This window comes from Microbacterium natoriense (assembly GCF_030816295.1).
GTDB classification, from domain to species: Bacteria; Actinomycetota; Actinomycetes; order Actinomycetales; family Microbacteriaceae; genus Microbacterium; species Microbacterium natoriense_A.
Window position 1 is genome coordinate 1,304,675 of record NZ_JAUSXV010000001.1, and the last position, 111,855, is coordinate 1,416,529.

The following is a 111,855-nucleotide window of genomic DNA, read 5'->3' on the forward strand; positions in this document are numbered from 1 at the left end:
CTCGGTGGCGAGTTGCTGCAGACGGACGAAGCCGAAGCCCTTGCCGCCGAAGTACGAGTTCGCGTCGAAGTCCTCGTAGGCCGAGCGGTCGGCGAGGAAGTCGTCGTAGGTCTCGCCCTCGGCCAGGGTCGGCGTCGACAGCTCGTCGACACGAGCGGCGGCGAGCGCCTCCTGCACCTCAGGGTCGGCGCGGAAGGCCGCGGCGCGCTCCTTCAGCAGCAGGTAGGTGCGCATGTTCGCAGCGGCCGACTCCCACACGCCGTTCTCGTCTTCCGTGCGGCTCGGCTTGTAGTCGAAGTGACGGGGGCCGTCATAGGCGGGCACGCCGCCGGGGCCGCCGTTCTCGAGCAGGTCGACGAGCGAGAACGCGTTGTGCAGATCGCCGTGCCCGAACACGAGGTCCTGGTCGTACTTGATGCCGCGCTGGCCGTTGAGGTCGATGTGGAACAGCTTGCCGTGGAACAGCGCCTGTGCGATGCCGGCCGTGAAGTTGAGCCCGGCCATCTGCTCGTGCCCGACCTCGGGGTTCACGCCGACGAGCTCGGGGCGCTCGAGCGAGTCGATGAACGCGATCGCGTGGCCGAGGGTCGGCAGCAGGATGTCGCCGCGGGGCTCGTTCGGCTTCGGCTCGATCGCGAAGCGGATGTCGTAGCCCTTGTCGGTCACGTAGTCGCCCAGCAGGTTGACGGCCTCGCGGTAGCGCTCGAGAGCGGCGCGGACGTCCTTCGCGGAGTCGTACTCCGCGCCCTCGCGGCCGCCCCACATGACGAACGTCTTGGCGCCGAGCTCGGCTCCGAGGTCGAGCTGGCGGAACACCTTGCGCAGGGCGTAGCGGCGCACGTCGCGGTCGTTCGAGGTGAAGCCTCCGTCTTTGAAGACCGGGGCGCTGAAGAGGTTGGTTGTGACCATCGGCACGATCAGGCCGGTGTCGGCGAGAGCGCCCTTGAGGCGGTCGATCTGCGTCTGGCGCTCGGCCTCGGTCGAGCCGAAGGCGAACAGGTCGTCGTCGTGGAACGTCAGACCGTAGGCGCCGAGTTCGGCGAGCTTCTCGACGGCGTGCACGACGTCGAGGGCGGGGCGGGTCGGGCCGCCGAAGGGGTCGGCGCCGTTGTAGCCGACGGTCCAGAGGCCGAACGAGAACTTGTCTTCACGGGTGGGGGTGGTCATGACTGCTCCTGTGCAGGTCGAAATAAGTTGTGAGTGACAACATATCTCATGACAGAGATGCTGTCCACCCCTTACAGTGAAGGGATGCCGTCACCGTCGAGCCCGGCCCCGGGCACCCGTCCGCACAACCTCGCTCGCATCCTGCGACTCGTGCACGAGGAGGGTGCGCAGTCCCGCGCCGCGCTCACCGAGACGACGGGGCTGAACCGCTCGACCATCGCGGATCTGGTGGGCGAACTCATCAGGCTCGGGCTGGTCGACGAGAGGATTCCCGAGACGCCGGGGCGGGTCGGCCGCCCCTCGCCCGTCGTCGCGGCATCCTCCGATGTCGTCGCGATCGCCGTGAACCCGGAAGTCGATGCCGTCGAGATCGCTGCGATCGGGCTCGACCGCAGCATCCGCCTGCGCAAGCGGGTCCTGAACGAGGCCCTTCCGACGCCACAGGGTCTCACGACCCTGCTCGCCGAGACGCTCCAGGAATGGTGCGACGGACCGCTCAGGCAGGCCCGCATCACCGCGATCGGCATCGCGGTGCCCGGTCTCGTGCGCGCGTCGGACGGCGTGGTGCGCAACGCCCCCCACCTCGAATGGCGGGACGTGCCTCTCGCCGACCTCGTCGCCGACGGCTGCGGCATCGCCACGGTCGTCGACAACGACGCCAGTCTGGGCGCGATCGCGGAGCACCGCTACGGTGCAGGACACGGAATCGATGACATCGTCTACTTGAACGGCGGCGCCTCCGGCATCGGCGGCGGGCTCATCATCCGAGGCGTCCCGGTCGCGGGCGCGGGCGGCTACGCAGGAGAGTTCGGGCAGAATCGGCCGCGCATCACCGACGACGCCGATCGCCGCACGGCCGACGGCGTGCTCGAAGCCGAGGTGAGCCGCCGGCTGCTGCTCGACGTCGTCGGGCTCGAGGCAGCCGACGATGACGTCCTCGCAGCCGAGCTCAGCACGTCGGGCAGTCCCGACGCCGCAGCCGAGGTGTCCCGTCAGGGGCGCGTCCTCGCGGGCGCGCTCGCGAACGCCGTGAACGTGCTCAATCCCGCCGTCATCGTGCTCGGCGGCTTCCTCGCGACCCTCGGAGAGCTGCGCCGGGAGGAGATCATGGATGCCGTGACGGAGCTCGCCATGGCGGAGAGCGCCGAGGGACTCGGCATCCGCTCCGCCGCCCTCGGGGCCGACCGTCTGCTGATCGGCGCCGCCGAACTCGCCTTCGCCGGCCTCATCGCGAATCCGGCCGAGCGCGGCTGACCGCATCCGGCCAGGATGATCGGGTGCGGGCATGCTCCCGCCCGCGACGATGGTGGGGAAAGGAGGACCTCATGATCGGAACGCTGAACGCGCTGGTCGACCTGGTCGAACGCAGCGCCGGGGAAGAGCTCGACATCGCCGCCTTCGCCCATGGACAGGGCACGACGGAATACCACCTGCGCCGGATGTTCTCGGCGCTCGCCGGTATGCCGCTCTCGGAATACGTACGGCGGCGGCGCATGACTCTAGCGGGCGCCGAGCTCGCGGCGGGTGCGCCGAACGTGCTCGATGTGGCCGTGCGACACGGATACGGCTCGATCGAGGCGTTCGGCCGCGCCTTCCGTGCCGTGCACGGGATCAGCGCGACGGATGCGCGCCGTGACGGGGGCCCTCTCCGCACACAACCCACGCTCCGGTTCCGCCTGAGCGTCGAAGGGAGCACCCAGATGGACGTCACCATCACCGCACTGCCCGAACTCGTCCTGGTCGGCCATGCCGCACAGGTCCCGCTCATCCATGAAGGCGTGAATCCGCGCATCCAGGAGCACATCGCCGCGATCGCACCGGAGGAGCACGCGAGGCTCAAGGCACTCAGCGATGCCGAACCCGGCGGGATCCTCGCCGTCACGGCCGACGTCGCTCCCGATGCGCCTGAGGGCACGACACTCACCTATCTGCACGGCGTGGCCGTGCAGTCGGGCACCCCTGTGCCCGACGATCTCGACGTGATCAGAGTCGACGCAGGCTCGTGGGCGGTGTTCTCCGCGAAGGGGCCGTTCCCGGAGACCCTGCAGAACCTGTGGGCGGCGACGGCGACCGAGTGGTTCCCCTCGAACCCCTGGCGGCTGCGCCCTGGGCCGTCGATCGTCCGCTACCTCGAGTTCACCGGCACGCACGCCTCGTGCGAGCTCTGGCTGGCCGTCGAGGCCGCCTGAGATCACTCCGTGGGAGGTCCTGTCGCGCGCGCCGCGGCAGGGCCTCCCGCGAGCGCTGTCCGTGGCCGGTGCGACACTGATCGCATGGCGATCGATCCGAAGAAGACGCTCGACGCGTATCAGGCGAAGCGGGGGGAGTTCCGCGTCCTCGAGGTGCCGGCCATGCAGTACCTCATGGTCGACGGCGCCGGTGACCCGAACACGTCCGGGGAGTATGCAGATGCCCTCGCGGCGCTGTACCCCGTCGCCTACACGCTGAAGTTCGCACTGCGTGAGCAGGCCGGAATCGATGCGGTGGTCATGCCGCTCGAGGGGCTCTGGCATGCGAGCGACATGGAGTCGTTCACCACCCGGCGCGACAAGTCCGCATGGCTCTGGACGATGATGATCATGGTGCCGGAGCAGATCACGGTCGCGATGTTCGCCGAGGCGGTCGACACGGTGGCGAACAAGGCTGTGAAGAAGAAGCAGCCCCTGCCCGCGCTGCCGCTCGTGCGACTGGAGACGCTCGATGAGGGGCAGTGCGTGCAGACCCTGCACATCGGCTCTTACGACGACGAGGCTCCGGTGCTCGACGATCTGCACCATCGCTTCGTCCCCGAGAACGGGCTGCGGATGCGCGGCCGTCACCACGAGATCTACCTCAGCGACGCCCGACGGGTGGAGGCGGCGAAGCTGCGCACGATCCTCCGCCAGCCGGTGGCATCGATCAGCTGACCGCTGCCCGCTGCCGCTCCCACCGTTCGCGGGTCAGGAAGGCGAGGCGGCCCGTCTTGTCGGGAAGCTGAACGAGCGGTCCGAGTTCGAAGCCGCTCTTGACCGCGCGAGCCACTGCACGCTCGTTGCCGACGTCTGGTTCGATCACGATGCGATCCACCTCGGGGCGGGAGAAGACGAACTCGGCGATCAGGTCGGAGACGTGCCAGGAGAACCGCGGGACAGGCTCGCCACGGTCGCCGAGGAAGAAGTGCAGGCCCGCATCGCCGGGGAGCACATCGTACGCATCGCCCAGCGGATCGTTCTCGGGCTCGTACGTCTGCAGCAGCACGATCGGCAGTCCCTCGCGACGCACGAGGAAGGCGTGGTGGCTCGCAAGGCCGTCGACGAACAGGTAGAGGTCGCGGAGCTCCTCGGGGGTCAGCTCGGCCAGACCCCAGAACCGCGAGCTCGGGCGCGTCACCCACTCGTGCAGCAGATCGAGATCGCCGACGGGGTCGAGCACGGAGATCTCGATGCGGCCCAGAGCCGCCGAGTCGTTCACGTGCACGAGGGCGCCGGCCGGGCCGGCCACCAGGCGGGCATTGCGGATGGAGGTCATGATGCTCCCGTCGGACGGTCGATGGTGAGGGCGCTCCAGTCGGTGACGACCGCGGTCGGACGGACCTCGGCCCAATCCGCGTGCTGATCGGCGAAGTGCGGTGAGGCGGGGTCGCCCGAGGCGCCGAAGGGCACGCTCCACAGACTCCGCTCACGATCCTCGAGATCCCACGCCCAGCGGGCGACCGATCCACGCCAGCTGCGATCGGTGACGCCGGGGGTCGATCCCGTGCAGCGCACCGTGTCGCCGTCGCCCGACAGAACGGTGTCGAACTCGGTGCCGGGCGCAGCGATCCCGACGACATCGGCGAGCACGTGCAGGGGCAGCATCCGGTGCGTCGCGCCCCAGGCGGAGGCCGAGGCGGCACGCTCGAGCGCGGCCCGCACCAGGTTCGCCGCCTCCGCGGCGAGCGACGGATGCTGCAGCAGGCGCGGCAGGGCCGAGGCGATCTGGCCCTCGACGGCCATCCACGGGTCGAAGACCGCGCCGAAGAGGTGCGGATCGCGCAGGGGGGACAGGATCGGATGCTGTGCGACGGCCCGCACCAGAGCGCCTCGCCAGGCTGCGAAGACCCCGGCCGCGGGAGAGCCGGCATCCATGCGCCCGTCCCACCGGGCGAGCGCGTCACGCGCCTCGGCCGCGGGCGAGGGGAGGTCGCCTGCGGGCAGCAGAGCGAGCAGCCCGGTGCGCACACCGCCCTGCGTGTCGCTCCAGACCTCGGCGAAGCCGGCGGTGCTGCGCGGGCGCCGGGTCTTGAGCAGGTGCGCGATGCGCTGCGCACGATGGCGCGAGGGGTAGGCCCAACCGAGATCGATGTCCGCTCTCGCGGGGCGTTCGTTCGCATCCACCGCGAGATCCGCCACGGGGATGGCGGCAGGCAGCGTCCGAGCGGCCACCGGGGTGCCGTTCTGCAGCGCTCGACGTCGCTGGGAGCGGGGGCGCTCGGGAACGACTCCGACGGTCGCCGAAAGCACCGTGCCCGATCGGTCGGCGGCGAGCACGCGATTGACCGGGTCGACCCAGGATCCGAACGCGTCGATCACCTGACGTGCGGTGCGGGCGCGCAGGAGAGGCAGGAGCGCCGCGGCGCCCAGATCGACGTGGACGCGGGCCGGGTGGCGGATGCTCCACCCGCGCAGTTCGCCGTCATGCTCGTGCAGGTCGGTGACGATGCTTCCGCGGACGCTCTCCAGCGCCTCGACCTCGATGTCCGCTCCGCCGCGCACCCGGATCGTGGACCGCAGAACGTCGACCGGCTCCCAGCCGTTCCGCCCCCACGCCTGGTATCCGTTGCCCGTGCGGCGAAGCCGCTCCTCGAACACGTCGACGCTGTGCGCGATCGCGTTCGTGATGCCCCATGCGGAGTCTCCGGTGTGGCCGAAATGCGGCACCCCCGGCACTCCGGGGAATGCGAAGCCGACGACGTCGAACTCCTCGCACGCGAGGCGGACCTGCTGGTACACGCCGGGCAGCTCGAACAGCCGATGCGGGTCGCCGGCCAGCAGCGGCAACCCGCTCGCCGTCCGCGAGCCGTGCAGAGCCCAGGCGTTGCTCCCCGATGTCGGCAGCGTCTCGTCGGCATGCTCGTCCCCAGCGAACACGTCGACCCAGTCGTCGCCGATCGTGCGCGCGACGTGCTCGCGCCACAGCACATGCGGGAAGGTCGAGAACAGCACGTGAGCGACGTGCAGCACGCCGAGCGGGTCGTGGTCGTCCCACGGCGCGAGCGGGCGGGTGTCGTCGAATCTCGCGTCGAGCATGCGGAACTCTGCCGCCTGCCCGCCGAGATCGCTCATGCCGGCGCGCACGCCGGCCGCGTAGTCGCTGATGAATCGCTGCGATTCCGCGTCGAGAGCCGCGAATGCTCGCCGGACGGTGTCGTCGATCCGCGCCCGTCGCGCGAAGACGTCCCAGGCGATGCCGGCGTCGCCGATGAGCTCGGCCAGCCGGCCCTGCGCACGAAGCCGGTCGGCCTCGATCTGCCAGCCCCGGTCGCGAGCGGTGACCTCGCCCTGTGCATGGGCGAGATCCCGCACATCCGTCGCGCGGATGTGCGGGATGCCCAGGCCGTCACGGAAGATCTCCGCCATCCCGTCAGACTCCCACAGCAGCCGGCTGCGGGATACGTGCCCGGCCGATCGGGTTCTCCAGGGTGCCGGCGTACAGGAGCGAGGCGGACTGGTTCGTCAGATCGACCATCCGCAGCGTGTTGCGCAGCTGCAGCCGGTTCAGGCACGAGTGCGCGAACGCGTCAGCACGCAGATCGACGCGCGACTCGAGATCCGGGTGGTCCAGAGCGTGCTCGTCGACCGTCTCGGCCACGAGCCGCCAGAACTCGGATTCGGTCAGCGTGCCGTCGACGTGCAGGATGCCGGCGAGGTGTCGCAGCACACCGTCGAACACGTCGGTGAAGATCGCGAGAGCCTTCTCCTGGTCGTCCACGGGGGAGACCGTGCGGCGCACGTCCTCCGGTACGGCGCGATCGGCGAGCAGTGCGATCTCCTCGCCGATGTCCTTCATGAACACCCCGGTCGGCACGTGATCATCGAGGACGAGGATGAGGTTCTCGCCGTGCGGCATGAACGCGAGATCGTGGGCGAGCAGGCAGTGCACGACCGGGCGCAGGTAGGCGCGCAGCGCCGCACGCACCCAGTCCTGCGCCGAGACCTCGGACGCGCGGATCAGAGCCGTGACCACCGATGCGCCCTCGCCGTCGCGGTGGAGCAGAGAGGCGAGCGTCGCCAGCCGCTGCTGCCCGCTCACCAGGGGAATCGGGCTCTCGCGCCAGAGCGCGGCGAGCATCTTCCGGTGCGCCGAGGGCTCGGCGGTGCGGTGGTACACGTCGCCCGTGTATCCGATGGATGCGCGCTCGCGGAGCACCCGGAACCCGGCGTCGCGCAGCGTGGCGTCACCCGCGACGAGCTCGGCGACCCAGTCGTTGATCGCGGGCGTGACCCGCATGTAGGCGGGGGAGAGGCCACGCAGGAATCCCATGTTCTGCACGGCCAGCGCCGTCTTCACATAGTGCCGCCCGGGGTGCGACAGATTGAACATCGTGCGCACCGACTGCTGCGCGCGGTACTCGCTCTCGCTCTCGCCGATCACGACGAGGTCGCGCCGTGCGAGGTCGGGGGCGAACGTGATCGCTGCGCGGTTCTCCCACTGCCACGGGTGCACGGGCAGCAGGTGGAAGTCCGCCGGGTCTTCGCCGAGGTCGTTGAGACGCGAGGCGAAGCTCTCGCGCTCGGTGGCGCTCAGTTCTCCCTCGAGCAGCGTCTCCTCGTCGAGGCCCGCGCCGAGCGCGAGATGCGAGACGGCGCGGCGGGCGGCGACCCAGGTCATGCGGAACGGACGACCGGCCTCTGGCGCGAACGCGGCGTGATCCGAGACGCCGAAGCCGATGCGGCCGTTGTTGGCGACGAAACCGGGATGGCCCTCTGTCATCGCCGCCTCGACGGTCTGGAAGTCGGCTCCGGCGAGAGCATCCGCCGATGGCCCGCCCTGTGCGATCTTGAACATCGATCCGGCAAGGGTCGAAGCGATCTCCTCCAGATACACCGGGAGCAGCTCGTCGGAGAGGCCGAGCGCGGGCTGCAGCTCGAGGATGAGCTCCTGCGCGTCGAGCGGCAGTGCGCGGCCACCGCGCAGGCGGCGGATGCTGGGCTCGTCGACGATCCAGTGCTCGAGCTCGGCTCGCTGCGCGTCGAAGCGGTACTCGACATCGGCCGCAGGCGCGCTGAGCAGCCATCCGCCGTCTGGGTGCGGCTGGGGCGCGATCAGCCTCTCGTGGCTGAACTCGGCGATGGCCTTGGCGACGAGGTGGCGCTGCGCGCGCTCGAGCGTGACAGGGGTCAGATGGGTGGCGGGGTTCATGCGCTGGCCTTTCGGTCGCGGGCGATATCGGATGCCGCGAAGTCGGCGCGCGTGCACACCGACAGCATCGCGGTCTTGAGATGTCCGCCGTCGTCGACGGCCACCTCGCGCAGTTCGGTGAAGCCGGCGCGCACGTTCTTGCGGCGGATGCGGTCGTTCGACGCGTCCGGTTCCACGACCACGCGGTGCGCGCCGAGCTCGCCGAAGCACCACGCCATCACGGCGGCGAAGACGGCATCCGTCAGGCCGTGCCGCGGCTCGTCCGCCGGAGGCGAGATCAGCACGTGCATGCCGAGGTCGCGCGGCTGCGCATCGTGGATGCCCGCCAACAGCACTCGCGCCGGATCGTAGGTCTCGGCGTAGAACGCGGGGATGCCGTCGACGAGGCCGAGCCAGGCATCCTGATCGGGGTGCCTCGTGATCCCGCTCAAGTACTCCTCGACGGCGGCCCCATCCAGGTCTCCCATGCCCCAGAACGTCGCATGCGGGTCGGAGAGCCAGCCCTGCAGGAGCGGCGCGTCGCGCTGCGGATCGGCGGCGACGAGCGTGACGGAGGGCGCCGGCGACGAGGTCATCGGGCAGCCTCGGCCGCGAGCGCCCCCTGCGGGACGCCGAACTCCTGGAACGCGATGCGCCGCTCGATCGGATAGATCTCGCTCCCGGTGATCGAGGCGAGGATCGACGAGTTGCGCCAGGCTCCGAAGCCGAGATCGGGTGCGGTCAGGCCGTGCGTGTGCTCCTCGCCGTTCTGCACGAAGATCCGGCCGCGTCCGCCGTCGATGCTGTAGTCGCGGGCGACGTCGAGCCGACCGAGAGCGTCCCAGTCGAGGCGATCCGCGATGCCGGCGAGGAACGGCGGCGTCTCCGCCGCGTAGCCGGTGGCGAGGACCAGCGACTCGGTCTGCCTCTCGTGCTCTTCCGCCAGCTGACCGTGGCGGAGTCGGAGCCGGTAGCGCTCGCCGTCCCACTCCGCGGCGCTCACCTCGGTGTCTGCGAGCAGCGTCGTGCGCACGGGCCCGTCGGCGCTGAGACGGTAGAGCGTGTCGTAGATGTCGTCGATGAGGTCGGCCGAGATGCCCTTGTACAGGCTCCGCTGCTCACGGCCGAGGTGCTGCCGCATCCCGATCGGCAGCGCGTGGAAGTGGTCGGTGTACTCGGGCGAGGTCATCTCGAGAGTGAGCTTGGTGTACTCCATCGGGAAGAACCGCGGCGACCTCGTGACCCAGTCCAGACGGTACCCGCCCTCGTGAGCGCCCTCGAGCAGGTCGCGGTAGATCTCCGCCGCCGACTGTCCGCTGCCTACAACCGTGATGGATCCGCTCGCGCGCAGCTCGTCGCGGTGCTGCATGTACTCCGAGCTGTGCACGGCGCGGCCCGCGACGTCGCGCAGCTCCTGCGGCACCGACGGCCGGGTCCCGACGCCGATCACGACGTGGCGGGCGCGCAGCTCGAGCTCCTCACCGGTGTCGGTGCGCATGGCTCGCACCACGTAGAGGTCCTCTGCGGCGTCGTGCTCGATCCGGACGACCTCGTGATTCCATCGCAGCTCGGGCAGGCGGCTCGCCGCCCAGCGGCAGTAGGTGTCGTACTCGGCGCGCAGCGCGTAGAAGCTCTCGCGGATGTAGAAGGGATACAGCCGGCCGGTGTGCTTCAGCCAGTTCAGGAACGAGAACTCGGAGGTGGGGTCGGCCATCGTCACGAGGTCGGCGAGGAACGGCACCTGGATCGTCGATCCCTCGATCATCATGCCGTGGTGCCAGCGGAACTCCTCTGCCCGATCGAGGAACACGGCGTCGAGCCCGGTGGGATGCGCGAGGCAGGCGAGCCCGAGGTTGAAGGGGCCGATGCCGACGCCGATGAGATCGTGCACGTGCCCGGTCATGCGTCGGCGCCGATCAGCTCGGAGCCGATGCCGGCGAGGGTCGTGGCTGCGTCCTTCACCATGTCGAGGATCGCCCTCACGTCCGCGAGCGTGGTCTCGGGATTCAGCAGCGTGAGCTTGAGGCACGGACGTCCGTCGATCACGGTCTTCGCGACGAGCGCGCGACCCGACTCGAACAGCACGCGCCGCACGCCGGCGACGAGCGCGTCTCGCTCTTCGGACGAGGTTCCTTCCGTCCGCAGCCGGAACAGCACGGTGCTGAGCTGAGACCGCCCGACGAGCTCGAGTTCGTCATCCGCGTCCACCGCATCGGCCACGGTCGCCGCCAGGTCGATCACGGTGTCGAACATCTCGCCGATGCGGTCGGCTCCGATCGCGCGGAGCGACACCCACAGCTTGAGCGCGTCGAAGCGCCGCGTGGTCTGCAGCGACTTGTCGACCTGATTGGGCTCGTCGTTCTCCAGGGGGTTCAGGTAGTCGGCGTGCCAGGCTCCAGCCGCCAGATCTCGGGGTTCGCGCACGAGGATCGCGCTCGACGAGACAGGCTGGAAGAAGCTCTTGTGGAAGTCCACGGTCACGGACCTCGCCCGCTCGATCCCGTCGAGCAGATCGCGGCGTCGGCGCGAGACGAGGAGCCCGCCGCCGTAGGCGGCATCGACGTGGAGCCAGACGCGGTGGGCGTCGCATACGGCGGCCACCGCGGCGAGGGGATCGATGACCCCGCGGTCGGTGGTGCCGGCGGTCGCGACGACGGCCATCGGCAGACGGCCGGATGTCAGGGTCGAGGCCACCGCGTCGTCGAGGGCGGCAGGCAGCATCCGTCCTTCGCCGTCATCCGCGACGGTGATCACCGCGTCGTCGGAGAGTCCCAGCAGCAGCGCCGACTTGCCGACGCTGAAGTGGCTCGAGGCCGTCGCGAACACGACGAGCCGAGGCAGCGCGTGCGCCCGCTCTGTGCGGGCGTCGGCGATCGCCGCCTCGCGAGCCAGGAACAGGGCGTGCAGGTTCGACTGCGTGCCGCCGGAGGTGAAGACGCCGTCGCCCGCGCTGAAGCCGGCCCAGCCGGTTGCGACGTCGATCAGCCGTCGCTCCATCAGCGTGCCTGCGGTGGACTGGTCGTACGTGTCGACCGACGGGTTGACCGCCGCGAGAACGGCCTCCGCGGCGACCGCGGGGAGGGCGACGGGGCAGTTGAGATGGGCGGCGTACGCGGGGTGGTGGAACCAGACGGCGTTCGCGAGGAACAGCTCGTCGATCTCGCGGATGGCGGCCTGCGTGCCGACTCCAGGGGTGGCTAGGTCGACCGCGTCGACCTGCTTCTGCAGCTCGGCGCGCGACGCGCCCGATGTCGGCTGCGTCGTCTCCGCGAAGCGCGTCGCGACGCGGGAGGTGGTCTGGGCGACGAGCGATCGATAGAGATCGGCCGTGGACGAGGTGAGCAGCTCAGGCACCGATTCGACTCCTTAGGTTAGGTTTGCCTAGCCTACATAATCGACTCTATGGATGACGTCACAGAGTCGTCGAGAGAGCGTCGACCCGCGGAAGCAAGCCCCTCCTCGTCTCGGACCGGGCCGGATATCCTGCCCGGGTGACCACCGCAAAGAGCACCGCGAGAGCAGCGAGAAGTTCCACGCTCTTCCGCAGGACCGCGCGCGCCGGATACGTGGTCCTGGGGGTCGTGCACGTCATCATCGGAGCGCTCGCCGTGTCGATCGCGCTCGGCGCGGGAGGCGACGCCGATCAGGACGGGGCGATGGAGCAGATCCGGAGCACGCCGATCGGCGGCGCCCTGCTGTGGTGCGTGGCCGCGGGACTCGCCGCGCTCGCCGTGTGGCAGATCGCGGCGGCAGTGGTCGCCGCGGCTCCCGATGAGGCGAAGAGATGGGGACGGCGCGTCACGCTGCTCGGCGCGGCAGTCGCCTACCTCGTGATCGCCGGCATGGCCGCTGTGTATGCGGTGGGCGGCAGCGCCGATTCGGAGGAGGCCACGCAGACGCTCAGCGCTCGGGTGATGTCGGCCCCTGGCGGGCTCGTCCTGATCGTGCTGCTCGGGATCGGGGTGATCGGCGTCGGCGTCGGCTTCGTCGTCGGCGGTCTCAGACGGGTCTTCGAGAAGACCATGGACCTGCCGGACGGGGGAGCCCGCAACGGCGTGGTGACCCTCGGCGTGATCGGGTACATCGCCAAGGGCGTCGCCGTCGCGCTGACGGGAGCGCTCTTCGTGGTCGCGGCCTGGACTCAGGACCCGGACAAGGCGGCGGGTCTGGATGCCGCGCTGCACAGCCTCGCGGCTCTGCCGCTGGGCCGTCTCGCCCTGCTCCTGACGGGGGCCGGCCTCGCGGTCTACGGCGTGTTCTGCTTCGCTCGGGCACGCCTCGCCCGGATGTGACGAAGCGGGAGGATCAGGCTGGCGCCGGCTTCTCGTTCCACAGCAGCAGGAATGCGCCGAGGACGATCATGAGAGAACCGCCGACGGTGCTCATCGTCTGGAGCCGCCGCGGCGAGCGACCGAACCAGTCGCGGGCGGCGCTCGCGAGGAGCACCCAGATCGCGTCGCACGCGACGCCGATCGTCACGGTGATGGCACCGAGGACGAACAGCTGCATCGGCACCGACCCCGCCGGAAGATCGACGAACTGCGGAAGTATCGCGAGGAAGAACGCGATCGACTTCGGATTCGTCACGCCGACCACGAACCCCTCCCGCAGCAGCCGTGCGCCCGACCGGCGCGGCTGCGCGCCGGTGACGGAGCCGGCGGCATCCTTCCGATGCCTGATCGCCTGGATCCCGAGGAAGACGAGGTACCCCGCCCCGACCACCTTGACGACCGTGAACAGCACGACGGACTGCGCGATGACCGTGCCGACGCCCAGCGCGACACCGGCCACGAGCACCAGCGAGCCGATCGCCGTGCCGAGGATGCTGAGGAATCCGCCCACCCGGCCCAACGCCATGGCGCGTCCGATCGTGAACAGCACGGTCGGCCCTGGGATGGCCACCATGACGAGGGCAGCGATCACGAATGTCGTGAGTGTCTCCGCGCTGAACATGGGGGCGAGCATACGGCACCTCGGTGCGCTCAGGCCACGGCCGGGGGATGAGGGCGACCGCGACGGCCGCCCTCATCGCGTCTCAGACCGAACCCCAGAAGCGGTCCTCCGCGTCCTGGTCCTCACTGATGAGCCACACCTCGGCGATGCGGCCGTCCGCGATCCGGAAGACGTCGACTCCGTGCTGATCGAGGTCCTCCGCGCCGACTCGCTGAGCGCGGAAACGCACCGTGGCCGCGACGAGGTCGCCGCTCTCGGTCGCGGAATCCGTCTCCAGAACGAAGGTGCCGCCGCTGAGCTCCATGAGGCGGCCGAGATGGGCGAGGATCGCCGCCGGGCCGACGTGGTCTCCCGACCGCCTGGTGCGCACCGGGCTGGTGCCACACCGCATCCGCTCCGAAGGTCGCCGCCAGCGCCTCCATGTCTCCGGCAGCCAACGCCGCTCCGTACTGTCCGACCACATCGATCGCCGACATGATGATCCTCCTTCGACTCGGTACTCTGGGCACCCAGCCTCTCGAGCGCGGGCTGGTCACCTCAACGTCACCGAACGGAGCATCCGATGCCCAGGGACTGGACCGTCTTCTCGGAGCGATGCCCCTCCAGGGCCTCGCTCGCACGCATCGCGAACAAGTGGACGGCGATGATCGTGGTCCTGCTGCACGAACACCCGCTGCGGTTCGGCGAGCTGCATGGTTCGGTGGAGGGCATCACCAAGAAGGTTCTCGTCGACACGCTGCGAGCACTGGAGCGCGACGGGATGCTCGAGCGCGCCGCTGACGAAGACGGGCATGTGCGATATCGGCTCACCCCGCTGGGGCGGACCCTGCACGAGCCGCTGCAGGCGCTGCGCATCTGGGCCGAATCGCACGTGGACGACGTTCTCGCCGCGCAGGACAGCTACGACGAAGCGGCCGACGAGCGGGTGCTCGGCGGCCGCTGAGTCGAGATCAGGCATCTCGACGGCGAGGGCGCTGATCGGGTGGGCGGCTATCTCTGCGCAGGCAGCACGTGCTCCCCGGTCTTGTCCGTCGCGAGCGACAGAGACGAGATGTACTGCGTCTCGCCGTCGGGCCCGGGGACGGCTGACGCGATCATGTCTGGCCGCTCGAACTCGATGCCGGTCGCGAGGTCCATCAAGCGTTCGTCGCTGGGGTTGCCGTCATCGTCGAGCATCGGCAGATCGATGCCGTCGTCGGTGCGCCGCAGGTAGTAGCGGCCCTTCGTGATGATCGCCATCACGGGAGTCGCGACGAACGCGATCAGCACGGCGAACATCGGCGAGAAGGGCTGGACGCCCGGCCCGAACGCTCCGAAGAACATCGCGATCGAGATGCCGCCGGATAGAGCGAGCGAGACGACGCCGACCGGGTTCCACGCATAGAGCATGCCGCGGCGGAACTCGGGCTGCTTGGGCGACAGCTTCAGCAGGTATTTGTTGATCGCGATGTCGGTCGCCACCGTCACGATCCACGCCATTCCGAGGTTCGCGTAGAAGCCCAGGATGGTGTTGAGGAAGTCGAACATGTTCGATTCCATGAGGATCAGCGCGATCGCGAGGTTCACCAGGACGAAGATCATGCGGCCGGGGTAGGTCTTGGTGATGCGCGTGTAGGAGTTGGTCCAGGCGAGCGACCCGGAATATGCGTTCGTGACGTTGATCTTGATCTGGGAGATCACCACGAGGATGACCGCGAGCGTCATCGCGAGCCAGCCGGGCATCATCTGCTCGTAGATCCCGAGGAACTGGTGCACGGGTTCGTTCGCCGTCGCCGCGGCCTCGGGGTCGAGACTCGCGATGAGGTAGACCGCGAGGAAGAGGCCGATCGCCTGCTTGAGAGCGCCGAAGATCACCCAGCCGGGACCCGCGAGGATGACCGCGCCCCACCACCGGCGTCGGTTCGCCTCGGTCTTGGGAGGCATGAACCGGAGGTAGTCGATCTGCTCGGCGATCTGGGCGATCAGCGAGAGGCAGACGCCCGCGGCGAGCATGACCGAGGACAGCGAGAGCGAGCCGTCGCCCTGTCCCTTGAAGTCGAAGAACTCGCCGACCGACGAGGGGTTGGCGATGACCAGGTAGGCGAACGGGATCACCATCAGGATCAGCCACAGCGGTGTGGTCCACACCTGCAGCTTCGAGAGCGCGCGCATGCCGTAGATCACGAGGGGGATCACGAGGATCGTCGAGACCGCGTAGCCGATCCACACCGGGATTCCCAGCCCGAGCTGGAGGCCCTGCGCCATGATCGATCCTTCGAGGGCGAAGAAGATGAACGTGAAGGTGGCGAAGATCACGTTCGTGATGACCGAGCCGTAGTAGCCGAAGCCGGAGCCTCGGGTGATCAGGTCGAGGTCGATGTTGTAGCGGGCGGCGTAGTAGGCGAGGGGGATGCCGGTGACGAAGATCACGACGGCGGCGACCGCGATGCCCAGGAGGGCGTTGATCGTGCCGTGCGTGATGCCGATGTTCGCACCGATCGAGAAGTCGGCGAGATAGGCGATGCCGCCCAACGCGCTGGTGGCGACGACCCCCGGACCCCACTTTCGGTACGAGCGCGGAGCGAAGCGCAGCGTGTAGTCCTCGAGGCTCTCCTTCGTCGCGGCCCTGGCGTCGGCGGAACCGCGGTCGTGGATGTCGGTGGGAGGAAGCGCCGGCGGCGCATCGTCGGTCGTCGGACGGGTGATCTCCGTGGTCATGCCCGGTCTCCGTTCGTCTCGGGGCGGGCGGACGCCGGGGCGCTGCCCACGACGGCGTGGTGAGAATCGGCGGCGATCCGCACCCCTCGGGCGAACGACCTCGGGGAGCGGCCTCGACGCCGAGGGTGGTTCGCGCTCTCGTACCGGTGAGGGCGTGCTGCCAGTGTGGGCCCGCGCACCCGCGCCGCGATTTCGCCGGTGTTGCGATCGCGTTAACTCTTCTTCGGCCTGCCGCCAGTTCGCGCGGATCCGCATCCGGCGGCGGTCGCCGCCCCGTTTCCGGTGTGGCAGATTTCTTCCAGGCGCACGCTGCCGGGCGCCGGGAAGACGGAAGGAGCCGCGGTGCATCTGACACCCGCTGACACGGAGAAGCTGCTCCTCGCGGTCGCCGGCATGGTCGCCCGTGACCGGCATGAGCGAGGGGTGCTCTTGAACCATCCCGAGACGGTCGCGCTGCTCTCGACCTGGGTCATCGAGCGCGCCAGAGAGGGCGCCGACGTGGCGGGGCTGATGGACGAGGGGCGCAAGGTCCTCACCCGAGCCGAGGTCATGCCCGGCGTCCCCGAGATGCTGCACGACGTGCAGGTCGAGGCGACGTTCCCCGACGGGCGCAAGCTCGTGACGATCCATCATCCGATCGACTGAAGGCGGACTCCATGAGCTCAGGCATCTCAGAAGGCCCCGGTGGGCTGCGCGTGCGCCCCGGCACGATCGAGCTGAATGCGGATCGCACCGCCGAGGAGCGCAGGAGCTTCGTGTTCGTCAACACCGGAGACCGCCCGATCCAGATCGGCTCGCACCTGCACCTCCCCGACGCGAACACCGCGCTGTCCTTCGACAGAGAGGCCGCCCACGGGTTCCGTCTCGACATCCCGTCCGGCACGTCCGAACGCTTCGAACCCGGTGCGTCGCGGGCGCTGGACGCCGTGGCGCTGCGCGGTGCGCGGCGCGTCCCCGGTCTGCAGCTCGCGCGCGCAGCCCATCCGCTCCTCGACGACCCGGAGGCCGACTGATGGTGCACATCGACAGGGAGCGCTATGCCGCCATCTACGGTCCGACCGCGGGCGATCAGGTGCGGCTGGGCGACACCGACCTCTGGATCGAGATCGAGGAAGACCTGACCGCGGGCGGTGAGGAAGCCGTCTTCGGCGGCGGCAAGTCGATCCGCGAATCCATGGCGCAGTCCACGCGCACGCGGGCGGAGGGTGCTCTCGACACGGTCATCACGAACGTGATCATCCTGGAATGGTGGGGCATCATCCGCGCCGACGTCGGGATCCGCGACGGCCGGATCGTCGCGCTCGGCCGCGCCGGGAACCCCGACATCGCCGACGGGGTGGATCCCCGCCTCATCATCGGGCCGTCCACCGACGTGATCGCGGGGGAGGGCCGCATCCTGACCGCCGGGGCGATCGACTCGCACGTGCACCTGCTCTCGCCGTCTCAGGTGCACGAGGCGCTCGCGACCGGCATCACCACGATCGTCGGCGGAGGCACGGGTCCCTCGGAGGGCTCGAAGGCGACCACGGTCACGCCCGGAGCGTGGCACCTCGCCACGATGCACCGGTCGCTGGATGCTCTGCCCGTCAACTTCCTGCTGCTGGGCAAAGGCAACACGGTCTCGGCCGAAGCGCTCGCCGAGCAGGCGCGGGCGGGGGCCGCGGGCTTCAAGGTGCACGAGGACTGGGGCTCGAGTCCGGCCGCGATCGATGCGGCTCTGAGAGCAGCCGACGATTGGGGCCTCCAGGTCGCGCTGCACTCCGACTCGCTCAACGAGACGGGATACGTCGAGTCCACCGTGGCCGCGATCGCCGAGCGCTCGATCCACGCCTTCCACGTCGAGGGCGCGGGCGGCGGTCACGCCCCCGACATCCTCGCGATCGCGTCTTTGCCGTATGTGATCCCCGGCTCGACGAATCCGACCCTGCCGCACACCGTGAACACGGTGGCGGAGCACCTCGACATGCTGATGGTCTGCCACCATCTCAACCCCGCCGTGCCCGAGGATCTCGCCTTCGCGGAATCGCGGATCCGCGGCACGACGATCGCCGCCGAAGACATTCTGCACGACATGGGCGCGCTGTCGGTGACCTCCTCCGACGCGCAGGCGATGGGCCGCATCGGCGAGGTCATCACCCGCACCTGGCAGGTCGCGCACGTCATGAAGGCGCGCCGAGGGTCGCTCGGCACATCGCTCCCCGCCGACAACGAACGCGCGCGTCGCTACGTCGCGAAGTACACCATCAATCCGGCGGTCGCCCACGGCATCGACCACGAGGTCGGATCGATCGAGGCCGGCAAGCTCGCGGATCTGGTGCTGTGGGATCCCGCCTTCTTCGGCATCCGCCCTGCGGTCGTGATCAAGGGCGGCGGCATCGTGTGGGCCGCGCTCGGCGATCCGAACGCGTCGATCCCCACACCGCAGCCCGTGCTCATGCGACCGGCGTTCCTCGCCGCGGCCGGAGCCGAGCACTCGGTGACCTTCGTGTCGCCGGCCGCGCTCGACGCCGGGCTGGCGGATGAGCTCGGCCTGCGACGTCGGCTGATGGGCGTTCGTCCGACCCGCGGCATCGGCAAGGCCGACATGCGCAACAACGACGCGCTGCCGAGGATCGACATCGATCCCGACACGTTCCGCATCGACATCGACGGCGAAGAGGTGCACCCGGCGCCGGCGTCGATCCTTCCGCTCGCGCAGCTCTACTCGATGTTCTGAGCCGTCATGCTGCCGTACCCGCTGCCCTCGACCAGCATCGCGATGCTGCTGGCCGACGCGCGCCTGCCCTCCGGCGGACACGCCCACTCGGCGGGCGTCGAGCCGGCGCTGCGCGCCGGCATGGATCCGGCTCAGATCCCCGCTCTCCTGCACACCCGGGCATGGACCGGCTCGCTGGTGGATGCCGGCACGGCGGTGGTCGCGCGCCATCTCGCGCTCACGGCCGACGCCGACGCGCTCACCGCCGCGGAGACGGCCTGGGCTGCGCGTACGCCGTCACCTGCGCAACGGGACGCCGCCAGGGTGCTCGGCCGCGGGCTGCTGCGCCTCGGCACGCACCTCTGGCCCGAATCGCACCCCCTCGCCTCGCTCGGACGTCGCCCGACCCCCGCGCCTCGAGCGGTGGTGCTCGGCGTCATCGCCGCGGAGGCGGGCATGGACCCGCTCGACCTGTGCCGAACCGTCGTCTACGACGATGCGGCGAGCGCCGCCGCAGCCGTGCTCAAACTCGAACCGGGTGATCCGGCCGCCGCGAGCGTATGGGTCGCGCACACCTGCGCGGCGGTCGACGACGCGCTCCGGCCGATCTCCGAGCTCACAGACCCCCGCGACATCCCCGTCGCCGGTGCCCCCGAATCCGAGCAGTGGGCCGAGTCCCACGCGCTCCTGACGCAAAGGTTGTTCCGTGCCTGAAACGCATTCTCCCGTCCGCGCCCTCCGACTCGGCGTCGCCGGCCCTGTCGGCACCGGCAAGTCCTCGCTGATCGCGACGCTCTGCCGCGCCCTGAGCGAAGATCTGCGCCTCGGCGTCATCACGAACGACATCTACACCGACGAGGATGCACGCTTCCTCCGTTCCGAGGGAGTGCTCGAGCCGGAACGCATCCGCGCGGTCGAGACCGGCGCATGCCCGCACACCGCGATCCGCGATGACGTCACCGCGAATCTCCTCGCTGCCGAGGACCTCGAGCGCGACTTCGCTCCGCTCGACGTGGTGATCATCGAATCAGGCGGCGACAACCTCACCGCGACGTTCTCACCGGCGCTCGTCGACGCGCAGCTCTTCGTCCTGGATGTCGCCGGAGGCGGCGATGTCGCACGCAAGGGCGGGCCGGGCATCGCCCGCGCCGATCTGCTGGTGGTCAACAAGACCGATCTCGCCCCCTATGTGGGCGTCGACGTCCCGCAGATGGTGGCGGATGCCGAGAGCGCCCGCGAGGGCAGGGCCGTGCTCGCGCTGTCGCGCACGGATGCCTCGGCGATCTCCACGCTCCGCCAGTGGGTGCTCGACATCCTCGCTGCGCACAGGTCGGGGACGCACACGCCGGTCGACCCCGGTCCCATGGCACCGCACAGCCACTCCGACGAGGAGGGCGGCTGGTTCGTGCACACGCACGACGAAGACACGCACACGCACACCCACGCCGACGCCTCGCACTGACCGGGAGCCTGTGCACCCGTGTCCGCCGCCGTCACGACGATCGAGGTCGATGCCGCCGAGCATCGCGCCTCGGTGCGCCTGAGCACCGCGCAGCTCGCTCCGCGCCTGATCTCGCGCTCGTCGCGCGCCGCGAGCGTCGCACTGGTCGCAGCCGGCGCACTGCTCCTCCCCGGAGACCAGGTCGCGATCCGCATCCGTGTGGGAGCCGGGTGCCTGCTGCGGCTGGAGGACATCGGCGGCACGGTGGCGTACGGCGGCCGGCCGGAGCGCTCTCGATGGGTCGCCGACATCGAGCTGGAAGAGGGCGCGGCGCTCGTGTGGGCGGCGAAGCCGCTGATCGTCGCGGACGGCGCAGAGGTGGTGCGCACGACGCGCGCCCGGATCGCCGACAGCGCCGCTCTGCTCATCCGCGAGACCACCGTGCTCGGACGCAGCGGCGAGCGCGGCGGCACGATCCGCTCGCGCACCATGGTGGATCGGGGCCGGCATCCGCTCCTCGCCGAAGGCCTGCACGCTTCGGGCGCGGCACCGCAGCCGGGAGTGCTCGGCGCGCACAGCGTGTTCGACGCCGTCGTCCTCGCCGGAATCCGTCCGGTCGTCCAGACGCCGGGCACGATGATGCTGGAGGGACCGGGAGCGGTCTCGAGGCATCTCGGTTCGCACACCCATGAGAGTCCGCTCGGAGCGCTTTCGCACCGCTGGACCGACGAGCTCGCGGCAGCGTGGGCCGCACGACAGGAGAACACCTATGACCCTGCTCACCGTTGAGAGCACGCCGCGGCTCGCTCGGCCGTCGACCGCGATCGTGCTCGTCGCGGCCCTGCATGTCCTGGGCTGGGGGACTCTTCTGCTCACGGCGGCGGTCGCCGCACCCGACGGCGCCGCGAACGGCCTGCTCGCCACCGGCCTCGCCGCGTACGCGCTCGGGCTGCGGCACGCGTTCGACGCTGATCACATCGCCGCGATCGACAACACGACCCGTCGCCTGCTCGAGCGGGGCCTGCCCGCGCGGAACGTCGGCACCTGGTTCGCCCTCGGTCACTCGACGGTGGTGTTCGGCCTGTCGGTCGTGCTCGCCTGGGGGGCGGCGTCGGTCGCGGGCGCCCTCGCCCAGGACACCTCGCTGCTGCATCAGATCACCGGAGTGTGGGGCCCTTCGATCTCCAGCGCCTTCCTCCTGCTGCTGGCCGCGCTCGGCATCGGCGCTCTCCTCTCCCGTCGCCGCGGCGGGCTTCCGGGCGGACCGGTGTGGCGGGCGCTGTCGAGTCTGGAAGGCACGGTCGATCGCCCGAGCCGGATGTTCGGCGTCGGGCTGCTCTTCGGTCTCGGCTTCGACACGGCCACCGAGATCGGCCTTCTCGCGCTCGCCGGCACCGCCGCGGCGACCGCCCTTCCGTGGTGGCTCGTGCTGGCGCTGCCCGTGATCTTCGCGGCCGGCATGACGGCCCTCGACACCGCGCAGGCCGCCGTCGCACATCGGGCCTACTCCTTCCCCGATCGCGAGCGCCGCACGCTCAGCGGATACGCGACCTGGATGGCTCTGATCTCGGTCTCCGTCGCCGTGGTCGTCGCACTCGTGCAGCTGTCGGGCGTCGCGAGCGAGCTGTGGGGCTGGCAGGGTCCGACCGCCTGGCTGTCCGGGCTCGCGATCGACGATCTGGGGATCTGGCTGACGGCCGCGCTGCTGATCACCTGGTTGAGCCTGCTCGCCGTCACAGCCGTGCGCGCGAGATCCGCGCGCCGCTGAACCGTTCGTCGCGCGGGTCGCCACCGGGCCGGCGACCCGCGTCGGGGCGGCAGGTGAGAAACTGGAACGATGAGCACCATCGAGGCAGACCTGATCGCCCCGCTGACCGATGCCGAGGTGCAGCGGATCCGCGAGGACTTCCCGATCCTCCGCACCGAGGTGAACGGGCATCCGCTCGCATATCTCGACTCCGGGGCCACCTCGCAGCGTCCGCTCGCGGTGCTCGACGCCGAGCGTGCATTCGCGACCGGCATGAACTCCGCCGTGCATCGTGGCGCGCACACCCTGGCCGCCGAGGCGACCGAGCTGTTCGAAGATGCCAGGGCCTCGGTCGCGCGCTTCGTCGGCGCGGACGACGACGAGATCGTCTGGACCTCCAACGCGACCGAAGCCGTCAACCTCGTGGCCTACGCCCTGTCGAACGCCTCTCTGGGCCGCGGCGGCGCGGCATCCGAATCGCTGCGGCTGGGCCCAGGCGACGAGATCGTCACGACCGAGATGGAGCATCACGCGAATCTCATCCCCTGGCAGGAGCTCGCCGCCCGCACCGGGGCGACCCTGAAGGTGATCCCTCTCGACGACCAAGGGGCGCTGCGCCTCGACGCCGCCGCAGAGCTCATCACGGCGCGCACGCGGCTCGTGGCGTTCACGCACGTGTCGAACGTGCTCGGCGTGATCAACCCGGTGGCAGAGCTCGTCGGCCTCGCGCGGAAGGCCGGCGCCCTCGTCCTGCTCGACGCCTGCCAATCGGCTCCGCATCTGCCGCTGGACGTGAAGGCGCTCGACGTCGATTTCGCGGTGCTGTCCGGACACAAGATGCTCGGTCCGACCGGTATCGGCGCACTGTACGGTCGCCGCGCTCTGCTCGAGATCATGCCGCCCTTCCTCACCGGCGGATCGATGATCACCACGGTCACGACGACTACAGCCGAGTACCTCCCGCCGCCGCAGCGCTTCGAAGCCGGCACGCAGCGCGTGTCGCAGGCGATCGCGCTCGCCGCAGCTGTCGACTATCTCACTGCGGTGGGCATGCCGCGCATCGCCGCGCACGAAGCCGCCTTCGGCGCCCGCCTCGTCGATGGGCTCAGCGCGATCGACGGTGTGCGCGTGCTCGGCGCCGGCATCGATCTGCCGCGCGTGGGGCTGGCGAGCTTCGACGTCGACGGCATCCATTCGCACGACCTCGGGCAGTATCTCGACGATCTCGGAATCGCCGTGCGGGTCGGGCACCACTGCGCGCAGCCGCTGCACCGCCGGCTCGGCATCACCTCGTCCACGCGGGCGAGCACCTATCTGTACACGACGGACGCCGAGGTCGATGCCGTCATCGCCGGTGTCGCCGGTGCGATCGACTTCTTCCGGAGGGGCGCATGAGCGATCTGCAGAATCTGTACCAGGAGCTCGTGCTCGATCACTCGCGCACCCCGCACGGCTTCGGTCTGCGCGACGAGATCCGCGCGCAGTCGCATCAGCTGAATCCGACCTGCGGCGACGAGGTGACGGTGCAGGTGCATCGCGCCGCCGACGGCACCGTCGAGGCGATCGCCTGGGAAGGGCACGGATGCGCGATCTCGCAGGCATCCGCTTCGATGCTCGCCGATCTCGCCGAGGGGCTCACGGTCGAGGACCTCGAGGCTCGCATCGCATCGTTCCGCGAGGCCATGCGCTCTCGCGGCAGGATCCAGCCCGACGAGGAGCTGCTCGGGGATGCCGCGGCCCTCGGAGGCGTGTCCAAGTACGTCGCGCGGGTGAAGTGCGCCATGCTCGCGTGGGTGGCCGCGGAGGACGCCCTGGCCAAGAGCACCGTCTGAAAGGGGCGCCCGATGACCGTCCAGCTGAAGCCCTTGCCGGCCGACCGCTTCGACGCCTGGCGCGAAGACGTCAAGCAGCGCCTCGTCGTCCGCAGCCAGGAGTCCGGCATGCGGGTCGGAGCCGATGCGATCGACTTCGCCGAGACCTTCCTGCACGAGCTTCTGCCGCAGGGGTACGCGACGACGACCACGAGCGTCTTCACGATCGTCGACGGCTCCTCCGAGCTCGGCACGATCTGGCTGGGTGTCAGCGCGGGCAGGGTCTACGTCATCGACCTCGGGATCGCCGCTGCGACGACGGCCGAGCAGCGCGAGGGGCTGTTCTCGGCCCTGCGGCGCGTCGCCGACGAAGCCGAGGTGGCGAGGATCAGCGTCGCGCTGTTCCCGCAGGATGCCGAGGGGCACGCCCTCATCGGCGACCGCGGCTTCTCGATCGCGTCGATCCAGATGGTGCTCGAGCCGCTGCCGGTTCGAGAGCTCACACCGCTCGTCGAGGTCGTGCCGATGACCGACGAGCGGTTCCAGAGCTTCGTCGAGCACTCGGAAGCCGCTTTCGCCGATGACCTCGTCGCGTCCGGCAGATACGCGCGGGAAGACGCGGCGGCCGAGTCGCGTCGGCAGATGAGGCTCGAGCTGCCGCAGGGCCTCGCGACCCCGGGGCAGGAGCTGTTCACCGCATCCGTCGACGGCGCCGAAGTCGGCTACCTCTGGCTCGGGATGCGCCGCAGAGACGGACGGCCGCATGCGTTCGTCCTCGATATCGAGGTCGCCGAGGACCAGCGCCGACTCGGCTACGGCCGGGCGCTCATGCACGCCGCGGAGCGCGAAGCGCGACGGCTGGGCGCTGATTCCCTCGGGCTGCACGTGTTCGGCTTCAACACCGGCGCGATCGAGTTGTACGAGTCGCTCGGGTACCGCCGGGTCGAGGAGACCTTCCTGCTCGACCTCTGATCCGCGTCATGCGGCGTCATCGAGGAATAGGCGCCGGAGCGCACGGTTTCCCCTTGCATGACAACTCTCGGAATCATCGGTGCAGGACACATCGGCTCTCAGATCGCCCGCGTGGCGGTGGCGAACGGCTACGACGTCGTGATCGCCAACTCCCGCGGACCGCAGACGCTCACTGACCTCGTGGAGGAGCTCGGTCCGCGCGCGAAGGCCGGTACGCCCGAAGAGGCCGGGACCGCAGGCGACGTGATCGTCGTGACGGTCCCGCTGCGCGCGATCGATCAGATCCCGGTCGAGCCGCTCGCCGGCAAGATCGTGCTCGACACCAACAACTACTACTTCGAGCGCGATGGGCACATCGAGGCGCTCGACCGCGGCGAGACCACCACTTCGCAGCTGCTGCAGCAGCATCTGCCGACGTCGAAGGTTGCGAAGGCGTTCAATCACATCGGTGCTGCGGACATCACGACCGACGGCGCTCCCGCCGGCGCCGCCGACCGACGCGCGCTGGCGACCTCCGGTGACGCCCCAGAAGCGGTGGAGTTCGTCACCCGGTTCTACGACCAGGCGGGCTTCGACACCGTCGACATCGGGCCCCTCAGTGAATCGTGGCGAGTCGAGCGCGATCGTCCGGCATACGTCGTCCGACAGAACGCGGCCGAGCTGAAGGCGAATCTCGCGATCGCGAACCGGCTGCCGTGACGCCGTAACATATCCGCCTGGTTGGGATACCAGATTGCCGGGGCTTCCGCATGATGAGAGAATCCGTTCATGGGGGATGCGGGGGCAACCGGTGAGCTGGAGTCTGTGCGGGTGGCGAGCGTGCTGCGCGACGACATCATCCTCGGTCGTCGGCTGCCGGGCTCCCGGCTGGTCGAGCGCGACATCGCGGCGGAGCTGAACGTCTCGCGACTGCCGGTGCGCGAAGCCATCCGCACGCTCGTCGCCGAGGGCGTCGTGGTCGCTCGCCCCCGCACGTGGGCCGTCGTGCGGGAGTTCACCCCGCAGGACATCCACGACTTCGGCGAAGTCCGCGCGTCGGTCGAGACCCTGATCTTCATGCTCGCCGCCGAGCGTCACGACGACGCCGGGCTCGCCCGCATGCGAGACGCCTGCGATCGCGAACTCGCCGCGGCATACGCCGGTGACACCGAGACCGCGCGTCTTGCGGCAGGTCACTTCCACGAGATCGCGGCTCAGCTCGCCGGCAACGCGATGCTCGCGGAACTGATCGGCGTCTTCGTCACGCGCCTGCGGTGGCTGTTCGGGCAGCACGACGACCTGATCGCGATGGCGCAGGAGCACCGCGAGATCCTCGACGCGTTCGCTGCGCGCGACATCGAGACGCTCGGACGCATCGTGCCCGCTCATCTGGCGAGCGGGCAACAGGCGGCGCAACGCCGTCTCGCGAGCGATTACGCGATCTGAACTTTGCGGGAATAGCGCGAACGGGCGTATCGTTGTCGATAGGCAGATACCCCCTGGGGGTATCCCTCCGAAGGTCGGAGCGAGCCGAGAGGAACAACCATGAACACCACCGCCTACGCCGTCACCGGGATGACCTGCGGACACTGCGAAGGATCCGTCCGCAGCGAGGTCGCGAAGATCGACGGGGTGACCGGCATCGAGGTCAGCGCCGCATCGGGGAGCCTCGTCGTCACCTCCGAGTCCGCGCTGGACGATTCCGCCGTGCTGGCCGCTGTCGACGAGGCCGGCTACCGCGCCGTCCGCGCCTGAGGCCCGGCCATGGCAGGCGCAGGAGCGACGTACGATCTCGAGATCGGCGGCATGACGTGCGCGTCGTGCGCGTCGCGCATCGAGAAGAGACTCAACCGCATCGACGGGGTCACGGCATCCGTCAACTACGCGACGGAGAAGGCGCACGTCGAGGCCGACTCCGGCATCGACGTCGACGACCTCATCTCCGAGGTCGTGCGCACCGGCTACACCGCGTCTCTTCCGCGGACGGAAGAGGATGTCGAGTCCGACGGCGACTACCGGCTCCTGCGCCTGCGCCTGATCGTGGCGGCGGCCCTCGCCGTCCCGGTCATCCTGCTCTCCATGATCGAGCCGCTGCAGTTCTCCGGCTGGCAGTGGGCCTCGCTCGTGCTCGCCACCCCGGTCGTCACGTGGGCGGCCTGGCCGTTCCACCGGGCCGCCTGGCTGAACGCCCGGCATCGTGCGGTCACGATGGACACGCTGATCTCGGTCGGTGTCACGGCCGCATACCTCTGGTCGCTGTACGCGCTGTTCTTCGGAACCGCGGGCATGTGGGGCATGACGCACCCGTTCCGCTTCACGATCGAGCGCGGTGACGGTCTCGGCAGCATCTACCTCGAGGTCGCGGCAGGAGTGACAATGTTCCTGCTGCTCGGGCGTTTCCTCGAGCATCGGTCCAAGCGCCGGGCCGGAGCCGCCCTGCGGGCCCTCGGTGAACTGGGAGCCAAGGACGTCGCGATCCTGCGCGACGGGGTGGAGCAGCGGATGCCGCTGGCCGAACTGCTCGTCGGCGACGTCTTCGTCGTCCGCCCCGGGGAGAAGATCGCGACCGACGGCGTCGTGCTCGACGGCACATCCGCGATCGACGCCTCGATGCTCACCGGTGAGTCCGTGCCCGTCGAGGTCGCCGCAGGCGACGCCGTGACCGGCGCCACCGTGAACGTCGGCGGTCGTCTGCTGGTCACGGCCACGCGCGTGGGCGCCGACACGCAGCTCGCGCGTATGGCGCAGCTGGTCGAGGAGGCGCAGTCCGGCAAAGCAGAGGCGCAGCGACTGGCCGATCGGCTGTCGGCGGTGTTCGTGCCCATCGTCTTCGCGATCGCCGCCGTGACGCTCGCGGCCTGGCTGATCGCCGGGGGCGGGGCGGCTGCGGCGTTCACGGCCGCGGTCGCGGTGCTGATCATCGCCTGCCCCTGTGCTCTCGGCCTCGCGACGCCCATGGCGCTCCTCGTCGGTACCGGGCGGGGAGCTCAGCTCGGGGTGCTCATCAAAGGCCCGGAGGTGCTCGAGTCGACGCGCCGCGTCGACACGATCGTGCTCGACAAGACCGGCACGGTCACCAGCGGGCGGATGACCCTGCTCGACGTGATCCCCGCGGAGGGACAGGATCCCCAGGAGGTGCTGCGGCTCGCGGCAGCGGTCGAAGAGGCATCCGAGCATCCGATCGCGCAGGCGATCGTGCGCGCCGCCACCGAGCGACTGGGCGAGATCCCCGAGGTCTCGGACTTCCAGAACGTGCAGGGCCGGGGCGTCACGGGCGTCGTCGACGCGCACGCCGTGATCGCCGGGCGGCCGGCTCTGCTCGCCGACTGGGCGCTGCATCTCTCACCCGAGCTCACGGCTGCGTTCGAGCACGCCGAATCCGAGGCCCGCACGGCGATCGCCGTCGCGTGGGACGGCGAGGTGCGCGGCGTGCTCGTGGTGGCCGACCAGATCAAGCCCAGCAGCGCAGACGCGATCGCCGCCCTGCGCGGTCTCGGACTCACCCCGGTGCTCCTCACCGGAGACAACGAGCAGGCGGCGCGCCAGGTGGCGGCGGCGGTCGGCATCGACCAGGTGCGCGCCGGCGTCCTCCCAGAGGGCAAGGTCGCCGAGATCACGGCCCTGCAGCAGCAGGGTCGAGTCGTCGCCATGGTCGGAGACGGAGTCAACGACGCCGCAGCTCTCGCGCAGTCGGACCTGGGCGTCGCGATGGGCACCGGGACGGATGCCGCGATCGAAGCCTCCGACCTGACCCTGGTCCGCGGCGATCTCTGGGGCGCGGTCGACGCGATCCGCCTCGCACGACGCACTCTCGGAACGATCAGGGGCAACCTGTTCTGGGCGCTCGCCTACAACGTCGCCGCCCTTCCGCTGGCGGCGCTCGGACTGCTCAACCCGATGCTCGCCGGAGCGGCGATGGCATTCTCCAGCGTGTTCGTCGTGCTGAACAGCCTGCGCCTGCGGCGGTTCCGCAGCGCAGCACCCGGCATGTCGTAGACCGCTCGGCGGTATGGTGTCCCCAGGGGGTCAGGTAGTCGTTCGTTCTGGGGAGCGATATGCGGGTCATCGCAGTGATCGTGGGTGCTCTGCTGCTCGTCGGCGGAGGGGCTCTCATCGTCGTCGCCGATCAGCAGCGCGTCGCCGCGCTCGAGGCGGCGAGAGCTGCCGTCGAAGAGACCCGGCAGGAGCTCGAGGAGCTCGAGTCGGCGAACTCGGAACTCGACGAGGCCCTGAGCGCTCTGCGCTCGCAGATCGCCGAGCAGGAGAAGCAGCTCGCCGACACGACGGGCCTTCTGCCGTGAGGCGACTGCTGGTCGTGACCGCTGCCCTGGCCGTCGTCCTCGCCGCCGGCGTCGTCGAGCGCGCGCATTCCCTCGACGAGGAGCGGGCCGCGATGATCGCCGAGCTGCGCACGGTCTCGACCGCCGCTGACGAGGCCGCCCAGCGCGGCGACTATCTGCGAGGTGCGATCGACATCGCCGAGCAGGATGTGGCCGATCGCGCCGCCGTGCTCGCGGTCCGCCCGGCGTTCGTCGCCGGGATCGCGGCACTCACGGCCGCGTTCGACAGAGCAGCGGGCAAGGTAGACACGACGGCGGATCGAGCATCCGCTCTCTCCGCCCAGCAAGCCGTGCTCGCCGAGCGGGTCGACCCCGTCGTCGTCACCAACGCGACGGCCACGATCCACGCGATGACCGCGAAGATCGACGGAGACATCTCGACCTGGCAGGCCGTGCAGCAGGCCCGACGCGGCCCGGGAGGTCCGGCATGGTCGTCGAGCGGGCCCGACGGCTACGCACGCGTGCGCGCCGCGCTCGACCACGTGGGCGGCAGCGGCGTCGGGCTGTACGAGTCGGCATCGTGCGCGGGAGGCAGCGCCGCCGCGTGCGCCAACAGCAACGGATACATCAAGTACCGCGCCGACATCGTCACCTGGAATGCGGATCGGCTGAACTGGGCGATGGCCCACGAGCTCGCGCACATCTACCAGTTCCAGGTGTGGGGCGCCCTGACCTCCTCGGCGGCGTATCAGTCGATGTTCGGCGGCGACCCCGAGTTCCTCGCGAACTGCATGGCCGTGGTGCGCGGGTTCCCCGGATCCGTCGGCTGCAGCGGCGACCAGCAGGCGTGGGCGTCCGGCATCTGGGTCGGCGCGGTGCAGTGAGTCAGTCCGCGGGCGTGGTCGTGTCGATCGCCTCGCGCAGAGGTCGGCGCATGATCCGCCAGTAGCCGACGGGGGAGAGCCGGGTCAGCACGTCGACGAGCCGCGCCTCGCGCCCGACCATCGTCCGCGCCTGCCTGCGGCGCGTCGCCTGAACGATGCGGGCCGCGGCGGCGGCAGGCTCCGTGTGGTACATCGCCGCTTGCGCGGCGGCGGCACGCGCGGCGACGGCCGGATCGATCGCCGCCGCGTACCGTCCGTGCAGGATGATCCCGGTACGGACGCCCGCCGGATACACCGCGCCGACCGTGACGGAGGTGCCCTCGAGCTCGTGGCGGAGGGCTTCGGAGAAGCCGCGCACGGCGAACTTGCTGAGTGCGTAGGGGATGCGCCCGGCGGGGGCCGCCAGGGCGTAGACGCTGGCGAGGTGCGTGATGTGCGCGGCCGGCGCCCTCTTCAGTGCAGGGAGCAGGGCCTTCGTGATCGAGACGGTGCCCCACAGGTTCACGTCGACGAGCCAGCGCATCTCCTCCATCGTGAGCTGCTCGATGTCGCCCAGCATCGATGAACCGGCGCACGTGATGAGGGCGTTGATCTGCGGGTGGGCGGCCGAGATGTCGGCGGATGCCGCGAAGACGGCGTCGTCATCGCGCAGGTCGACGACGTGAGTCGTGACGGTGGTGCCGGTCAGGCCTGCAGCGACGGACGAGAGTGCTTGCGAGTCGTGGTCGACCAGCGCGAGGTGAGCGCCCTGTGCCGCGAGCAGTCGTGCGATCTCGGCGCCCATGCCGTTCGCGGCGCCGGTGATGACGGTCGTGCGTCCGGTGAGGTCGAGCGGTGTCACGGCATCCTCCTCCCCGCGCCGTCTCTGGTGCGCGGCGACGTGGACCCGAACCGGATCCCGATCCATTGTGACCTGCCGGAGCGTCGGGGGGAACCGGTACTCTCGTTCAGAGGAGGTAGCGGTGGGACGAACTGCGGATGCCATCGCCGAGGGCGTCGCGATCGCGACTTCTGCCGCGCGCCTCGCCGTGAAGAATCACATCCTCGTCGGCACGATCGCCGAGGGTGGAGTCTTCGACACCGAGAAGTACATCGACGACACGCGCGAGGCGCTTCGGGCGATGGCCGAAGAGGCCGAGCAGTCCGAGAAGGCTCTGGCCGAGTTGCGCAAGCGGGCGCGCGGGCGGCACTCCGATCCTGTGGGCACGCACGACTATCGAGATCGCGACGTGCGCAACCTCAAGCGACGCGCGAGGCAGTCGCATGGCGTCGCCGCGAAACTGCGCGAGATGATGGACGACCGCGAAGAACTCGGGGTCATCGTCGAAGAGGCGCGTCAGGCCGCCTGGGCCGACGTCAGGCACAATCTCGACCGCCGGCTCCGGGTCGAGGGCATGCGACCCGACCAGGATCCCGATTACGATCGCATGCGCGAGGCGCGGATGCAGGCGCTGCGTCTGGTCGATCTGCAGGCGCTGTCGTCCGAGCAGAGGGCCAAGGCGAAGCGACGCAAGAAGCAGGAGAAAGAGGCCGAGAAGTCGTCTGCGAAGGGCACCTGAGGCGTCGTTTCGCTTTCTCGTAGAGACTGTTGTAGGCTGTTCCACGGCCCGCTGAGCAGGCCGGGCGCCACTAGCTCAATGGATAGAGCATCTGACTACGGATCAGAAGGTTAGGGGTTCGAGTCCCTTGTGGCGCACAGGTTCTTCGGAACCGGCAGAACTGTGTTGAGACAGTATTGAAGATCCCCGTCGCGGAAGCGGCGGGGATTTTCGTTTGTCGGATGCTGGGCGGCAGGGGAGCAAACGTCCCCGACGGGGCTCGGGCTCACATCGCCGGCTCGGGAACCGATTCCTCTTCGACGAACGTGATGCCGACGCCATCGAAGGCGATCCTCTCCGCGGCGTCCTCCATGAACGCCGCCCAGGCATCGTCGTCCGGGGAGCTCGAAGCGTGGACGACGTCAGGGAGTGCGGGGCCACGGAAGACTAGGGAATCGATTCCGATCTCCACAGAGGTCGAAACGCGCGCGTCGTCGGGAAAGAGGCTGTGAAGCTCAGCGGCTGCGAGCATCATCTCGGACTGGGTGTTCCGCGCGGATACGACGGTGACGGACGAGCCCGTCTCGGCCGCGATGGCCTTGATGCCCGATTCGAGCCAGGACGGTACGGTTCCGACCCACGGTACGACGATCGCGGTAGCGCCCGATTCATCGACGGAAATGTTCGGATTCGCGCCGAGGCGGTTCATCCCATCATTCTGGGAGATCAATTGCATTACCGACCCGTGGACATTTAGAGATGGCGGGACGGAGCGGTTCGTCGTCACGGCAGACGCCGTCACGCGCGTGAGTGGAGGGTTGGTCGACGTCGCGAGAGGAATGGTTGTCAGCATGATCGATCCGACGACAGCGACCGACACCGCGGCAGTGGACGCGATGATCGACGTTCTGCGTCTGATCCGCCCGATCGCGTTCATCGTCCCCTCCTCGGGAAGCGCGGATGCTGCACGCCTGCCGATCCGATGACCGACGTGCGCGCGCAGCGAGGTGTTGCGGAGAGTCTAAGCGAAAGTGTCGGATGTGCGTCCGTCGCGTGCTGTGTCTCTTCTGCGAATGCCAGCTGCGACCCGCTCGACGGGTTTCGACCGATGAGACTTAGGGGCGACCCGGTCCGCGCTATCGCAGGTTCGTGATCGCCGGGTCCCTCCGGGCGACTTCGGCCGCCGTCGACACGATCGCACGCCGCATCTCGGCGACGGCGAGAGCGGGCGTCACGTCGGAGCGATGCGCCAGGCTGATCGTGCGGGTCATCGACGGGTGGGCGAGACGCGCCGAGCGCAGTTCGGGGCGATCCAGCAGCACCATCGCGGGGACGACCGCCACGCCGACGCCGCGTTCGGCGAAGCGGAGCACGGCATCCATCTCCGCCCCCTCGAGCACGATCGTCGGCGTCAGGCCTGCCGCGCGGAACGCGGCATCCGTCGTCGCTCGCAGCGAGTAACTGTCGTCGAAGGCGATCAGCGGAAGCGTGGCGAGGAGCTCGAGGGAGATCACCTCGTCGGTCGTCAGCGCGGGCGCCGAAGCGGATGACACGACCACGAGCTCCTCGGCGAGGAGGGGCGTGCGGGTCAGGCTGACGCCGGAGACGGGCTGCGCGTCGGACTCGGTGATGAGGGCGATGTCGACGGCGCCCACCGCGAGCTGCTCGACGAGCAGGCGCGAGCCGCTCTCGGTGAGGTGCAGATCGACAGCGGGATGCCGGGCGCGGAAAGCGCTGAGAGCTTCGGCGACCAGGCTGATGCACAGGGTGGGCGGAGCGCCGAGGCGCACGCGCCCGCGGCGGAGGCCGGCGAGCTCGCCCATCTCCTCGCGGATCGATTCGGCCTCGGCCAGCATCCGCTGCGCGCGGGGAAGCAGGGTCTCGCCGGCGGCGGTGAGCGAGATGTTGCCCCGTGCCCGCTGGAACAGCTCCGCCCCGAGCTCGCGCTCGAGGGTGGAGATCTGCCGGCTCAGCGAGGGCTGGGCGAGATGCAGGCTCTCGGAGGCACGGGTGAAGTGCCCCAGACGGGCCACTTCCACGAAGCTGCGCAGCTGCTCGAGATTCATGTTCAGAGTGTATCGAGACAAGCGAAACTATGCATTGGAGTTATCGCGGAGAGGTTCTTAGCGTGGACAGCATGAACGAACGTCAGATCTCCACCACCGTCCTCGTCATCGGAACGGGCGGATCAGGGCTGCGAGCGGCGATCGAGGTCGCCGAGCACGGCATCGACGTCGTCGCCGTCGGCAAGCGCCCGCGGGGCGACGCACACACCTCGCTCGCCGCAGGCGGCATCAACGCCGCGCTCGGCACGATGGACGCCGACGACAGCTGGCAGCAGCACGCCGCCGACACCATCAAGGAGAGCTATCTGCTCGCAAACCCGCACACGGTCGAGATCGTCACGCAGGGTGCGGAACGCGGCATCCGGGATCTCGAGCGCTGGGGCATGGACTTCGCCCGCGAAGACGACGGACGCATCTCGCAGCGATTCTTCGGCGCGCACACCTTCCGCCGAACCGCCTTCGCCGGCGACTACACGGGACTCGAGATCCAGCGCACGCTCGTGCGCCGCGCCGAAGAGCTCGACGTGCCGATCCTCGACGGCATCTACATCACGCGCCTGCTCGTGCGCGACAACATCGTGTTCGGCGCCTACGGGTTCGATCAGGCAGACGGCACACGCTATCTGATCCACGCGGATGCCGTGATCCTCGCAGCGGGCGGTCACAACCGCATCTGGCGCCGCACCTCCTCCCGACGAGACGAGAACACCGGCGACTCGTTCCGGCTGGCCGTCGAGGCGGGAGCGCGGCTGCGAGACCCCGAACTCGTGCAGTTCCATCCGTCCGGCATCATCGAGCCCGAGAACGCGGCGGGCACTCTCATCTCCGAGGCCGCGCGTGGCGAAGGCGGGTTCCTCACCAACGCCCTCGGCGAGCGGTTCATGGCGAAGTACGATCCCGAGCGCATGGAGTTGTCTACCCGTGACCGCGTCGCGCTCGCGGCGTACACCGAGATCGCCGAGGGCCGCGGAACCGAGAACGGCGGAGTGTGGCTCGACGTCTCGCACCTGCCGCGCGAGACGATCATGACCCGGCTGCCGCGCGTCTACCAGACGATGATGGAGCTGCAGATGCTCGACATCACGACCGACCCGATCGAGATCGCGCCCACCGCGCATTACTCGATGGGCGGAGTGTGGGTGCGTCCGGAGGACCACCGCACCGACGTCGAGGGGCTGTACGCGATCGGCGAGGCATCCAGCGGACTGCACGGCGCCAATCGCCTCGGCGGCAACTCGCTCATCGACGCTCCTCGTCTACGGACGCCTGGTCGGCCAGGCCGCAATGGCGCATGCCGCGGGTCTCGATGCGCAGCGCCGGTCAGCGGATGCCGTGGCCGCGGCCCGCGCCGAGATCGACGACCTGCTGGCCGCCGACGGGCGCGAGAACGTGCGCGCTCTGCAGCGGGCGATCCGCAACACCATGACCGCGCACGCCGGCGTCGTCCGCTCAGAAGAGGGCCTTCGCACCGGCCTCGCCGAGCTCGACCTCATCGAGGGTCGCATGGAGGACATCGGCATCCACCCCGACATCGCCGGTTACCAGGATCTCGCGCACGCTTTCGATCTGAAAGCGTCGGCGCTCGCTGCCCGGGCCACGCTGGAGGCTGCGAGGGAGAGGCGCGAGACGCGCGGATGCCACAACCGCAGCGACTTCCCCGACACCGATCCCACGCTGCAGGTGAACCTGGTCTGGTCGCCGACCACGGGCGTCACGCGAGAGGAGATCCCGCCCATCCCCGCCGAGATCGCCGAGCTCATGCGCGAGGTCGACACGGCGGGAAAGCTCGTCGAGTAGCCGACTGGCCCCTCCAGTCGCAGTTCGTGCCGCTTCGCCATCGACCAAGCGGCACGAACTGCGACCGGAACTCATTCCCCTGTGTCGGACTCCGGGGCGTCGATCACGCCGATGCCGACGGCCCGGTGATCGGGCTCGGCGTCATCGGGAGCCGGCGCCTTCGGCTCCTCCTCCGGCTCCTTCTCGGTGCTCGGTTCCTCGAGCTCCTCGTTGCTCGGAACCTGCGCGGGGTCGGCATCCTCCGGCGACTCCGCCTGCTCCGGCTTCTCGGCGGTGCCCTGGGTGAACTCGCCGGCGTCGGCTCCCGAAGACGGGGAAGGGGTGGGCGTCTGGGTTTCGGGGTCGCGGCCGGCCGGATCCTGCGCGGGTGTGCTGTTCGTCATGATGGTGCCTTTCGCCTGGGTCGATGCGATCAGCATGCCGCCTCGACCGCGCGCGAGGCAGGGGGTTGACGGAGCCCGATTCAGGCATCAGCCGATCTCGCGGGTCTCCATCGCGACGATCGTGTCGCCTTCCGAGGTCACGAACAGCAGCGACACCGGCATCCCGTCCTCGATCGCGACCACCGCGAAGCCGTCGCCGAGCTCGACGACGTCGAAGTCGAAGCCCTTCGCGTAGCGGTGGTACGCGGCCGCGCTCGATGCGACCTTCTCCGCACCCCGGAGGATGCGGACGCCGTCGGCCCCCAGATCCTGCCGGAACTCGACGTCGGGGTGCAGGAGGGCGAGGAGTCCGGCGAAGTCGCCGTCCTTCGCCGCCGCGAGGAACGCGTCGACCACGCGCCTGCGCTGCTCGCGAGTCGCCGCCTGCAGCTGATCCTCCGGCGCCGCGCCGCGTACGCGGTCGCGCGCGCGGCTCGCGAGCTTGCGGGCGGCAGGCGCGGTGCGATCCACGAGCGGCGCGACCTCATCGAAGGACAGGCCGAACACGTCGTGCAGCACGTAGGCGAGGCGTTCGTCGGGGCTCAGCTGCTCGAGCACGAGCATGAGCGCATACCCGACGCGGTCGGCGCTCTCGGCATGCACGACCGGATCGTCGCCGTCGGGAGCCCGCTCCGCGTCGGGGATGACATCGAGTGGGCTCTCGCGGCGTCGTGTGCGCGAGCGCAGCTGGTCGAGGCAGATCCGGCTGACGACCCGCGTCAGCCAGGCGCGCAGATCGTCGGCGTCCGGCGTCGCCCGCGCGACCCGGAGCCAGGCCTCCTGCACGGCATCCTCGGCATCGGCGTGGGAACCGAGCATGCGATACGCCACGGCGGTGAGGTAGCGCCGGTGGCTCTCGAAGTCCTCGGCCAGCGGTGTCGACTGCATGCTCGGCAACCTACCCGTCAGAACGATCCGGCTGGCTGCCGGATCGCCGCGTTCAGACGATTCCAGACGTTGATGGCGCCGATCTCGAAGAGCAGTCCCGAGAGCTGCTTGCGGTCGAAATGGGTCGACAGCTCGGTCCAGAGCTCGTCCGATACGGGGTCGTGGTTGTCCGCGAGACGTGTGAGCACCTCGGTGAGCTCGAGGGCGGCACGCTCGGCCGCGGTGAAGTACGGAGCGTCGCGCCACGCGGCGACGGCGTGCAGCCGCTCGGGTGCGGCGCCGTCCTCGACGATCTGACGCGAGTGGTCGACGACGCACCAGCTGCAGCCGTTGATCTGGCTCGCCCGCAGTGAGACGAGGTGCAGGATCTCCTCGGGAACGCCTGCGGCCTGGGCTGCGCGGTTGACGCCGCTGATCGCGTCGATGCCGCCTTCGAGCAGGAACGCCGGGTGCGGCATCCGCGCCTTGTGGGTGACGACCTCGGACGATGCGGTGGTGGTGATGGTCATTTCGGTTCTCCTTCGTCGATGGTTCTGAAGAGGAGACGAACGAGGCAGCGGATGTGTGACCGATCCGGCGAGATCACTTCGGACGTAAGCTGGAGGAGTGACTGCGTACGTCTCGGCCTTCGACTTCTTCTCCATCGGAGTGGGGCCCTCGAGCTCCCACACGGTCGGGCCGATGCGGGCCGCACTCGACTTCATCCGACGCCTGTCCGCGACCGGCGGCATCGACCGCGTCGCGCGGGTCGGCAGCACCCTGTACGGATCGCTCGGCGCCACGGGCATCGGGCATGGGACGCCGGATGCCGTGGTCGCCGGACTCCGCGGGCTGTCACCCGAGACCTGCGACCCCGCCCAGGTGCGCGCGGCATGGACGGACTTCCCCGAGGGGGCGACTCTCGACCTGAACGGCACGCACAGCATCCGCTTCGCGAAGGACGACATCGACTTCGCGCCGCGCACCCGGCTGCCCGGCCACCCGAACGCGATGACGCTCACGGCGTGGGACGCCGACGGTGCGATCGTCGTGGTCGACACGTACTACTCGATCGGCGGCGGCTTCATCCGCCGTGACGGCGAGGAGGCGACGCTCTCGACGGGCGGGCTGCCGTACTCCTATGCGGATGCCGCATCGATGCTCGCGCTGTGCGACGAGCACGGGATCACGATCGCCGAACTCGCCAAGCGCAACGAGATCGCGATGCGCAGCGAGCAGGAGGTCGCGGCCGGGCTCGACGCGATCTGGGACGCGATGTCCAGCTGCGTCGAGGCGGGGCTGTCCGCAGAGGGCGTCCTCCCGGGGATGCTCAAGGTCAAGCGGCGCGCGGGCGTGATCCGCGCCCAGCTAGAGGAGACGGAAGCCGACGGGCATCGGGAGCTGCCGGGCGAATGGCTGGGCGCCTTCGCGCTCGCCGTCAACGAGGAGAACGCCGCGGGCGGCAGGGTCGTCACGGCGCCGACGAACGGGGCGGCCGGCATCCTGCCCGCCGTCGCCATGTACTGGTGGCGCTTCCTCGCCGACTCCGGTCTCGGGGCTGGCAACGCGGTCACGCCGTACGGCGAGCTGGTCGGCAGCGCGCTGCTCGGCTTCGGGGCGGAGGCCTCGCTCGTCGCGGTCGGGGCTGGGTCCCTGAGCCTGTCGAAGGGCGAAGACCCGGTCGCCGTCGCCGAGGCGAACCGCCGCCGCGGCATCCGCCGGTTCCTGCTCACCGCGACCGCTCTGGGGTCGCTGTTCAAGGCGAACGCCTCGATCTCGGGAGCCGAGGGCGGCTGCCAGGCTGAGGTCGGCTCGGCGTGCGCCATGGCGGCGGGCGGACTGACCGCGGTCATGGGCGGCACGAATCGGCAGATCGAGAACGCCGCAGAGATCGCCATGGAGCATCATCTCGGCCTCACGTGCGACCCGATCGGTGGGCTCGTGCAGATCCCGTGCATCGAGCGCAACGCGATCGCGGCCTCGACCGCCGTGACAGCGGCACGCCTCGCGCTGCGCGGAGACGGCAGCCACTACGTGTCGCTCGACGCGGTCGTCGAGACCATGCGCCAGACCGGGCTGGACATGTCGACGAAGTACAAGGAGACCAGCGAGGGCGGCCTCGCGGTCAACGTCATCGAGTGCTGACGTCTGCGGCTCGGGTTAGCGTCGGATCATGGAGTCGATCTGGAAGTCCGGGAGTCGCCGGCGACGCGAGCAGCCCGTCGTGGCGGTGCGCCCGAACGACGATGCGCCGACGCCGAGCAGCGCGTGGCCGACCAGCATTCCCGCTGTCGCTCAGGTCCTTCGAGAGGGCATCGACCTCTCGCCCGGTGTGACGTTCCTCGTGGGCGAGAACGGCAGCGGCAAATCGACCATCGTCGAGGGCGTCGCGATCGCCTACGGTCTCTCGCCCGAGGGCGGCTCGCGGCAGGCGATGCACAGCACCCGCCCGACCGAGTCGCCGCTGTCCGACTGGATCCGCCTGCAGCGCGGGGTCGGAGCGAGCAGGTGGGGTTTCTTCCTGCGGGCCGAGACGATGCACTCGTTCTACACGTACCTGGAGGAGAATCCGTCGACGCGCGGACCCGACATCGCGTTCCACGAGATGAGTCACGGCGAGTCGTTCCTCGCCATGCTGGGAAGCCGGTTCGACGATCCGGGCTTCTACTGCCTCGACGAGCCCGAGGCCGCGCTCTCGTTCCAGTCGACGCTCGCGCTCATCGCGGTGCTGCAGCGGATCGCCGACGACGGAGGGCAGGTGCTGTGCGCGACGCACTCGCCGGTGCTTGCAGCTCTTCCCGGTGCGCGGATCCTCGAGATCGGGGATTGGGGCATCCGGCCGACACGATGGGAGGGTCTCGAGCTCGTGAGTCATTGGCGCTCGTTCCTCGACTCTCCCGAGCGGTATCTGCGCCACCTCCTCGGCTGACGGCGGCGTGGGTAGGCTGTCGGGCATGACCGAACAGGCCGCGCCGCGGCGCCGCGGACGACCGCGAGGAGGCTCCGATTCGCGCGAGCGCATCATCGCGGCAGCGGTCGACGAGTTCGGTGAGCAGGGCTACGAGGCGTCGACCATCCGGGCCATCGCGACTCGCGCTGGCGTCGACTCGGCACTCGTCCACCATTACTTCGGCACGAAGGCCGACCTGTTCGCGGAGGCCGTGGGCATCCCGATGCGGCCGGACGTCGACGTGCCCGGCATTCTCGACGGACCCCGAGACGAGGTCGGAGAGCGCCTCGTCCGCTACGTGCTGGAGTCGTTCGAGCAGCCCGAGGTGCGGCGGCGCGGCGTGATGCTCATGCGCACGGCGATCGGCAGCCGGCTCACCACCCCGCTGCTGGCGGGTTTCCTGTCGCGGGAGCTGATCGGCCGCATCGCGAAGCGGCTTGCCGTCGATGACGCCGAGCTGCGGGCCACGCTCGTCGCCTCTCAGATCGCCGGGATGCTCCTCACCCGGTACGTGCTGAAGCTCGGGCCGATCGCCGCGGCGACGGTCGACGAGCTCGTCACCCGCGTCGGGCCGACGGTGCAGCGCTACCTCTTCGACTGAGGCGGATGCCGCGGCGGGCTCCGTTCGTTCGCCGTTCCGGCGTGCGAAAAGTCGGACCCGCGGCCTGACACGCCGTCCGCGGCTGCCTGCCTCCGGCGTGTCGCCCCGGAACTCCGACTTTTCGCACGTCGGGGAGGGCGCCGACCGCACCCGTGCGCCGACCCGCCCTTGTGCACGCCGACGCGCAGGCGCATAATTCATCACATGATGAATAAAGCGGCGGTGGAGATCTCGCAGCTGCGGGTGCGACGCGGACGGACGCAGGTGTTCGACGGCATCGACCTTGCGATCCCGCGCGGTGAGATCACCGGCCTGCTCGGGCCCTCGGGGTGCGGCAAGACGACGCTCATACGCTCGATCGTCGGCGTGCAGAAGATCTCGGGGGGCACCGTGACCGTGCTCGGAGAGCCGGGCGGAAGCAGGCCCCTCCGCCAGCGGGTCGCGTACGGCACGCAGGGAGCCGCGACGTACGGCGACCTCACGGTGCGGCAGAACCTCGCGTACTTCGCGCGTCTGCTGAAGGCTCCGCGCAGCGACGTGGACCGGGTGATCGACGAGGTCGGGCTGCGCGAGCAGGCCGGGCAACTGGTCGAGTCGCTCAGCGGAGGACAGTCGACGCGGGTGTCGCTGGCGATGGCGCTGATCGGTACGCCGGAGGTGATCGTGCTCGACGAGCCGACCGTCGGACTCGATCCCGTGCTGCGCGCCGAGCTGTGGGGCCTGTTCCGCCGCCTCGCCGATCGGGGAGTGACGATGGTGGTCTCGAGCCACGTGATGGACGAGGCGCTGCGCTGCGACCGTCTGCTGCTGATGCGCGACGGGCGGATCATCGCCGACACCACACCTCGGGCGCTGCTCGACGACACCGGTACGAGGGATCCGGAGGCCGCGTTCCTCGCCCTGATCGAGAGGGATCGCCAGGCGCACGGGGTGACTCGTCGCACGCGACGGGAGGCGTCGGAATGAACGGACGACGGATGCTGGCCACCGCGGGCCGCGTGCTCGAGCAGCTTCGCCACGACCCCCGCTCGATCGCGCTGATGCTCGTCGCTCCGAGCCTGCTCGTGGGGCTGTTCGCCTGGCTGTTCAGCGATCAGGACGGCGTGTTCGACCGCTTCGGCGGGGCGATCCTCGCGCTGTTCCCCTTCATCGTGATGTTCCTCATCACCTCGATCACGACGCTCCGCGAGCGACGCTCCGGCACTCTCGAGCGGCTCATGACGACACCGGTCGGCAAAGCCGACTTCATCCTCGGCTACGCTCTCGCGTTCGGGCTGATGGCGCTGCTGCAGGCCGTGATCACGGTGTCGTTCGCGGTGGGCGTGTGCGGTCTCGACGTCGAAGGGCCGCTCTGGCAGCTCGGCCTGGTGGCCGTCGTCGACGCGCTGCTCGGCACCGCGCTGGGCCTGCTCGCGAGCGCTTTCGCGCAGACGGAGTTCCAGGCGGTGCAGTTCATGCCGCTGCTGGTGTTTCCGCAGATCATCCTCGGCGGGCTCTTCATGCCGCGCGATCAGATGCCCGACGTGCTGTACGCGATCTCCGACTGGCTGCCGCTGAGCTACGCGATCGACGCGATCGGCGCAGTGACGGCGGCGGATGAGGAATGGGACCTGTACGGCCCGCTGCTCGTGGTGGTCGCGTTCGCGGTCGGCGCGCTGGTGCTCGCCTCGCTCACGCTGAGACGACGCACGCGGTAGCCCGGATCATCGTTGCGGGCGGCGAGTGGTGTGGCGCGTGGGCGGCGTCTGCCAGGGGTCTTCCGGCCACGGATGCTTCGGATAGCGGCCACGCATCTCGGCGCGGACCTGCGTGTAGGGACCGGACCAGAACGACGCGAGGTCGCTGGTGACGGCGAGAGGACGCCCGGCAGGCGAGAGCAGGTGGAAGAGCACGGGAACGCGGCCGCCGGCCAGGCGGGGCGTCTCGGCCCAGCCGAAGCACTCCTGCAGCTTTACGGCGACGACGGGTTGCGCCGTCGGGTCGTCGACCGGCGGGTAGGTGATGCGGACCCGCGATCCGCTGGGCACCTCGAGGCGCTCCGGCGCCAGGGTGTCGAGATCGGATGCCGCGGGCCATGGCAGCAGCCGGCGCAGAGCCGGGGTGAGATCGATGCGCCCAGCCCTGGTACCCGTCGCGAGGGTGCCGAGTTCCGGGCCGAGCCAGTCGTCGAGGCCGTCGAGCAGGGCCGCGTCGGAGACGTCCGGCCAGGGAGCACCGACCGCGTGGTGCAGCAGACCCAGTCGGCGGCGCAGACCGTCTGCGGCATCCGACCAGGTGAACACGTCGAGACCGCGATCACGGATCGCTCTGCGCACCGCGTCGTGGCCGTCTTCCGCGGTCACGCGTACGGGAACGGAGGAGCGCACGATCGAACCGACTCGGCGCTCGCGCCGGGCGACGACGCGGTCGCCGACGAACTCCGCTTCGACGCGGTCTGTGAGCAGATGACCGGCGGCCTGCTCCATCTGGCTCTCCGAGATGACGGCGGCCGAGCGGATCACGGCTCCCGTGCCTGCGGCCAGACGACCGGCGGCCCTGGCCACCTCGGCGACGGCGAGCCATTCGGTGTCTGCCAGAGGCGCGGACACCCCGGCCCTGGTGCCCGATGCGAGCAGGAACGTCGCGCCGTCCGCTGATCGCTCGACCCGGTGGGCGACCCGCTCGGGGAACGCGAGAGCCACGACGACCCCGGCGTCGTCGAGGCTGGGGCGGCGCGCTGCCGGCGTCTCCGGCGGGGCGTAGCGCAGAAGCCGGTCGACCTCGCGGGTCCAGCGCTGCGCATCGGGTCCGCGACGGCCGCGCATGCCCGCTATCGCACTCGCGACGTCGGCCTCGGCGATGCGGATGTCGCCGCTGAGCAGCGCGACGACCTCGGCTGCGAGTCGGGCGCCGACGATCGGTGCGCCGTCACGCAACGCACGGGCGAGGCGGGGATCTGCCGGGATGCGGGCGAGATCACGGCCGGCAGGTGTCGCTCGGCCTTCTGCATCGATCGCGCCGAGGGCGCGCAGCACGGCGAGCGCCTCGCGCAGGCTGTCGGCGGGTGGCGGGTCGATCATCCGCAGACCAACCCCTCCGGGCGTTCCCCAGCAGGCCAGCAGGAGGGCGGCATCGGCGAGGTCGGTCGTGACGATCTCCGGCGCGGGTCTGGCCGGGGCTGCGGCATACGTGCGCTCGTCGATGCAGCGGATCACCGTGCCCGGCCCCTGACGCGTGGCGCGCCCCGCGCGCTGCACCGCGGACGAGCGCGGCGAGCCCGTCGTGATCAGGCCGCTCATGCCGCGAGCGGCGTCGCGCTGCGGATGCCGTGAGAGGCAGCTGTCGACGACGATACGGACGCCGGGGACCGTGAGCGACGATTCGGCGAGAGACGTGGTCACGATGATGCGCGGCGGTTGACCGCTGTCGCGGCCTCTGATGACGGCATCCTGCTCGGTGGCCGGGATCTGGCCGTGCAGTTCACGGACGTCGAACTCGGCCGCGTCCTGACGGATGAGGCGGGCGATCTCGGAGACTTCGCGGGCACCGGGGGCGAACACCAGGACGTCGGCGGATGGGATGTCGCGGGTGAGCTCGCGCCCGGCGGATGCCGCGGTGCGGGCAACGTGGTCCGAGGAAAGCCCGGGTGACGCCCCGCTCGTCGAGGCGCGGCGACGCACTCGGGGCCCACAGCTCGGTGAGGGTGTGCGCGGGGACGGCGTGCGAGACGATCGGGGCCGGCGACCCGTCGCTGCCGATCACCGCGGCGATGCGGTCGGCGTCGATGGTCGCCGACATCGCGACGAGCACGAGGTCGTCGCGCAGCTGGCGGGTCTCGCCGAGCAGCCCGACGAGCAGGTCGGTCTCGAGCGCCCGTTCATGCACTTCGTCGATGACGACCGCATCGATGCCGTCGAGGCCGGGATCGTCGAGCATCCGTCGCAGGAGCACGCCGGCGGTGACGAACTCGATCCGCGTCGATGTCGACACCTGGCGCTCGCCGCGGACCGTGAATCCGACCCTGGCTCCAAGCGCGGATCCGTCGAGCTGCGCGAGGCGGCGGGCGGCGGCGCGTGCGGCCACACGGCGCGGCTGCGTGACGATCACGCGGCCGGGGGATCGCGATGCGAGCAGCGGCGGCACGAGGGTGGTCTTGCCGGTGCCGGGCGGCGCGCTCACGACGACGGATGAGCTCTGCTCGAGCGCGCCCCGCAGCTCGTCGAGCGCGGCGGCGAAGGCGAGCCCGTCGCCGATCCTCGTCAGGTCGAAGCCGGTGGCCGTCATCCGTCGGGCCTCGTGCGTACGCGGATCCGCAGCACTAGAGGTTGATGGCGATCAGCGTGACGACGACGACCAGGATCACGACGGCCACGCCGCCCCCGCATCCGATGGCGATGAGCGGGCCGTAGCCGAGACGGGAGACCTGTGCTCCCGAGTTCCGCGCGGCGACGATGAACTCGGGTCCGCCCCCGGTGTTCCACGCGCTGGCGGCTGCGGCCTGGTTCACGCCTCGCCCGACGTCGACTCCTGCCCCGAAGACCGGCTTGTCGAGCACGCTGGCTGCGGTTCCCGCCACGCCGTAGCCGATCGCGCGGCCCACGGCGCGCGGCTTCGCGAGGATCGGGTAGCTCTGTCCGCGGACCACGAGAGTGATGCGCTGAGCGGCCGACTTCACGGTGACCTCCGTCGCGGGCACGCTGAAGTACTGCGTCCATCCGGCCGGAGAGCCGACCCAGAGCGTGACGAAGCCGTTGCTGACCTCCGCCTGTGCGGGGTACCAGTTTCCGGTGGCGTTGTCGCCGAGAGATCCTGCGAACACGGCGTACGGCGGCTGAATCGGCATCGTCATGGCTCGAGTCTACGAAACCGGCAGAGCCGGCGAGCACGAGGAAGGCCGCCCCGCGTGGATGCGGGACGGCCCTCCTGGTCGTCACTCTGCGGTGGGGGCCGCGGGCGGCGGGGGTGTGGTCGGCTTCGGGTGGCGGACCACCGGGGCAGACGCGGATGCTGTGGCCATGCTCTCGCCGATGCCGCGGCCGACGGCCTGGCCCTGGATGATCGAGGCGAGGTCGACTCCCGTGGCTGCGCTGACGCTGTCGAACACCGACTTCAGCGCCTTGGCGCTGTCGGCGCCGACGAGGTCGGAGGCGCCGTCGCCGGATCCGCCGATGATCGACACGTTGCCGATCGTCGAGTAGCCCTTGGCGAACTCAGCCATGATCGACGGCAGCACGTCGAGCACGCGCTGGGAGAGGAACGCGTCCTGGTTGGAGGCGATGGCCTTGGCTTCTGCCTCGACCGCAGCTGCGCGTGCCTCACCTTCGGCGCGGATCGCGTCGGCCTCGGCGTTGGCGCGCAGACGCCGTGCCTCTGCTTCGGCCTCGGCCTGGGAGCGGAGTGCGTTGGCTTCACCGGTCGCGCGGGCGACTGCGGCTGCGGCCTCACCGTTCGCCTTGGCCTTGTCGGCCTCGGCCTGCTGCTCGGCGATGCGTGTGCGGGCCTCAGCCTGCTTGACCTGCTCGATTGCCGCGGCCTCTGCCGCCCTCTCTCGCGTGTAGAGTTCGGCCTGGGCGCGAGTCTCCGCTTCGTACCGCTGCGCGTCGGCGACACGCTTGACGTCGGCGTCGAGCTGGGCCTGCTTGTTCTCGGCCTGTTGCTGCAGAACCGCCTGCTGAGTCTGCTCGCGGGCGAGGTTCTCGGCCTGCTCGGCCTCGGCGCGTGCGCGACCGATTCCGGCGTTGGCGTTGGCGGTGTTGGTGTCGAGAGCGGTCTGCTCGACGAGGTTGGCTTCCTGGTTCGCGATGTTCTTCTGGTTGATCGCGCGGTCGGCGTTCGTCTGCGAGATCTCGGCGGACTGACGCTTCGCCTGGATCTCGGGGGCGCCGAGGGACTGGATGTATCCGACCTTGTCGGTGATCCCCTTGATCTGGAACGAGTCGAGGATGAGACCCTGCTCGGCGAGCTCCTGCGAGACGTCGGCGGCGATCTGGTCGGAGAACTTCTTGCGCTCGCGCATGAGTTCGACGACCGACAGGGTGGCGACGATGCCTCGAAGCGCTCCTTCGAGCTGCTCGGTGGTGAACTGCTCGATCGCCTTGTCCTGCGAGGCGAAGCGCTCTGCAGCTCGGCGCACGAGGATCGGGTCGGACCCGATCTTGACGATCGCGACGCCGTCGACGTTGAGGGTGACGCTGTCGAGCGACTGCGCCTCGGCGTTCAGCGAGACCTGACGCGAGCGCAGCGAGATGATCTCGTGGCGCTGGGTGATCGGGTTGACGAGCGACTTGCCGTTCACGATCACCGTGACGGGAGACTCTTCGGTCTCGCCGCGGCTGGTGCCGTCTGCGGCGACGACGGTGCGCTGCACCTTCTGCTTGCGACCCGAGATGACGAGGGCCTCGTCGGCGCGGGCGACCTTGATCCAGCTGCGTGCGAACAGCAGCAGGATGAGAAGGACGACGATCGCGACGACGATCGCGATCCCGACGATGACGAGAGTGCCGATTGCTCCGGCGATCTCCATGGATGACCTCCCTGGTTCCCCCCGAGGGGGCGGTCGAGTGTGCTGCGCGGTCGCGCAGACGTACAGGCTCCACCCTGCCAGATCCGATGCATCGCTGCATGGGCACTGCTGCCCACCGGATGAGTTCGGCCCGCCGAGGGCCCGCCGCCGCCCGGCTTCACGCCGCGAGGGTGTACCGGGCAAGCCCTCCGAGTCGCGGCGTGCGCGCCGGATCGACATAGGGCGGAGGGATGAACCACACTCTGGAGGCGGCGCCGGCTCCGTCGATGCGGATCTCCCATCCGTTGTCGTGGATGCGATGGTGGCAGCTCTCGCACAACAGCACCCCGTTGCTCAGATCGGTCGGGCCGGCATCCCGTTGCCACCAGGCGATGTGGTGAGCCTTCGTCATCTCTGGCGGCAGACCGCACATCGCGCATCCTCCGTCGCGTTCGGCGAGAGCCATGCGCTGCGCTTTCGTGAACAGCCGCTTCTCGCGACCCCAGTCGAGGATCTCGCCGGCGGAGTCGAGGACGCAGGGGATGACGCCTCCCGAAGCGGCCATCCGTCGGACGGCCGCGATGCTGATCGGGCGGTCGGCGCCGTCGACAGTGCCGGAACCCGTGCCGGCCATCAGGTCTTCGAGGTTCACACGCACGACGACCGTCGCCCCGGCGAGGGCGGGCGCGCGGTTGTCGCATCCGAGCGTGTGAGCGCAGATCGAGCTCAGCGCGTCGGCCTGCAGCATCGCGACCGAGCGGTGATCGGCGTCAGGGGCATCGGGGTCGACAGCGTCTTTGCGTGCACCGAAGGCGGAGGAGACCCACCCGGTGATGGCCGCGCGGATCGGCGCTGCCGACTCGATGTCGAAGACCGCGTTGAGGTGCAGGGCTCCGTCGCGCTCGAACATCGTCAGCGACCGCCGCGCTCGTGCCTCGGCATCGCGTGGCGCCACGCCGTCGGGATCGAGCCATGCTTCCGCGCGGGCGATCAGCTTGCGGACGTCATCCAGAGACAGAGAGCCGGCCTTGTCGACGAGGAGTCGCTCGGCCTCGTCGATGCGAGAGATGTCGCTCGTGAGTCGCGCCCGGTCGAGCAGCGCGATGATGAGCGCTGCCGCGGTCGTGTGGAGCCCGCCGGCGGCGATCGCCTTCTGAATGGCGGGGTACTTCGCGGGCAGCCGCTCGCCCAGCAGGTCGCGGCGTGGCGCGGTCGCCTCGCCGACTTTCACCAGTCGGGTGGCGTCTCCGGCAGACGTGCCGCTGGTCGTCGCGATCAGCTGGGCGGCACCGCGGAACCCCTGCTGCTTCGCGAGCGACTCGGGGCCGAGCTCGGGCCGGGATTCGCGCGCGATGCCCGCCGCGATCTCGACGTGAAGTGCGTCGATGAGCCGACGCATCGCGCCGAGCGCGTCATTGGCCTCCACGAGCTGCGCGCGGGTGAAATCCTCTGTCTCACCGGCATCCGACCACAGTGAATCGAGGCGGGCGACCGCCTCGTGCAGTGGAGTGAGGTGCGAGGACATGCATCCAGCGTACGCTCGAGCAGAGCGACTATTCGAATGTAGTTTCGAATATGTGGAAACTACTTACATCGCCTTTCGCGAAGATCATCACGAATGGTTGCGCAGCTTCTCCGTGAGGTCGCGCAGTGTTCGCAGCTCCTCGTCGTCGAGGTGCGACATGCGCTCGGCGATCGAGCGGCCGTGCACGGTGGCGAGTGTGCGGAAGGCCCGCGCGCCGGCATCCGTCGCTCTGACCAGGGCACCGCGACCGTCTTCGGGATCAGGGCATTTCGCGATGAGGCCGCGAGAGACCATGCGGTCGATCAGGCGGGAGACGCTGGGCTGGCTGATCAGCATGTTGCTGGTGACGTCACGGAGCCGCGCAGTCATGCCGGGGGAGCGCGTCGCCGTGAGCAGGACGTCGTACTCTGCCTGCGAGAGGTGGGCGTCGTCGAAGTCCTTCACCATCTCGTCGAACAGCTCGTGCTGCGCGCGGAAGAGGCTCTCCCACGCCTCGAGGGCGAGCTTGCGATCGGTCATGGAGAACAGCGTACTGGCACTCGCGGACACCGCGCGGGCGGTCGCCGCGACGTCCCTCGGGTCGGGTTCGGGGGTGGTCGGCGGGGCCGGCGGGAAGGCCGCCGGCCCCGGATGATCAGCCCTGGTCGTGCGCGGTCGTCATCCACTGCACGAGTTGGTAGATCACGCCGTTGGGGTCGCGCATCTGGAAGTAGCGCTCGCCCCACGGCTCGGTCTCGATAGGGGTCGCGATGTCGACGCCCTGCGCCTGCAGGCGGCTGTACTCGGTGTCGATGTCATCCACTGTGAACACGACGAGCAGGCCGGATGCGGCGCCTGCCTGCGACTGCGGCTTGAAGCTCGCCAGTCCCGTCCGCAGGTAGATCAGGTTGATTCCGGCGTCCGCGCGGGTCAGCGAACTGAACCCGTCGGCGGCCATGGCGATGGTGAAGCCGAGGTGCTGCTCAACCCATCGGCTGGACGCTTCGACATCGGGGACGTTGAGGGAGACGGCGGATGCGATGATGTTCATGGCTCTCCTTGCTATTCTGTACGACGTACAATGTAATGCGTACAACGCAACTGTGACAAGATCATTCCCGTGAGCTCCGAACGCACCGGATCCGGCGAGCCCAGCAGAACCCTCGCGCTGCTGTGGGGTGAGCCGCTCGCGCCGCGTAAAGGGCCCGCTCGATCGATCACCGTGACGCAGATCGTCCACGCCGCCCTCTCGATCGCCGACGAGAGCGGACTGGGCGCCGTCACCATGAGGGCGGTCGCCGAGCGGGTCGGGGTGTCGACCATGTCGGTGTACACCTACGTTCCCGGCAAGCCGGAACTGCTCGATCTCATGGTCGATGCGCTGTACCTCGGGATGGAGCGGATGCCGTGGCGCGACGAGCGTTGGCGGGATCGTGCCGTGGCTGTGGCCGAGAGCAACCGCTCGCTGCTGGAAACCCATCCGTGGATGACAGAGGTTGCGGCGCTCAGTCGTCCTCCGCTCGGGCCGGGAGTGATGGTGAAGTACGAGCACGAACTCGCGGCATTCGACGACGCGGGTCTCGATGACGTCGACGTCGATGCCGCGTTGACGTTCCTTATCGGTTTCGTGCAGTCGCACTGCCGCGCGGCGCACGATGCCGAACGCGCGACGACCGACACGGCGATGAGCGATGCGCAATGGTGGGAGGCGAATCAGCCGATCCTCGCGCGGGCTTTCGATCCGGAGGTCTATCCGCGGGCGGTGCGCATCGGTGCAGCGGCAGGGGAGGCGCAAGGGGCCGCGTGGTCTGCTGATGGCGCGTGGGAGTTCGGTCTCGAACGGGTCCTCGACGGGCTCGCGGCGCTGATCGAGCGCTGAATCAGCGGATGCTGTCCGGTCGAGGGGTCCGTCGACGGCACAAGTAAAGGGCCGGTCGGAGAGGCTCCCGACCGGCCCTTGTCCCTTGCACCAAGAGTGTCCTGCAATCACATGAGGTGGATGCCACAGCAAACATTCACCGTGCGATCACTCTATAACGGCGCGGTAACGAATGCAACGGTTTGGTCACGGAAGATTGCTGCCATCGGACGTCAACTCCGCCTTCGCCACGCCCACACCATGCCCATGCTCACTATGAGGAGCAGCGCGGCGATCCCGACGAGGTAGCCTGCGACTCCGAAGTATCCGCCGGGGGTGGTGTGAGGGTTGAGGAACGGGAGCGGGTACCAATACGGATCTCCCGTGACCGGCGAGACGACTGTGTTGGCCCGCAGCATGCTGAAGACGGCGAAGACGATAGGGAACACGACCACCGCCCAGGCCTCGCGCAATGAGAGGGAGCGACGTTTCGGGGCGAGGATGACGTCGATCAGCACCAGCAGGGGGATGACGATGTGCATCACCTCGTTCGACCACGGCACGGCGGCGGCCTCGGTCAGAGGGTTGCTGCGAAGCAGCAGGTTGTAGATGATTCCGGTCAGGATCATGTAGGTGGAGACGCACAGGAGGGACACGGCGAGCCAGCGCGGTTCGCGCGCCGCGCCTCGGCCCTTTGTGAGCGCCCAGATGCCGGCGGCTGCGAACGTCATTGCCGTCCAGAAGTTCGACTGGACGGTGAAGAAGCTGAAGTAGTTCGTCACGATCGTGGGGATGTGTGATCCCCACGGGGTGGTGGCCTCCTTTGCCAGGTCGATGTTGACGAGCAGTTGATTTCCGATGGCGACGAAGCCGAGGGTCGCTATCGCAAGCCGAAGGTACGGCCACCAGGAAGTCGTCTGTTCGGCGCGGGTCACGCTGGACGCTCCGAGTTCGGGGCCGGGGTAGTCAAAGTGCTGCCCCATTCTTCAGCGAGGGTGCACGCTTTGTCGGCGAAGCGTTGCGCGATGAGGTCAAGGCCGTTCTGATCAGGGTGCAGGCGGTCGTACAGCATGTCGACATCGTCGATGCCGAACAGTTCGCGCCCGTCGAGCAGGTGCAGGCGATCGTCGTCGCGGCTGACCGTCACCTGCTCGAGGATCTCGCGAGTGCGTGAAAGCGTGAGGGCGCCGGTATCGCGCTCGACCGTGCGATTCGCCGCACGTGCCATGCCCTCAGGATCTCGGGTCACCGGCCCGGGGGAGTCTTCGTGGATCGGGCACGCGACGGCAGTGATCAGGACGATGGGCGTGGTCGGCTGGCCTTCGCGGATGGTGTCGAGGAACGCGTGAACGGCTGGACGGAACGTGCGCTCGCGCATGCTGTCCGAATTGATCAGGTTGATGCCGACTTTCAGCGTGATGAGATCGGCAGGACTGTCCCTTATCATCCGTGCCATGAAGCCGTCGAGCTGAGCGTTTCCCGCGTACGAGAGGTTCTGCAGGTTCCAGCCCAGGCGGATCGCAGCCGCAACAGGCCAGGTGCGAGTCGCGGTGAGCGCGTTCATCCCATGACTGATCGAGCTGCCGTAGTGGGTCCAGCGAATTCCCTGGGCCTGTGCGGGTGTGATGTTCTCTGTCGCCTGCAGCGAGATCAACCTGATTCGTGCGTTGTGAGGAAGGAAGATCTCCACAGGACCGTTGCCCGCCGTCGAGATGTCAATCGTCTCCGGCTCACGAAGCTGCGTCTCGACGATCTGCGTATCGGCGCCGAAGAAGATCACGCTGGGAGCCGAGAGGGGGGCGAGGATCTCGGTGCCGTCCTGTCGCACGGCGAGAGTGACGGGTGTCGGCTCGGTTCCGACGAGTGCGGCCGTCGTAGCTGCAGCAGTGAGAGTCACGAAAGACGAGTCCGTCTCGAAGCGAACGATCACACCCGCGGGGCATGCCTCGGCGAGACTGAAAAGCGGATCTTCAAACTGCGCACGCGCCCAGGCAGGCACGCGATGCGCTTCCACGCCGCCAGCCGTATGCGCTTCGAGGCTCGCTGCGCCGTGGACCAGCGCCTCCCATTCGACTCCCGATACGATCACACTCTTTGTCCGTTCTCCGCGCGCGTCAGGCTGGGCCTCACCGGAATCGTTCCCGGTCTGCTTTGGCAGTGTAGCGCCAGAATTGGCGAAAGTGGCACTAGTGCCACTAATGTTCGAAAAGCGTTCACTGATCCGGCCCGTGTTGGCCGCCGAACCACCGGCATCGGACAGGCGTCGAGTCGGGGGGATGAACGCATCGAGTATTCGCGTGCACTGTCGGACGTCGGAATCGGCATCCAGCCAGGACATCGTAGAAAGGACTTGGCGATGCAATGGTTCTCACCCACGTTGGCCACCCAGCTGGCGACGCTTGCGCTCGCTTTCGTGCTGTGCACGATCATCGGCTATGAGCGGCAGCGGCGCCAGAAGAGCGCGGGACTACGCACTCACGCGCTGGTCGGTATGGGGTCGGCGCTGTTCACCATCGTGTCGGCGTACGGGTTCGACCCTGCCTTGAACGCAGACGGGCGGCTGGATCCCTCCCGCATCGCGGCGCAGATCGTCTCGGGAATCGGCTTCCTCGGTGGTGGAGTGATCTTCGTCAAGCGGGGTTCGGTCAGTGGGTTGACCACCGCCGCCTCCATCTGGATCAGCGCGGCGGTGGGGATGGCGTGCGGGGCGGGAATGCCGACGGTCGCCATCTTCGCGACCGTGCTCGATCTGCTGGCGATGTACGTGCTCACCATCTGGGGCCGGCGTGTTTCGCTGGCTCGCGACGACGAGGGCATCGTTGCCGTCGTGTATCGGGGCGGACGGGGCATCCTTCGTGTCCTGTTGGAACAGGCGGCGGCGTCGGGCTACGACGTACGACTGGAGAGCTCTCAGGACGTCACGAAGTCGGACGGGAAGCCGCGCGTCGAGGTGCGCATTCGCGTCGTAGGCAGAGGGAAGTCAATCGAGCCGCTCCTCGAGCGCATCATGGGTATGCGGGGTGTGGCGTCCGTGCGCACCGTCGCAGAAGAAGATTAGGCCTTCTTGTCGTCGAAACTGCGCTCAAGCGCGCGTACGGCCTCGCGCCACGGGCTCGCGTCGAGCGACAGATTGAGAGTCTCGCCGCTCTCGAGGTGTTCGATCGTCATGATCTGCAGGAGGCCGCCGACGAGTTCCGGCAGATAAGGCACAGCTGCGTGCTCCGGATGCTGGCGTACGACGTCCGTCACCATCTGTGCGACGAGCGCAACCTGAAGGCGGTAGAACTCGGCCACCGACGGCTCGTGCAAGAGCTCTGCGCGAATCTTGCGTCTGCGGAGCGTCGCTTCGTCCGGAGTCCGCGACGTGCGCGCGCTGCGATTCTCGAGTGCCATGAATAGTGCGCGCACCGGCGGTGTTCCCGACTCGAGCAGTGGTTCCATGTCGGCCCCGAGGTGGGGAAGAACGCCACCATCGAACAGCACGGCTTCTTTGCAGAGGAAGTAACGGAAGAAGGTGCGACGCCCGACCGAGGCGAGGGCGGTGATGTCATCGATGGTGGTGCCATGAAATCCCCGCGTCTCGAACAGATCCAGCGCGGCGCGCCGGATCTCCTCACGCGTGCGGTCCTTCTGTTCGGCACGCGTGGGTCGGCTCTTCGTCTTGGCATTCGTCTTCATGAGCTTGTTCCGTTCGTAAGTGTATCGATATGGATACACCAGGTAGCGAAAGTGGCACTAGTGCCACTAGTGTTCAGATTGCGTTCATCGAATGGAAAGTGGCACCGGTGCCATCATTCACCTTACGTCGACAATGTCGTTGATGTGGCCGCCCGGCCACCGGATCAGAAGGACACCCCATGCCTCGCAGAGTGACCCGCGCTCTCATCGCAGCCACCGTCATCGGTGTGCTCGCACTCACAGCATGCAGCACCCCAGCCAGCCCCGGAACGGGTTCGGGCGATGCTGGCACACCCACAAAGGGAGGTGAGCTCGTCGTCGGCCTTGACCGAGAGCTTCCCTCCCTCGACCCACTGGCAGGCACGATTTCCGCTGCCCCCGCTTTGATGCTCGCGGAGGCGCTGTACCCGCCTCTGATGATCGCGGGCGAAGCGGGAACGGTCGCTCCCGGGCTGGCCGAGTCGTTCACTCCCGACGACACGGCGAAGACCTGGACCCTCAAGATCCCCGCCGACCTGACGTTCTCCGACGGGTCTCCTCTCACCACTGAGTCGATTCAGGCCCACGTCAAACGGCTCTCCGACCCGGCGAACGGTTCATCGGCGGCAGGCCAGGCGCGACAGATCGCCGGCATGGAGATCGTCGACGATACGACGATGGTGTTCACCCTCGCGATCGCCAACGCAGACTTCGCATCCCTCTTTCAGCGCTCGCTCGGCATGATCGCCTCCACCACGGCGAAGGACGCGTTTGGATTCCCGCTGGGAGCGGGCCCCTACGTCGTCGACGACTTCGTTGCCGGAGACTCGGTGACCGTCGCCCGGAACGAGAAGTACTGGGGCAAGCCCGCGAACCTGGACACGATCGTGTTCAAAATGATGCCCGACGCCGATTCGCGCTTCCAGAGCCTGCAGTCCGGTGACCTCGGCATCATGGTGAGCGAGACGGCGAACCAGTTCAAGCAGGCTCGTGAAGATGACAAGCTTGCCGTACACGCCGGTGCAATCTCCGTCACGTCGCTCCTTCTGAACCTCACCTCCCCGAAGTTCCAGGACCCTGAGATCCGCCGGGCTCTGGCTCAGGCGATCGATCGCGATGCCCTCAACGCGGTCGTCAACCTCGGAGAAGGCAAGCCCGTCGACAGCCCCTACAGCCTGCTGGGCGAGAGCGCCCCGACGGTCGACTATCCGAAGTACGACCCCAAGGCAGCTGAAAAGGTTCTCAAGGATGCCGACCTCAGCTTCACACTGACGGTGTCGAGCCTGCCCAGTGCTCTTCAGCGCGCGACCGCGCTGAAGGACATGTTCGCCAAGGTCGGCGTCGACGTGACGATCGCTCCGGTCGATGCCGCGTCCTTCACCGGAGTCATGGCCTCCAAGCAGTTCGAGGCCGCCGACTTCGTGACCTCGATCTTCAGCGACGCTTCCGGTGCGGCGCTGGTCTTCTCCACTGGTGCCCCGTACAACCTCACCGGCTACAGCAACAAGTCGGTGGATGCCGGACTCGCTGCAATCGCCTCAGAGACCGACCCCGCTGAACGGGCGAAGAGCTATGAAGACGTCTCCGCGATCCTCGCCGAAGATCTTCCGGCCCTGTGGATGACCGCGAGCAACTTCGGCTACATCTCGTCGGCAGATCTGGTGGGCGTCCGTGACATGACGGGATTGACGTTCATCTCCATCGACCCTGCTGAGATCGGCTGGGCCGGCAAGTGAAGCTCGCCTGGTTGTCGCGTGCGGGACGTTCGCTCCTGGTTCTGATCGTCATCGCCGCTCTCACCTGCCAGCTCGCGTTCCTTCTGCCCGGCGACCCGGCGCTCATCCTCCTCGGTCAGGAATCCACCGAGGCCCAGCGTGCTGCTCTGCGCAGCGCGCTGGGCCTCGACCAGGACTTCTTCACGAGGTTCCTGAGTTGGGCGGGAGGCGTCGTGACCGGAGACTGGGGAACCTCGTTCACTTCCGACCGGCCTGTGCTGACGGAGATCATCGAGCGGGTGCCGGCCACGGCCGAGCTCGTCATCCTCAGTCAGATCATCGCTCTTGCAGTGACGATCCCCCTCGCCCTGCACAGCGCTCGAACACCGGGCGGGACTCTGGACCGCTTCGTGTCGGGAGGGACGTTCCTCGTCGTCGCGATCCCGTCGTTCGTCGTCGGCGTCCTGCTCATCTACATCTTCGCCGTTCAGCTCGGCTGGTTCCCGGCCTCGGGGTATGTCCCACTCGTCGAAGACCCGTTGGACAACCTGTATCGGATGGTGTTGCCCGTGCTCACCCTCGCAATCGCGGAATCGGCCGTGTACCTCCGCACTCTACGCGGGTCGGCCGTCGACGCCCTGCGCTCTCCGTTCGCGTATGCGTCGCTGGTACGAGGAGCGACAGACACGCAGCTGCTGTGGCGGCGCATCCTGCGCCCCGCCGCACCGACTCTGACGGCCCTCGTCGGCATCAACGTCGCCGTCGCACTCGGCGGCACCCTGCTCGTGGAGAGCCTTTTCGCGATTCCCGGGCTCGGGAGGCTGACCATCGCCGCACTCGGCGCTCGCGATCTTCCACTGATTCAGGGTCTGGTGCTGTTCGCAGCAACCATCATCGTCATCTTCGGCATCCTCGCGGACATCGCCGTGAACCGTATCGACCCGAGGAGCTCTCGTGGTATCGCCTGACCTCGCGGCACCCACCGCCGCGATTCGCTCGCCTCGGTCCGCCCTCCGAGTGCCCCGAATAGGCTTCCTTCTCTCCACCGGGTGGCTCATCGCCCTGTTCATCGCCGCAGTGGCCTTCGTGCTGGGAGCCGGAGCGGATCCGCTCGCGAACGACTACGCAGCCCTGAGCCAGCCGCCGAGCTGGGCGCATCTGTTCGGCACGGACAACCTGGGGCGAGATGTGCTGGCACGCTCACTCCACGGTGCAGGAGCAAGCGCGACCGTCGCACTCGCGACAGTCGTCGTGGGCGGCGGGATCGGCATCCTCCTCGGCGTGTGGGCCGGCCTCATGCGTGGGGTGGTGGAGACGATCATCGGCTTCTTCACCGACGTCGCGATCGCCCTCCCTGGACTGATCGTCATCTCGACCATCGTCACACTCACAGGTCCCAGCCTTCCCACCATCGCCCTCACGATCGCAGGCTTCTCCATCCCGGTCTTCGCGCGACTGAGCCGGGCATCGACGCTTGCGGTCGCGACGGAGAACCACGTCGTCGTCGCACGCACCCTCGGGGCCAGCGGATGGCGCATCGTCACTCGAGAGGTGCTGCCCAGCGTGCTGCCGCGCATGACCCCGTTCCTGATGATCTCCGTCGCAGGATCGATCGTCGCCGAAGGCGCCCTCAGCTTCCTCGGCTTCGGACTTCGCCCTCCGCAGCCGTCCTGGGGAAGCCTGATCGCTGACGGACGCGCGCAACTCGCCGATGCGCCGTGGGTGGCGCTGTTCCCCGCACTGCTGCTGTGCCTGACCATCCTTTCCATCAACGTGCTCGGTGAGCACTTCAGGGAGGCGAAGCGATGAACCCCGTCCTTCACGTGGAGAACCTCACCACCATTGCAACCCGTCGCGGTGTGGACAACACCGTGGTCGACGGAGTGAACCTGTCGCTTCCCGCCGGCGGATCACTCGCGATCGTCGGAGAATCGGGGGCCGGCAAGTCGATGCTCATCCGATCGATCCTCGGCATCCACCCCCCAGGCGTATCGATGCGTGTGAGCGGCCGAGTGATGTTGGACGGGCACGACATGCTGTCTCTTCGAGGGCGAGCTCATCGACGGGCACTCGCCCGCAGCGTCGGTATGGTCCACCAAGACCCTCTCCGTTCACTCAACCCCACTTTCCGGGTCGGGACACAGCTCACTGAGGCGTTGTCCTTCGCCGGGTCCGGAGGAGGACGGCGGGGCCGAACCGCGCGGGCGATCGACGCGATGCGCGAGGTCGGGTTCCGCAGCCCCGACGTCGAGTCCCGCCGGTACCCGCACGAACTCTCCGGAGGGCAGCGCCAGCGCATCGGCATCTCCGCTGCCACCCTCACCGAGCCGGCTCTGCTCATCGGTGACGAGCCCACCACGGCGCTGGACGTCATCGTGCAGAAGCGTGTGCTCGATCTCATGGATGAGATGCGCGAGCGCACCGGCGCCAGCCTTCTGCTGGTGACGCACGATCTGGGAGTGGCCGCCGAGCGGTGCGATGAGATCGTCGTGATGCGCGCCGGCAAGATCGTCGAAGCAGGACGGACAACGACGATGCTCTCGGCGCCGACGCATCCGTACACGAGAAGCCTGCTCGAAAGCATCCCTCGCCTCGACGGCCCTCGGCCGCACCGTCTGCCCACTCCCGCGGAAGGAGCGCTGTCATGAGCGCCGACATTCTCAGCATCCGAGATCTTGTGGTTGGATACGGCGACAAGATCGTCTTGGACGGGGTCAGCCTGACTGTCCCCGCGCGCGGATGCGTCGGGCTCGTCGGCGAGTCCGGTTCCGGCAAGTCCACTCTCGCCAGAACAATCCTCGGGCTGCAGAGCCCACGATCCGGCGCTGTCGACATCGTCGGCGTCGGAGGTGACCCCAAGCATCCAGTGCAGATGGTGTTCCAGGACCCGATCTCCTCGCTCGCACCGCATCGCGCGACGATCGACATCGTCGCCGAACCGTTGACCATCCGCGGAATCGGCACGAAACGGCAGCGCCGAGAGCGGGCACGCGAGCTACTGGACCGGGTGGGTTTGGACCCGACACGATTCGCGGACGCGCGACCGACCACCCTTTCCGGTGGACAAGCCCAGCGCGTGGCGATCGCGCGAGCGCTTGTCGCCGAGCCCGCGCTCCTGCTCTGCGACGAGCCGGTCTCCTCTCTCGATGTCTCCGTGCAGGCCCGGGTGCTGAACCTCCTCGCCGATCTGCGCGAAGAGGCGGGGCTCAGCATGCTGTTCATCTCGCACGACCTCGCCGTCGTGCGGATGATCGCCGATTCCGTCTCGGTCTTGAGCGAAGGGCGGATCGTCGAAAGCGGCGAGACCGAACAGGTGATCGCCCACCCTCAGCACGACTACACCCGCCAGCTGCTCGACGCAGCACCACGCCTGCCGCGGATGGCGACCCCAGCGCCATCCGCGGCACCCTCCACCATGCCGGCGACTCCGCCGGCCGCATGAAAGAAGATCGATGACGCACACATTCCCCGAAGGATTCGTCTGGGGCACCGCGACCGCCGCCTACCAGGTGGAAGGAGCATGGGACGCCGACGGCAAGGTGCCGTCGGTGTGGGACACCGCCATGCACACCTGGCTGAAGACTCCCGACGGTACCTCCGGTGACACGGCGATCGATCAGTACCACCGCCTCGACGGTGATCTCGATATCCTCCAGAAGCTTGGCGCGGGTGCTCACCGCTTCTCCGTGTCGTGGCCGCGGATCATCACCGACGCCAAGGGCACGATCAACCAGGCTGGGCTCGACTACTACGAGCGGATGGTCGACGGGCTTCTCGCACGTGGCATCGCACCGGCCCTGAATCTCTACCATTGGGATACTCCGCAATGGCTCGAAGATCTCGGCGGGATGATGGAACGCGACTTCGCCGAGTGGCTCGCCGACCTCGCAACCGTCGTGGGTGCGCGTCTCGGCGACCGGGTCGGCCGGTGGTTCACGATGAACGAACCCAGCCACCCATCGCTCGGCGGCTATGTCGCCGGGTTCCTACCGCCCGCACGCAAGGAGGGCTCGGCAGGCCTTGTTACGGTGCACAACCTTCTGCTCGGGCACGGCCGCTCGATCCAGGCGCTGCGCGCAGCCGGCGTCAAGGGCGAGATCGGCACGATCTTGAGCCAGAGCGGTGTGGCCCCCGCTACGTCGCACCCCGATGACGTTCGCGCTGCCGAACGCGCAGAGCACTTCGAAGGCGGACTCTTCCTCAATCCGATGCTAGGCCGCGGGCACCTACCGGAGATGGCCGCCACTCTCGGCGACCTCATCCGCGATGGTGACGAAGAGATCATCGCTCAGCCGATGGACGTGCTGGGACTGAACTGGTACTCGCTGTACAGCGCTGCTTCTGTCGAGCGCGCTGCCGCGCACCTCGCCGATCTTCCTCCACGCGGTGCGATGTTCGCCGGTCTCGCCCCGGCGACAGCTGGTCTGGGGTTCGCCGTGGTACCTGCCCCGGGGCTGCCGTGGGGCGGCGCACACAGGCAGCTCACGCCCGGGGGGCTCCGCCATGCGCTCGACTGGGTCGCCCAGACCTACCCCGATCACCCTGACATCGTCATCACCGAGAACGGTGTCGGATATCCGGAAACCGCGGATGCTGCGGGATTCGTGCAGGATGACGACCGGATCCGGTACCTCGGCTGGGCTCTCGAAGAGCTGAGCGACGCGATCGCCGACGGCGCCCGAGTTCGCGGGTACCACGTGTGGACGAGCTTCGACAACTTCCAGTGGATGGCCGGCTTCGCGCAGCGTTTCGGGCTGGTCCACGTCGACCCGCACACGCAGGCTCGCACCCCCAAGGCATCGTTCGGATGGTTGGCGGAGGCAGTGCGAACGGGAACGGTGCCACCCGTGCCGGTCGAGGGTGTCGCCGGCGATCATGCTGACGTCGAGATCCCCCGGGGTGCGAAACGCGCGGGGTCTTGGCGGGTTGCGTACCGTCGACGGGCGCACGCTCAAGGACGGGATGGTGTACCGCAGCGCGAGCCTGCACCGGCTCGACGACGCCGGTCGGCAAGCGTTGGCTGCACTCGACATCACTACAGTTCTCGACCTTCGAGGCGACGATGAAGTGCGCCGTGCGCCGGATCTTGTCGGCGAAGCGCGAGTTGTTCACCTTCCCCTGCACAGCCCGCGAAACACGGACGCCGGCGCTGCTATCGGTGCGGCAGCCGACGCGGGGATCGGCTACACGCTACGGAACGTCTATGCGGAGATCGTGAAGGAACGAGGTCCTGCGCTTGTGACAGGCATTCGAGAAGTGGCTTCCGCCAACGGGGCGGTGCTTGCTCACTGCACCGCAGGGAAGGACCGCACCGGTGTGTTCATCGCCATCCTGCTCGCGGCGCTCGGCGTGCGCGACGACGACATCATCCGCACATACGCGGAGTCCGCTGAGCGACTCGGCGACGGATTCCTCGCTGAAGTCGTCGATGTGCTCCGGGGAGATGCATCGGCCAATACGGCCCTTCCCGACAGCGTGATCGAGGAGATGCTGTCATCGCCCGCCGCCTATATCGAGGAGGTGCTTGCGAACATCCGACATGATCACGGCACGGTCGCCGCGTACCTGCTCGCCAATGGCCTCGCCAATGATGAACTTCGGCAGATCAGAGAGAAACTCCTCACCTGAGATCCGATCGAAGGGTGGCCCTGGGCGTCCCGCTCAGGGCCACTCGCTGTATCAGCCGCGCTCCCGCCGGACCCCGGTTGAGTCCCGCATTGTGTCGACAATGCGTGCTGCGAACCTTTCGATCGCCGCGGCCGCGGCAGGATCTTCTGGGATATTGAGGAACCCGTGCTGCGAGCCGATTTCGGTATGCAGCTCGACATCGACGCCAGCCTCGCGAAGAGTGTCGGCGAAGGCTTCACCGGACACGCGTAGCTCGTCGACATCCGCATTGATCATGATGACTGGTGGAAACCCTTCGAGATCGTCTGCGCTAGCCGTTCCCGGCACGGCGAAGATGTCTGCGCCGGAGAGCGACGCTCCGAGGTAGTTCTCGTACATCGCACGGACGGCGTCCGGGCCGAATCGATCGGCGTCGGGGTTCCGGTCCAACGCTGCACGAAGAGCCGCATCTGGTGCAGGCTGAACGGAGTGCAGGGTCGGATAGGAGAGTGCGACTAGCGCTGGGCGTGTGCGTTCATTGTGGACAAGGCGGAGGCTTGCACCGGCTGCGAGATTTCCGCCAGCGCTCGCGCCCCCGAGAGCCCATTCTCCGGTCGCCAGGCCTGACTCCGAGGCCCAGCGGAACGCATACTCCACCTCGTCGGACGCGACCGGATAATGCACACCACTTCGACCTGAAGAACCCGACCGCGCCGCCCACTCGTTGGGGATCGGCGCAAGTCGATACTCGACGCAGACGACGACGATGCCGTGTTCGGCGAATTGCCTAGCGACCCAGTCGGATTCCGGCATGTCGAGGTCGCCGCTGGCGAACCCACCCCCGTGCACCCAGACAATCCCTGCGCCTCTTCGAGCGTTCGGCAGGTAGACGCGGACGTCGAGGGGGCCGTGGGGTCCCTCGAGCACTCTTTGGCTGACGGTGCTAGGAGCATCGGAAGACGAACTCGCTGCCGGTGCTGGGTCGATGGTCATAGGAATATCCTGTCAGCGATCCGGGTCTCGACCGCGCAAAATCAGGCGCGCTCCTCAGCGTCCGTGCATCGCTGCGAGGACGGCCTCGATCTTGCCGATGTCCTCAAGGTGAGGCCGACGAACTTGTCCGGTTTTACAACGAACGCGGGAGTCTCCGTCATATCCGTAATGCTCCGGGCCGCGCTTTCCTGCGCGCGATCATCGGCCCACACAACCACTGAGGGCTGTGCCGAACGGACATACGAGATCATGCTCTGCATCCGCCAGCCACGCTTCGGCCAGTTCCGCCAAGGAACGTATTGGCCTGCAAGTTTGCCGCGGAGCGGTCCTTCGATGAGCCAGGCGACTTGATCGTGTGGCCAAGTCGTCAGCCAAGCGACTCTGAGATTGGAATGGGTCACGAGACCAGCGAGCCTATCGATCACCTCGTCGTCCACGCTCATCCACGCACGCCATCCTGGCTCGTCCTGATGGAGTGCGTACTCTTCCTCGCGGCGGATCCGTGAGATCGTCCCGTCTACATCAAGGACGAGAAGGGCTTGCCCCGCAACTTCTGCTGATCGCATCGCCGTTAGCCTCCTCAGGCCATTAGAGCGGAGCATCCCAGGTTGTGAGTGTGAGCTCGACGCGTTCTTCCTCCAATTTATCCACTGTGATGCGGGCATAGTTCCCGGACTGAAGGCGGATGCAGACGCGACCATCCAGGCGATGAGGCTCAATAGTGTTCGTAGGGGCGTACCCGGTGGCGACGGCGCAAGTCTCGTAGGCAGCCTCTCCTTCGGGAAGTTGGAGCACGTCGACACCCCACAGCGAAGTGAGGACTCCGTTTGCGAATTGGAGGGTGTCCTTCTGGATCCGATCAGCGCCGTTCCCGAAGTTGGGCAGCGTCGAGTTCAGGTCTATCGAATCGCCGCCGGCTGCCAAAGTTACGGTGCCGATGTTGCGTGCGTCGGGCACCTGCTCGGGCGGGATGCTCGGCGGGAGTGCCGCGATGAGTTCGATGTTCTCGGCGCGGAGGTCCTCGATGATCTCTTCGCGATCGATGAGCAACGCCTCCGCGGACGCTACATCTTGATGGAGCCCGTTGATGGTGGCGTTGAGATGGGCAACGTCTGAGTTCAGATTTGTCACCCATACGCCGAGCGCGATGCTCACGATCGGAGCAACGACGGCTAGCGAGTTCGCGATCACGCCGAGGACGCTGGAGTGTCGACCCAATTGCAGATTTCCGCGCTCGACGCGCAGTGGATTCAAGGACGTTTGAGGCATGAATCGCATACTGGGTCCTGCCACCGACATCGTGACCTACCCGCTGGCCGCCCACGCAGTGATCACTCACGGATAGCGCGTTTGTCGCCTCTCGCATCCACCCGGATGGCGCAAGATGTAAACGGGAGGCGACGACGATGAATCTCTACCTCGTGAGGAACCCTGAAGGCGTACCTGTCTGGGTTGCGTTCGAGAGCGACGAGAAGCACCTATATACGTACGTGCAAAATACTGGAAAGTTCCATCTGAACGCCGGGCTCCACGAGGACTTCTACTTCGATCACACGATGAGGTACGAACCAGTCGATCAGCAGGCGGCGGAGGCGGCGATCCTGAGTGGGGTCGGTCGCCGCGACGAACGCGCGTTCGTCCACATCATCGAGCGTTACCGCCGGGATCTGGAGGCCCTCTCGCCAGAAACAGTGTTCGGGCATACCCTCAACCGATCGTGACGGTAGAGGGGGCTGCTGCGATGCCGGGCTGTGGCGTTGACAGATCGCGTACAACCAGCCCCTACGCTAGGCGCTATGGCGCGGGTTCAGATATTCGCCTGGAGCGCTGACCGCTCGCAGGCCGATTCTGAGTATTCTCGCGTGCTGGAACTGCACCGAGATCATCGCTCCACGCTGGGGCATCTGCCCTATGCGGCGTTCGAAGAGGCTCGGTCCCGGGGTCGGTTGATTGTGGGCAGCGTTGATGGCACGGTGCAGGGATATGTGCTGTACAGCACGCCTCGACAGCAGACTCTGAAGCTCGTCCACGTCTGCGTCGGAGAGGCTGCCCGCGGTACTGGTCTCGCAAAGAAAATGGTCCATGCAGCGATCACGGCGAATCCAGATCGTGCACTAATCACGGCGCATTGCCGGTCAGACTACGAGATCGATGGGTTTTGGCATTCGCTTGACATGGCGCCGACGGGTGAGCGCCCGGGCAGGGCGGCGAAGGGCTCGGTGCTCACGATTTGGATGAGGAAGATCGGGCAGTTCGACCTGCTGGAGAGTGCGCTTTACGAGTCATCTCGACCGATCGCTGTCCTTGATTCGAACGTTGTGATCGATCTGTACGTCTCAGATCAGATGGATCGCCCGGATCGTGAAGAATCCAAGGGACTTGCGGCGGACTGGCTAGTTGACGTCGTTGACCTCGCCGTTTCGCCCGAGGTGTCTTTTGAGGTGAACCATCTTGAGCCTGCGTCCGAACGGCAACGTGTACAGCGCAACCTCAGCGGACTGGTTGCTTTGCGGCGTCAAGACGGCATGCGGTCCCTCGCGTCGGACATCCTCCGAAGAATGCCGGCCGAGCTCACTGCACGAGACCGCAGCCTTCGTAGCGACGCCAAGCATCTGGCGGATGCGGTGCTCGCCGGGGCTGACTACTTCGTGACGCGGGACGAGACCTTCCTCGCCGCGACCGCGAGCTGGTCACGCGAAGAGTACGCGATCGATGTTCTCCGACCAGTTGATCTTCTTAGGACATTCATTCCGCCGTCCGCCCCAACGGAGTTCCGCTCAGGACAACTCGAGTCGGTCGGGCTTCGCTGGGAAGAAGTGACGGCATCATCCTCTGGTCTCGAGGAGGTGTTCGTCGAAGTTCACAAAGGCGAAAAAGGCAAGCAGTTCCGGAAACGGCTTCATGCCGTTCTTGCGAGACCTGCTAGTGCGAGGATCGACCTGCTGGTTGACGAGCGAGGGCGGAAACGTGCCCTGCTCTCGGCCGAGGTCCGCGGTGACGTGCTGTCGGTTGCGGTGATCCGCGTCGCGCGGGGATCACTCGGCGGCACCATCGCGTTTCAGCTCACACGATACCTTCGGGCGTTGGCATTGGAACGAGGCGCGACGGCCGTCGAGGTCGTCGACGACGTGGTCGATGAAGTGCTTCGAGCCGCCCTGGTCGCAGATGGCTTCGAGGGGGCGCCCCTCGCGGTGAAACTAGGTCGTCACCCTCGCGCGGCCCAGACTGAGTCGCTAGAGACCCCAGGCGCGGTCGCTGACTACGAGCGAAAGAACTGGCCCCAGATCGTGCTCGACAAAGCTGTTCCAGTGCGCATCGTGCCTATTCAACCGCGGTATGCGCGCGAGCTCCTCGGGTTCAATGACACGCTGATCCAGCTGCGCGAACGCCCTGCGCTGGGGCTCGCCCGCGAGTTCGTCTACTTCGCTGCACCGAAGATGAGACACTGGGACATCCCGACTCGCGTGCTTTGGTACGTGACCAAAGATCCCAGGGCGCGAGAGAGTAGCGCCGTCCGAGCTGTGGTGGCACACTCCCGCGTACTCGATGCTGAAGTACTGGACGTCCAGGACGCGGCTGAGAAGTATCGATCACTCGGCGTCCTGCACCGAGGCGAGATCCAAGGTCATGCGATTGACGGAAAGGTGCTTGTGCTGAGGTTCGAAGACACGCAGGTGCTTGACCAGCCCGTCGGCAAGCGCTCGTTCGACGCGCTGCTCCGCAAGCACGGAACCACGACGTCGCTACTCACAACACGTACCGGCGCTCCCGGTCTTTTCGACGACCTCATCCGCACACAGCCAGGATGGGAAGCCAGATGAAAAGGGCGCTGCTCATCTCAGTGAAACCACGGTACGCGCGCGCGATTCTCGAAGGACGAAAAACCGTCGAAGTGCGACGGCGATTCCCAGAGGTGCCACCCGGCACCACAGTCGTTCTGTACTCCAGCTCCCCCGAGAGAGCGGTTCTGGGCACTGTGCGCCTCAAACAAACAAGCACAGTTCCTTCCGACCGCGTCTGGGAGATGCACTCCGACGCGATCGGCATCGCCGAAGACGCGCTCGGCGAGTACCTTGATGGCGCCGAAGCCTCCACTCTGCTTGAAGTGGAGGACCCACAAACGTGGGCACGGCCTGTCTCGTTGGCGTCCTTGCGGACTCTCCTTGGCCTTGAGCCGCCTCAGAGCTTCCGCTATCTCGATGCGGATCAGGTGGCTCTGATCGCGACCAGCGGAGCAGAGAGCCTACCGGCGTCCTAGTACGCGTGCGTGGCCAGTGTCGATGCAAGCTGAGAGACTTTCCCTTATGACCTTTCGCACCGCTGATGGCGCAAGCTATGAGGGACGTGACGAATCAGGGAATGAGACGTTTCGCGTCTCTATACCGTCTGACGAGCACGGCTACTTCGGACGCGAGTGCCCAGTATGCCAGCAGATCTTCAGGATGCATCTAGACGACTACAAGGCGCTTCCCGACGATCTGATCCTGACCTGTCCGTACTGCGGACATCAAGAGGAGCACACAAGCTTCGTGACCTCGCAGCAGCAAGAACGCGTGATGCGCGTTGCTCAGGACGCCGCGATGCAACTCATATCCGAGGCTCTCGGAGGTCTCGGACGATCGGGTCGAAGCAACAAGTTCGTGAAGATCACCTACAGGTCGATGCCCTTCTATCCACAGCCTCTCCCAGATATCGACGAGGAGCAGCTTGTCAGGGAGCGAACGTGCGTGACGTGCGGTATCCGCTATGCCGTCTTTGGCGAGCACTCCTTCTGCCCCGTCAGCGGAGCTCTCGATGCAGGCGAGGTCGCCCGCGATGCGCTGGGAGCGGAAGCCTCGAAGCTGAGCGCGCTCGACAGCATTCCCGGCCCCCAACGAGCCGCCTTGAGAGAGCAAGGAGTGTTCGACCGTATTGCAGTCGACACGCTCAGCAGAGTCGTGGGCGTCGTTGAGCGATTGGCGCGGGCTGAGTTCGAACGCCGCGTCGAACCTGCGGGTCAAATCCTAAAAGGAAAAGGCAACGTCTTTCAGAGGCTGGATGACCTGGCCGACCTCTACTCCGCTCACCTGGATATCGATCCGCGACTCGTTCCAGATGTCGACTGGGTTCTCCTCACGAAGCTTTGGGCAACACGTCACGCACACGTGCACGCCGGCGGGCTTGTCGATACGAAGTATCTGCAAATCGTGAACTACTCATCGCTGAAGGTGGGTCAGCGCATCGTCGTGACCGCAGACGACGCCAGAAACGCAATCCGACAGGCGATGATCCTCTGCTCTATCTTGGCTGGGTAGGACGCCTCGGATCTCGCCTGACCGAAACACCGAGACACGCTTCGTCGCAGATTCTGACAACTCGGGTGAGACAAGTCAGCGGCGGGTCGCGCTAGAGATTTCGCGTGATTCCGGTGATCGTTCGTCTCATCTCATGACAGGTCTCGTGAGATCGGACAGGTCTGCTGTCCCGTCGGAAGCGGAGATCTCTCACTTCGGTGTCAATCCGTTCGCGAACGTGGCGAGCGTCTCACGCGAGTCGCGCATACGGTGACGGGTCTCTGAGGTGAGCGGCGAGCCGCTCGATAGCGCCCGCGAGCTCGGCTGGCTCGATGACAGTCACCGGAGCGGTGAGTGCTATCTCTGCAACCGTCATCGCGAGCCGTCCGAGATCTTCGCTGCGGATTCCGACGACGCAATGCTCTGCCTGCGCCTCTTCCACAGTGTGGTCGGCCCACTGAAGCACGCCCTCGACTTCGGTGAAAGGTGTGTGGATGACGAGGGTCGCATCGTGATGGCGCCGCGTGCGGCCGATCGAGTTCGCGACGAACTCGGCCGCGTCTCCGCCCGGAACCTCACGGGGCGTGAAATGACTGCCGACCGGCCGCGGCTCCCGGATCCGGTCCAGTCGGAACGTTCTCCAATCGCGACGGTCTCCATCCCACGCGACGAGATACCACCGTCGTCCGGCTGTGACGAGCTGGTGCGGCTCGACGTTCCGCCTGCTGCTTTCACCGTCGCTTCGCAGGTAGTCGAACCGCACGTGCTCATGGTCGCGACAGGCCGCAGCGAACACACTCAGCGACTCCGGATGGATGACGTTGTCATCCACTGTCCGACGCAGTGAGGCGACACTCGAATGCAGCGCCGACACGCGGCGGCGCAGCCGATGAGGCAGGAGCGCTTCGATCTTCGCCAGCGCCCGCAGCGACGTCTCCTCGATCCCGCTGACGGCTGCTTCGGCCGCGTAGCGCAATCCGATGGACACCGCGACGGCCTCTTCGTCGTCGAGGATCAATGGAGGCACGTGCGCTCCCGCCGCGAGCCGGTAGCCGCCGTACCTCCCCGAAGTGGAATCGACCGGATAACCGAGATCGCGTAGGCGGTCGAGGTCTCGGCGCACCGTTCGCTCGGCCACCCCGAGCCGAGCCGCAAGTTCCGCACAGGGCCAGAAGCGGTGAGTCTGCAGAAGCGACAGCAGTTGCAGAGCTCTGCTCGTGGAATCAGTTCGCATGATCTCAGCTTGCCGAAGATCTAGGACATCCGGTGTCCAGAATGCGTCCTACGTTCGGAGCGCAGCCGATCCGTGACGCGATCTGGCGCCAATCTCAAAGGAGCATCCGTGAACCTGTCCGATTTCCCCGACCCCACCCTCATCCCCGTCAACGGCATCGAACTCGAAGTCTTCGAGGCAGGACGAGAGAACGCGGGGAATCCCGTAGTGCTGTGCCACGGATGGCCGGGCCATGCCTCCGTCTGGCGGTATCAGGTGCCTGCCCTCGTCGCTGCGGGGTACCACGTCATCGTGCCGAACCAGCGTGGCTACGGCAACTCCTCGCGGCCGACTGACGTGACGGCCTACGACATCGAACACCTCTCGGGCGATCTTGTCGCACTTCTCGATCACTACGGATACGACAAGGCGATCTTCGTCGGTCACGACTGGGGCGCAAGCGTCGTCTGGGGGCTGACTCTGCTGCACCCCAACCGTGTGGACAAGGTGATCAACTTGAGCCTGCCCTACCAGGAGCGCGGAGAGGTTCCGTGGATCGAACTCATGGAAGCCGTGCTCGGCGGTGACTTCTACTTCGTCCACTTCAATCGACAGCCCGGCGTCGCGGACGCCGTGTTCGATGAGAACGCGTTCCAGTTCCTTCGTAACCTGTACCGGAAGAACGTACCGCCACGTCCGCCTCAGCCCGGGATGGAGTTCATCGATCTCGCCCGAGCAGAGGCACCACTCGGCGAGCCCGTCATGAGCGACGACGAACTCGCCGTTCTCGTCTCCGCCTTCGAAACCTCGGGATTCACGGGCGGTGTGAACTGGTACAGGAACCTTGACCGCAACTGGCACCTGCTCGCCGACGTGGCCCCGATCATCCACCAGCCCGCACTCATGATCTACGCCGACAGAGACATGGTCCAGAGATCCGAGACGCTTGCGGACTTCGTGCCGAACGTGGACGTCGTCAGCCTCGACTGCGGGCACTGGATCCAGCAGGAGAAGCCCACCGAGCTCAACGAGGCGATCTTGAACTGGCTGCAGCGACAGGGAGCCGTCATCGTCGAGTGACCAGCACCACGTTGCCCCGCTTGCGTCCGGTGTCGACGTAGCGGTGCGCTTCGACGATGTCGGCCAGATCGAAGGACCTGTCGATGACGGCCTGGAAGCGGCCGGCGTCCGCGAGGCTGACGAGGTGCGCGAGCTCGTCAGCGCCGGGCGTGCCGACGTTCCAGGTGACGAGCTTTCCTGAGCGGCGGCTCTGCCCGCGGCTGCGCAGCATCGACCACAGGTCGCTGATGACGAGCAGGAGCGCCCCGCCGGGGTTGATGGATGCCTGTACCCGGCTGAACGGGGCGTTGCCGACGCAGTCGACGATCACGTCGTACGTGCCGCCTCCCGCGGCGAAGTCCTGGCGGGTGTAGTCGACGACCCGGTCGGCGCCGAGTGAGGTGACGAGCGAGGCGTTGCCCTCGCTCGTCACGGCGGTGACGTCGGCGCCGAGATGCTTCGCCAGCTGGATCGCCGCAGTCCCGACCGCGCCGGATGCTCCGTTCACGAGCACCGAGGTGCCCGGCCCGATCGTGATCTGTCCGAAGAAGCCCAGCGCGGTGATGCCGCCGAACACGAGGGTCACGGCTTCCTCGAGCGTCATGCTCGCAGGAGCACGGGTGATCGCCCCGTCGGCCGGCACACACACGTACTCAGCGTGGCCGCCGAACGCTCCGCCCATCGCCGCGATGACACGGTCGCCGGCGGTGAAAGCGGTGACACCCGAGCCGACGGCTTCGACGACGCCGGCGGCATCCATGCCCAGAATCGGATGCTTCGGCCGGAACACGCCGAGCCCGGCGGCCGCGAGCAGACCGAGGCCGGCCGGGATGTCGCGAGCGCGGGACCGATGGTCGGCGATGCTCACCGTGCTCGCGTGCACCCGGATCAGCACTTCGCCGGGCCTCGGCGAAGGGGTGGGGCGCTGCTCGAGGTGCACTTGCTCGGGGCCGCCGAAGCGGCGATAGACGGCCGCGGTCATGGTCGTGTCGGTTGTCATGACTCGATGCTCGCCGCCTCGGGTTCGCGCGTCATCGGCCGGCAGACCAGGATCCGTCCGGCCGAAAGTACGACTCCGAGTCCGTGCGGAAGGCCGATGTCCGCCGTCCTCGCTCACGCCAGCATCGAGACATGTCGGAACACATGAAGGTCTCCCACCCGCCTGCCGGACAACCGCAGCGGCGTTCGAAGAGCGGATGGCCGGCGATTGCCGGCCTCCTGCTGCTCAGCGCACTCCCGGTGTTCGGAGGGGCGCTTCGGCTGACGGAGGTGAGCACGAACCCCGAGGGCGCAGGCCTCCTGCCCTCAGCGGTGGTATTGGTCGCGCACATCGTGGCGATGACCGTGTACTGCGTTCTCGGCGCCTTCCAGTTCTCGCCGGCACTGCGTATCCGGCATCGCTGGCACCGCGCCGCCGGCCGCGTCCTGATCCCCGCCGCCTTCATCGCGGCGCTGTCCGCCATCTGGCTTGCGGTGTTCTTCGGCGGCCACCTCGATGAGCTCGCACTCGCGATGGTCCGCCTGGTTTTCGCGACAGCGATGACGGTGTTCCTCGTGCGGGCGGTGATCGCGATCACGCGCCGCGACTTCGCTGCACACGGTGCATGGATGACACGCGCCTACGCGATCGCCGTCTCCGGCGGAACCCAGGCGCTGGTCTTCGCGCTGTGGACGATCCCCCTCGGCGAAGTGGACGCTTTCGGTGAGGCCTGGCTGGTCGCGACGGCGTTCGTGGTCAACAGCATCGTGGCGGAGCTGCTCATCCGTCGACGGACCGGCCGGCGGGTGCGCCGCGTGTCGGATCGAGGTGCGCTTGTATCCTGACGGAGTGACCGGGCTTCTGCGTTCCGCGTGGAGGGCGCCGAGCGCCGTGCCCCCTCCGCCGCGCCGGGTCTGGCGGGATTGGGTTCTGCTGGCCCTCGTCGCCGTGCTGGCGGTGGTCGAGGGCAGCCTCCGAACCGACCTGCAGCAGCCGTTGGTCTCGGTGCTCGTGCTCCTCGCCGTGCTGCCGACCGTGCTGTGGCGTCGCACCAGGCCGCTGGTGATGCTCGTCATCGTGATGGTGCCGCTCGGGCTGCTCCTGCCCGATTCGACCCTCTACACGAGCCTCTTCGTCATGGTGATGGTCTACGCACTCTTCCGCTGGGGATCAGGTCGCGACCTCGTGATCGGGTCGGTCATCCTCCTTGCGAGCCTCGGCCTCACGTTCGTCCGCGGGGAAGGCCTCGATGATCTCATCGGCGGGTTCGCGCTGCTGCTGACGATGGTGCTGCTCGGGATCGCGTTCCGTTATCGGGCCGGATCCCGGCAGCGTCGTCTCGATCGCATCAGGATGCTGGAGCGCGAGCATCTTGCCCGTGATCTGCATGACACCGTCGCCCACCACGTCTCGGCCATCGCAATCCGGGCCCAGGCGGGCCTGGCGGTGGCGACGCGAGACCCCCGAGCGGCGGAGGACGCGCTCGGCGTGATCGAAGCGGAGGCGGCCAAGACTCTGAGCGAACTGCGGTCCATGGTGCGGGTGCTGAGACAGGGCGATACGGCGGAGCTCGCACCCAGTCCGAGGCTGGGCGACATCGAGCAGCTCGCCGGAACGAGGCCGGGCGGTGTGGCAGTCGTCGTGAAGGTCACGGGCGATGACGGCAGCATCCCGCCGCCCGTCGCAGCCGCTGTCTTCCGCCTCGCGCAGGAGTCCGTGACCAACGCCCTCCGTCACGCCCGGCAGGTCACGCGAGTGGATGTGCTCGTGCAGGCGGATGCAGGCAAGCTGACGTTGAGCGTGACGAATGACGGAGAGGTCGCCGCGTCTCCCACGCCCGGATTCGGGATCATCGGCATGATGGAGCGCGCCGCCCTGCTCGGCGGCACCTGCCAGGCGGGACCCGCGCCGGGCGGCGGATGGGTCGTCACCGCAGTGCTCCCTCGTGTTGGATGGGCAGCATGACCATCCGCGTGCTCGTCGCCGACGACCAGGAACTCGTGCGCACGGGGCTGAGCATGATCCTCGGCGCGCAGCCGGACATCGAGGTCGTGGGTCAGGCCGTCGACGGCAACGAAGCCGTCGCCCTCGCCCGCAGTCTGCGACCCGACGTCTGCCTGTTCGACATCCGCATGCCCGACCTCGACGGTATCGAGGCCACTCGTGTGCTCGCCGGCCCAGGTGCGGACGACCCGATGGCGGTCGTCGTCATCACGACCTTCGACCTCGACGAGTACGTCTTCGCGGCGCTGCGGGCGGGCGCCAAGGGCTTTCTGCTCAAGGATGCCGGACCGGAGCTGCTCGCCCAGGCGATCCGCGCTGCGGCCCGCGGGGATGCTCTGATCGCCCCCGATGTCACGGTGCGGCTGCTCGAGGCGTTCGCCGGGGCGGGGCCCGCAGCCCCTCCGCCGCAGCCGGTCGAGCCGCTCACCGAACGCGAGGAACAGGTGCTCGCGAAGGTCGCGGGCGGACTGAGCAACAGCGAGATCGCGAGAGAGTTGTACATCACCCTCAGTACGGTGAAGACGCACGTCGCGAGCCTGATGACCAAGCTCGGCGCTCGCAACCGCGTCGAGATCGCCATCTGGGCACATCAGACGGGGCGGATGCGCGCCCGAACCACCGGCGAGGGCCACTAGCTCCGCGCGCTCGACCCAGGCGAAGCGGCTCTCGTGCTGGAGCTACTCGGCATTCGCCATCCTTGACGCACCCGGCCAGGGAAGCGGCTGCTTCACGCCTGATAGCGCGTGGCGAGGTCGGCGCCCAGGTTTCCGCTCATGATGAGGCGCTCGGCGCTGGCGAGCTGATCGAGAGGATCGATCGCCTCCAGTCCGGGGAGGCAGAGGATCTCGCCATGGGAGAAGGCCGCCCATGCTGCCCGAGCGACATCTTGCGGAGTCATCGCGTTCGGCAGCTGCGAGGCTCCGCCGTTCCACTCGGATGACACGAGGCCTGGGCAGACCACGGTCGCGTGCACGCCGGTGCCTGCCAGCTCCGTCGCCAGAACCCGGGTGAACGCGACCGTCCCCGCCTTCGCGCCGACGTACAGCGCACGCTTCGGCAATGTGCGGCCGACGCCCTCAGGAGGTGCGGACACCCCCGCGCTGAAGGCGAGATTCGAGGCGACGGTGATCACCCCTCCATGCCCGCGATCCAGCATGGAGGGGAGGACAGCTCTGGTCAGCGCGGGTGTGGCGTCGGCGTTGAGCGTCCACGCGCGCTCCAGGTCGTGCGGATCGATCTCGGAGAACGGGCCGTAAGCGCTGACGCCGGCGTTCGAAACCAGCAGGTCGACATCTCCCGCGCCGGCACGTTCGACGGCGCGCTGGAGTCCCTGGCGGTCTGAGAGGTCTGCGGCCACGATCTCGGATGTCGCTCCGATGCCGGCGAACTCGTTCGCGAGAGCCGATAGGCGGTCTTCGCGACGTGCGACCAGGACGAGGTCGTAGCCCTCGTGCGCAAGCAAGGTGGCGGTTGCGGCACCGATGCCGGAGCTTGCTCCGGTGATGAAGGCGATCGGTCGAGTCATAGTAGGTCCAACTTCTTTATAGATATCAAGATCTTGATGACTATACAACAGTAAACTCGATCTGTGAACGATTCTTCGAACAGCTCCGATCCGCGCGCGCGCACAGTCTGGGCGTTGCGACGAGCCGAATTGGCAGTCCAGGGTCTGAAGGAGCGGCAGCTTCGACCTGTCGGGATCACTGCCTCGCACTATGCCCTCCTCGTATCGATCGACTCCGAGCCGGGCTTGGCCGGCGCGACCCTGGCGCGCCGGCTGAACATCACACCGCAAGCGATCGCCTCCCTTGTAGCGCGGCTCGTCGAGCGGGGTTTCATCGAGCGTCGCCCTCACCCGCGACACCCCAACGTCCGAGAACTGCACCTGACCGACGAAGGCCGTCGTTCGCTCAGCAGGGCCGATGACGTCGTACAACGCATCGAGCAACGAGTCGAAGACCTTCTCGGAACTGTGCAGGCCGACGAGCTTCGAGTGATGCTCGATGCGATCGCATTCTCGCTCGCGCACGCCGACGACGGACAGGCGGAGCCGTCGTGACGAGTCTCAAGGAGCTTCTCGCGGTTGATCGAACGGGGGCGGAAAAGAAGTAGCCGGGCGTCTTTCGGGGCGCAGCAGCAACCGCGCGCCGACGACGGCGCTGGCTGCGCTCGCAGAGAACCTTCAGGTCGCCGACGGGCTGTCTCGCTCCGATCGCTGATCGAACTCGACCGGATCGAAGCTGTGCTCAAGCGCCCGCAACGCCGTGCGCCATGCCTCGGCATCGACGGAGAAGTGGTGGGTCTCGCCGTTCTCGATGTGCGTCAGCGTCATCGTCTGAATCAGTCCGCCGACCAGTTCGGGGAGGAACTGCACGGACGCGTGCTCCCTATACGCGTGCGCTGCTGGACAGCATCCCCCGGCTGGACGGTCCCCGCCCACTCCGGTTGCGCACGACATCTGAAGGAGCGCTCTCGTGACCGACGTCCTCACAGTGACTGATCTGGTCGTCGGATACGGCGACCGCGTCGTTCTCGACGGTGTGAGCCTGCGGGTCCCCCCAGGCGGGAGCGTCGGCCTGGTCGGCGAGTCCGGTTCGGGCAAGTCGACTCTCGCGCGGACCATCCTGGGGCTTCAGACGGCCCGATCCGGGAGCGTCGAGTAGCGGGAATCGGAGGTGACCCTGACCATCCGGTGCAGATGGTGTTCCAGGATCCGATCTCGTCGTTGAATCCCCACCGTGCGGCGATCGATATCGTCGCTGAACCGCTGACCATCCGAGGAGTGGGCACGAAGCGGCAGCGCCGGGAACGTGCCCGCGAGCTGCTTCATCGGGTCGGACTGAATCCTGAGCTCTTCGCCGAGGCCCGCCCCGGCACTCTGTCGGGCGGGCAGGCGCAGCGGGTTGCCATCGCCAGAGCCCTGGTCGCGGAACCGGCTCTGCTGCTCTGCGACGAGCCGGTGTCATCGCTGGACGTCTCAGTGCAGGCCAGGGTGCTGAATCTGCTCGCCGATCTCCGCGAAGAGGCCGGTCTCAGCCTGCTCTTCATCTCTCACGACCTCGCCGTGGTGCGGATGATCGCCGATTCCGTCTCGGTGCTCTGCGAGGGACGGATCGTCGAGAGCGGTGAGACCGAACGGGTCATCGCCGACCCGCAGCACGAGTACACCCGGCAGCTGCTGGATTCGGCTCCGCGGCTGCCGGGTGCACTCGAATCCGACGTCTCAGCCGTGTGACCGCAGCCGGTCGAAGGCGAGTGCAGCGAGCGCGGCCGCCTGATCACCCAACACGCCGTCATCGAACTGCACGAAGGGCGAGTGATTGTAGGAGACGGCGTCGGGCGCGAGGTCTGCGGGCGTCGCAAGGAGTCGGAAGAAACTGCTCGGCACCTCGTTGGAGACGAAGGCGAAGTCCTCCGAGCCCATGACGGCGGTCGCCGCATCGAGCTTTGTGACGCGGTCTGCGCCGAACATCTCCGAGAGGACGTCGGCGGACTGCGTCGTGAGATGGTCATCGTTGACGAGCGGCGGGCAGCCCTCGGTGATCTCGACGCTCGCTGTCGCACCGTGGGCCTCCGCGATCGCGGGTACGAGACGCGAGAGCCGCTGCTTCACCCGCTCAAGGGCGGCGGTGCTGAGGTTCCGGAGAGTTCCTTCGGCGGTCGCCTCGGCAGGGATGACGTTCCGTGCGCTCCCCGCACGGAGCGTGGTCAGCGTGAGGATGATCGGGTCCTGAGCGTCCATCTGACGAGTGACGAGGCTCTGTGCCGCCAGGATGATCTCGGCGAGGATCGGCACCGGATCGATTGCCTCGAATGGGCGGGATCCATGCCCGCCTTCACCGTGCACCGTGATCGAGACAGTGTTCGATCCAGCGGTCGACGCCCCGGGGGCCAGGCCGAAGTGTCCGGACGGTCCTGGAGAGACATGGATGCCGTACGCCGCGACCGGGCGCTCGCCGGCCGCCTCGAGCAATCCCTCGTCGAGCATCATCTTGGCGCCTTGGAGGACTTCTTCCCCGGGCTGGAACATGAAGATCACGCTGCCCGGCAGCTCGTCCTGCCGCGCCGAGAGCAGCTTGGCCGCGCCCACCAGACCGGCCATGTGAAGGTCATGTCCGCATGCGTGCATCGCTGCACCTGTCGAGCTGTACGGGAGCCCGGTCTCCTCGACCAGGGGGAGTCCGTCCATGTCTCCGCGCAGCAGCACGACGGGGCCCGGTTTGCCCCCTCGCAGCACCGCGACGATGGAACTCAGATCGCGCCCCAGCGTGATCTCGAGAGGGAGCCCGCTGAGGGCATCGAGGAGCCGCTGCTGGGTGCGCGGAAGGTCGATGCCCGTTTCGGGGTCCTGGTGGAGAGCTCGCCGCAGCTCGACGAGGTCGGGCAGCAGCGCCTGCGAATCCATGCGCAGATCTTCGAGAAGTGATGCGGCGATCGCGGTTCCGGTCATGATGTGTGTCCTTCATTCAGAGTGATCGAGGTGGGGGCTTGCGGCACGGTTCCGGTCGGGGTCGATCCGAACTCAGGGGAGGTGCTGAGGGAGTACTTCCCGAATGCCAGAGCGGCGGTCGAGGCGAGGAAGAGCACAGCGCACACGGACCAGATGATCGTGTATCCCGCTTCGGTCCCTTCGTTGCTCGTGAGGGCGATGGAGAGGATGATCGCGAACAGGGCGCCTGCGATCGATCCGCCGAGCGTACGTAGAGAGTTGTAGACTCCCGCCGCGATTCCCGTGTCGGTGTCCGGCGCATACTCCGCGATGAGAGCGGGGAGAGCTCCCATGAGCAGACCCATCCCGAGTCCCGTCGGGATGGCGAAGGCGAACACCGTCCACGGCGCATCGTGGACCATCGCGAAGAAGATGAACCCCGAGGCGGCGAGGCCTGCTCCGCAGACGAGCGTCGCCTTCATGCTCATGCGGTGGCTCGCGGCTGTGAACGTGATGGCGCCGATCGCCGTGAGGAGCGTGAAGAACGCGACCGCGAGCGAGACGGTGAGGGTCGGCATGCCCAGACCGTAGCCATCCTTAGAGGGATCTGACGCCGAGAACGTGATGAACGGCGTCTGGAATCCGAACATGACGAAGCCGAACATGAATCCGCTCACGTACAGCGGAGCGAGTGACCGGCTTGCGAGCAGGCGAAGGTTCACGGCAGGGCTTTCGATCCGGCGCTCCCACACGATCCACGGCACGAGCACTGCGGCCGATGCCCCGATCAGCAGCCAGGCCCGGATGTCGGCGAGGCCGCTCTTCGCGAGGACGTTCATCCCGCTCAACAGCAGGACCATGATCACGGCGAGGCCGGCGAGGCCGAGCCCGTCGATGCGCGTCCGGACGCCGCCTGACGACGCCGGAATGCGGAAGAACACCGCATAGCACGCGAGGAGCAGCAGGACGACGGGAACGAACAGGGCCGTGGTGAAGCCGACCAGACTTGTCGCGACGCCTCCGGCGATGGTGCCCACGATCGCACCGATGGTGAGTATCGAGACGAGGATGCCGATCGAGCGCCGCGCATCGTCACGGTTCAGGCGGTGATGGATGATGGCGATCTCCAGCGGCAGCCACACCGCGAGCGGCCCCATCATCACCCTCGAGGCGAGCAGCAGCTCGAAGGTGGGCGCCAGAGCCGACAGCAGCGCACCCGCCGTGACGAGGACCATGGTGATCCGCAGAATCCGCCGGTGACCGAACATGTCGCCGAACTTGGCCAGCAACGGCACGGAGATCGCGGCGGAGAGTCCCTGGATCGTCTGGAACCACGTGATGTCCGCGTCGCTCACGCCGTGATGCGTTGCGAAGAGCTTCTGCAACGGATCGTAGAACCCCTGGAGGAATCCGCTGACGAACTCGACGAAGACGAGGAAGCCGATGATTCCGAGGAGAGACGGCGCTCGGCGGGTGGGAGGAGGAACCGCACGTTGCATTGTGATCCTGTCGTCGTCTGCCGGGGGATGGGGATGCTCCGGCAGCAGTGGTGTGAACTTGTCGGAATACTAGGCTCAGAATTCATCGAAACGCAACGATCCGTTTCGGATTGTTGCCGAACCGTATTGTGATTCCATGGAGACATGACGAGCGATAGTGCCGAGATGCAGGCCGGGCGCACTCGTGACCCGGACCTCACGGCGAGAATCCTGGACGAGACTGCGCGGCAACTGGGCGAACGCGGCTATTCCGCACTCAGAATCGAGCACATCGCCTCCGCCATCGGCAGCGGGAAGACAGCGATCTACCGCCGGTGGCCAGGTAAGCCCGAACTCGTCGCGGCTCTGCTTGCGAGCCGCCAACAGACCGGGTCGGTTCCTGACACGGGTTCCGTCGTCGATGATCTCGTCGAGCACGCCTGGCAGAATGTGCAGAACCAGACGTTCTCCGGGACCGACGCCGAAACGTCTCGAATCCGGTCGGCGATGGTGCAGCCGGAGGTGTACGAGCTCTACTCGACCGACTTCCTCGACAAACGCCGACGCATCGGCATCGAGATCCTCGAGAAAGGCGTGCGACGCTCCGAGCTTCCGGAGGACACGGACATGCAGCTCGTCTTGCAACTGCTGGCAGGGCTCGTGCTCTACCGCACGACCCTCGGCCAGGAGGCGACCACGAGGGACCAGCTGCAGAGAGTGGTCGCAGCGCTCGTCGAAAGCCCTCCGCGTCGAGCTGCGGGGTGACCTAGGCACCGGCGTAGATTCTGCGGGCTTACTGGCACGTCTCCGCAGAGGTGACGCCGTGGATCGAGGCCCACTGCGTCTGCAGTTCGTCGCCGAATTGGGACGCGGGGCCGGAGAGCGGTGGTTCGCATCCCGAGGTGCTGAACCTTCCGAGCACCTGTCCGGGCCGAGCGGTGATGGTGACGGCGTAGACGTCTCCGCCAGGCTCAGCGGTCTCGAGCACAGTGCGGATCGCTGCCCACCCGGGGGCGTCGGCGAGAGCCAGATCCGAGGGGAGCGCGGGTGCGACCGCAGTCGGTATCCTCAGCCAGAGCCTCGGCGGCCCGCCCGCGAACACGTCGATCCTGAATTCGAGCTCGTGATCAGGGTCGTTCTCAGTGAAACCGAGGTAGGCAGGGTCGAAGCCGCGGAGTATCGCGCCCAGCGACGGGGGAACGGGCGACTCGATGGTGGATTCCGACCCGATTGCGAGGGTGAGGAGGTCGGTCCGCGTCTGCATCGAGAACTCATCGAGGAGTGCCGCATGCTCTGCGGGGGAGAGTCCCTCTTCGGCCACTCGGATGGTGCGGCCGTCGCCGACAGAGGCCGAGATCGGCATCCCCTGCCCTGCACGACTCAGCCACTCCTGGACGAACGCGACTCCGGTGGGCGAAGAACCAGGTGCAACAGAGAACGAGACATCCGTGACGGTGGCGAGGGTGACGTGCAACGACGTCGCACGGGAGCCACTGACCCCGTACTCGTCGAAACCCCCGTCCTTCGACGACAGCCAGGTTGTGATGACCCGGTGAGCCTGCTCGGCCGTCACCTCGCGCTCCAGTTCGACGTTCGTCTCCCGCGAGATGCCGGCGTCGAATCCGCCGTCGTCGACGCCGCAGTCTGCCGAAGCGACGCCGGAAAGCGGTTCGAGGATCTCGCAGGTCGCGTCTGCCGCCCGCTCCGCCTCAGCGACGTCCAACGGAGAAGAGCACGCCCCGAGTGAGAGCGGCAGCGAGAGAACGGCCAGAACCGCGAGCGCGCGGCTCTGGCGTCGATGAGCAGCGCGCACGATTCGTCGAGTCCTCATCGTGATCTCCCCCGCTTCGCGCTCTTCTCACGTCGGGTGAGATCCCGACTCTCTGCCGGACTCAACGCCAACTGGGGCGTCGCACGAATCCACTCGTACGTGGCGGCTGCAGATGAATGTTCGCCGAGCGCGGAGAAGGCAGCGGCGAGCTCGAAGGCCGAATCCTTCACACGGGCGAGGAGCTCCGGCTCCAAGGCTCCCGCCGCGAGGTCGAGCACCCGGCGATGAGCCGCGGCCGCCTCCGCGGGGCGTCCGAGGCTCGTGAACAGCACAGCCTGGTTGCGAAGGGCCTTCGCGATACGCAGGCGTCCCGTCGGGGTGTCGACCGACTCGTTGTGGACGACGACCACATGATCGTAGGCGGCGATGGCCGCGTGGCTGTCACCGAGGTCGTCGATCGCCACGGCACGGTTGTATGCCGCCTGCTGCCGGGCGACCCGCACGTCGTGGTCGTGAGAACCAGATCCCAGGGCATCGAGAGCCTCGTATGCGGCGATGGCGCCTCCTGGGCTTCCCAGACGGGTGAGCGCGACACCGAGACGGAAGTACGCACGCGCCTGCACCCGTTCGGCCCGCGTGTCTGCCCCGGGATGCAGCACGGTCGCCTGACCGGACAGATCTGCGACCTGCTCCCAACGGCCGGCGTCCTGGGCGTGCCCCGCCCAGGCGTCGAGCGCGGCGAGCCGCAACATCGCCAGGTCCACGTCGTCCGACTGCGCCGTCGCGTCGATGATCGACGCCCAGTGCGTCTCGGCCTCAGCCAACTGTCCTTTTCCCGCAAGGTCGTCTGCCGCGTAGAGGCGATTGTGCAGCGACCGGTACAGTGCGCTGCCTGGACTGCCTGTGGTCGTCGTGGTCGTCAGGATGCGGGTGTTCTCCCGCGCCAGCCGCACTGTGTCGGCGATGTCATCGTCATCGATCGCTCCGAAGCGCTCATCGATCTCACGGAAGAGGAGGATCGCATCCTCCGTCCTCCCGGCCTCGTGCGTGGCGATCGCGTCGCTGAGCCGCCTCGAGGCATCGAGCCGGCGGATCGCCGGGTCAGGGTCCTCCCCGAACCACGTGGCGAACTCCTCTCTCAACTGCCGGGCGTCGGCCGCCTCGAAGCGACCGGATCGCCATGCAGACCAGAGTCCGTTGGCCGCCCACAGACGTACTCGGCCGTCTGGGTCGTTGCCGAACTCCTGCAGACCAGCCCTGATCGCGTCTCGTCCCTTCTGGATCTGGCCTGCCTCCAGACGAAGCCTCGCAGTCCAATAGGTCGCCTGCGCGCGCTCCTCCCTGGCCTCGTCGAAGCCCGAAGCTCGAACTCTCTCCGACAGCGCAGTCAGCGTGGACAGCGCCTCCTCCCGCCGTCCGAGATCGGACAGGCGCAAGGCCCGTTCCAAGAGCAGCGCAGCCATCGACGACACGGTGTCGCGACGACCCCACAAGGCGCCGAATCGCTCTTCTGTCTCCACCGAGAAGCGCACCGCCTCGTTGGGGTCGCGCCGGGGTGACTCAGGCGCTCGCGACTGCGGATCGTCCGGGTGCCCTAGGACCGCGGAAATCCGCGCGGCGACGGCGAAACGTGAGATCTCACTGCGTGGGTCGAGATCCTGCCGATACAGCGAGTCAGCGTACGTGAGCACGGCGAGCATCTTTGCTGACATCTGCGGCGCACTGCCTGCAGCGTGCAGCAGATCCGACAATACGGTCAGCCGCGCGAGCGGATCCCGTGCCGTGGAGTACGCGTCAAGGAGCCGTCTCCATTCCTCCACCTCGGCGTCGACGCGCTGGGTATCATCGAGCCGCGCGAGAATCCCCTCAAGATGCCGAACAGCCAAGCGGACGCGCCACGCGTCATGATCAGCGGCATCAGGGGCGGTCACCATCGAACGAGCGCGGGCCAGCGAATCTGAGGGATCCAGACGCTCCGCGAGATCAAGATCCACCAGCAGCAGGGACGCGGCCAGCCCCAGGCCCGCCGCTCCACGAACGTGGTCGACGTCGTGCAGCACCCTCAGCAGGATCCCGCGGACGCCGTCGCTGTCGAGGCCATTCTCCACACGGAGTCGTGACGACCTCACCAAGGCGTCAAGACGGATAGCGCGGAGCCTGTCATCGCTCTCTCCATTGAGACGCAGCGCCAGGGACTCCAGCGCGACCGCGATGGACGCCTCGTCCTGACTCAACCAACGCCGAATCATCTGCGCAGTCAGAGCAGCCTCCGCCGCAGCTCTGCGGACTCCGGCCTGCGGTGCATCGCGCAACCGTTCGTCGAAAGCTGTCGCGCGCTGCAGGATCTCGACGTGAAGAACCGGGTCAAGGTCCTCGACGTCATGAATGAACTCGATCCGCTCAAGTTCGGCAAAGGCGCGCGCCTCTGCGGAGCCCTCATCCTCGAAACCCCGTGTCAGAGCAGACATCCGCTCGAGATGCTCGTCGACGACCGCCGACGGCTCCACGCCGACGTCGAGGCTCACCAGAATTCGGGTCGCCTCTGCGATCATCCGCGCTTCCTCCGCATTGTGCGCAGGGACGGCCTGAGAAAACCACGTAGCAAGCGCGAAGCGTGCAGCCCCCTGCTCGCCTTCCTCGACAAGACCTCGTGCTCGGAGAAGCAGCTCACCAATCGACGTGCCCATGTTCCCCCTGCCGTGCGCCTTCCCGATCACGCAACCACGGTCATGAAGACCAGCCATGATCGAATTCAAAGTACTAGACGTCAAAGGCCGACGATGCTGTCGAAGCCGCGAAGAACCGTGGAGCGTCGACGAGTCAGCGCGCCACCACGGCATCGATCCGGATGCGGCGACCTGGGAGCAGTCGTCCTCGGCACCGGCGGACGTCACCGGCTGATGACCTTGGGTGCGGCGACTGCCTTCACACCGGCGACGCGGAACTCCTGTCCATAGCCCGAGGCCTTGGTTCCTCCGAACGGAACCTGAGGGTTGAGAGCGCCGTGCTGGTTGATCCGCACCGTTCCGGCGTCGAGAGGGTGGGCCACTGCGAGGGCCGCCTCGCCTGACGAAACGACAGCGGCCCGAGTGCGCCCGATGGCAACGAATGTTCTCCGAGCATCGCGTGCGCTGCACGACTGTCCGCGTTCTCAACGCTCCCGTCGTTGTGCTCCGATCGGCGCCAGCGCGTGAGATGTCGAGATCTGGTGGGAGAACCTGCCGTCATCGGTGAGCACCGCCCCCGAACGCTTCGCAACGGACGGGATGAGCCAGGTCTCGCAGAGCTCGATCCTCGGATGGGCGTGTTCGATCCGGGTCAGCAGAGACTCGAGGTCGTGCGTATGGCGGAGCCACACGGTGATGGCGAGGTTCATCCTGTCGAGGATGGCAGCGGACATGCGCACTCCAGGGACCCCCGCGACGTCGATGCCGACGGCGGCCAGTTCGGGTGTGGGGACGCGATACCAAAGGGATGCGGCGGTCGTGTATCCGAGCGCGTGATGGGCGAAGTCCGTCTTCGCCGTGAACCACGGTGAACCGAACAGGCGATGGATCGCCCTGGTCACGCTGGTTGTCGAGATCCCGAGCTCAGCGGCGATCTCGGGCGCGGGACGGCGTGCGTCTGGGAGCATGCTCCGCATCACGTCGACGAGCAGCGGCGTGGGGACGGACGGTTCACCGGCGAAGCCTTCTGCGGCGCGCCTCAGCGCCAGCAGGACATCGGCAGAGAGAGCGTCCAGATGCGATCGCGCCCCATCCTTGTAGAGGGTGTGTGCGAACCGGGTCCGCGTCGCGCGGATGCCGGGAATGCTCGCGATGCTGCGCGCCACGAACGCGTCGGCGGTCGCGATGCTCGAGTGCACCACGGTGAGCAGCAGATCGCGTGAGCCCGATGTGCGATCGATCTCGATGACCTCGTCGAGCGGTGCGAGCGCGGCGACGACCTGTTCGCGTTGACCGGCTCGAACATCGACCTCGATGAGAGCCATTGCGGGAAGCTCCACCTCGAGATGCTCCGGCTGCTGGTAGCACACTGTCCACACCAGACCCTCGTTGCGCAGACGTGCCCAGCGGCGGGCCAGCGTCGTGGCGTCGTATCCGAGGATCTTGCCCAGTTGCATCCAACTGATCCGGGGAAAGATCTGCAGAGCGTTCACCAGCTGCCTGTCGACGAGATCGATGACTGTTTCCTGCAGCATGAGTCTGAATTTAGCCCATATCCGGATCGATAGTCGATCTCAGCGAACAGATCGTCGGGCTCCTGCATACGATTCGGGGAATCTTCGGACTTCGAGACAGACCTCACGCGGTGCAACACGCGCCGCGTCCATCGTCACCAGGGAGCATCGTGAGCAACACCTCGTCACAGCCCGCGCTCAACCAGGTTCAGAAGACGCCACGAGTGCGGCTGAGCCGTGACGCGAGACTCGCCGTCTTCCTCTTCTTCCTCGGGTGGGTGATGAGCTACGCCGACCGGCAGCTCATCACCCTCGCCCTGCCCTACATCGGGAAGGATCTCTCGCTCAGCCCCACGCAGCAGGGCATGCTCATCTCGGCCTTCTTCGTCACCTATGCGATCGTGCAGATCCCCGGTGGCATGCTCGTCGACAAGCTGGGCGCCAAACGCACGGCTGTGGCCGGAGTGCTCGCCTGGTCGGTGTTCACCGTGGCGACGGGAACCGCGGGCTCCTTCGCCGTGATGCTCGCCATCCGTGCGCTGTTCGGCATCGGTGAAGGGGTGTATCCGGCTGCCTCGGTGAAAGCGGTCGCCGAGCGGACCAGCGCCGCGCAGCGTATGACGGCGACGGGGTGGATGTACAGCTCGAACGCGGTCGGCACCATCGTCGCCGCTCTTGCGGGAGCGGCGCTCATCGCCACCATCGGCTGGCAGGGAGCCTTCTTCATCCTCGGAGCCGTCGGTCTGCTCGTGGCTCTGGCGATCGGGATCTTCCTCCCGAAGGCGGACGCCTCAGCGGCTCAGACCCTCGAGGTGCAAGAGTCGCCGACATCGACGATCACCGCGAAGGATCTGTTCCGATCCGCAGCGCTGTGGGGGCACGTCGCGATGTTCTTCGGCTACGGCGTCGTCGCGTGGGGCATGAGCGCCTGGGTGCCGAGCTATCTCGTGGACGCACGCGGCATCCCCCTCGGCGTGGTCGCAGCTGCCGCAGTCATTCCGGTGGCCGTCGGCGGTGTGGCTTCTGTGCTGGGCGGCCGGCTCGTCGACCGCCTCGGCGGTCGGCACCGGCTCATCGTCATCCCGGGAATGCTCGCCTGCATACTCACCCTTGCGATGATGACTCAGGAACTCCCCGTGCCGCTGTTCATCACACTGATCGGGCTGCTCTCGTTCTTCAGCGGGATGTGCTACATGCCCGTGTTCGCAGGTCCCGTCCGCGGCCTGCCCACAGCCGTCGTCGGAACCGCCTACGCCACGATCAGCACCGGCAGTCAGGTCGCCGGCATCCTCACCCCGACCCTCATGGGCGTCGTGGTCGAGAACGTCAGCTGGGAGGCCGCTTTCGGCGTCCTCATCGCCGGCTGCGTCATCTGCATCATCGCCGCGGCGCTCGTGCCTCGGGGGCCGGACGAGTTCTTCGCCAGCTTCGCTCGTCGCCAGACGGTGGCCGTCCATGGCGCCTGACATGAAGCGGTGGTCCTCGCCGTCCCCCTCCGTGACGGACCTCTATCGCGACCTGCACCGTCATCCCGAACTCAGCGGTCGAGAGACGCGCACGGCGGCACGCTTGGCGAGCGAGCTCTCTCTCCGGCAGTTCGACGTCACGCATGGTGTCGGCGGAACCGGTGTCGTGGGGATGCTGAGAAACGGAGATGGTCCCACGGTGCTGCTTCGGGCAGACATCGACGGTCTTCCGATCCGCGAAGCAACGGGGGCGCCTTACGCCTCAGCCGCCACCGGCGTGGACAGGGACGGCACCACCGTCCCCGTCATGCACGCCTGTGGCCACGACCTGCACGCCGCAGCGCTCATCGGCGCGATCGACGTGCTGCAGGCGTGTGGCGACCGGTGGGCAGGAACCGTGGCTGTCGTGTTCCAACCAGCGGAGGAGACCGGCGAGGGCGCTCTCGCCATGGTCGCGGACGGACTCGCCGGCATCGTGGGCACACCGACCGTCGCGCTGGGTCAACACGTGTCGCCGGTGCCGGCGGGTGCGGTCGTGACCGCAGAAGGCGTGTACGGCGCCGCCTCGGACAACTTCCGCATCCGCATCCACGGAGTCGGCGGTCATGCCTCGAGCCCGGAAGCCGCGGTCGATCCCATCATCGTGGCCGCGGCGATCGTCATGCGGCTCCAAACCGTGATCTCACGCGAGACCGCAGCCCACGAACCTGCGGTGCTCACTGTCTCCTCGATACACGCCGGTCACGCCGAGAACGCCATCCCCGACGAGGCAGAGCTCACCGTGAACCTGAGGAGCTTCAACGCCTCGACCCGGCACCGCCTCATCAACGCCGTGCGTCGCATAGTCGAGGCCGAGGCCGCGGCAGCGGGAATGGAACAAAGCCCGAGCGTCGAGCGCATCAGTGGAGCTCCGCTGCTCCTGAACGATCCGCACGCCACACACCGCACCTTCGGCGCGATCGGCGAATCCGGACTGGATGCCCACATCGTCACCCAGCCGATGACCGGCAGTGAGGACTTCGGGGTCATCGGCGACGCCCTCGGCTGTCCGAGCGTCTTCTGGCACTGGGGTGGGACGGCACCCGACAGATACAGTCCGCAGGAACTCTCGTCGCTTCTGACCGAGGGACGTCTTCCCGCGCACATTCCCATGAACCACTCGCCCGAGTACCTCCCGGACCTGGATTGGGCCCTCCCCGCAGGCATCCACGCCATGAGCACTGCCGCACTGCACTGGCTTCAGGCTTCGTGAGACGCCATCGAGCTCCCGGCAACTGATGCGCGGCACAACCTGACTCCTCACGTAAGGACACACCGATGAACGACCTCATCTACCTTTCCGCCACTGAATGCATCGAGCGGTACCGCACCGGCTCCCTTTCACCCGTAGACGTCCTCGACGCCCAGCTCGCCCGAGCGGCACTCGTCGACGACTCGTTGAACGCCTTCACCGAGACGATGGCCGATGCGGCACGAGAGCGCGCGCAGGAATCGGAGCGGCGCTACCGCGACGGTACGGCGCGACCGCTCGAGGGTGTCACCGTCGCCGCGAAGGAGAAGCACCAGATCGCGGGTATGGAAGTGGTCGAGGCTTCGAATGCCTGGGACGGATACACCGCACTCGAGAACGCGCCCATCATCGACAGGCTTCTGGATGCGGGCGCCATCATCCATGCGCGAACCGCGACCCCCGAGTTCTCCATCGCCGCCTTCACCCATTCCGATCGCTGGGGAGTCACACGCAATCCGTGGAACACCGCATTCTCGCCGGGCGGGTCTTCCGGAGGGTCCGCGGCGGCCCTCGCGGCCGGAATGACGACACTCGCCACGGCATCCGACATCGGCGGGTCCACTCGCGGGCCGGCGGCATTCACCGGCACCGTCGGCTACAAGGCGCCGTATGGACGGATTCCGGGAGTCGGCCCCATGAGTGTGGACTACTACCGCGGTGACGGACCGATGGGACGCACCGTCGACGACGTCCTGCTCTTCACGAACACGATCAGCGGGCCAGACCCGCGTGACCACGTCGCACTGCGACCGAAAGTCGTCATCCCATCTGATCTCGCAGGGGTAGAGGGCCTTCGGGTCGCTCTCAGTCTCGATCTCGGCGGCTTCCACGTCGCGGAGGAGATCAGAGAGAACACCCGCCGCGTCGCGGAGGAACTGGCCAAGGCCGGGGCGGAGGTCGTGGAAGTCGATTTCGCCTGGACGCGTGAACTGATCGTCGCCGCGGCGATGCCGCATTTCGGTCACATGATGGGTTCGATGGTGAACGACGCGATCGGCGGGAAGACAGCGGAACTCAGCGACTACGCGCGCGATTTCGTCGAGCAGACCCGCGTCGTCCGTGCGGGGGCGTCGATGTTCGATGCGGCGAAAGCCGAGTATGCGGTCCAGCGTGAGCTCGCGCGCGTGATGTCGGGATACGACGCCCTGCTCTGCCCGACCACGGCGGCCATCGGGCTCCCCGCGGCCGACACGCTGATCGGCGGGATCGACATCGACGGCCGCACCGTTTCCGGACTCGAAGGCACCCTCACCCTCCCGTTCAACATCAGCAATCGCTGCCCCGTCCTCGCCGTGCCCAGCGGCCACGCGGGGAACGGGATGCCCACTGGCGTGCAGATCGTCGGTCACACCTATGACGACGCCATGGTGTTCCGTCTCGGAAGGGCCATCGAGACCCTGCGCCCCTGGGCGTATACCGCCGAACACCGTCCGCAGCTGTAACCATCGCGGAGGTTCGCCAGATGATTTCGCGGGGGTGCTCGTGAGCCTGTCGATGCGGCTGGTGAGCCTGTATCTGCGGGTGAGGAGCAAGCGGCACTTCGCCACCGTTCACGGCGCTCGCCGGATGCTGGCGCGGGAGAAGACCGCAGCGACACCGCCGGAGAGGCTCCGGACTCGACATGCGGTGGGTTTCGGGGTGCGAGAAGGGTTCGGATGCTGGACCGTCACCCCTCGGAAGTCGCGGAGTGGGCGGACGGTGATCTACCTGCACGGCGGCGCCTACGTCAACGAGATCTCCCCGCAGCACTGGAAACTCATCGAGCAGATCGCCGACGCGGGCGCTCGGGTGATCGTCCCCGCGTACGGCCTCGCCCCGCAGCACGGCTACAAAGAGGCCTACCGCCTGCTCATCGCCGTCTACCGCGAGACTCTGGAGTCGACGGCCCCGTCCGACGTCGTCTTCGCAGGGGACTCCGCGGGCGGGGGCCTCGCGCTCGGATTCGCCCAGACGCTCCTCAACGCCGACCTGCCGCAACCGGGTCGCGTCGTGCTCATCTCCCCGTGGGTCGACATTTCACTCCGGAACCCCGACATCGCGAGTCTCTCCCGAAAGGATCCTTGGCTCGCGGTTCCGGGAGCGCGCGAATGCGGACGAGTCTGGGCAGACGGAGACGACCTCGAACTCCCGCAGCTGAGTCCGATCCGCGGACCCCTGGCAGGCCTCGCCCCGATCGACGTCTACATCGGCACTCGGGACATCTTGCTCCCGGACGTCCTGCTGCTGCGCGACCGGGCGGCCGCAGAAGACGTGCCCTTCGAACTGACGGTATGTCCAGGCGCGGTGCACGTGTATCCGCTCACGCCGACCAGAGAAGGGCGTGCGGGGTCCGTACGCATCGTGAGAAGCGTGATGTAGGACCGCTTCCCGTGTCGTGGGCCCGCTGATCCCGGAGGCAGCATCGCTTGACAATAAAACTGAGTACGCTCATAATAAAGTGTAGTCGTTTTTCGACGACGAACACTGGAGGATCTCATGAGCGGTACCGGCAGCGCACCCGTCAACACCTCGTACGCGAAAGCTCCCAACAAAGCCCTGACTGCGGGCGGCATCACCTTCGCCTACCGCGAGCTCGGTCCCGAAGAAGAGGTCCCGGTGGTGTTCTTCGTGCACCTCGCGGGCACGCTCGACAACTGGGACCCGCGGATCGTGGATGCGATCGCCCAGCATCGGCACGTGATCGCCTTCGATCAGCAGGGCGTGGGCGGGTCCTCCGGCACGGTGCCGCGCACGCTCGAAGAAGCGGCTGACGACGCCTACGCGTTCATCACCGCCCTCGGCTACTCGAAGATCGACGTCTTCTCGTTCTCGATGGGCGGCATGATCGCTCAGGACCTCATCGTGAAGCACCCGGATCTCGTGCGCAAACTCGTGCTCACGGGCACCGGTCCGCGCGGCGGGAAGGACATGGACAAGGTCATCGGCACCACCTACTGGGACGTGCTGCGTGCGACTCTCACGCGCTCGGACCCGAAGGAGTTCCTGTTCTTCAACCGCGATGCCGCCGGGAAGAAGGCGGGTAAGGCGTTCATCAACAGACTCAAGGAGCGCTCCGTCGATCGCGACAAGGACATCAGGCTCTCCGCTTTCCAGACTCAGCTGACGGCGATCGCACGGTTCGGCCGGTCCGCGCCATCCGACCTCTCCGTCATCACCGGACCCACGCTGATCGCCAACGGCGACAACGACCGCATGGTCCCCTCCGTCCTGTCGCACGACCTGCACGCGCGCATTCCGGGCAGTGAGCTGACCATCTACCCCGACTCCGGACACGGCGGCATCTTCCAGTACTGGGAGAAGTTCGCCCCTGTCGCGGTGAGATTCCTCACCGCCGACGAGCCTGCGCCGCGGCCATGACCGCTTCCGCGACACGTCCCGGGCGGTTTCAGAGCGCCGAGACGCGCGTGCTTCTCGTCGACGGCGTCGAGCTGGTCTATCGCGAGCTCGGTCCGGCAACCGGCATCCCCCTCGTCGCTCTCAACCACCTCGGCGCCAACCTCGACGACTGGGATCCCCGTCTCGCCGACGGGCTCGCGCTGGACCGCCGGCTCATACTGCTCGGCTATCGCGGCGTCGGCAGATCCGGGGGACGGGCGCGCGACGCGATCGAGGAGATGGCGGATGACGTGGTCGCCGCACTGCGCGTGCTCGATCTGCCCCGCGTCGATCTTCTCGGCCTGTCGATGGGCGGGATGGTGGCGCAGGATGTCGTGCGGCGGGCCCCCGAGCTCGTCGATCGACTGATCCTGATCAGCAGCGGTCCAGCCGGTGGCCCGGCTCTCACCGAGATGACCAGGGTGATGGTCGGGGGAGCGGTGCGTGCATCGCTCGCACTCGCCGATCCGAAGGCACGGCTCTTCTTCACCCGCAGCGCCGCGGGGAAGAGTGCGGGTCGCGATTACCTCGGGCGCCTCCGCGAACGCCGCGCCGATCGAGACGGCCGCGTCGCCCTCCGCGTCCTGCGCGCGCAGCTCGCCGCCGTCCATCGCTGGGGCGGGCAGCCGCCCACGGGCCTCTCGTCCTTCGACCGGCCGGTGCTGATCCTGCACGGCGACAGTGATCGCATGGTCCCCGTCGGCAATGCGAGCGCGCTCGCCGGCGTGTTCCCCACTGCGACGGTGACGGTCTTCCCGGATGCCGGGCACGGCGTCGTCTTCCAGAACCATCTCGATGTCGTCGTCGCCGTGCGGGCGTTCCTGCACCGGTGACGCGCGCGACATCGCCCCGCATGACCTGATCCAAGGAGCAAGACCATGAAGGCATTCGTCCTTTCGAAATACAAGACCGCCGTGCACGAGGCAGACGTGCCCGAGCCCGTGGTCGGCGAGCGCGATGTCCTCGTGCGCGTCCAGGCTGCCGGCCTCAACCAGCTCGACGAGAAGCTCCGTGTCGGAGAGTTCAAGGCGATCCTCCCGTATCGTCTGCCGATCATCCTCGGGCACGACGTCGCCGGCACGGTCATCCGCGTCGGGGCCCGCGTGAGCGCCTTCAAACCCGGCGACGAGGTCTACGCACGCCCGCGCGACCACCGCATCGGCACCTTCGCCGAGCGCATCGTGATCGACGAACGCGACGTCGCGCTCAAACCGAGCTCGATCGCGATGGACGAGGCCGGTTCGCTTCCGCTCGTCGCCTTGACGGCGTGGCAGGCCCTGGTCGAGATCGCCGACGTCCGCCCGGGGCAGAAGGTCCTCATCCATGCCGGAGCCGGCGGCGTCGGCTCGATCGCGATCCAGCTCGCGAAGCACCTCGGGGCGGAGGTCGCCACGACCGCAAGTGCCGCGAACGCCGACTTCGTGCGGTTGCTCGGCGCAGATCGAGTCGTCGACTACCGCACCGAGGACTTCGAGGAGGTGCTCAGCGGATACGACGTGGTCCTGGACAGCTTGGGAGGGGAGAACCTCGAGAAGTCGCTGCGCATCCTTCGCCCCGGGGGCAAGGCGATCGGCATCTCCGGTCCGCCTACTCCCGAGTTCGCGCGCGCCGCCGGCCTCAGCCTGATCCTCAGGCTCGCCACAGCGGGGCTGAGCCGCCGCATCCGCACGCAGGCGAAGCGCCTCGGCGTCGACTACACGTTCCTCTTCATGCGCGCCAGCGGCGATCAGCTCCGCGACATCGCCGGTCTGGTCGATGCCGGTGCCATCCGCCCCATCGTCGGACGCGTCTTCCCGTTCGATGAGACGGTCGCCGGAATGGAATCCTTGGCGAAGGGCGGCATCCGTGGGAAGGCCGTCATCAGCAATCCGTGACGCGGGTGCTCGCGCGGGCGCATGGGAGAATGTGGCCAGATGTTCCCGAGCCCGCGCTGGCGATTTCGCTCACGATCGAGCTCGTTTCCGGAGGATGCCATGACTGCTGACACCCACCCCATCGGTCGGCGCGAACGCAACAAGCTCGACAAGCTCGCGCGGATCACCGCGGCGGCGGGCGAGCTGTTCGCCGAGCGCGGCGTCGACGACGTCACGACTCAGGAGATCGCCGACAAGGCCGACATCGGCACGGGAACCCTGTTCCTGTACGCCAAGACCAAGGGCGAGCTGCTTCTGCTCGTGCAGAACTCGATGTACGCGGAGGCTCTCGACCGCGGTCGTGCAGCAGCCGAAGACGCTGACGGCGTTCTCGAAGGCGTGCTGGCTGTCGTCCGGCCCGTCGTCGAATGCAACCGCAAGCAGATCGACAACGGCCGCACCTATCTCCGCGAGATCGTGTTCGGCGACCCGGGGGAACCGCATCACCGAGACGCTCTCGACCTCACCGTGAGGACCGAAGAGCTCGTCGCCGAGGTGATCGCGCGGCGGGAGGGGGTCTCGGTCGACCAGGCCCGCGCTCTCGCGCGGATCGTCTCCGCCGTCATGTTCCTCACGATGGCCGCTACCGTGAACGCGCAGCAGTCGATCGATCAGCTGGTCGCCGAGATCACCGAGCAGCTCACGGCGATCCTTCCTCTCTGAGGCGCCGATCCGCCGGTGGTCATCGCCGCAGCGGGCTGGGAATCGCGATAGACGACGCGCCTGCGCCGACGTCGGTGCGGCTCAGAGCGATTCGCGGTGGATGAGGGATGTCGGCAGCAGCTGCACCTTCTCGGCGGGGAGTCCGCGGATGGTGGCGAGGAGTGTGTCAGCGGCCGCTCTGCCCATCTCTTCCAGCGGCTGGCGCACGGTGGTCAACGGCGGGTCGGACGTGCTGGCGATCAGGATGTCATCGAAGCCGACGACCGAGACGTCGGTCGGCACCCGGCGCCCGGCGGCCTGGAGCACGCGCAGCGCCCCCGCGGCCATCAGATCGGAGGAGGCGAAGATCCCGTCGAGGTCGGGTGCACGCTGCAGCAGACGAGCCATCGCCGCGGTTCCGCTGTCGAGCGTGAAGTCTCCGTGGACGATCGGACCGGGAGCGATGCCGTGGCGTGCGAGCTCGTCCGTCCATCCGCGCGTCCGATCCCTCGCCTGTTCGAGGTCGAGGGGTCCGGTGATGATCCCGATCGACCGGCGCCCGGCCTCCACGAGCGCGCGTGCAGCGAGCACTCCGCCGCCGTAGTTGTCCGAGTCGATCACGATCGGGTCGGGGCCGATGTCGGCGTGCGGGCGTCCCACCCACGCGATGGGAACGGGGGAGTCGGCCAGACTCTCCACGAGATGCGTGATCTCGTGCTGCAGGATCACGATCGCGCCGTCGAGGGCTCCTGATCGGAGGAAGCGCGGGATGCGGTCGAGGTCCTCCTCGTCGGCGGGAAGCAGCACGGGCTGCACCGCGCCGGCCGACAGGCCCTTCGCCGCGCCCTTGAGCACCGCGGTGAAGAAGGTGCCGCTGTGACTGCCGAGCTCGTCGAAGGCGATGACGAGGCCGACTGCGCCGGCGCGGCCGCCACGGAGGACGCGCGCGGCGAAGTTCGTCTCGTACCCGAGGCGCTGCGCTTCCCGCTCGACGGACAGGGTCATCGCGGGGTCGACGTTCGTCGCACCGGCCAGGACACGCGCCGCGGTGGCCCGCGAGACTCCCGCGGCCTGCGCGACGTCGACGATGGTGGGTCTGACCATGGCTCTCTCCGCGAAGTTCGTAGTAGGTCGAAGATCGATCTCTCAATGAAGAGATCATTGCACGGATTCTGCCCATTTTCGCGCAGGCTCGTCGCAATCTTCTGGGGGTCGTGCATCGGCTCAAGCCTCGCGTCCCCCTCCTCGCAGGGGTTGCCCTCTCCAGGGATCTTGGCTACTGTGACCCGAACGAGAGATCGATCTCTCAGCGAATCAATCGAGTCGTCAGCACTCACATGTCCCCGAAGAAGAGGAGCTGTTGTGAACCGTCGCAAACTGGCCCTGCCCATCGCCGCAGTCGGCGCATTCGCGCTGCTGATCTCCGGATGCTCGTCCGGCGGCTCAGGTTCGGAATCCGGATCCGGTGATCCGAATGCCGAGTTCGAGTTCTGGTCGTTCACCGGCATCGGACAGAAGGACTCCGTCGCTCGCTACCTCGAGGAGAACCCCGACGCGAAGGTGAAGCTGAGCGAGGTCGGCAGCACGACCGAGACGGCCACCGCCCTCACCGCCGCTCTCGCGGGCGGACGGGTTCCCGACCTCGTCATGATCCAGAACGACGATCTGCCGAAGTTCGTCGAGAACCCCGGCAACTTCGTCGATCTGCGCACGCTCGGCGGTGACGACATCGGCGACGACTACCTCGATTGGGCAATCGACGGCGCGACCGCCGAGAACGGCTCGGTCATCGGCATCCCGACCGACGTGGGCGGACTGACTTTCGCGTACCGTGCCGACCTCTTCGAGGCGGCTGGTCTGCCCACCGACCCAGCCGAGGTGGCTGAGATGTGGTCGACGTGGGACAAGTTCATCGAGATGGGCAAGAAGTACACGGCGGCGACCGGCGAGCCCTTCGTCGACAACGTCGAGACGAGCGTGTTCTTCTCCACCGTCAACCAGGTCAGCGAGAAGTACTACTCGCCGGACGGCGAGCTGATCTACGACGAGAACCCTGAGGTCGAAGAGGCGTTCGACGTCGCCGTGCGCACCTACGAGGCCGGGATCAGCGCCAGCATCCCCGCGTGGTCGTCCGGGTGGGCGCCGGGCAAGGCGAACGGCGCCTTCGCCGTGACGACCGCTCCGTCGTGGATGCTGTCCGGATTCAAGACCGACGCACCGGACACCGAAGGACTGTGGCGGATCGCGTCGATCCCGGGTGTGGGCGGCAACTGGGGCGGCAGCGTCATCGCGATCCCCGCCCGCGCCGACAACCCCGAGGCGGCGTGGCAGTACATCAAGACGATGCTCTCGCCCGAGGGGCAGACCGAGCACTTCGCGACGACCGGCACCTTCCCCGCCGCGAAGGACGCGCTCGAGAGCGACGAGGTGCGCAGCTACACCGACCCCTTCTTCGGCGATTCCCCCGTGGGGGCGACCATGAGCGAATCCGTGCTGCAGTTCAGCTCGTTCTACAACGGCCCCGACACCAGTGCGATCGGTGCCGCGCTGCTGAACGCCCTCGTCGACATGGAGGCCGGCAACGTCAAGCCGGCTGATGCGTGGAAGACCGGCCTGGACAGCGCCAAAGCCGCGATCGGCGGCTGACTCACCGTATCGATCGATGGTGGCCCGTGCCGGGGAGGGGCGGGCCACCATCCTCACCGAGGTAGGACCATGACCGCGACAGCGACCGCAATCCCCGTCCAGAAGATCCGCCGGCGCGACCGGCCGCCGACCCAGAAGATCCGTCAGCCGTTCGCCGAACGCATCGCGCCGTACCTCTACGTCGCGCCGTTCTTCGTGATCTTCGCCGTCTTCGGCCTGTTCCCGTTGCTGTTCACGTTCTACGTGGCGCTTTTCGACTGGAATCCGATCGGAGAGCAGACCTTCGTCGGGCTGGCGAACTTCGAGCGGCTCTTCCAGGATCCGCGATTCTGGAACGCCTTCGTGAACACATTCGGGATCTTCCTGATCTCGACGATCCCGCAGCTGCTGCTCGCCCTGGGGCTCGCGCATCTGCTGAATCACGCCACGTTGAAGATGGCGAACTTCTTCCGCATGGCGCTGCTCGTCCCGTACATCACCTCGGTCGCGGCGACCGCGCTGGTGTTCTCGCAGATCTTCGACAAGAACTTCGGGCTCATCAACTGGATCCTGGATCTCGTCGGGGCGCCCGCGGTGAACTTCCTGTCGTCGCAGCTCGGCTCCTGGATCGTGATCTCGTCGATGGTCATGTGGCGCTGGTTCGGCTACAACACTCTGCTCTACCTCGCAGGACTGCAGGCCCTGCCGCGGGAGATGTACGAAGCGGCATCCGTCGACGGCGCATCGGGGTGGCAGCAGTTCATCCACCTCACGATCCCGTCGCTGCGGCCGATCATCATCTTCACCGTGATCATGTCGACCATCGGCGGATTGCAGATCTTCACCGAACCGCTGCTGGTCGCTCCGGAGTCCGGGCTGACCTGCGGCGGTGGACGACAGTGTCAGACTCTCGCCCTCTTCCTCTACGAGCAGGGCTTCGGCCAGTTCGAGTTCGGCTACGGCTCCGCGATCGGGGTGGCGCTGTTCGTGATCGTCGTGGTCGTGTCTTTGATCAACTTCTATCTCACCACCCGCACCAGGAAGGCACGCGCATGACCCACGTGACCCAGGAGGCGACCACGGCGTCGCCGGTGAAGCCGGAAGCGTCCACTCGTCGCCGACGCGCCCGTTCCCGCCGCGTCGGCAAGGTGTCGTGGCCCGTGTACGCGCTCCTGATCATCGCCGTCGTGATCAGCGTCTTCCCGCTGTACTACATGTTCGTGATCGCCTCGGTCGGTGCATCGGCCGTCACATCGATCCCACCGCGGCTGTACCCCGGTCTCAACTTCTTCGACATCGCCGCGAAGGTCTTCGAGACCGTGCCGTTCCTGCAGTCGCTGCTGAACAGCGTGATCGTGTCGCTGGTGGTCGCCGTCGTGACGTCGCTGCTGTGCGCACTCGCAGGGTTCGCGTTCGCGAAGCTGCAGTTCCCGGGCCGCAACGCGCTCTTCCTCATCGTCCTGCTGACGATGACGGTGCCGGCGCAGCTCAGCGTGATCCCGCAGTACCTGATCATCTCGTGGCTCGACTGGGTCGACACGCTTCAGGCGATCATCCTGCCGGGGCTCGCGAGCGCGTTCGGCATCTTCTGGATGCGTCAGCACCTCTCGACCACCCTGAACGACGAGCTGATGGCCGCGGCGCGCATCGACGGCGCCAACAGCTGGCAGATCTTCTGGCGCATCGGATTCCCCGTCGTTCGGCCGGCTGCGTTCGTGCTGGGACTCATCACGTTCACGGGGGTGTGGAACGACTTCATGTGGCCGTTCATCGTGTTGAAGTCTCCCGAGCTGTTCACGGTGCAGATCGCGCTGAAGCAGCTGCAGGCGAACCGGACGATCGACCTGGCACTGACCATGGGCGGATCGTTCATGGCGACCCTCCCGCTGCTGATCGTCTTCTTCTTCGTCGGACGCCGCATGGTCGCGGGAATCATGGACGGGGCGTTCAAGGGATGACCGCCGAGCTGAGCGCCGTCGACCAGGATCGATGGCGCGACCCCACGTTGAGCGCGCGCGAGCGGGCGCAGGCGCTGGTCGATGAGCTGACTCTCGAGGAGAAGGTGGCCCAGCTCGGCTCCGTGTGGCTCACCGACAGCGCCGACGATTTCGCGCCGCGTCTGTCGGACGACTCCGCCGACGCTGTCGTCGATCCGTTCGAGCACGGACTCGGCCAGCTCACGCGGGTCTACGGAACCGCGCCGATCACTCTCCAGGAGGGTGTGGAGACCCTGCGGCGCCTGCAGCGCCGCGTGATCGAGAACCAGCGTCTGGGGATCCCCGCTCTCGTGCACGAGGAGTGCCTGACGGGGCTGGCCGCGTTCGGTGCGACGGCGTACCCGGCCCCGCTGGCGTGGGCGTCGACGTTCGACGACGATCTCGTCCGCGAGATGGCGCGCGCGATCGGGGAGGACATGCGTGCGATCGGCGTGCATCAAGGGCTGGCGCCCGTGCTCGACGTCGTGCGGGACTACCGGTGGGGGCGCGTCGAGGAGACCCTCGGCGAAGACCCTTATCTCGTGGGACAGCTGGGCGCGGCGTACGTGGCAGGGCTCGAGAGCGCCGGCATCATCGCCACGCTGAAGCACTTCGCCGGATACGCGGGCTCTCGCGGCGCACGCAACCACGGGCCGGTCAGCATGGGGCCGCGTGAGTTCGCCGACACCGTGCTGCCGCCGTTCGAGACCGCGCTGCGGCAGGGCGGCGCGCGCAGCGTGATGACCTCGTACACGGATGTCGACGGCATCCCGAGCACGGCGAATCGTGCGCTGCTCGACGGCACTCTCCGCACCGAGTGGGGTTTCGACGGCACGGTCGTCGCAGACTACTGGGCGATCCCGTTCCTCGTGTCGATGCACCGGGTGGCGGTGGATGCCGCCGAGGCGGGGGCGCTCGCCCTGCGCGCCGGCGTCGACGTGGAGCTGCCCTCGACCGTCGCGTACGCCGCACTTCCGCGTCTGGTCCGTGAGGGCGTCGTCGACGAGAGCGACATCGATCGTGCGGTCGTGCGCCACCTCAGGCACAAGATCGAGGCGGGTCTGCTCGATCAGGCCTCCGTCGTGCCGGAGGGTGCGGAGGAGGTCGAGCTCGACAGCGACCGAAACCGGGCGCTGTCCGCCCGCATCGCCGAGGAGTCGGTCGTTCTCCTCGAGGACGACGGCATCCTGCCGATCACCGCGCACTCCCGAGTCGCGGTGATCGGGCCGGCCGCCGCCGAGTATCGGAGCCTGCTCGGATGCTACGCGTTCCCCAATCACGTGCTCACGAAGTACCCGGGTCACGAACCGGGCATCTCCATTCCGACGATCGAGGCGGCACTGCGCAGCGAGCAGGGGATCGGAGAGATCCGGTTCGTCCGCGGCTGCGAGATCGTCGACGACAGCGACGACAGCGACGACATCGCGACGGCTGTGCAGGCTGCGCGCGAGAGCGATGTCGCGGTCGTCGTCGTGGGCGATGTCGCCGGACTGTTCGGCGCGGGCACCTCCGGCGAGGGATGCGACGCCGCCGATCTGCGGCTGCCAGGACGCCAGCATGAGCTCGTCCTGGCGGTGCTCGCGACGGGAGTGCCGACCGTGCTCGTGGTGGTCTCGGGGCGCCCGTATGCGCTGGGGGAGTACCGCGGCGCCCGCGCGATCGTGCAGGCCTTCTTCCCCGGCGCCGAGGGCGCCCGTGCGATCGCCGGCATCCTGTCGGGTCGTGTGGCGCCGAGCGGGCGGCTGCCTGTGCAGATCCCGCGTTGGCCCACAGCGACGACGACCTATCTCGAGCCGCCGCTCGGCCGGCACAACGCCGGTATCACCGTGGCCGACCCGACGCCGCTCTACCCGTTCGGGTATGGTCTGACCCGCGGCCGCATCGAGTACGAGACGATCGAGGCGCCCGCCGAGTTCCGCACCGACGGCGCTGCCGAGATCGCCGTCACCGTTCGCAACAGCGGGGCGTCGGCGGTCGAAGTGGTGCAGTTGTACGCCTCCTTCCCCGCGGGTTCTGTCGTCCGTCCGGAGGCGCAGCTCATCGGGTTCGCCCGCATCCGCGTCCCCGCGGGGGCGCGAAAGACGGTGCGCTTCACGCTCGAGGCGGCGCGCTTGGCCGCGACGGGGATCGACGGGCGGCTGAGCGTGGACCCGGGTACCGTGATGCTCGCCGCCGGGCCCTCGGTCGCGAACCGCGCATGCGCCACCGCTGTGCGGATCACGGGTGCACGGCACCTGGTTCTGGCCCGCGCTGGAAGGACCGCATGGGACATCGATCATGGAGAGGACGAGGAATGACTGCACAACGACCGATGAGGGTGCTCGTCTGGGGCGAGAATCACCACGAGAAGCACGATGAGATCCCGCAGCGGATCTATCCCGACACGATGCATGGCACGATCGCGGCCGGCCTGAGGGAGCTCCTGGGAGACGGAGCCGTGGTCGAGACCGCCACGCTCGACGATCCCGAGCACGGCCTCAGTGAGGAACGGCTGGCCGACACCGACGTGCTGCTGTGGTGGGGGCACATGCGGCATGACGCCGTGGACGATGAAGTGGTCGAACGCGTGCATCGACACGTGCTCGGCGGCATGGGCTTCATACCGCTCCATTCGGCTCACTTCTCCAAGGTGTTCATCCGTCTCATGGGCACCACGTGCAGCCTGCGCTGGCGGCAGGGCGACGACCGCGAGCTCGTATGGACGGTGGCCCCCACCCATCCGATCGCTCAGGGTGTGCCGCACCCGCTGGTGATCCCGATGCAGGAGATGTACGGGGAGTTCTTCGACGTGCCGGCACCAGACGAGCTGGTGTTCGTCTCGAGCTTCTCCGGCGGCGAGGTCTTCCGCTCGGGCATGACGTTCTCGCGCGGCCACGGGCGCATCTTCTACTTCTCGCCCGGCGACCAGGACTATCCGGTCTATCATCAGCCGGAGATCCGCCGCGTGCTCGCCAACGCCGTCGGCTGGGCGTTCCAGGACCGGCCGCGGCAGGCGCCGCAGATCACGATGCATCACGTCGGCGAGTTCGAGACGCCGCGCGAGTGGGACGGATCTCTGCGATGACGGATGCTGTGCGGGACGTCGTGGTCGTCGGCGCCGGCGGCATGGGCCGGGCCTGGATGGATGTGGTTCAGGCGCGGGACGGTGTCCGCCCCTCTGCAGTGGTCGATCTCGACGTGTCCGCCGCTCGTCGCGCCGCGACCGAACGCGGCTGGGACGTGCCGGTGTTCTCCGACGTCGCCGCCGCGCTGCGCGAAGCACCCGCCGATCTGCTGCTGAACGTCACGGTGCCCGAGGCGCACCGCGCGGTGAGCGACGCGGCGCTCCGCGCCGGAGTGCCGGTGCTCAGCGAGAAGCCCGTCACGCCCACGGTGGCCGATGCGATGTGGCTCAGCGCACTGAGCGTCTCGCGCGGGGTGCTGCTGGCGACGAGCCAATCGCGTCGGCATTCGTCGGGAATCAGCGCATTCCGTGATGCGGTGCGCGATCTGGGCGGCGCAGGGCAGCTCGAGACGCAGTTCTTCCAGAATCCGCGGTTCGGCGGGTTCCGGGACGAGATGCCCTCGCCGCTGCTGGTCGACATGGCGATCCATCAGTTCGACCAGGCGCGCTTCCTGCTCGGCAGCGAACCCGTATCGGTCTACTGCGAAGAGTTCTCGCCCTCGTGGAGCTGGTACCGAGGGGCAGCGGCTGCACAGGCGATCTTCCGGTTCTCGGACGGCTCCCGCTTCGGCTACGCGGGAAGCTGGTGCGCCGACGGGCTGACGACGTCGTGGAACGGATCCTGGCGGGCGAGCGCCCCTGATGGCTCAGCGACGTGGGATGGTGAGACCGCCGTGCGCGTGCAGGGTCAAGATGGTCCTGAACGGGATGTGCCGATGGGAGAAGGCAGCGAAGGGCTGGACGCCGCGCTTACGGAGTTCTTGACCGCCTTGGACGGAGGCGAGGCCCCGTCGGGAGAGATCAGGAGCAACATCTGGAGCCTGGCCATGGTCGAGGCGGCGGGAGAGTCGGCGGCGACCGGCAGCCGCGTCGATCTCGACGCGGTCTTCGCGCGGGCGGGCGCTGCCGCGCTCGCCGAGGCTCAGGCGACGGGGGAGACTGCGATCATCGATCAGCTGCGGGAGTGGGCGGGTGGTGCGCCGCGCTGACTCATCCGGGGGCGACTCTCGTGCGATGGCGTGGCGGACTTCCGCCGCGCCATCGTCACTCACCCGAAGACGAGCAGCCGCACGCCGTGCGCGGGAACGTCGACCTCGACCCAGCCGCCGTCGATCGGCACCGCCTCACCGGACCACGCGTCTTCGCACTCCGCCACGGCCGGATCCTTCACGCCCAGGTCGTCCACATGGGCGCGCAGCATCCGCGGCTCACTCCCCAGCCAGAACAAAGCGCGGTACTCCCGACCGCGGGCGTGCGCGCTCCAGATGACGAGATCGCCGTCGCGCACGATCTCCCGTGCGTCCTGGCCCTCGCGCAGCGCCAGGACGTCGAGGCGCTTCAGCAGCGCCAGGGTGTCGTCCGGGGTGTCCGGCAGATGACCGCCGAACATGAGCGGTGAGCGCAGCAGACACCACAGCGTCATCACCGTGCGCTGCTCCTCCAGCGTGAGTCGGCTCAGGCGGTCACGCCCGACATGGCCGCGGATGCCGATCCGCCCGAACGGCAGCATGTCGGCATCCGCCCACGCCCCGGGCCGCTGGAACGGCGCCCACCGCGCGGCGCGCTGGAACTGCTCGAGCACCTGCGGCCACTCGTCCCAGAAATCGTCCGAGATCCGCCACAGCTGCGCGTGGCTGCGCAGGGACTCCGCGTGCTCGGTCGACAGCTGCTTTCCCGGCGAGAGGCTCAGTACCATCGGCCGTCCGCTGCGATCGATCGCTCGCGAGAACGCGGCGATCTCCGCCGTCTGCACCGGGGGATACAGCACGTCGTCGAGCTTGATGAAGTCGACGCCCCACTCGGCGAACTGCGCCGCGAGCGAGTCGTAGTACTCCTGAGCGCCTGCCGAATCCATGTCCACGCCGAAGTTGTCCGGGTTCCATGGGCACACGTTCCCGCGATCCGCGATGCTCGCGCAGGTGGCCCCAGGCGCACCGAGCACGGGAAGTTGCCGCTCGGGCCGCCGCACGCGGCACACCGCGCATCATGTGCACGCCGAAGCGCAGGCCGAGCGCGTGGATGCGGTCGGCCAGCGGCCGGAACGAACCGCCCGCTGCCGACGGGAACCGGCTGACCGCGGGCAGCGGGCGACCCCATTCGTCGAGCTCGGGCTGCGACACCTCGCGGTAGTCGTGGTGGCCCGGGTCGGACTCGTACCACTGGATGTCGACCACGACGGTGTCCCAGCCGTACGTTGCGAGGTGCGCGGCCAGGAACTCGGCGTTCCGCACGACCTCCTCTTCGGTGACCGAGGAACCGAAGCAGTCCCAGCTGTTCCAGCCCATCGGCGGCAGGAGCGCCGCGTCACGGCGGGCGGCAGCGCCGTTCACGACGCGTCCTCCGCGCGGAGGTGAACGACCACGGCTCGCTCCGGATGGAAGGTGGGGAACTCCAACCCTGCCGTCGACAGCAGGCCGCCCGGGAACACCGGAGCACGACCGTCGTCGCCGTCGAGATCGGGGCGCGCGCAGCCAGTCCGGGATCTGCCAGGGCGGTCCGAGCGTGTCCGGCACGCTGGCGGTCAGCCGGTACCGGCGACCCGGGTCGACCCCGCCGAAGCGGATGCGTGCAAGAGTGTCGGGGGTCGAGCGCGGTGTGACGATCGTGTACAGCGCCTCGCTGCGATCCTCCGCGACGACGCCGCGCATCGACGGCGCCCACGGATCGCTCTCCCCGCCGCCGACCGTTCGCCCGGTCTGGATGAGTCGGCGGTGACGACGGAAACGGGCGATCCATGCGGCGAGCTCGGTCTGCTCGGCGTCGCTGAGGTCGCGGATGTCCCACTCGATTCCGAAGTGGCCGAGAAACGCCACGGCGCAACGGAAGTGCAGATCGGACGAGCGTCCGGTCACGCTCGACACCGCCGAGGCGACGTGCGATCCCATCATCTCCGGCGGGACCAGCAGTCCGGTGCCGCGCAGGATCTCGAAACGGTCGATCGGATCATGGCTGTCGGAGGGATGGATGCGATCGGTGCGCTCGAGGATGCCGAGGTCGACGCGTCCGCCCCCTGAGGCGCAGCTCTCGATCTCGAGGTCGGTGTGGCGGGCGCGCAGCTCGTCCAGCAGGCGGTAGAGCGCGCGGGTCTGAGCGTGCACCGCGGGGGCGCCCGTCGCCGGGTGGCCCGCTGCGACGAGGTCGCGGTTGTGGTCCCATTTCAGATAGCTCACGCCGATGTCGCGGATCAGCGCGTCGAGCGTCTCCAGGATGTGCGTGAACGCCTCGGGCTGCGTGAGATCCAGCACCTGCTGGAAGCGGTATCGGGCGGGAAGCTCCTCCCTCGCTCGCAGGATCCAGTCGGGATGGGCGCGTGCGAGGTCGGAGTCCTCGTTGATCATCTCGGGTTCGACCCACAACCCGAACTCCATGCCGAGCTCCCTGACCCGGTCGGCGAGCGGCCGCAGCCCTTCCGGCCATGCCGCCGGGTCGGGCGACCAGTCGCCGAGCCCGGCGCGATCGTCGCTGCGCCCGCGGAACCAGCCGTCGTCGAGCACGAACCTCTCGACGCCGAGTGCGGCGCCGCGCTCGGCCAGATCGATGAGGGTGGCGGAATCCTGCGCGAAGTAGACCGCCTCCCAGACGTTCAGAGTGACCGGTCGATCCCGTTTCGCTGACCGCGAGACCCCGCGCAGAAAAGCGTGGAATCGGGCAGACGCGGAGTCCCAGCCCTCGCCATGGCTGCCGTACACCCACGGACCCGTGTACTCCTCGCCGGGCGCGAGACGGATCTCGCCCGGCAGCAGCAGCTCGCCGCCGCGGAAAGCCAGGGTCCCATCGCCGCGTTCGAGGGCATGCTCGTGGTCCCCGCTGAATCCGACATGGAACATCCACACCTCGCCCGCATCGGAGGAGAAGCCCGGCGTGCCGGCGAGCATGACCGTCGTGGCGTCCAGTCCGGTCCGTCCCCGCCGCGAGGGGCGGGCGTGCATGCCGCGAACCACGGGGTGCCGTTGCGGCTGGCGCTCATGGGCCCACCGTCCGGAGAAGTCGACGATCTCGGTCGCGCGGGTCGGCACGGGCAACGCGACCGAGAGGTCCTCGACCTCGAGCGGCGATCCCTCGCGCGCCTCGTTGCGCACCCCGGCGCGGATGCGCAGCAACCCAGTCGCTGTGAGATCGATCTCTGTTCGAAGCTGGATCGCGGATTGCTCGTCCTGAGCCTCTACGGTGACCGACGCGGCTCCGGTCTGGATGACGCCCTCCGACACGGACGTTCCATCGACGACGACCGTGTCGACACGGAAGGACGACGCCCATCCGGCGCCGGCTCGATGCGCGCTCAACCCTGGGCGCCCGAACCACCCCCGGCTGTGCTCTGGAAGCACAGAAGGTCGATAGGGGAGATCGGAAACATCGTCGAGACCTGGCCTTTGCTCCGCGAGGGCGAACGCGAGCAGATCGTCGTCGGTCGCCGTGATCCGCGCACCCCAGTGAAGGACGAGCGGAAGGTCGTGTGCGAAGCACGCCAGCACCAGGGAGACGTCGTCGGCGGCGAGGTGGATGACGCGAACGGATTGCATGGGGACCATTCTGCACGGTCGCTGCGCTGCAGTACAGTCAGAGATCGATCTCACGTCTATCAGGAGGATTCATGTCCGCACACGCACTTCCGCCCGCTGCCATCCGACTGACGGCGGGCACTTTCGACCGACGTCGGCGTCGGAACCGCGACTACCTCCTCTCGCTCTCCGAACGAAATCTCGTGCAGAACCACCTGATCGAGGCCGGCATCGGAGATCAGGCGTGGCACCTGCATCCGTCGGGCGCGTCCGCCGCGGATCGCGGCCTCGACCGGCATTGGGGATGGGAGACTCCGGGGTCGCTGCTGCGCGGCCATTTCCTGGGGCACTGGATGTCGGCGGCTGCGCGTGAGGCGGCTGCCACCGGAGATGCGATGCTGCGCGCCAAGCTCGACGGCGTGCTCGATCTGCTCGCACGATGCCAGGAGGAGAACGGCGGCGAGTGGGTCTTCGCGACACCGCCCTCGTTCCTGCGCCGGCTGGCGGAAGGCCGTGACGTCTGGGCGCCGCAGTACGCGATCCACAAGACCTTCATGGGCCTCATCGACGTGCACCGCGACCTCGGCGACGAGCGCGCTCTGCAGATCGCGCATCGTGCGGCAGGAGCGATCGCCGCCTGGGCGCGCGACTTCGACCAGGAGCGCTTCCAGGAGATCCTCGATATGGAGACCGGAGGGATGCTGGAGGTCTGGGCGGATCTGCTCGATGCGACCGGAGACGATCTGTACCGCGATCTCCTCGACCGCTACTGGCATGCGTCGCTGTTCGATCCGCTGCTGGCGGGGGAGGACGCGCTCACCAACATGCACGCCAACACGACGATCCCCGAGGTGCTGGGCGCCGCCCGCGCCTATGAGGTCACGGGAGAGGAGCGCTGGCGGCTCGTCGTCGAGCAGTACTGGGAGTGGGCGGTCACGCGCCGCGGCACTTTCTGCACCGGAGGCCAGACGTCGGGCGAGATCTGGACGCCGCCGTTCTCGTTCGCCGCGCGTCGGGGCTCGAAGACCCAGGAGCACTGCACGGTCTACAACATGATCCGCCTCGCCGACGTCCTGTACCGGTGGAACGGCGACCCGGCACACCTCGACTACATCGAGGCGAACCTGCACAACGGACTGCTCGCGCAGCAGCATCCGGAGACGGGGATGGTCGCGTACTTCCTGCCGCTGGAAGGCGGTGCCCGCAAACAGTGGGGCACACCCACGGAGGACTTCTGGTGCTGCCACGGCACGCTCGTGCAGGCGCATACGAGAGTGGCGCCGCTCGCGGTGTACGCCGACGACGAGGCGCTCACGGTCGCGCAGTACGTGCCGGTGCGCGCCCAGGTCACCGCAGCTGTCGGCCCGGTGACGATCGACGTCGGGCTGAGAGACGACGCGAGCTACGTCGGCCCCGACGCGAACGGCGGCCCTGGCGGCGAGATGCACCGCCCGCGGGCGCTGCGCGTGCAGGTGTCTGTGACTTCCGGCGAGGGCACGTCGACGCGGGTGCGGCTGCGGATCCCGGCATGGACGTCGGGTGAGCCGGTCGTGACCACGAGCGCATCATGGACGCGCGACGGCCGGTTCATCGAGTTCGCTCACCTCGGCGGGGAGTCGACCGTCGACCTCGAGTTCCCGCACGAGCTGCGCACGGTGCCGATCCTCGACGAGCCGGGCACAGTCGCTTTCGTCGAAGGCCCGATCGTGCTGGCCGGCCTCGTCGACCGCGAGGTCTCCCTGCAGGGCGACCCCTCCGATCCGTCCACGCTCCTCGCTGCCGACGATGAGCGTCAGTGGACCCAGTGGCTGGTGCGGTATCGCACGGTCGGGCGCGACGCCGGCATCCGCTTCATCCCGCTCAACGAGGTGACCGACGAGCGGTACTCGGTGTACTTCCCGGTGCGCGCGGCCGTCAGTCCCTGACGAGTGCCCGGGTCGAGCCGCGCTCGACGAGCTCAGTGGGCATGACGATGGCCTCCGTCGAGACCTCGCCGCCTGCTGCGGCGTGCGCGAGTATGCGGACGGCTTCCGATGCCATCTCGCGGATCGGCTGACGGATCGTGGTCAGAGAGGGATGCAGCCAGCGTGCCCCTCTGACGTCGTCGAACCCCACGACGAGGACGTCGCGGGGGATGGCGCGGCCGCTGTCCGCGATCGCCCGGTATGCGCCGGCCGCCATCTCGTCGGAGCAGGCGAACACGCCGATCGGACCGTCACCCGGGAGCTCTGCCAGCGCTCGCGCGCATGCACGTCTGGCGTCCCATGCGCTCCAGTCGGCGCTGGTGCGCACGCACGGCGCCCCTGGCGCGATCTCGTCGACGGTGCGGACGAAGCCGTCCACGCGTGCACGTCCATAGCGGTACGACGGTGCTCCTCCGATCACGACGAACCGTCGGGCACCGCGCTCGACCAGGTGCCGGGCGGCGGCGGCGCCGCCCGCGCTGTCCGTCGTCCGAAGGCTCGGCAGGGGGCTCGACGCCTCGGACGGCGGTTCCATCAGCACCAGCGGGATCCCTGCCCTGCGCATCGCGGCGATCTGGGTGCTGGTGGGCACGATGAGGCCGACGATCACCCCGGCGGAGCCCCGCGAGCGGATCCGTTCGGGCCAGTCGTCGGCCGGTTCGTCGCGCTCCGCGGTGAGGACGAGGTCGTACCCGAGCCGGGAGGCCGTCGTGCGGGCGCCCGCGGTGATCTCTTCGGTGTACGGATCGTGGAAGTGCCCGAGCACGAGGTCGAACATGAGCGAGGTGCCGCGTCGCGGGCGGCCCCGCACCTGTCCGGTGGTGGAGTAGCCCAGCTCGGACGCGGCCCGCAGCACGCGGGACCTGGTATCTGCCGCCATCTCGCCGCGCGCTCGCAGGGCGCGCGATGCCGTGGCCACGCTCACCCCCGCCCGGCTGGCGACGTCGGTGAGCGTGATGCGGGAAGGAGAGGGCACCCGACCATTTTGCGCAAATTGCATCCGCTTCGCCACCCGGCGGTGGCATCGTGTCGGACGTTGCACATGCCCGTCGATGCGGAGGGACGAGTCGATGAAGACGACGCTGCCGACAGCGCTGATCGCGCGCGGAGCCGAGGTGTGCCGGGAGACCCCGGCGGCCCGGCAGGAGACGCGGTCGTGACCGCGCGGAGAGCCCTCGTGGTGCGCGGGGGGTGGGACGGACACCGCCCGGTCGAGGCCACAGACCTGTTCCTGCCCTTCCTCGCGGACAACGGCTTCGAGGTGCGGGTCGAGGACTCCAACGAGATCTACGCCGATCGCGAGGAGATGGACCGCACGGACCTCATCGTGCAGAGCGTCACGATGTCGGAGATCTCGAACGAGGCCCTGACTGGTCTTCGTGGTGCGGTCGAACGCGGCACGGGTCTCGCCGGATGGCACGGCGGCATCGCCGATTCCTACCGCAACAGCTCGGACTACCTGCAGCTGGTCGGCGGGCAGTTCGCGACGCACCCGGCCAAGCATCCTGACGCACGGGAGGGCGGAGAGGCAGACAACTTCCTCTGCTACACCGTCGACCTCACCGACCTCGGGCGCGAGCACGAGATCATGACCGGCGTCGAGGACTTCACCCTGCGCACAGAGCAGTACTGGGTGCTCACCGACGACCTCAACGACGTGCTCGCCACGACGACTCATCCCGTGCAGCCGTTCCATCCTTGGCACCGCCCGATCACCTCGCCTGCCGTCTGGACGCGGCAGTGGGGGAAGGGCCGCGTCTTCGTCGCCACACCAGGGCACAGCCTCGTCGTCCTCCGGGACACGAGTGTGCGAACCATCATCGAAAGGGGGATGCTGTGGGCCAGCCGCACGGCATCGGAATAATCGGTCTCGGCGTCATCTCGGCGCAGTACCTCGACACGCTCGGCGCGCACCCTGGTGTGCGCATCGCCGCCACCGCCGACCTCGACGCCGCCAGGGCCGAGTCGGTCGCGGCGCGGTATCCCGGATGCCGTGCGCTCAGCGTCGATGAACTCGTCGCCGACGCGGCGGTCGACACCGTGATCAACCTCACGATCCCGGCCGCGCACGCAGATGTCGCGCTCGCCGCGCTCGCCGGCGGCAAGAACGTCTTCGGCGAGAAGCCGCTGGCGGCGACGCTGCCGGATGCCCGGCGGGTCATGGCCGCGGCCGGCTCCTCCTGGGTGGGCTGTGCTCCGGACACAGTGCTCGGCACCGGCATCCAGACGGCGCGCGCCGTCGTCGATGCCGGCGGGATCGGCAGGCCGGTCGCCGCGGTGGCGACGTGGGTCTCCGCGGGGCACGAGGCGTGGCATCCGCACCCCGACTTCTACTACCGCGAGGGCGGGGGGCCGCTGTTCGACATGGGTCCGTACTACCTGACCACGCTGTTCCACCTGCTGGGGCCCGTCGCCCGCGTCTCCGGGGCGTCTTCCCGCCCCAAGGCCGTGCGCACGATCGGCTCGGGTCCCCGTGCGGGAGAGAAGATCCCGGTCGAGATCGACACGCACGTGACCGGCATCCTCGAGCATGTCGGCGGAGCGGTGTCGACCGTCACCTTCAGTTTCGACGGAGCGGCGACGGATGCTGCCCCGCTCGAGATCCACGGCGAGACCGGCACGCTGTCGGTGCCCGACCCGAACCTCTTCGAGGGTGTCGTGCGGGTGCGTCGGCCGGGAGAGGGCGCCTGGAGCACGGTGACGGAGCGCGCCGGCTACGAGAACGCCGGCCGCGGGATCGGCGTGCTCGACCGACTCGCCACCGGGGCCGGGAGCGCACGCGGCGACATCGCCCTGCACGTGCTGGAGATCATGACGGCCTTGACGGAGTCCGCGCGCAGCGGGCGCCGCATCGATCTGACCACTGCGCCGGAGCGTCCCGCGCTCATCCCCTTCACTCCCGAGAACGCCTGGAGGCAGCGTTGAGCACCACCACCACCGCCCGCGCGATCATCGACCTCGATGTGACCGGTCATCGCATCAACCGGCACATCTACGGGCACTTCGCCGAGCATCTGGGGCGCTGCATCTACGACGGCTTCTGGGTGGGTGAGGATTCGGCCATCCCGAACGTGCGCGGCATCAGACTCGACATCGTCGAGGCTCTGCGGGCCCTCGACATCCCGAACCTCCGCTGGCCGGGTGGCTGCTTCGCCGACACGTATCACTGGCGCGACGGCATCGGTCCGCGCGAGCAGAGGCCGCGGATCGCGAACACCAACTGGGGCGACGTGGTGGAGAACAACCACTTCGGCACTCACGAGTTCATGGACCTGTGCGACCTTCTCGGCGCCGACGCCTACGTCAACGGCAACATCGGCAGCGGCACTGTGCAGGAGATGGCCGAGTGGGTCGAGTACCTCACCCGCGGGGACGACAGCCCGATGGCCCGGTTGCGGCGCGAGAACGGCCGGGACGAGCCGTGGAAGGTGCCGTTCTGGGGCCTCGGGAACGAGGCGTGGGGATGCGGCGGCAACATGTCCGCCGCCCACTACGCCGAGGAAGCACGGCGATACGCCACCTTCACCCACAACCACGGAGAGAATCGCCTCACCCGGATCGCGGCCGGCGCCAACGAGGACGACCTCGATTGGACCCGTGTGCTGATGAAGTCGCTCATGGACTGCCACGGCTGCACGCTCTACGGCAACCTCCCGTACCAGGCGATCTCCTTCCACTACTACACGCACTCCGGATCGGGCATCAACACCGAGGACGCCGTCCCCTTCAGCGACGAGAAGTACTACGAGACGATGGCCTACGCCGCCGACGTCGAGCGGGTCGTGCGCGGACACGTGGCCGTGATGGATTCCTACGACCCCGACAACCGCGTCTCGCTGGTCTGCGATGAGTGGGGAACCTGGTGGAACGTCGAGGAGGGCACGAACCTCGGCTTCCTGTTCCAGCAGAACACCGTGCGCGACGCCCTCGTGGCAGGACTCCACTTCGACGTCTTCCATCGCTATGCGCGGCGTCTGTCGATGGCGAACATCGCCCAGACGGTCAACGTTCTGCAGGCGATGGTGCTGACCGACGGCGATCGGCTCGTGCTGACGCCGACCTATCACGTGTTCGAGATGAACAAGGGGCACCAGGATGCCCTGCAGCTGACCGCTCATGTGCGGGATCTGCCGACGACGAGGGTGCGCGGTGAGGATCTGCCCCTGATCTCGATGTCGGCGTCGACTCGCGAAGAGACCGCGCTCATCTCGCTCAGCCATCTCGCGGTCGACGCCGACTGCACGGTGAGCATCGACCTGCGCGGTCGGGGCGCGACAGTGTCCCGCGCTCGGGTGCTCACCGGCGATGACGCCTCGGCCTTCAACGACGCCGCGACGCCCGACCGGGTGGCCCCGCGCGCGCTCGACGCCGTGCTGCGCGACGGGATGCTGACCGTGACCATGCCGCCGCACTCCTTCGCGACGGTGGAACTGGAACTGGAGCCGGAATTCTCGGCGATCGAGCGAGAGGAAGTGGCGTCATGACGACGAGTCCGCTGCGGGTGGCAGTGATCG

The 111,855-nt window shown here is 67.9% G+C and carries 107 protein-coding genes, 1 tRNA gene and 4 pseudogenes (2 of these 112 only partly in view); 70 read left to right on the top strand and 42 right to left on the bottom strand.

The annotated features are described in order from the left end of the window. Nucleotides 1–1,167, bottom strand: partial view of a xylose isomerase gene (gene xylA / locus QFZ53_RS05955; protein WP_307294569.1) — the 5' portion only. 21 nt of this gene lie to the left of the window's left edge; the window shows 1,167 of its 1,188 coding nt (coding positions 1–1,167); it begins with the start codon at nt 1,165–1,167; its stop codon lies off the left edge, out of view. Between the two features lie 84 nt (nt 1,168–1,251). Here xylA and QFZ53_RS05960 point away from each other — a divergent pair, with 84 nt between their 5' ends. The 3 genes from QFZ53_RS05960 to QFZ53_RS05970 all read left to right on the top strand — a co-directional run bounded on the left by QFZ53_RS05960 (nt 1,252) and on the right by QFZ53_RS05970 (nt 4,073). Continuing rightward, a complete protein-coding gene (locus tag QFZ53_RS05960) occupies nt 1,252–2,421 on the top strand; it encodes an ROK family transcriptional regulator (RefSeq protein WP_307294571.1) in 1,170 nt (389 codons plus the stop codon). A gap of 71 nt (nt 2,422–2,492) precedes the next feature. Beyond that, complete coding sequence (locus QFZ53_RS05965; protein ID WP_292905906.1) at nt 2,493–3,356, top strand: AraC family transcriptional regulator; 864 nt, start codon at nt 2,493–2,495, stop codon at nt 3,354–3,356. 84 nt (nt 3,357–3,440) lie between these two features. Then, on the top strand, nt 3,441–4,073 hold the full coding sequence (locus tag QFZ53_RS05970) for a GyrI-like domain-containing protein (protein ID WP_307294573.1): 633 nt from the start codon (nt 3,441–3,443) through the stop codon (nt 4,071–4,073). Here QFZ53_RS05970 and QFZ53_RS05975 read toward each other — a convergent pair. From QFZ53_RS05975 to QFZ53_RS06000, 6 genes are read right to left on the bottom strand one after another with little or no spacing between them, the layout of a single operon-like run. Continuing rightward, nucleotides 4,066–4,674 (bottom strand): GNAT family N-acetyltransferase, encoded by a 609-nt coding sequence (locus QFZ53_RS05975; protein WP_307294574.1) that lies wholly within the window; start codon nt 4,672–4,674, stop codon nt 4,066–4,068. The two genes, QFZ53_RS05970 and QFZ53_RS05975, sit on opposite strands and share 8 nt — an antisense overlap. Next, nucleotides 4,671–6,764: a penicillin acylase family protein gene (locus tag QFZ53_RS05980; protein ID WP_307294575.1), complete on the bottom strand. Its 2,094-nt coding sequence runs from the start codon at nt 6,762–6,764 to the stop codon at nt 4,671–4,673. The genes QFZ53_RS05975 and QFZ53_RS05980 overlap by 4 nt, the downstream gene beginning before the upstream one ends. 4 nt (nt 6,765–6,768) lie before the next feature. After that, nucleotides 6,769–8,547: an IucA/IucC family protein gene (locus QFZ53_RS05985; protein WP_307294576.1), complete on the bottom strand. Its 1,779-nt coding sequence runs from the start codon at nt 8,545–8,547 to the stop codon at nt 6,769–6,771. After that, a complete protein-coding gene (locus tag QFZ53_RS05990) occupies nt 8,544–9,122 on the bottom strand; it encodes a GNAT family N-acetyltransferase (protein WP_307294578.1) in 579 nt (192 codons plus the stop codon). The genes QFZ53_RS05985 and QFZ53_RS05990 overlap by 4 nt, the downstream gene beginning before the upstream one ends. Next, on the bottom strand, nt 9,119–10,429 hold the full coding sequence (locus QFZ53_RS05995; RefSeq protein ID WP_307294580.1) for a lysine N(6)-hydroxylase/L-ornithine N(5)-oxygenase family protein: 1,311 nt from the start codon (nt 10,427–10,429) through the stop codon (nt 9,119–9,121). Before QFZ53_RS05995 ends, QFZ53_RS05990 begins: the two co-directional genes overlap by 4 nt. Further along, nucleotides 10,426–11,880: a pyridoxal phosphate-dependent decarboxylase family protein gene (locus QFZ53_RS06000; RefSeq protein WP_307294582.1), complete on the bottom strand. Its 1,455-nt coding sequence runs from the start codon at nt 11,878–11,880 to the stop codon at nt 10,426–10,428. Before QFZ53_RS06000 ends, QFZ53_RS05995 begins: the two co-directional genes overlap by 4 nt. Nucleotides 11,881–12,017: 137 nt before the next feature. Here QFZ53_RS06000 and QFZ53_RS06005 point away from each other — a divergent pair, with 137 nt between their 5' ends. Next, nucleotides 12,018–12,818 carry a DUF1206 domain-containing protein gene (locus QFZ53_RS06005; protein ID WP_292905918.1) on the top strand — a complete coding sequence of 267 codons (801 nt, stop codon included), beginning with the start codon at nt 12,018–12,020 and terminating at the stop codon, nt 12,816–12,818. Nucleotides 12,819–12,831: 13 nt separating this feature from the next. On the opposite strand, the gene QFZ53_RS06010 is transcribed toward QFZ53_RS06005, so the two are convergent. Continuing rightward, the gene (locus QFZ53_RS06010; protein ID WP_307294584.1) at nt 12,832–13,479 is read right to left on the bottom strand and encodes a LysE family translocator; all 648 of its coding nucleotides are present in this window, start codon (nt 13,477–13,479) and stop codon (nt 12,832–12,834) included. A gap of 82 nt (nt 13,480–13,561) precedes the next feature. Continuing rightward, a complete protein-coding gene (locus QFZ53_RS06015) occupies nt 13,562–13,849 on the bottom strand; it encodes a nuclear transport factor 2 family protein (RefSeq protein WP_307294585.1) in 288 nt (95 codons plus the stop codon). A 192-nt stretch (nt 13,850–14,041) separates the two neighbouring features. On the opposite strand from QFZ53_RS06015, the gene QFZ53_RS06020 reads away from it, so the two are divergent. Further along, entirely contained in the window at nt 14,042–14,422 is a 381-nt protein-coding gene (locus tag QFZ53_RS06020; RefSeq protein ID WP_307294587.1) for a winged helix-turn-helix transcriptional regulator, read from the top strand. Between the two features lie 47 nt (nt 14,423–14,469). On the opposite strand, the gene QFZ53_RS06025 is transcribed toward QFZ53_RS06020, so the two are convergent. Next, nucleotides 14,470–16,176, bottom strand: coding sequence for a purine-cytosine permease family protein (locus QFZ53_RS06025; RefSeq protein WP_307294589.1), 1,707 nt, complete (start codon nt 16,174–16,176; stop codon nt 14,470–14,472). A 342-nt stretch (nt 16,177–16,518) separates the two neighbouring features. On the opposite strand from QFZ53_RS06025, the gene QFZ53_RS06030 reads away from it, so the two are divergent. From QFZ53_RS06030 to QFZ53_RS06105, 16 genes are all read left to right on the top strand, one after another. After that, nucleotides 16,519–16,821: an urease subunit gamma gene (locus QFZ53_RS06030; protein WP_307294591.1), complete on the top strand. Its 303-nt coding sequence runs from the start codon at nt 16,519–16,521 to the stop codon at nt 16,819–16,821. 11 nt (nt 16,822–16,832) lie between these two features. After that, nucleotides 16,833–17,189: an urease subunit beta gene (gene ureB, locus QFZ53_RS06035; protein ID WP_307294592.1), complete on the top strand. Its 357-nt coding sequence runs from the start codon at nt 16,833–16,835 to the stop codon at nt 17,187–17,189. Next, nucleotides 17,189–18,892 (top strand): urease subunit alpha, encoded by a 1,704-nt coding sequence (locus QFZ53_RS06040; RefSeq protein ID WP_307294594.1) that lies wholly within the window; start codon nt 17,189–17,191, stop codon nt 18,890–18,892. The genes ureB and QFZ53_RS06040 overlap by 1 nt, the downstream gene beginning before the upstream one ends. A 6-nt stretch (nt 18,893–18,898) precedes the next feature. After that, on the top strand, nt 18,899–19,585 hold the full coding sequence (locus QFZ53_RS06045) for an urease accessory protein UreF (protein WP_292905926.1): 687 nt from the start codon (nt 18,899–18,901) through the stop codon (nt 19,583–19,585). Next, nucleotides 19,578–20,333 carry an urease accessory protein UreG gene (gene ureG, locus QFZ53_RS06050; RefSeq protein WP_292905927.1) on the top strand — a complete coding sequence of 252 codons (756 nt, stop codon included), beginning with the start codon at nt 19,578–19,580 and terminating at the stop codon, nt 20,331–20,333. Before QFZ53_RS06045 ends, ureG begins: the two co-directional genes overlap by 8 nt. An 18-nt stretch (nt 20,334–20,351) precedes the next feature. After that, on the top strand, nt 20,352–21,101 hold the full coding sequence (locus tag QFZ53_RS06055; RefSeq protein WP_307294597.1) for an urease accessory protein UreD: 750 nt from the start codon (nt 20,352–20,354) through the stop codon (nt 21,099–21,101). Then, nucleotides 21,082–22,080 (top strand): HoxN/HupN/NixA family nickel/cobalt transporter, encoded by a 999-nt coding sequence (locus tag QFZ53_RS06060; RefSeq protein ID WP_307294599.1) that lies wholly within the window; start codon nt 21,082–21,084, stop codon nt 22,078–22,080. Before QFZ53_RS06055 ends, QFZ53_RS06060 begins: the two co-directional genes overlap by 20 nt. A gap of 69 nt (nt 22,081–22,149) precedes the next feature. After that, nucleotides 22,150–23,454: an aminotransferase class V-fold PLP-dependent enzyme gene (locus QFZ53_RS06065; RefSeq protein ID WP_292905933.1), complete on the top strand. Its 1,305-nt coding sequence runs from the start codon at nt 22,150–22,152 to the stop codon at nt 23,452–23,454. Beyond that, a complete protein-coding gene (sufU, locus tag QFZ53_RS06070; RefSeq protein WP_292905935.1) occupies nt 23,451–23,891 on the top strand; it encodes a Fe-S cluster assembly sulfur transfer protein SufU in 441 nt (146 codons plus the stop codon). Before QFZ53_RS06065 ends, sufU begins: the two co-directional genes overlap by 4 nt. A 12-nt stretch (nt 23,892–23,903) precedes the next feature. Further along, nucleotides 23,904–24,842 carry a GNAT family N-acetyltransferase gene (locus tag QFZ53_RS06075; protein ID WP_307294601.1) on the top strand — a complete coding sequence of 313 codons (939 nt, stop codon included), beginning with the start codon at nt 23,904–23,906 and terminating at the stop codon, nt 24,840–24,842. Nucleotides 24,843–24,899: 57 nt separating this feature from the next. Continuing rightward, complete coding sequence (locus QFZ53_RS06080; RefSeq protein WP_307294603.1) at nt 24,900–25,541, top strand: NADPH-dependent F420 reductase; 642 nt, start codon at nt 24,900–24,902, stop codon at nt 25,539–25,541. 69 nt (nt 25,542–25,610) lie between these two features. Beyond that, nucleotides 25,611–26,267, top strand: a complete 657-nt coding sequence (locus QFZ53_RS06085) for a GntR family transcriptional regulator (RefSeq protein WP_292905941.1) — start codon at nt 25,611–25,613, stop codon at nt 26,265–26,267. A 99-nt stretch (nt 26,268–26,366) separates the two neighbouring features. Next, nucleotides 26,367–26,576, top strand: a complete 210-nt coding sequence (locus QFZ53_RS06090) for a heavy-metal-associated domain-containing protein (RefSeq protein ID WP_292905943.1) — start codon at nt 26,367–26,369, stop codon at nt 26,574–26,576. Nucleotides 26,577–26,585: 9 nt separating this feature from the next. Next, the gene (locus QFZ53_RS06095) at nt 26,586–28,817 is read left to right on the top strand and encodes a heavy metal translocating P-type ATPase (protein WP_307294607.1); all 2,232 of its coding nucleotides are present in this window, start codon (nt 26,586–26,588) and stop codon (nt 28,815–28,817) included. A gap of 59 nt (nt 28,818–28,876) precedes the next feature. Beyond that, nucleotides 28,877–29,122, top strand: a complete 246-nt coding sequence (locus QFZ53_RS06100; RefSeq protein ID WP_292905947.1) for a hypothetical protein — start codon at nt 28,877–28,879, stop codon at nt 29,120–29,122. Between the two features lie 14 nt (nt 29,123–29,136). Then, nucleotides 29,137–29,985, top strand: coding sequence for a hypothetical protein (locus tag QFZ53_RS06105; protein ID WP_307294608.1), 849 nt, complete (start codon nt 29,137–29,139; stop codon nt 29,983–29,985). A gap of 1 nt (nt 29,986) precedes the next feature. Here the strand turns inward: QFZ53_RS06105 and QFZ53_RS06110 are convergent, their stop codons facing one another. Next, nucleotides 29,987–30,826, bottom strand: coding sequence for an SDR family NAD(P)-dependent oxidoreductase (locus QFZ53_RS06110; protein ID WP_307294609.1), 840 nt, complete (start codon nt 30,824–30,826; stop codon nt 29,987–29,989). A 121-nt stretch (nt 30,827–30,947) separates the two neighbouring features. Here QFZ53_RS06110 and QFZ53_RS06115 point away from each other — a divergent pair, with 121 nt between their 5' ends. Together QFZ53_RS06115 and QFZ53_RS06120 are read left to right on the top strand one after the other, a co-directional pair. After that, the gene (locus QFZ53_RS06115; protein WP_307294611.1) at nt 30,948–31,544 is read left to right on the top strand and encodes an asparagine synthase; all 597 of its coding nucleotides are present in this window, start codon (nt 30,948–30,950) and stop codon (nt 31,542–31,544) included. Between the two features lie 64 nt (nt 31,545–31,608). Further along, nucleotides 31,609–31,681 (top strand) — tRNA-Arg (locus QFZ53_RS06120). A 128-nt stretch (nt 31,682–31,809) separates the two neighbouring features. Here the strand turns inward: QFZ53_RS06120 and QFZ53_RS06125 are convergent. Then, nucleotides 31,810–32,310 (bottom strand): hypothetical protein, encoded by a 501-nt coding sequence (locus QFZ53_RS06125; RefSeq protein ID WP_307294613.1) that lies wholly within the window; start codon nt 32,308–32,310, stop codon nt 31,810–31,812. A 64-nt stretch (nt 32,311–32,374) separates the two neighbouring features. Between QFZ53_RS06125 and QFZ53_RS06130 the strand changes: the two genes are divergently transcribed. Then, nucleotides 32,375–32,509 (top strand): hypothetical protein, encoded by a 135-nt coding sequence (locus QFZ53_RS06130; protein ID WP_307294615.1) that lies wholly within the window; start codon nt 32,375–32,377, stop codon nt 32,507–32,509. A 150-nt stretch (nt 32,510–32,659) separates the two neighbouring features. Here the strand turns inward: QFZ53_RS06130 and QFZ53_RS06135 are convergent, their stop codons facing one another. Beyond that, nucleotides 32,660–33,589, bottom strand: coding sequence for a LysR family transcriptional regulator (locus tag QFZ53_RS06135; protein ID WP_292905955.1), 930 nt, complete (start codon nt 33,587–33,589; stop codon nt 32,660–32,662). Between the two features lie 71 nt (nt 33,590–33,660). On the opposite strand from QFZ53_RS06135, the pseudogene QFZ53_RS06140 reads away from it, so the two are divergent. Next, a pseudogene (locus tag QFZ53_RS06140) lies at nt 33,661–35,386 on the top strand (L-aspartate oxidase). Between the two features lie 71 nt (nt 35,387–35,457). Here QFZ53_RS06140 and QFZ53_RS06145 read toward each other — a convergent pair. The 3 genes from QFZ53_RS06145 to QFZ53_RS06155 all read right to left on the bottom strand — a co-directional run bounded on the left by QFZ53_RS06145 (nt 35,458) and on the right by QFZ53_RS06155 (nt 37,205). After that, entirely contained in the window at nt 35,458–35,769 is a 312-nt protein-coding gene (locus QFZ53_RS06145; RefSeq protein WP_307294619.1) for a hypothetical protein, read from the bottom strand. Nucleotides 35,770–35,856: 87 nt separating this feature from the next. Continuing rightward, nucleotides 35,857–36,696 (bottom strand): sigma-70 family RNA polymerase sigma factor, encoded by an 840-nt coding sequence (locus tag QFZ53_RS06150; RefSeq protein ID WP_307294621.1) that lies wholly within the window; start codon nt 36,694–36,696, stop codon nt 35,857–35,859. Between the two features lie 17 nt (nt 36,697–36,713). Beyond that, nucleotides 36,714–37,205: a carboxymuconolactone decarboxylase family protein gene (locus QFZ53_RS06155; protein WP_292905961.1), complete on the bottom strand. Its 492-nt coding sequence runs from the start codon at nt 37,203–37,205 to the stop codon at nt 36,714–36,716. 97 nt (nt 37,206–37,302) lie between these two features. Between QFZ53_RS06155 and QFZ53_RS06160 the strand changes: the two genes are divergently transcribed. From QFZ53_RS06160 to QFZ53_RS06180, 5 genes are all read left to right on the top strand, one after another. Continuing rightward, the gene (locus QFZ53_RS06160; protein ID WP_307294624.1) at nt 37,303–38,820 is read left to right on the top strand and encodes an L-serine ammonia-lyase, iron-sulfur-dependent, subunit alpha; all 1,518 of its coding nucleotides are present in this window, start codon (nt 37,303–37,305) and stop codon (nt 38,818–38,820) included. 28 nt (nt 38,821–38,848) lie between these two features. Next, nucleotides 38,849–39,604, top strand: coding sequence for an AAA family ATPase (locus QFZ53_RS06165; RefSeq protein WP_307294625.1), 756 nt, complete (start codon nt 38,849–38,851; stop codon nt 39,602–39,604). A 25-nt stretch (nt 39,605–39,629) separates the two neighbouring features. Further along, a complete protein-coding gene (locus QFZ53_RS06170) occupies nt 39,630–40,226 on the top strand; it encodes a TetR/AcrR family transcriptional regulator (protein WP_307294626.1) in 597 nt (198 codons plus the stop codon). 204 nt (nt 40,227–40,430) lie between these two features. Next, complete coding sequence (locus QFZ53_RS06175; RefSeq protein WP_307294628.1) at nt 40,431–41,192, top strand: ABC transporter ATP-binding protein; 762 nt, start codon at nt 40,431–40,433, stop codon at nt 41,190–41,192. Then, nucleotides 41,189–41,923 carry an ABC transporter permease gene (locus tag QFZ53_RS06180; protein ID WP_307294630.1) on the top strand — a complete coding sequence of 245 codons (735 nt, stop codon included), beginning with the start codon at nt 41,189–41,191 and terminating at the stop codon, nt 41,921–41,923. Before QFZ53_RS06175 ends, QFZ53_RS06180 begins: the two co-directional genes overlap by 4 nt. 6 nt (nt 41,924–41,929) lie before the next feature. Here QFZ53_RS06180 and hrpB read toward each other — a convergent pair. The 6 genes and pseudogenes from hrpB to QFZ53_RS06210 all read right to left on the bottom strand — a co-directional run bounded on the left by hrpB (nt 41,930) and on the right by QFZ53_RS06210 (nt 49,262). Further along, a pseudogene (gene hrpB, locus QFZ53_RS06185) lies at nt 41,930–44,489 on the bottom strand (ATP-dependent helicase HrpB). Between the two features lie 34 nt (nt 44,490–44,523). Further along, nucleotides 44,524–45,054, bottom strand: a complete 531-nt coding sequence (locus QFZ53_RS06190) for a hypothetical protein (protein ID WP_307294632.1) — start codon at nt 45,052–45,054, stop codon at nt 44,524–44,526. A gap of 81 nt (nt 45,055–45,135) precedes the next feature. Continuing rightward, complete coding sequence (locus QFZ53_RS06195) at nt 45,136–46,728, bottom strand: SPFH domain-containing protein (RefSeq protein ID WP_307294633.1); 1,593 nt, start codon at nt 46,726–46,728, stop codon at nt 45,136–45,138. A 157-nt stretch (nt 46,729–46,885) separates the two neighbouring features. Next, nucleotides 46,886–48,232, bottom strand: a complete 1,347-nt coding sequence (locus QFZ53_RS06200; protein ID WP_307294634.1) for an HNH endonuclease signature motif containing protein — start codon at nt 48,230–48,232, stop codon at nt 46,886–46,888. Nucleotides 48,233–48,319: 87 nt separating this feature from the next. Then, nucleotides 48,320–48,751 carry a MarR family winged helix-turn-helix transcriptional regulator gene (locus QFZ53_RS06205; protein ID WP_292905980.1) on the bottom strand — a complete coding sequence of 144 codons (432 nt, stop codon included), beginning with the start codon at nt 48,749–48,751 and terminating at the stop codon, nt 48,320–48,322. Nucleotides 48,752–48,866: 115 nt separating this feature from the next. Then, a complete protein-coding gene (locus QFZ53_RS06210) occupies nt 48,867–49,262 on the bottom strand; it encodes a VOC family protein (protein ID WP_307294637.1) in 396 nt (131 codons plus the stop codon). A gap of 69 nt (nt 49,263–49,331) precedes the next feature. Here QFZ53_RS06210 and QFZ53_RS06215 point away from each other — a divergent pair, with 69 nt between their 5' ends. After that, nucleotides 49,332–50,090: a TetR/AcrR family transcriptional regulator gene (locus QFZ53_RS06215; protein ID WP_307294638.1), complete on the top strand. Its 759-nt coding sequence runs from the start codon at nt 49,332–49,334 to the stop codon at nt 50,088–50,090. Between the two features lie 212 nt (nt 50,091–50,302). On the opposite strand, the gene QFZ53_RS06220 is transcribed toward QFZ53_RS06215, so the two are convergent. Both QFZ53_RS06220 and QFZ53_RS06225 read right to left on the bottom strand, forming a co-directional pair. Further along, the gene (locus tag QFZ53_RS06220) at nt 50,303–51,004 is read right to left on the bottom strand and encodes a Pr6Pr family membrane protein (RefSeq protein WP_307294640.1); all 702 of its coding nucleotides are present in this window, start codon (nt 51,002–51,004) and stop codon (nt 50,303–50,305) included. Further along, nucleotides 51,001–52,407 (bottom strand): SGNH/GDSL hydrolase family protein, encoded by a 1,407-nt coding sequence (locus QFZ53_RS06225; protein ID WP_307294641.1) that lies wholly within the window; start codon nt 52,405–52,407, stop codon nt 51,001–51,003. The genes QFZ53_RS06220 and QFZ53_RS06225 overlap by 4 nt, the downstream gene beginning before the upstream one ends. Nucleotides 52,408–52,425: 18 nt before the next feature. On the opposite strand from QFZ53_RS06225, the gene QFZ53_RS06230 reads away from it, so the two are divergent. After that, nucleotides 52,426–53,127, top strand: a complete 702-nt coding sequence (locus QFZ53_RS06230; protein WP_307294643.1) for an MgtC/SapB family protein — start codon at nt 52,426–52,428, stop codon at nt 53,125–53,127. Here the strand turns inward: QFZ53_RS06230 and QFZ53_RS06235 are convergent. Then, the gene (locus QFZ53_RS06235; RefSeq protein ID WP_307294644.1) at nt 53,124–53,747 is read right to left on the bottom strand and encodes a TetR family transcriptional regulator; all 624 of its coding nucleotides are present in this window, start codon (nt 53,745–53,747) and stop codon (nt 53,124–53,126) included. The two genes, QFZ53_RS06230 and QFZ53_RS06235, sit on opposite strands and share 4 nt — an antisense overlap. A gap of 179 nt (nt 53,748–53,926) precedes the next feature. Here QFZ53_RS06235 and QFZ53_RS06240 point away from each other — a divergent pair, with 179 nt between their 5' ends. From QFZ53_RS06240 to QFZ53_RS06270, 7 genes and pseudogenes are all read left to right on the top strand, one after another. Continuing rightward, nucleotides 53,927–55,462, top strand: a complete 1,536-nt coding sequence (locus QFZ53_RS06240) for an ABC transporter substrate-binding protein (protein WP_307294646.1) — start codon at nt 53,927–53,929, stop codon at nt 55,460–55,462. Further along, entirely contained in the window at nt 55,459–56,409 is a 951-nt protein-coding gene (locus tag QFZ53_RS06245) for an ABC transporter permease (protein ID WP_307294648.1), read from the top strand. The genes QFZ53_RS06240 and QFZ53_RS06245 overlap by 4 nt, the downstream gene beginning before the upstream one ends. Then, nucleotides 56,396–57,250 (top strand): ABC transporter permease, encoded by an 855-nt coding sequence (locus QFZ53_RS06250; RefSeq protein WP_307294650.1) that lies wholly within the window; start codon nt 56,396–56,398, stop codon nt 57,248–57,250. Before QFZ53_RS06245 ends, QFZ53_RS06250 begins: the two co-directional genes overlap by 14 nt. After that, nucleotides 57,247–58,089 carry an ABC transporter ATP-binding protein gene (locus tag QFZ53_RS06255; protein WP_307294653.1) on the top strand — a complete coding sequence of 281 codons (843 nt, stop codon included), beginning with the start codon at nt 57,247–57,249 and terminating at the stop codon, nt 58,087–58,089. The genes QFZ53_RS06250 and QFZ53_RS06255 overlap by 4 nt, the downstream gene beginning before the upstream one ends. Further along, nucleotides 58,086–58,883, top strand: coding sequence for an ABC transporter ATP-binding protein (locus QFZ53_RS06260; RefSeq protein WP_307294655.1), 798 nt, complete (start codon nt 58,086–58,088; stop codon nt 58,881–58,883). The genes QFZ53_RS06255 and QFZ53_RS06260 overlap by 4 nt, the downstream gene beginning before the upstream one ends. A 10-nt stretch (nt 58,884–58,893) precedes the next feature. Further along, nucleotides 58,894–60,258: pseudogene (locus QFZ53_RS06265) on the top strand (glycoside hydrolase family 1 protein); the annotation flags it as partial. Between the two features lie 58 nt (nt 60,259–60,316). Continuing rightward, nucleotides 60,317–61,069 (top strand): tyrosine-protein phosphatase, encoded by a 753-nt coding sequence (locus QFZ53_RS06270; protein WP_307294657.1) that lies wholly within the window; start codon nt 60,317–60,319, stop codon nt 61,067–61,069. Nucleotides 61,070–61,120: 51 nt separating this feature from the next. On the opposite strand, the gene QFZ53_RS06275 is transcribed toward QFZ53_RS06270, so the two are convergent. From QFZ53_RS06275 to QFZ53_RS06285, 3 genes are read right to left on the bottom strand one after another with little or no spacing between them, the layout of a single operon-like run. Continuing rightward, complete coding sequence (locus QFZ53_RS06275; RefSeq protein WP_307294658.1) at nt 61,121–62,041, bottom strand: alpha/beta hydrolase; 921 nt, start codon at nt 62,039–62,041, stop codon at nt 61,121–61,123. 41 nt (nt 62,042–62,082) lie between these two features. After that, nucleotides 62,083–62,607, bottom strand: coding sequence for an HAD domain-containing protein (locus QFZ53_RS06280; RefSeq protein ID WP_307294660.1), 525 nt, complete (start codon nt 62,605–62,607; stop codon nt 62,083–62,085). Between the two features lie 22 nt (nt 62,608–62,629). Further along, the gene (locus tag QFZ53_RS06285; RefSeq protein WP_307294662.1) at nt 62,630–63,232 is read right to left on the bottom strand and encodes a hypothetical protein; all 603 of its coding nucleotides are present in this window, start codon (nt 63,230–63,232) and stop codon (nt 62,630–62,632) included. A 215-nt stretch (nt 63,233–63,447) separates the two neighbouring features. On the opposite strand from QFZ53_RS06285, the gene QFZ53_RS06290 reads away from it, so the two are divergent. The 4 genes from QFZ53_RS06290 to QFZ53_RS06305 all read left to right on the top strand — a co-directional run bounded on the left by QFZ53_RS06290 (nt 63,448) and on the right by QFZ53_RS06305 (nt 67,335). Then, complete coding sequence (locus QFZ53_RS06290) at nt 63,448–63,762, top strand: hypothetical protein (RefSeq protein WP_307294663.1); 315 nt, start codon at nt 63,448–63,450, stop codon at nt 63,760–63,762. A gap of 75 nt (nt 63,763–63,837) precedes the next feature. Then, nucleotides 63,838–65,862, top strand: a complete 2,025-nt coding sequence (locus QFZ53_RS06295) for a GNAT family N-acetyltransferase (protein WP_307294665.1) — start codon at nt 63,838–63,840, stop codon at nt 65,860–65,862. After that, nucleotides 65,847–66,299 (top strand): ASCH domain-containing protein, encoded by a 453-nt coding sequence (locus QFZ53_RS06300; protein ID WP_307294666.1) that lies wholly within the window; start codon nt 65,847–65,849, stop codon nt 66,297–66,299. The genes QFZ53_RS06295 and QFZ53_RS06300 overlap by 16 nt, the downstream gene beginning before the upstream one ends. Before the next feature lie 46 nt (nt 66,300–66,345). Beyond that, a complete protein-coding gene (locus QFZ53_RS06305) occupies nt 66,346–67,335 on the top strand; it encodes a hypothetical protein (RefSeq protein WP_307294668.1) in 990 nt (329 codons plus the stop codon). A 229-nt stretch (nt 67,336–67,564) separates the two neighbouring features. On the opposite strand, the gene QFZ53_RS06310 is transcribed toward QFZ53_RS06305, so the two are convergent. Further along, nucleotides 67,565–68,548 carry a helix-turn-helix transcriptional regulator gene (locus QFZ53_RS06310; protein ID WP_307294670.1) on the bottom strand — a complete coding sequence of 328 codons (984 nt, stop codon included), beginning with the start codon at nt 68,546–68,548 and terminating at the stop codon, nt 67,565–67,567. A 108-nt stretch (nt 68,549–68,656) separates the two neighbouring features. Between QFZ53_RS06310 and QFZ53_RS06315 the strand changes: the two genes are divergently transcribed. Then, nucleotides 68,657–69,607 carry an alpha/beta fold hydrolase gene (locus tag QFZ53_RS06315; RefSeq protein ID WP_307294672.1) on the top strand — a complete coding sequence of 317 codons (951 nt, stop codon included), beginning with the start codon at nt 68,657–68,659 and terminating at the stop codon, nt 69,605–69,607. On the opposite strand, the gene QFZ53_RS06320 is transcribed toward QFZ53_RS06315, so the two are convergent. After that, nucleotides 69,594–70,586: an NAD(P)-dependent alcohol dehydrogenase gene (locus QFZ53_RS06320; RefSeq protein WP_307294674.1), complete on the bottom strand. Its 993-nt coding sequence runs from the start codon at nt 70,584–70,586 to the stop codon at nt 69,594–69,596. The two genes, QFZ53_RS06315 and QFZ53_RS06320, sit on opposite strands and share 14 nt — an antisense overlap. Nucleotides 70,587–70,717: 131 nt before the next feature. Here QFZ53_RS06320 and QFZ53_RS06325 point away from each other — a divergent pair, with 131 nt between their 5' ends. The 3 genes from QFZ53_RS06325 to QFZ53_RS06335 are packed head-to-tail and all read left to right on the top strand — an operon-like array spanning nt 70,718 to nt 73,204. Beyond that, nucleotides 70,718–71,410 carry a DUF2306 domain-containing protein gene (locus QFZ53_RS06325; RefSeq protein WP_307294676.1) on the top strand — a complete coding sequence of 231 codons (693 nt, stop codon included), beginning with the start codon at nt 70,718–70,720 and terminating at the stop codon, nt 71,408–71,410. A 4-nt stretch (nt 71,411–71,414) separates the two neighbouring features. Beyond that, on the top strand, nt 71,415–72,530 hold the full coding sequence (locus tag QFZ53_RS06330; RefSeq protein WP_307294678.1) for a sensor histidine kinase: 1,116 nt from the start codon (nt 71,415–71,417) through the stop codon (nt 72,528–72,530). Continuing rightward, the gene (locus QFZ53_RS06335) at nt 72,527–73,204 is read left to right on the top strand and encodes a response regulator (protein WP_307294680.1); all 678 of its coding nucleotides are present in this window, start codon (nt 72,527–72,529) and stop codon (nt 73,202–73,204) included. Before QFZ53_RS06330 ends, QFZ53_RS06335 begins: the two co-directional genes overlap by 4 nt. Nucleotides 73,205–73,296: 92 nt before the next feature. Here the strand turns inward: QFZ53_RS06335 and QFZ53_RS06340 are convergent, their stop codons facing one another. Further along, complete coding sequence (locus QFZ53_RS06340; RefSeq protein ID WP_307294683.1) at nt 73,297–74,094, bottom strand: SDR family NAD(P)-dependent oxidoreductase; 798 nt, start codon at nt 74,092–74,094, stop codon at nt 73,297–73,299. A 63-nt stretch (nt 74,095–74,157) separates the two neighbouring features. Between QFZ53_RS06340 and QFZ53_RS06345 the strand changes: the two genes are divergently transcribed. Beyond that, nucleotides 74,158–74,628 carry a MarR family winged helix-turn-helix transcriptional regulator gene (locus QFZ53_RS06345; protein WP_307294686.1) on the top strand — a complete coding sequence of 157 codons (471 nt, stop codon included), beginning with the start codon at nt 74,158–74,160 and terminating at the stop codon, nt 74,626–74,628. Nucleotides 74,629–74,751: 123 nt separating this feature from the next. Here the strand turns inward: QFZ53_RS06345 and QFZ53_RS06350 are convergent, their stop codons facing one another. After that, nucleotides 74,752–74,943, bottom strand: coding sequence for a hypothetical protein (locus QFZ53_RS06350; protein WP_307294689.1), 192 nt, complete (start codon nt 74,941–74,943; stop codon nt 74,752–74,754). A gap of 100 nt (nt 74,944–75,043) precedes the next feature. Here QFZ53_RS06350 and QFZ53_RS06355 point away from each other — a divergent pair, with 100 nt between their 5' ends. Further along, on the top strand, nt 75,044–75,232 hold the full coding sequence (locus tag QFZ53_RS06355) for an ATP-binding cassette domain-containing protein (protein ID WP_307294690.1): 189 nt from the start codon (nt 75,044–75,046) through the stop codon (nt 75,230–75,232). Between the two features lie 35 nt (nt 75,233–75,267). Further along, entirely contained in the window at nt 75,268–75,804 is a 537-nt protein-coding gene (locus tag QFZ53_RS06360; RefSeq protein ID WP_307294692.1) for an ABC transporter ATP-binding protein, read from the top strand. Here the strand turns inward: QFZ53_RS06360 and QFZ53_RS06365 are convergent. Both QFZ53_RS06365 and QFZ53_RS06370 read right to left on the bottom strand, forming a co-directional pair. Continuing rightward, nucleotides 75,793–77,019, bottom strand: coding sequence for a M20 metallopeptidase family protein (locus QFZ53_RS06365; RefSeq protein WP_307294693.1), 1,227 nt, complete (start codon nt 77,017–77,019; stop codon nt 75,793–75,795). The two genes, QFZ53_RS06360 and QFZ53_RS06365, sit on opposite strands and share 12 nt — an antisense overlap. Continuing rightward, entirely contained in the window at nt 77,016–78,497 is a 1,482-nt protein-coding gene (locus QFZ53_RS06370; protein ID WP_307294695.1) for an MFS transporter, read from the bottom strand. The genes QFZ53_RS06365 and QFZ53_RS06370 overlap by 4 nt, the downstream gene beginning before the upstream one ends. A gap of 144 nt (nt 78,498–78,641) precedes the next feature. Here QFZ53_RS06370 and QFZ53_RS06375 point away from each other — a divergent pair, with 144 nt between their 5' ends. Beyond that, nucleotides 78,642–79,241 carry a TetR/AcrR family transcriptional regulator gene (locus tag QFZ53_RS06375; protein WP_307294697.1) on the top strand — a complete coding sequence of 200 codons (600 nt, stop codon included), beginning with the start codon at nt 78,642–78,644 and terminating at the stop codon, nt 79,239–79,241. Nucleotides 79,242–79,269: 28 nt separating this feature from the next. Here the strand turns inward: QFZ53_RS06375 and QFZ53_RS06380 are convergent, their stop codons facing one another. The 4 genes from QFZ53_RS06380 to QFZ53_RS06395 all read right to left on the bottom strand — a co-directional run bounded on the left by QFZ53_RS06380 (nt 79,270) and on the right by QFZ53_RS06395 (nt 84,448). Continuing rightward, nucleotides 79,270–80,307 (bottom strand): hypothetical protein, encoded by a 1,038-nt coding sequence (locus QFZ53_RS06380; protein ID WP_307294699.1) that lies wholly within the window; start codon nt 80,305–80,307, stop codon nt 79,270–79,272. After that, the gene (locus QFZ53_RS06385) at nt 80,304–82,799 is read right to left on the bottom strand and encodes a hypothetical protein (RefSeq protein ID WP_307294700.1); all 2,496 of its coding nucleotides are present in this window, start codon (nt 82,797–82,799) and stop codon (nt 80,304–80,306) included. Before QFZ53_RS06385 ends, QFZ53_RS06380 begins: the two co-directional genes overlap by 4 nt. A 338-nt stretch (nt 82,800–83,137) precedes the next feature. Beyond that, nucleotides 83,138–83,347 (bottom strand): aldehyde dehydrogenase family protein, encoded by a 210-nt coding sequence (locus QFZ53_RS06390; RefSeq protein WP_373426319.1) that lies wholly within the window; start codon nt 83,345–83,347, stop codon nt 83,138–83,140. A gap of 51 nt (nt 83,348–83,398) precedes the next feature. Next, complete coding sequence (locus QFZ53_RS06395) at nt 83,399–84,448, bottom strand: Lrp/AsnC family transcriptional regulator (protein WP_307294702.1); 1,050 nt, start codon at nt 84,446–84,448, stop codon at nt 83,399–83,401. 149 nt (nt 84,449–84,597) lie between these two features. Between QFZ53_RS06395 and QFZ53_RS06400 the strand changes: the two genes are divergently transcribed. From QFZ53_RS06400 to QFZ53_RS06435, 8 genes are all read left to right on the top strand, one after another. Beyond that, entirely contained in the window at nt 84,598–85,893 is a 1,296-nt protein-coding gene (locus tag QFZ53_RS06400; protein WP_307294704.1) for an MFS transporter, read from the top strand. Nucleotide 85,894: 1 nt separating this feature from the next. Then, on the top strand, nt 85,895–87,145 hold the full coding sequence (locus QFZ53_RS06405; RefSeq protein WP_307294706.1) for an amidohydrolase: 1,251 nt from the start codon (nt 85,895–85,897) through the stop codon (nt 87,143–87,145). Nucleotides 87,146–87,210: 65 nt separating this feature from the next. After that, on the top strand, nt 87,211–88,626 hold the full coding sequence (locus QFZ53_RS06410; protein ID WP_307294708.1) for an amidase: 1,416 nt from the start codon (nt 87,211–87,213) through the stop codon (nt 88,624–88,626). A 40-nt stretch (nt 88,627–88,666) separates the two neighbouring features. Next, on the top strand, nt 88,667–89,542 hold the full coding sequence (locus QFZ53_RS06415) for an alpha/beta hydrolase fold domain-containing protein (RefSeq protein ID WP_307294710.1): 876 nt from the start codon (nt 88,667–88,669) through the stop codon (nt 89,540–89,542). Nucleotides 89,543–89,659: 117 nt separating this feature from the next. Continuing rightward, entirely contained in the window at nt 89,660–90,541 is an 882-nt protein-coding gene (locus QFZ53_RS06420; RefSeq protein ID WP_292906006.1) for an alpha/beta fold hydrolase, read from the top strand. Continuing rightward, nucleotides 90,538–91,392, top strand: a complete 855-nt coding sequence (locus QFZ53_RS06425) for an alpha/beta fold hydrolase (protein WP_307294714.1) — start codon at nt 90,538–90,540, stop codon at nt 91,390–91,392. The genes QFZ53_RS06420 and QFZ53_RS06425 overlap by 4 nt, the downstream gene beginning before the upstream one ends. Nucleotides 91,393–91,437: 45 nt before the next feature. Next, complete coding sequence (locus QFZ53_RS06430) at nt 91,438–92,433, top strand: NADP-dependent oxidoreductase (RefSeq protein ID WP_307294715.1); 996 nt, start codon at nt 91,438–91,440, stop codon at nt 92,431–92,433. A 99-nt stretch (nt 92,434–92,532) separates the two neighbouring features. Then, the gene (locus QFZ53_RS06435; RefSeq protein WP_307294717.1) at nt 92,533–93,135 is read left to right on the top strand and encodes a TetR/AcrR family transcriptional regulator; all 603 of its coding nucleotides are present in this window, start codon (nt 92,533–92,535) and stop codon (nt 93,133–93,135) included. Between the two features lie 81 nt (nt 93,136–93,216). On the opposite strand, the gene QFZ53_RS06440 is transcribed toward QFZ53_RS06435, so the two are convergent. Further along, complete coding sequence (locus tag QFZ53_RS06440) at nt 93,217–94,218, bottom strand: LacI family DNA-binding transcriptional regulator (protein WP_292906014.1); 1,002 nt, start codon at nt 94,216–94,218, stop codon at nt 93,217–93,219. Nucleotides 94,219–94,476: 258 nt separating this feature from the next. Between QFZ53_RS06440 and QFZ53_RS06445 the strand changes: the two genes are divergently transcribed. The 6 genes from QFZ53_RS06445 to QFZ53_RS06470 all read left to right on the top strand — a co-directional run bounded on the left by QFZ53_RS06445 (nt 94,477) and on the right by QFZ53_RS06470 (nt 101,867). Then, on the top strand, nt 94,477–95,760 hold the full coding sequence (locus QFZ53_RS06445) for an ABC transporter substrate-binding protein (protein WP_292906016.1): 1,284 nt from the start codon (nt 94,477–94,479) through the stop codon (nt 95,758–95,760). Nucleotides 95,761–95,829: 69 nt separating this feature from the next. Continuing rightward, entirely contained in the window at nt 95,830–96,795 is a 966-nt protein-coding gene (locus tag QFZ53_RS06450; RefSeq protein WP_292906018.1) for a carbohydrate ABC transporter permease, read from the top strand. Beyond that, nucleotides 96,792–97,697, top strand: a complete 906-nt coding sequence (locus QFZ53_RS06455) for a carbohydrate ABC transporter permease (protein WP_292906020.1) — start codon at nt 96,792–96,794, stop codon at nt 97,695–97,697. Before QFZ53_RS06450 ends, QFZ53_RS06455 begins: the two co-directional genes overlap by 4 nt. Then, nucleotides 97,694–100,012 (top strand): beta-glucosidase family protein, encoded by a 2,319-nt coding sequence (locus QFZ53_RS06460; protein ID WP_307294722.1) that lies wholly within the window; start codon nt 97,694–97,696, stop codon nt 100,010–100,012. Before QFZ53_RS06455 ends, QFZ53_RS06460 begins: the two co-directional genes overlap by 4 nt. Further along, nucleotides 100,009–100,779 carry a ThuA domain-containing protein gene (locus QFZ53_RS06465; protein ID WP_307294723.1) on the top strand — a complete coding sequence of 257 codons (771 nt, stop codon included), beginning with the start codon at nt 100,009–100,011 and terminating at the stop codon, nt 100,777–100,779. Before QFZ53_RS06460 ends, QFZ53_RS06465 begins: the two co-directional genes overlap by 4 nt. Then, nucleotides 100,776–101,867: a Gfo/Idh/MocA family protein gene (locus QFZ53_RS06470; RefSeq protein WP_307294725.1), complete on the top strand. Its 1,092-nt coding sequence runs from the start codon at nt 100,776–100,778 to the stop codon at nt 101,865–101,867. Before QFZ53_RS06465 ends, QFZ53_RS06470 begins: the two co-directional genes overlap by 4 nt. Nucleotides 101,868–101,926: 59 nt before the next feature. Here QFZ53_RS06470 and QFZ53_RS06475 read toward each other — a convergent pair whose 3' ends face one another. Both QFZ53_RS06475 and QFZ53_RS06480 read right to left on the bottom strand, forming a co-directional pair. Then, nucleotides 101,927–102,733 (bottom strand): glycoside hydrolase family 27 protein, encoded by an 807-nt coding sequence (locus QFZ53_RS06475; RefSeq protein WP_307294729.1) that lies wholly within the window; start codon nt 102,731–102,733, stop codon nt 101,927–101,929. A gap of 895 nt (nt 102,734–103,628) precedes the next feature. Then, a pseudogene (locus QFZ53_RS06480) lies at nt 103,629–105,407 on the bottom strand (alpha-galactosidase); the annotation flags it as partial. 62 nt (nt 105,408–105,469) lie between these two features. On the opposite strand from QFZ53_RS06480, the gene QFZ53_RS06485 reads away from it, so the two are divergent. Beyond that, entirely contained in the window at nt 105,470–107,302 is a 1,833-nt protein-coding gene (locus QFZ53_RS06485) for a beta-L-arabinofuranosidase domain-containing protein (protein ID WP_307294731.1), read from the top strand. On the opposite strand, the gene QFZ53_RS06490 is transcribed toward QFZ53_RS06485, so the two are convergent. Beyond that, on the bottom strand, nt 107,292–108,317 hold the full coding sequence (locus QFZ53_RS06490; RefSeq protein WP_307294734.1) for a LacI family DNA-binding transcriptional regulator: 1,026 nt from the start codon (nt 108,315–108,317) through the stop codon (nt 107,292–107,294). The two genes, QFZ53_RS06485 and QFZ53_RS06490, sit on opposite strands and share 11 nt — an antisense overlap. A gap of 180 nt (nt 108,318–108,497) precedes the next feature. Here QFZ53_RS06490 and QFZ53_RS06495 point away from each other — a divergent pair, with 180 nt between their 5' ends. The 4 genes in view from QFZ53_RS06495 to QFZ53_RS06510 are tightly spaced (each overlapping or abutting the next) and all read left to right on the top strand, a layout consistent with a single transcriptional unit that may run on beyond the window. Further along, a complete protein-coding gene (locus QFZ53_RS06495; RefSeq protein WP_292906036.1) occupies nt 108,498–109,205 on the top strand; it encodes a ThuA domain-containing protein in 708 nt (235 codons plus the stop codon). Then, entirely contained in the window at nt 109,178–110,266 is a 1,089-nt protein-coding gene (locus tag QFZ53_RS06500) for a Gfo/Idh/MocA family protein (RefSeq protein ID WP_292906038.1), read from the top strand. Before QFZ53_RS06495 ends, QFZ53_RS06500 begins: the two co-directional genes overlap by 28 nt. Further along, nucleotides 110,263–111,825: an alpha-N-arabinofuranosidase gene (locus tag QFZ53_RS06505; protein ID WP_307294738.1), complete on the top strand. Its 1,563-nt coding sequence runs from the start codon at nt 110,263–110,265 to the stop codon at nt 111,823–111,825. Before QFZ53_RS06500 ends, QFZ53_RS06505 begins: the two co-directional genes overlap by 4 nt. Then, nucleotides 111,822–111,855: the 5' end (the start) of a Gfo/Idh/MocA family protein gene (locus QFZ53_RS06510; protein WP_307294741.1), read on the top strand. It continues 1,139 nt past the right edge of the window; 34 of the gene's 1,173 nt are visible here — the first part of the coding sequence; it begins with the start codon at nt 111,822–111,824; its stop codon lies beyond the right edge, outside the window. Before QFZ53_RS06505 ends, QFZ53_RS06510 begins: the two co-directional genes overlap by 4 nt.

What these genes read in the sequence shown, in the direction of transcription:
- QFZ53_RS06470 (WP_307294725.1), top strand. Translation starts at nt 100,776, where the DNA reads ATGACGGATGCTGTGCGGGACGTCGTGGTCGTCGGCGCCGGCGGCATG.
- QFZ53_RS06440 (WP_292906014.1), bottom strand. Translation starts at nt 94,218, where the DNA reads ATGGTCAGACCCACCATCGTCGACGTCGCGCAGGCCGCGGGAGTCTCG.
- QFZ53_RS06395 (WP_307294702.1), bottom strand. Translation starts at nt 84,448, where the DNA reads ATGCTGCAGGAAACAGTCATCGATCTCGTCGACAGGCAGCTGGTGAAC.
- QFZ53_RS06320 (WP_307294674.1), bottom strand. Translation starts at nt 70,586, where the DNA reads ATGACAACCGACACGACCATGACCGCGGCCGTCTATCGCCGCTTCGGC.
- QFZ53_RS05980 (WP_307294575.1), bottom strand. Translation starts at nt 6,764, where the DNA reads ATGGCGGAGATCTTCCGTGACGGCCTGGGCATCCCGCACATCCGCGCG.
- QFZ53_RS06385 (WP_307294700.1), bottom strand. Translation starts at nt 82,799, where the DNA reads ATGATCGCAGAGGCGACCCGAATTCTGGTGAGCCTCGACGTCGGCGTG.
- QFZ53_RS06485 (WP_307294731.1), top strand. Translation starts at nt 105,470, where the DNA reads ATGTCCGCACACGCACTTCCGCCCGCTGCCATCCGACTGACGGCGGGC.
- QFZ53_RS06300 (WP_307294666.1), top strand. Translation starts at nt 65,847, where the DNA reads ATGGGAAGCCAGATGAAAAGGGCGCTGCTCATCTCAGTGAAACCACGG.
- QFZ53_RS06255 (WP_307294653.1), top strand. Translation starts at nt 57,247, where the DNA reads ATGAACCCCGTCCTTCACGTGGAGAACCTCACCACCATTGCAACCCGT.
- QFZ53_RS06280 (WP_307294660.1), bottom strand. Translation starts at nt 62,607, where the DNA reads ATGCGATCAGCAGAAGTTGCGGGGCAAGCCCTTCTCGTCCTTGATGTA.
- QFZ53_RS06150 (WP_307294621.1), bottom strand. Translation starts at nt 36,696, where the DNA reads ATGCAGTCGACACCGCTGGCCGAGGACTTCGAGAGCCACCGGCGCTAC.
- QFZ53_RS06170 (WP_307294626.1), top strand. Translation starts at nt 39,630, where the DNA reads ATGACCGAACAGGCCGCGCCGCGGCGCCGCGGACGACCGCGAGGAGGC.
- QFZ53_RS06020 (WP_307294587.1), top strand. Translation starts at nt 14,042, where the DNA reads ATGCCCAGGGACTGGACCGTCTTCTCGGAGCGATGCCCCTCCAGGGCC.
- QFZ53_RS06455 (WP_292906020.1), top strand. Translation starts at nt 96,792, where the DNA reads ATGACCCACGTGACCCAGGAGGCGACCACGGCGTCGCCGGTGAAGCCG.
- QFZ53_RS05990 (WP_307294578.1), bottom strand. Translation starts at nt 9,122, where the DNA reads ATGACCTCGTCGCCGGCGCCCTCCGTCACGCTCGTCGCCGCCGATCCG.
- QFZ53_RS06205 (WP_292905980.1), bottom strand. Translation starts at nt 48,751, where the DNA reads ATGACCGATCGCAAGCTCGCCCTCGAGGCGTGGGAGAGCCTCTTCCGC.
- QFZ53_RS06335 (WP_307294680.1), top strand. Translation starts at nt 72,527, where the DNA reads ATGACCATCCGCGTGCTCGTCGCCGACGACCAGGAACTCGTGCGCACG.
- QFZ53_RS06410 (WP_307294708.1), top strand. Translation starts at nt 87,211, where the DNA reads ATGAACGACCTCATCTACCTTTCCGCCACTGAATGCATCGAGCGGTAC.
- QFZ53_RS05975 (WP_307294574.1), bottom strand. Translation starts at nt 4,674, where the DNA reads ATGACCTCCATCCGCAATGCCCGCCTGGTGGCCGGCCCGGCCGGCGCC.
- sufU (WP_292905935.1), top strand. Translation starts at nt 23,451, where the DNA reads ATGAGCGATCTGCAGAATCTGTACCAGGAGCTCGTGCTCGATCACTCG.
- QFZ53_RS06435 (WP_307294717.1), top strand. Translation starts at nt 92,533, where the DNA reads ATGACTGCTGACACCCACCCCATCGGTCGGCGCGAACGCAACAAGCTC.
- QFZ53_RS05960 (WP_307294571.1), top strand. Translation starts at nt 1,252, where the DNA reads ATGCCGTCACCGTCGAGCCCGGCCCCGGGCACCCGTCCGCACAACCTC.
- QFZ53_RS06175 (WP_307294628.1), top strand. Translation starts at nt 40,431, where the DNA reads ATGATGAATAAAGCGGCGGTGGAGATCTCGCAGCTGCGGGTGCGACGC.
- QFZ53_RS06090 (WP_292905943.1), top strand. Translation starts at nt 26,367, where the DNA reads ATGAACACCACCGCCTACGCCGTCACCGGGATGACCTGCGGACACTGC.
- QFZ53_RS06370 (WP_307294695.1), bottom strand. Translation starts at nt 78,497, where the DNA reads ATGCAACGTGCGGTTCCTCCTCCCACCCGCCGAGCGCCGTCTCTCCTC.
- QFZ53_RS06450 (WP_292906018.1), top strand. Translation starts at nt 95,830, where the DNA reads ATGACCGCGACAGCGACCGCAATCCCCGTCCAGAAGATCCGCCGGCGC.
- QFZ53_RS06425 (WP_307294714.1), top strand. Translation starts at nt 90,538, where the DNA reads ATGACCGCTTCCGCGACACGTCCCGGGCGGTTTCAGAGCGCCGAGACG.
- QFZ53_RS05970 (WP_307294573.1), top strand. Translation starts at nt 3,441, where the DNA reads ATGGCGATCGATCCGAAGAAGACGCTCGACGCGTATCAGGCGAAGCGG.
- ureB (WP_307294592.1), top strand. Translation starts at nt 16,833, where the DNA reads ATGAGCTCAGGCATCTCAGAAGGCCCCGGTGGGCTGCGCGTGCGCCCC.
- QFZ53_RS06145 (WP_307294619.1), bottom strand. Translation starts at nt 35,769, where the DNA reads ATGACGAACAGCACACCCGCGCAGGATCCGGCCGGCCGCGACCCCGAA.
- QFZ53_RS06230 (WP_307294643.1), top strand. Translation starts at nt 52,426, where the DNA reads ATGCAATGGTTCTCACCCACGTTGGCCACCCAGCTGGCGACGCTTGCG.
- QFZ53_RS06080 (WP_307294603.1), top strand. Translation starts at nt 24,900, where the DNA reads ATGACAACTCTCGGAATCATCGGTGCAGGACACATCGGCTCTCAGATC.
- QFZ53_RS06075 (WP_307294601.1), top strand. Translation starts at nt 23,904, where the DNA reads ATGACCGTCCAGCTGAAGCCCTTGCCGGCCGACCGCTTCGACGCCTGG.
- QFZ53_RS06165 (WP_307294625.1), top strand. Translation starts at nt 38,849, where the DNA reads ATGGAGTCGATCTGGAAGTCCGGGAGTCGCCGGCGACGCGAGCAGCCC.
- QFZ53_RS06085 (WP_292905941.1), top strand. Translation starts at nt 25,611, where the DNA reads ATGGGGGATGCGGGGGCAACCGGTGAGCTGGAGTCTGTGCGGGTGGCG.
- QFZ53_RS05985 (WP_307294576.1), bottom strand. Translation starts at nt 8,547, where the DNA reads ATGAACCCCGCCACCCATCTGACCCCTGTCACGCTCGAGCGCGCGCAG.
- QFZ53_RS06010 (WP_307294584.1), bottom strand. Translation starts at nt 13,479, where the DNA reads ATGTTCAGCGCGGAGACACTCACGACATTCGTGATCGCTGCCCTCGTC.
- QFZ53_RS06360 (WP_307294692.1), top strand. Translation starts at nt 75,268, where the DNA reads ATGGTGTTCCAGGATCCGATCTCGTCGTTGAATCCCCACCGTGCGGCG.
- QFZ53_RS06235 (WP_307294644.1), bottom strand. Translation starts at nt 53,747, where the DNA reads ATGAAGACGAATGCCAAGACGAAGAGCCGACCCACGCGTGCCGAACAG.
- QFZ53_RS06460 (WP_307294722.1), top strand. Translation starts at nt 97,694, where the DNA reads ATGACCGCCGAGCTGAGCGCCGTCGACCAGGATCGATGGCGCGACCCC.
- QFZ53_RS06375 (WP_307294697.1), top strand. Translation starts at nt 78,642, where the DNA reads ATGACGAGCGATAGTGCCGAGATGCAGGCCGGGCGCACTCGTGACCCG.
- QFZ53_RS06295 (WP_307294665.1), top strand. Translation starts at nt 63,838, where the DNA reads ATGGCGCGGGTTCAGATATTCGCCTGGAGCGCTGACCGCTCGCAGGCC.
- QFZ53_RS06405 (WP_307294706.1), top strand. Translation starts at nt 85,895, where the DNA reads ATGAAGCGGTGGTCCTCGCCGTCCCCCTCCGTGACGGACCTCTATCGC.
- QFZ53_RS05965 (WP_292905906.1), top strand. Translation starts at nt 2,493, where the DNA reads ATGATCGGAACGCTGAACGCGCTGGTCGACCTGGTCGAACGCAGCGCC.
- QFZ53_RS06260 (WP_307294655.1), top strand. Translation starts at nt 58,086, where the DNA reads ATGAGCGCCGACATTCTCAGCATCCGAGATCTTGTGGTTGGATACGGC.
- QFZ53_RS06025 (WP_307294589.1), bottom strand. Translation starts at nt 16,176, where the DNA reads ATGACCACGGAGATCACCCGTCCGACGACCGACGATGCGCCGCCGGCG.
- QFZ53_RS06275 (WP_307294658.1), bottom strand. Translation starts at nt 62,041, where the DNA reads ATGACCATCGACCCAGCACCGGCAGCGAGTTCGTCTTCCGATGCTCCT.
- QFZ53_RS05995 (WP_307294580.1), bottom strand. Translation starts at nt 10,429, where the DNA reads ATGACCGGGCACGTGCACGATCTCATCGGCGTCGGCATCGGCCCCTTC.
- QFZ53_RS06060 (WP_307294599.1), top strand. Translation starts at nt 21,082, where the DNA reads ATGACCCTGCTCACCGTTGAGAGCACGCCGCGGCTCGCTCGGCCGTCG.
- QFZ53_RS06190 (WP_307294632.1), bottom strand. Translation starts at nt 45,054, where the DNA reads ATGACGATGCCGATTCAGCCGCCGTACGCCGTGTTCGCAGGATCTCTC.
- QFZ53_RS06430 (WP_307294715.1), top strand. Translation starts at nt 91,438, where the DNA reads ATGAAGGCATTCGTCCTTTCGAAATACAAGACCGCCGTGCACGAGGCA.
- QFZ53_RS06325 (WP_307294676.1), top strand. Translation starts at nt 70,718, where the DNA reads ATGTCGGAACACATGAAGGTCTCCCACCCGCCTGCCGGACAACCGCAG.
- QFZ53_RS06155 (WP_292905961.1), bottom strand. Translation starts at nt 37,205, where the DNA reads ATGACCATCACCACCACCGCATCGTCCGAGGTCGTCACCCACAAGGCG.
- QFZ53_RS06340 (WP_307294683.1), bottom strand. Translation starts at nt 74,094, where the DNA reads ATGACTCGACCGATCGCCTTCATCACCGGAGCAAGCTCCGGCATCGGT.
- QFZ53_RS06040 (WP_307294594.1), top strand. Translation starts at nt 17,189, where the DNA reads ATGGTGCACATCGACAGGGAGCGCTATGCCGCCATCTACGGTCCGACC.
- QFZ53_RS06475 (WP_307294729.1), bottom strand. Translation starts at nt 102,733, where the DNA reads ATGGATTCGGCAGGCGCTCAGGAGTACTACGACTCGCTCGCGGCGCAG.
- QFZ53_RS06180 (WP_307294630.1), top strand. Translation starts at nt 41,189, where the DNA reads ATGAACGGACGACGGATGCTGGCCACCGCGGGCCGCGTGCTCGAGCAG.
- QFZ53_RS06200 (WP_307294634.1), bottom strand. Translation starts at nt 48,232, where the DNA reads ATGTCCTCGCACCTCACTCCACTGCACGAGGCGGTCGCCCGCCTCGAT.
- QFZ53_RS06290 (WP_307294663.1), top strand. Translation starts at nt 63,448, where the DNA reads ATGAATCTCTACCTCGTGAGGAACCCTGAAGGCGTACCTGTCTGGGTT.
- QFZ53_RS06065 (WP_292905933.1), top strand. Translation starts at nt 22,150, where the DNA reads ATGAGCACCATCGAGGCAGACCTGATCGCCCCGCTGACCGATGCCGAG.
- QFZ53_RS06310 (WP_307294670.1), bottom strand. Translation starts at nt 68,548, where the DNA reads ATGCGAACTGATTCCACGAGCAGAGCTCTGCAACTGCTGTCGCTTCTG.
- QFZ53_RS06305 (WP_307294668.1), top strand. Translation starts at nt 66,346, where the DNA reads ATGACCTTTCGCACCGCTGATGGCGCAAGCTATGAGGGACGTGACGAA.
- QFZ53_RS06210 (WP_307294637.1), bottom strand. Translation starts at nt 49,262, where the DNA reads ATGAACATCATCGCATCCGCCGTCTCCCTCAACGTCCCCGATGTCGAA.
- QFZ53_RS06130 (WP_307294615.1), top strand. Translation starts at nt 32,375, where the DNA reads ATGATCGATCCGACGACAGCGACCGACACCGCGGCAGTGGACGCGATG.
- QFZ53_RS06100 (WP_292905947.1), top strand. Translation starts at nt 28,877, where the DNA reads ATGCGGGTCATCGCAGTGATCGTGGGTGCTCTGCTGCTCGTCGGCGGA.
- QFZ53_RS06240 (WP_307294646.1), top strand. Translation starts at nt 53,927, where the DNA reads ATGCCTCGCAGAGTGACCCGCGCTCTCATCGCAGCCACCGTCATCGGT.
- QFZ53_RS06045 (WP_292905926.1), top strand. Translation starts at nt 18,899, where the DNA reads ATGCTGCCGTACCCGCTGCCCTCGACCAGCATCGCGATGCTGCTGGCC.
- QFZ53_RS06465 (WP_307294723.1), top strand. Translation starts at nt 100,009, where the DNA reads ATGACTGCACAACGACCGATGAGGGTGCTCGTCTGGGGCGAGAATCAC.
- QFZ53_RS06365 (WP_307294693.1), bottom strand. Translation starts at nt 77,019, where the DNA reads ATGACCGGAACCGCGATCGCCGCATCACTTCTCGAAGATCTGCGCATG.
- QFZ53_RS06270 (WP_307294657.1), top strand. Translation starts at nt 60,317, where the DNA reads ATGCTGACGTCGAGATCCCCCGGGGTGCGAAACGCGCGGGGTCTTGGC.
- QFZ53_RS06095 (WP_307294607.1), top strand. Translation starts at nt 26,586, where the DNA reads ATGGCAGGCGCAGGAGCGACGTACGATCTCGAGATCGGCGGCATGACG.
- QFZ53_RS06420 (WP_292906006.1), top strand. Translation starts at nt 89,660, where the DNA reads ATGAGCGGTACCGGCAGCGCACCCGTCAACACCTCGTACGCGAAAGCT.
- QFZ53_RS06195 (WP_307294633.1), bottom strand. Translation starts at nt 46,728, where the DNA reads ATGGAGATCGCCGGAGCAATCGGCACTCTCGTCATCGTCGGGATCGCG.
- QFZ53_RS06135 (WP_292905955.1), bottom strand. Translation starts at nt 33,589, where the DNA reads ATGAATCTCGAGCAGCTGCGCAGCTTCGTGGAAGTGGCCCGTCTGGGG.
- QFZ53_RS06225 (WP_307294641.1), bottom strand. Translation starts at nt 52,407, where the DNA reads ATGTCCTGGCTGGATGCCGATTCCGACGTCCGACAGTGCACGCGAATA.
- QFZ53_RS06380 (WP_307294699.1), bottom strand. Translation starts at nt 80,307, where the DNA reads ATGAGGACTCGACGAATCGTGCGCGCTGCTCATCGACGCCAGAGCCGC.